The sequence below is a fragment of the Streptomyces sp. NRRL S-1022 genome, from assembly GCF_000720135.1.
Lineage (GTDB): Bacteria > Actinomycetota > Actinomycetes > Streptomycetales > Streptomycetaceae > Streptomyces.
In genome coordinates this window covers 170,558-281,599 of record NZ_JOIU01000011.1, presented here as the reverse complement: position 1 = coordinate 281,599, position 111,042 = coordinate 170,558, and the positions used below count along the sequence as shown (strand labels likewise).

The following is a 111,042-nucleotide window of genomic DNA, read 5'->3' as shown; positions in this document are numbered from 1 at the left end:
CCGGTGGGGAAGGGCACGGCGGCGGCGCGGCTCGTCGAGCAGGGCCGCGGTGAGCGCAGCGACGAGCGTGCGGTTCTCCTTGACGACGGAGACCGGCGCGGCGGTGGGCGTGGTGGCGGGCTGGGGCGCGGGGGCGGCGGTGGACGTGGTGCCGGCGATCGGCTCGGCCGCCCACCCGATGGCCGTGAACCACGACAGCGGACTGGTCTTCGTACTGGCCCGCAGGGCGTGCCGCAGAACCGAGGCCTCCTGCTTGCGTACCCACCGCCCGGTCGCGCCCTCGCCGGCCCTGCTGACCGCCTGCAGCAGGTCGGCACTGGTCAGGGCGATGGCCCGGGTGAAGGCGGGGGAACGGCAGAGGTCGGCGAGTGCGCCGCGTTCGGCGGCCAGGGCGTGCGGGACGGCCGCGCCCAGCTCGTCCAGCAGCCGGGCACGCAGCTCACGCAGGGCGAGCCAGTCGACGAGCCGCGGCACCCGGTCGGGAAGGGTGCCGAGTCGCCCGAGGAGGGCGGGGCGGGGCTCACGGCCGTTGTGCAGGGCACGGCGGAGCGGGAGAACCACCCGGCGGTGGAAATCCTCGTCGTGCGTGCCGCGCGCGGCGAAGAGGTCGTCGCACAGGGCCGCCCGCAGAGCGGTGTCCCGGCCGGCCAGCCCGGTGAGCCGGGCGAGCAGGGCCCGCACCGCGGCGGAAGGGGCGGTCTCGGCGGGGTACGCGAGCACGGTCGTCCGGACGAGGGCGTACGGCGCCATCCAGTCGTACGGGTCTGCCGGATCCCAGCCGTCCACCTGATCGTGCCGGTCCGCCTCGGTGTCTGTCCCAGCCGGTCCTGACGGGGTGGCCCGGTCAGGCGGCGGCACGCGCACCGGGGCTGCCGGCGAGGTGGGGTACGACATGACAGGGGCTCCCGGCATACGGCTCGGAGGGCGGTGGGATCGATGGAGCAGGCGGGAACGCGGGCCGGCCGGGCGGCCTCGGCGGTCCGCGTCGGGACGGCTGGGCGGAAGCGGGCGCGGGCCCGTACGGCCGGCCGGGCGGGCCTGGGCGAGCCGGCCGGCCGCACGATGACCACCCTGATGCGCCGGTCTCGCGGAACGCGGGACCGGCGGCGGATCAGAACGGTGCGTCACGCCCTTCGGGTTCGAAGGGCAGGGTCCCGATCCTGCGTGAGGTCAGAGGACCACGGGGCCGTTGTCCTGCGGCTGCGCACACGACGACGAGCCCTGGCACGAGCAGGAGCCCCACGAGGCTCCGTTCTCGGGCAGCGCGGCGGTGTCGCGCAGCGACGTCACGGTCAGGTCGGTGAGGTCCAGGTCCGTGTCGAGCGCGAGGTCCTGAAGCTCCAGGGCGTCCTGCTTGTTCTGGCCAAGAGACATGACGAACTCCTTCGAGAGAGAAAGACCGGAACACGCCGCTGGAACGGCGGCGTGACCACGCCGAAGAAGGCATGGGGGAACAGCACCCAGCTGGAGAAAGGCCGAACGATCATTCGCCGTACAGCAGTGAGTTTGGATCTCGGGCGAGGGCAGCATCAAGGCCAATCCAGACATTGGCCCGTTGTGATCGTCCCGGTTCGGTGTGTCCTGGCGTGCCGCGGAGGGGTGCCACGAACGCGGTTGGCCTGGTCCTTGGTAAACGAAGTGTGACGTTCCGTGTCCTTTGTGTGATGGATCTTTCTCAGATGTCCATGGAGTATGCGAGGGCTCCGGCAAACGGATGCCGCACCTCCGTTGATGGGGAGTCGCCCCTTCCGGATATCCCGGAGCGAATCGGACCTGTCCGCGTGGCGTACGTCACGCCCTTGAGGGTGCACTACCGGTCACCGTCGACTCGCCCCGCCGGCCGCCCGCCCGGCCGAAAAAGGTCATCGCTCCGGTGCGGGGCGCGAACTGCCGCTCGGCTCTCGGCGCGGACGGCGACGGTCTCGGCGTACCGGGTCTGCTCCCACGACGGCACCCGGAATGCCGGCCACCGGCCATTTCCCCTTGGAGACCCACGCGGACCAGATGGCCGGGCCAATACGGGACTTCCCGGGCCGGCACCTCGCCTCCGTCTGAGGGGGTTGCCGGCGGCAACCCCCTACTACTCGGGCGACGCCTGTTCGTCCCGGACCGGACTCGGGGTCAGGCGGCAGCCCGGGTCGAGGCGTCGATCGGGGTCCGCGGGTGCCCGACCCGCCGGCGTCGCGACGGCATCCCGGCGGTCGGGTGGGTGACGCCCCAGGCCGCGCCCTTGCAGATCAGTTCCTTGTAAAAGGCGGCCCAACGGCCCGTCAGGGCACGCTCCACCGCCCGGTCGTCGGCGGTCACGAATTGGATCAGGCCGTCCTCGCGGCCGAGGGAGACGCACTGCTGGAAGTAGCGGATGGAGACCCGAGGAGTCTCGACGCCGGCGAGGCGGGCGGCGATGGCGTCGGCGGCTTGCCAGGCCATGGGAACGCCCGAGGCGCAGGACATCCGCAGGGGTTTGCCGCCCGGGCCGATCGCCATGGCCGCGTCGCCCACGGCGTACACGTCCTCGTGGGAGGCCGATCGCATCGTGGCGTCGACCACGATCCGGCCGCGGTCGGTGACCTCCAGCGTGGTGGCCCCGGCGATGGGGTGGACGGCGAAGCCGGTGGTCCAGAGCGTGACCTCGGCAGGGATCGTCCGGCCGTCGGCCGTCGTCACGGCGTCCGCCGTCACACGGGTGACCGCCGTGTGTTCGTGGACCGTGATACCGAGTCGGTCCACCACCTTGCGGAGGTGGGCGCGCCCCTTGTGCGAGAGCCAGTCGCCGAGGGTGCCACGGACCGCCAGGGTGACGCTGAGGTCGGGACGGGCTTCGGCGATTTCGGTCGCGGCCTCCAGGCCGGTCAGGCCGCCGCCGACCACGACCACGGGCCGGCCGGCGCCCAGCGCGGCCAGGCGGTCGCGCAGCCGCAGGGCGCCGGGGCGGCTGGAGACGTCGTGGGCGTGTTCGGCAGCGCCGGGTACGCCACCGTCGTCCCAGCCGCTGCCGAGGGCGTAGACCAAGGTGTCGTAGCCCACCACTTCCCGCTCGGGGCCGTCGGTGGCGGTGATCGCCACCGTCTTGCGCTCCACGTCCACGGCGGTGACCCTCGCGAGCTTCAGCTCCACGCCCGTCCCCGCGAACATCTCGCTGAACGGCCGCGGCCTGAGGTCCTGACCGGTCGCGAGCTGATGCAGCCGGACGCGCTCGACGAAGTCGGGCTCGGGGTTGACGAGGGTGATCGTGACGTCGCCACGGTGCAGCCGCTTGGCGAGGCGGCCGGCGGCGACGGCTCCGGTGTAGCCGGCTCCGAGGACGACGATGCGGTGCTGCATGAGGCTGCTCCTGTCTGCGAAGTTCCGCCGCTTGTCTGTGCGGTTTCGCTTCTTGAACCGGACAGCCCGACGATTCCTGACAGGACCCGCATGTGAAGCACGTCACACCGAATCAGAGAATGTACAACGGGTTCCCGTGGGCTGCGGTGGCCCACCGCTCGCTCGCGCGAACCAGCTTGTCGGGGTTGGCCTGGCTGCGCAGCGCGACGATTCCCTGCTCGGTCACCTCAAGGCAGGTGATCCCGATGACCCGGCCGTCCACGACCGCCACGACGGCGGGCTCACCGTTGGCAGTCGCGGCATAGATCTCCGGCGCGCCGCCGACGTACGCCCGCTTGGCATCGCTGGGCTTGAACAGGCCGCGCAGGAACTTGGCGACCGCAAGCGCGCCCTCGAACGCCTTCGCGCGGGCCGCGACCTTCCCGCCGCCGTCGCCCACCGAGACGGCGTCCTGGGTGAGGAGCCGCACCAGGGGTTCGGTCCGGCCGCTCGTCGCCGCGGCCAGGAACTCCTCGACGATCCTGCGGGCGGCAGCCTCGTCGATCTCGGTGCGCGCCTTGCCGCCGGCGACATGCTTCTTGGCCCGGTGGAAGATCTGCTGGCTGGCGGCCTCGGTGATGTCGAGCATGTCGGCGATCTCGCGGTGCGGGTAGTCGAAGGCTTCCCGCAGCACGTACACCGCCCGTTCGCTGGGGGAGAGGCGCTCCAGTAGGACGAGGACGGCGTACGACACCGACTCGCGCTGCTCGATGGTGTCGGCCGGCCCGAGCATCGGATCCCCCGCCAGCAGCGGCTCGGGGAGCCACCTGCCCACGTACGTCTCACGCCGGGCCCGTGCCGAAGTGAGCTGGTTGAGGCAGAGATTGGTGAGGGCCTTGGTCAGCCAGGCCTCGGGCACCTCGATCCGCTCGACGTCGGCCGCCTGCCAGCGCAGGAACGTCTCCTGCACGGCGTCCTCGGCCTCGCTCGCCGAGCCGAGCAACCGGTAGGCGATGGCCTCCAGCCGGGGCCTGGCGGCCTGGAACCGCTCGACGTCACTGGTGATCAGGGCCATGTGGACGATCCTAGGCCACGGTTGTCCCAGAGGCCGGGGCCGGGCGTCGGCGTGACGGCCGGTGCTGTCGGCACGGCGACCGACTGCCGGCCGCGCCTGGCGTCCACCGATGCGAGCCAGTCCACCACGTCACCCGCGCGGCATCCTGCTCACGACTGAGCGCCCACCGCCAAGGCCGGCGGCATCGCCCACCGGACCGATGTGCGGGTTCCGCCGCCACGGCTGTGCGTCGAGTGGCCTCCACCCGCCGCTCGCCCGTCCCTGATCGCCGCCATCCGGGCATCAGGTCGACGATGTCCCGGAACGCCCCAGGCGCTGTCACCGGCGGTCGATAGCGTGACCGTCGTGATGGTGGGCACCGAAGAAACCCGGTTGATCGTGTTGCGCGGCAACAGCGCTTCAGGGAAGTCGTCCGTCGCGGCCGGCCTCCGCGAGCGGTTCGGCCGCGGCCTGGCCCTGGTCGGCCAGGACAACCTGCGCCGCATCGTGCTCCGCGAGCACGACCGGCCCGGAGCGGCGAACATCGGCCTGATCGACCTTACGGCCCGCTACGCCCTGGATGCCGGCTATCACGTCGTGGTCGAAGGCATCCTCTACGCCGACCGCTACGGCGACATGCTCGGCCGGCTGCGCGCCGATCACCGCGGCCCGACGCACGGCTACTACCTGGACGTGCCGTTCGAGGAGACCCTCGCCCGGCACGCCACCAAGCCGATCGCCGACGACGTCGACGAGACCCAACTGCGCGACTGGTACCGGCCGCGGGATCTGCTGCCCGGCGGCCTGGAGACCGTCGTCGGCGTCGACAGCGCCCTGCACGAGACCATCGACCGCATCATGCTCGACACCGGCCTGGCCCACCTGCCCCCACTGGACTGCTGACCGGGACACCGTTGCGACAGCTGCTGCGCGAAGAGGGCCGGGTCGTCGACCGGCGGCCCAGGGCCATCATCCGACCACCGCGGCGGGCACAGGGGTCTGTAGTCAGTGGTCGTAGGCGGTCACTGAGCGCAGGACCGGCCGTCCGGTGTGGTCGTTGTGCCGGATCGTGGCGGTCAGCGCGAGGATGCGCTGCATGACGCGGGGACGGTCTCGCGGGAGCGCCATCGCGAACGCGACCAGCTCGGCATCGGTGAGGCGTGGAGCGATCCCCACGGGGGGACGCGACAGCGCGAGATCCGGGTGCGTCCTTGAGCGGGTCGTCGCTCTCCACGTGCAGTGCGGTGGCGGGGGAGCTCAAGTCTGGCGTCACAACCGCACTTTGAGCCCCCTCGCCCCATGCGCGCAGCCGTTCCCCTGAAACCGCTCACTCAGGTGGCATGGCGGTTATTGCTCCTCGGTGGAGGGCCGTCGCACCTCGAAGTGGAAGCATCCGTATTCCACTGCTCTGACGTGCACGAGCACCACGTCCGGGTCGTTGAACGCATCGTCGAGGGCTGCATCGAAGCCGGCCGTGGCGTCGGCCGGAATCTCCAGAAGGCGGCCACCTGCGATATGGCCCCGGGCGTCATAGCGGCGCAGATTACGCAGGGCGCCCGGCCGATCGAAGGGATAGTTCTCGCGGGGAGCGAACCCGTCGCAGTCATCGGCGTGGATGAAGACGGGACCCTGTTCGTCGTACGCGCCCGGATCTGTACCCCTCGCGGCGGCCCAGCGACGCAACGGGGCGTACGAAACCAGGGCGATCCGCTCGCCGAGCGTGATGGGGCGCAGGCAGCAGCGCAACGGGGAGTTCATGTCGTCGTGGGTCGCGATGTACGGGGCGCAGGGACGGCCCGCGTCGTCGGCCACCCGCAGTTCCTTGAGGACGGCTGTGTCAATGGGGAGCACGGTGTACCTGGTCATGTGCCCACGCTCGCTCAACGCACGTGTGGTTGCTGGCAGAAAACGGACATCACGTTGGTACGAGCCCATGCAGAAGGCCTTCCGCCGCTGTGCCTGTCTCGTTGCTCCGGCACAGTGCGGCACACCGGCTTCTGGATGGCCAATGTGCCCGTGCCGGGAACAGCCGGTCCGGTCGGCACGGTTGCACCCGCTGAGGGACCGGCGCCGCACCAGGGGCCGGGCCCCAGGACTGCGGTACACCCGCCGCGTACTCATACCAAAACGAACTTCTGCAGGAGGATCGCTTCATGACTGACCGGCCCTTGACGCTCATGGCAGTGCACGCTCACCCCGACGACGAGGCCACCGGAACGGGAGGGGTCCTCGCGCGGTACGCGGCGGAAGGCATCCGCACGGTTCTCGTGACGTGTACCGACGGCGGTTGCGGTGACGGACCGGGAGGTGTCAAGCCGGGCGAGCCCGGGCACGATCCGGCGGCGGTCGCCTTGCTGCGCCGTCAGGAACTCGAAGCAAGCTGCGCCGTCCTGAAGGTCAGCGATCTGGAGACGTTGGACTATGCCGACTCCGGGATGATGGGCTGGCCGAGCAACGACGCCCCCGGGTCCTTCTGGCAGACCCCCGTGCAGGAAGGCGCGGCCCGGCTCGCCGAACTCATGCGGCACTACCGACCTGATGTGGTCGTCACCTACGACGAGAACGGCTTCTACGGTCACCCCGACCACATACAGGCCCACCGCATCACGATGGCGGCGTTGGAGATGACCACCCTGACCCCCAAGGTGTACTGGACCACGATGCCCCGGTCGATGATGCGGCGGTTCGGCGAGGTCATGCGCGAGTTCCAAGGGGACATGCCGGAGCCTGATCCTGCCGAGGCCGCCGCGATGGCCGAGATCGGCCTCCCCGACGATGAGATCACCACGTGGGTGGACACGACCGGGTTCAGCGGCCAGAAGTTCGACGCGTTGGCCGCGCACGCCAGTCAGGGAGAGAACATCTTCTTCCTCAAGATGGGCAAGGAACGGTTCGGCGAGTTGATGGGCATGGAGACCTTCCTCCGTGTCCAGGACAGCACCGGCGCGGCCGTCCCCGAGAGCGATCTCTTCGCCGGACTGCGCTGACCCGCCCGTCCGGCTGGGGAAGCGCATCCACTGCACCACGCGCGATCGAGCGGGACGTGGTGCGGTGTCTGCCTGGCCGGGCGTGGGCACGAGGTCCGGCGGCCGGCAGCGGTTGTGCTGAGGCAGACGAGGTGACTCCTGGTGGTCAACCGCCGCTGGGGCGTCCGGGGGGCATGATTGTCCGGCTCGCCGGCCGGAGCCCCTTTCAGGAGGGCCCCGGCCGGCGCGCTGGTGGGCTCGGACGGTCGTGGAATCGACCGCGACGATCCGGTCCAGGTGCCTGCGGTGCCGGCCTGGGCGAGCAGGGCGGTGAAGACCTGCTCCTGCTCTGCTACCAGGTGCCGCCGGCGGGCCACTCCCGCAGGCGATTGTTGGTGCCTCGGTCAGTCAGCCAACGGTACGCACCATCCCGACGATCAGATGATCCGAGGGAAGCGGCCTGGCTAGCCCAGGTTCTGGGACCAGGCGTCCGCGTCCATGGTCACCACGGCGCAGCCCGGCGTGATGACGTGCACGAAGCGCAGCCGTCGCCGGACGGCGGAGTCCAATGCCTCGATGCGCTCCTGGAACGTGTCGATGATGTCCTCGTCGTTGGCGATCGGCTCGCCGTCCTTGAAGAGGCAGGGGTTGTCGACCGCTTCCAGGACGACGCCCACGGACTTGCCCTGGTACGTCCCGACCTTGTCGGTCACGCCGCTGACCAGCCCGGTGACCAGCTCCGGCGCGGTCTTCCAGCTGCCGACCTTCACCGTGTCGGCGACCACCTGGCAGGCGTCGTAGAAGGTCTGGTCGGTGTGCCCGGCCGGGTCGGGGTGGTGGCCGCTGAGCATGAAGTCGGGCTTCAGGGCCGTGCCGTCGAAGGGCCAGGGCAGGAATTCCGTGTGCCCGGTGCCCCACAGGGCCTTGGCGACGACGAGTTCCAGGACGGTGTTGTAGGTGGCGACGTTCAGGAAGCTCGGCGGCCGGTAGCCCGGGTTCTCCATCAGCTTCTGGACGGTGGCGTTCTGCGCGGCGGGGGTGACCAGCTCCAGGTGCAGCCGGACGAGGATGCCCCGGGCCCTGACGGCCCGGACGTCCGGGTCGAGCAGGCTGGTGACCAGTTCCTTCCCCCGCTTGGTGACGGTCTCCCGCTGCTCGGGCGTCAACTTCTTGATCAGGCTGTTCGCGGGGCCGAGGGCGGCGTTGCCCTGCACGATGCCGGTGATCTCGTCGGTCCAGGGTCCGGGCCAGGCCGGCAGCGCCGTCGCCATGGCTCATCAACTCCATTCACTGTCGATGGGCACACGGAGCTCCCTGGCCAGGGGCCAGCATGCCCGCCGACACCCCCCGGGGATGTCGTGCGATGTGGTGCGGGTCACCGACCGTACGGCACACGTATCGGCCAGGAGGAGACATCCTGCCTGAAATGGCCGAAGGCGGTCCTTTGGCGGGAACCGGCCCGGCGTGCACCGTGCGCCGCGCGCCGGGGAAGAAGAGTCGCGTGCCGGAGACGGGGGCGGGAGTGCCGGAGACGGGGGGGGCGTGCCGGTGCCCGGCGGCGCTGGGAGACCCCGGCGCGTTCGATTACAGCGCTCCGCCTCACGGTTCGCGGTACTGACGGTACGGCTCGCCGGCAAGCAGTCCCTCGCTCCCCTCAGCAGGAACCGGGCGACGGCCGCAACCGGCGGGACGGTGTCCCGCCCGCCCGGACGCTCGTGGTGAAAGGGCGGCTGGCAACGCCACGTCACGAGCGGCGCGCCGAAGGGCTTCCGCGGGCTGATCCGGCAGATGTCGCGTCACAGGAAGTGCCGGATCGGAGTGACGGCGGCTTCCTTGGCGCGCTGGAGTATGGTCCGCCGTCTCCATCGCGTGAGGTCGATGTCGACGCTGCGCCGCAGGTCCGCGTCGTAGTCGCGGTCGAGTTCGGCGGTGAACGTCTCGTCCAGGACGGCGAGCATGACCTCCTCGTCGTGGTCCATGGACCGGCGGTTGAAATTGGTGGAGCCGATCAGGGCGGCGACCGAGTCCACGGTGATGATCTTGGCGTGCATCATGGTCGGCTGGTACTGGCGGACCCGCACGCCTGCTTCCAGTAGACGTGTGTAGTAGTGCTGGCCGGCGAGCTGACAGGCGCGCTGGTCGGTGTGCGGGCCGGGAAGCAAGATCTCCACACGCACCCCTCGGCGGGCGGTCTGGCACAGCAGGTCGATGAAGTAGGTGTCGGGGGCGAAGTAGGCGGTGGCGAGGCGGAAGCGCTCCTCGGCGGAGGTGAGCATGACGCGGATGAGCGTCTGCATGTCCTGCCAGCCGATGCTGGCCGAGCCGCGTACGACCTGAACCACCGACGAACCGGCCTGCGTGTGCTCGATGAAGCGGTCGCGATCGTCGTAGAGCTGGTCGTGGCACTCGGCCCAGTTCTGCGCGAACGCGGCCGCGATGCCGTCCACGGCCGGCCCGCGCACCTGAACGTGGGTGTCGCGCCATTCCCCCGGGTTGCGGGCGTCACCACACCATTCCTCCGCGATGCCGACGCCACCGGTGAAGGCGGTCTGCTCATCGACGACGAGAGCCTTGCGGTGGCAACGGTGGTTCTGCTTGAACGGCGACAGCCAGGCGGGCTTGCGGAACCAGGCCACCTGCACACCGGCCGCGTCCATGAGATCCAGCAGCCCCGGCTCGATCTTCTTGGCGCCGAATCCGTCCAGCAGCAGACGGACGCGCACTCCCGCCCGGGCGCGATCGGCGAGAGCGACGGCGAAGTCCCGGGCGATCTGACCACGCCAGTACACGAACGTCATCATGTCGATCGTGTACTGGGCCGACTGGATCGCCCTGAGCATCGCGGGGAAGATCTCGTCACCGTTACGCAGGGGCAAGAGATCGTTGCCTTCCGTGGCGGCCACACCTATCAGCCGCTCCAGACGGCGGCGCAGCCGTTGCTTGCGTGCCGCCGCGTCGGACGTGGTGACAAACTCCGGGGCTGCCGGTTCACTGCCGAGGATCACGTCGTATCTCCCGTTCGACCATGAGGACGGATCGTTGCGGCCCGCTGGTAGAGCCCGAGAACCCACATGCCCGGCAGGTACTGCCCCATGTCGGCGGCGGCTCGATCCTCTCCGCCCGAGACTTCGGCAAGAGCCGTGACGAGTCCGCCGACCGGTCACCCAGGCCGCCGACCGCCTGGCATTGCAGCACGGCTGACTGCTCTGCGGCCCACGGTCGCAGAGCTGCCGGAGGGCGCAAGGAGACGGGTGAGCTGCTTCGCCCGTCGCCACTCTTCTCAGGCCGTAGAAACGCTGGCGCCGTGTGAAGGTGCGGGCGCGGGGGAGTGGTCGCGATAGCATCGGAGCGCCCCCGCTCTTGTGATCAGGAAGGCATTGCTGCGCGATGGCCGATGACGCTTACCTGCTTCTCCTCCCCGACCGCCATCCGCTGCTGGGGGCGGCGATGGCCGCGGTCGGTCCCCTGGACTGCGCGGAGACTCCGGCCGTTCAGGGCTGGCTCTCCGCCCATGGTGTGCAGGCCTCCTCGGAACAGGTCAGAATCCTGCCGGCCGACGCGGAGGTGCTCATCCCGGAGGACGCGGAGCGGCTGCCCGTACCCCTGAGCGAGGAGGAGGCCGTGCGCGTACAGCAGGAGTGTGCGCCTGCGTCCCTCACCGACATGGAACGGCAGCTCCTGGACTTCCGGGACACGACCCAGGGCTGGGAGGCCCTGGTCCACCGTGCGTTGAAAGCCGGGATCCCTGCACCCCGAATCGTCCAGCTCACCGGGCTGGACCCGCAGGAGATCGGTCGGCTGACCCGGAACTGACGACTGCTTCACGTGCCTTGTCCGGCCACGGAGACCTGGTCATCCCGCACATCCGGGCAAGAGCCGTACCCCGACGGGGCAAGAGGCGATGGTAGGTGAACCCCACCCCGCCTGACACGCCGCCTGCAGCACCACCGCGGCGCACGCGGCACAGCCCCGGGGGGTGCCGACGGGCCAGGCAGGCCCCGGGGTGGCTGGGCAGTCGGCGGCAGGGCACTCGGCGCGCAGGGCATGCCCGCCGTCACGAGATGCGCGTACGGCACATGGTGGTGCGCTCAGGACATCGCAGCCCTCATGGCGGCCCTTCGCTTTCCGGCCCGTGAACCGCCGTCAAACCCAAGCGGGGCGCCGCAAGAAGGGGGTCATGCCCTCGGACGAAAGCCCCTCACATCGCTCAGGTGCCGTGCGATTCTGGACGGCGCAAGCGCGTCTTCCCGTACGGCGGTGTCTGCCACGCTCGGGTGGGCGAGCGCGTGCATCGACTCTGTGAGCGTCCCTGGAAGTGAACTCCAGCAGATCCCCCCACCACCGGAGCTCTCCCCATGACCAAAGCGGCGCTGGGATTCCCCGACGAACCCTCCGGCGAAGAGCCGACCGACTCCTCGGCGGGCGTGCCCGCACACCACCCGGCCGGACCCGGGACACCTGTCGGAAGGCTCCCCGCAAGGGTCACCCGGCGGGGCTTCCTGAGCGCGGCGGCGTTGGGCGGTGTGGGTGCCACGCTCGTTTCGTCCACGGCGGCTCCTGCGGCGGCCGCATCACCCCCCGCCTCTTCGCCGGACAGGTTCGGGGCCAGGGGACCGTACGGCCGGACGCTGACGTTCACTACCGGCACCAATGCCTCCGCGACGGTGTCGCCCGACGGCAACCGGCTCGTCATCGAGGTGCAGGGCGCGCTGTGGGCGTTGCCCAGGAGCGGGGGAGAGGCGACCGCGCTGACCGCTCCCGAGCTGGAACCGACCCGTCCCGCCTGGTCGCCGGACGGCTCGGCGATCGCCTTCTGCTCCTACAAGGGCGGCGGCTTCCACGTGTGGACGATGGGCCCGAACGGTTCGCACCCGCGCCGGCTCACCTCCGGCCCCTGGGACGACCGGAGTGTGTCCTGGTCACCGGACGGCACGCGGATCGCCTTCGCCTCCGAGCGCGGCGGGGACCCGGTGCGGGGCAGTTCGTACGACATCTGGACCGTGGACGTGGCGGCCGGTGAACTGACCCGCCTGACCAGCAGGCCGGACGTCGAGGACTACGACCCCGCCTGGCACCCGGACGGCGACCGGATCCTCTTCGTACGCGCGGACGCCGCCGGAGCCCGGACCATCGCCTCCGTACCGGCCGCGGGCGGCGAGGTCACCACGGTACGCACGGTCGACACCGGCACGCTGATGTGCCCCGCCGTCTCCAGGGACGGCCGCGTGGCCTTCGTGTGGACCGCCGGCGGAACCCGATCCGCCGCCGCGACGTCGGCCCTTGTCGTGGACGGCCGGACGGTCTCGGGCACCGAGGACGTCTCGCCGCTCCCACCCTGCTGGACTCCGGACGGGGGCCTGCTCTACTTCGCCGGCGGTCGGCTCAGGACCCTGAGCCCCTCGCTGGAACCGGCTCGGGACATCCCGTTCACCGCCTCGCTCGACGTCCCCCGGCCCGCGTACCGCCGCAAGACACGCGACTTCGACTCCACCGCCCCGAGGCCGGTGCGCGGCGTCCACCTCCCGGCGCTCTCACCCGACGGCGGATCCGTCGTCTTCGCCGCTCTGAACGCCCTGTGGCTGATGCCCGTCGGCGCGCGGCCCCGCAAGCTGTTCCAGGCCGCCCCCTCCCGGTACGTGCAGATGCCGTCCTGGGCCAGGGACGGCAGGAGCGTCGTCTACTCGTACGACGGGGACGCCGGGGGCGACGGTCTGGCCGCCGTCCACCGGTTCACCCTCGATACCGGTGAGGACACGGTCCTGGCCACCGGCGGCCGTCTCAACCCGGCCCTTGCCCCTGACGGGAACCGGCTGGCCTGTCACGACACCACCGGGAACCTCCTCGTCGTAGACGTCGCATCCCGTGCCGAGACCAAGCTCGCCGTACCCCTCGGCGGCAACGGCCTGCCTGGTCGGCCCAGTTGGTCCCCGGACGGCCGGTACATCGCCCTGTGCGACCGCAACCGGCTGAACCAGCGGTTCCGCGAGGGTTACAACGTGATCCGGGTGATCGACACCCGCGACGGCTCCTCCAGGGCCTTTCTGCCGCTGCCCCACACCTCGGTCTCCGACCGCTGCGACAGCGGACCGGTCTGGTCGCCCGACGGAACGGCGCTGGCGCTGGTCGTGGAGTCCGCGTTGTGGGTCCTGCCCGTCGGCCCGGACGGCACACCCGCCGGCGGACCGCGGCGCATCACCGACGAACCCGCCGACCACCCGTCGTGGTCCGGTGACTCCCGCCGCCTGCTCTACCTGTCCGGCGGCCGGCTGCGGATCGTCGACCGGGACGGCACCGGACGCCGCACCCTCCCGGTCCCCCTGGCGGCCACCCGCCGCCTGCCGCCGCGCACCGACGTGACCCGGGTGCACGCCGGACGCCTGTGGGACGGCACGGGGGACACCGTCCGCGAGGACGTCGACATCGTCATCACCGGCAACCGCATCACCGCCGTCGAACGGCACCGCTCCGGCGCCCCGCGAGCGGGGGAACGGCGGATCGACGCCTCCGGATGCACTGTCGTGCCCGGCCTGTGGGATTCCCACACCCACCCGTACCAGAACATCTACGGCGGCCGTCAGACCAGCCTGATGCTCGCCTACGGCATCACCACCAACGTCTCCCTGGGCGGCTTCGCCTATGAGCAGGCACGCCTGCGCGAAGCCGCCGACAGCGGCGCCCTCGCCGGTCCCCGGCTGCTCACCACCGGCGAACTCATCGACGGCAGCCGGGTCGCGTACAGCATGGGGCGTGCCCACAGCACCTCCGACGGCCTGCGGCGCACCCTCCAACGTGCCCTCGCGCTCGACTACGACTTCGTCAAGACCTACGTCCGTGCCCCCGCCCAGGTCATGGCGGAGGCGGCCCGCATCGCCCACGAGAAGCTCGGCGTCCCCGCTGGAAGCCACCTGCTGACGCCCGGCATCCAGGTCGGCCAGGACCTGACGACGCATCTGACGGCGACCCAGCGCCAGGAGTACGGCCGCTCGGCGTCCGCCACCGGGCACACCTACGAGGACGTCCACCAGATCTACCAAAGTGGCCGCTTCGAGATCATCATCACGCCCTTCAACGCCCTCTGCCTGCTCGGCAACGACCCGGCCCTGGCCGACGACCCCCGGGTGACCGCCCTCATGCCCCCCTGGGACACCGTCGCCGTGAAGGCCCAGGCCAAGGCCCCGCCTACCGAGGAGCAACTGCGCCAACTGCAACAGGAAATGGCCACCTACCGGCGGATCGTCACCGACGGCGGCACGCTCGCCATGGGGACCGACTCCCCTCTCACCCCCATCGGTCTCCAAGTCCACCTCGGCCTGCGCGCCCTCCACCGGTACGCCGGTCTGTCCCCCGCCCAGACCCTGCGGACCGCCACCGTCGTGCCCGCCCGGATGTTCGGCGTCGACGACGACCTGGGCACCGCGGAGCCCGGCAAGCTGGCCGACCTCACGGTGATCGACGGCAACCCCTTCCATGACTTCACCGACCTGACGCGCGTCTCCTGGGTGATGCGTGACGGCATCGTGCACCGGCGGGAGGACCTGGTCGGCCCCCACCGGCTCGCCGCCGGGCGGACGGTGGGCGACAGCGAGCACTGGCACACGGTCGGCCAGATCATCCGCCGCGAAAGCTGCTGCGCGACCTGACCGTCCCGACTCCCTCAGGCTCCTCGTCCCTGCCCTCACTGTGCGGACGGCGGCCGGGGTGTGTCCTGGACCGGCCCTCAGCCGTGCCGCCCGACGCGGGCCGGCTCGTGCTGCTGCTCTCAGCGGGGACAGACACGGGGCTGGGCGCTGCCGGAAAGTCGTGGCCGGGGCCGTACCCTGCCGATACGGCAAGGTACGGCGAGCCAGTCGTGGGGGACGGCATGCCGCAGGAAGGCCCTGAGCGGCATCCTGCCGGGCATCGTCTACCGTCTGCTGCCGGTCTGACGGCCCGGCCTCACCTCAGGTGCCGGCCGAAGAACCGGGTCCCGTCGTCCACCTCGAACCACGGGGTGCCGGCGTGTCCGCCCGTATTGGCGTGCAGCGTCTTCTCCTTGCTGCCGAAGGCGTCGAACAGGTCCAGGGCCCGTTGCCGGGGGTTCCCCTCGTCGTCCCACTGCAGCAGGAACAGCAGCGGGACGGCGACCTGCCGGGCCTCCTCGCGCTGGGCGCGGGGCACGTAACCCCCGGCGAAGAAGCAGGCGGCCGCGATGCGCGGCTCGGCCACCGCCAGCCGGATACCGATGGCGGCCATCCCCGAGTATCCGACCGGTCCGCCGATCTCGGGCAGCGAAAGGAGGGCGTCCAGGGTGGTTCGCCATTCCGGGACCGCCTTCTCGACCAGCGGGCCGACGAAGGACTCGAAGATCTCGTCGGCCGGCTCGCCGGCCGCCTTCGCCCGGCGGAGTTCGGCGCGGGCCCGCTCGTCGACGGAGGAACGGGTCCGGTCACCGTGCCCGGGGTGGTCGATTGCGGCGACCGCGTAGCCGTGCGCCGCGGATTGCCGGGCCCGGGCCACCAGGCGGGGTTCCCGCCTGTGCAGACCGCCGTTGTGGCCGATCAGGAGCAGCGGGGCCGGTGCGGTGGAATCAGGCGTCCACAGCGTGCCGGGGACCTCGCCGAGGGTGAATTCGCGTTCCAGGACGCTGTCGTCGAGGCGCTGTTCAGCAGTGAACCGCATGGTCGTGCCTTTCGGGAGTGCTCTCGGACGGCGCTCCCGGACGACCTATCGCCCGACCGTGACCCCGGAGGGGAGCACCCATGTCGATACGTTCACGGGTACCACCTCCTCGTTCTTCGGCCCGGCCTTCCGGAAAGCTAGCAGTGGACACCACGTCCACCAAGCGGTTTTCCCCGGGGTTCGGGCGGCGTGCCGCCTCTGCGGACTCCGCTGGTGGAACGGCCGGCAGCGGCCGACGAGCTGACCGGCCCGGTCTGACCCGCCACCAGGTCTTGGACGTCATCCAAGGCCGATCACACGACGAGTACCGTCGGCCGCCCCTCAGGAGGTTCGTAACCACACGGGCTCAGTGACCTCGTGCCGGCGTCCTCCCCATTCGGTGCAGCAGTCGCATTTGTGGGGAGGAGTTGTTGGCGAGCACGCCGTCGGGAGCGGCAAAGAACCGGTGAGTTGTCTCTACAGCGGTGGGCGTTTCCGGCAACCCAGCGTAGATCTCGTCAAGATGTTCTTCGATCCACGCCACGAGGCTGCCGTCGAGGGTGTCGTCCAGGTTGACAGCCCGTGCGAGATCCCAGGTGTGGACAGCGCTATCCGTGACTCTCAGGGCAAGTGCCTGCTGGCCGGACACCGGGCCCAAGGGATAGTCGAGAACCCGCTGAAGAGCACCGGTCTCCCTGAACGCTTGGGCACACTCTCGTACGGACAGGGCGTACGCGCCGACCGGATCCGTGCCCAGCGCGTCGGCGTCCCGCAGCCGCAGGAAATCGGCGGCGCTGCCGCCATGCAGCAGACTCACGTAGTTGAGGTTTCCGCGAGTCATGTGGTTGACCAACTGCCGCACGTTCCACTCCGTGCAGGGAGTTGGCCAGGACCACTGCTCGGATCTCACTGCTCGCAGCTTCTGTTCGAACTCGGCGCTGGACCCGAGGAACCGATCGATGAGCCCCTCAAACGCGTTGACCATGTGACCCAGCATGCCCGCCGCGGGCAGATGGGTCCGGCGGGTATCGGACGTCAAGGTCGGGCTCTCGGTACACCCGCCACCTCAGCGCCCACCAGGGCATCGCCACCTGGAAACGGGGCCGTAGCGGTGCTTCGCTTGCTCTGACGAGGAAGGCTCGCTGGGTTGCTCGATCACGCAGCGAGAGTGGGTCGGCCTCCCCAGCGGATGCCCCTTTCACCGCGGATGCGGGCGCGTTCCTTGCGCTGGGCGGTTTGCACGTCGGGGTGACGGGCGTTGGTGTTGCGCGGGCGCAGGTAGCTGTGCAGGGCCCAGGTCTGTGCGGGGTGGCTGCGGTGCTGGGAGTTGGCCAGGGTGAACTGCCGCAGTGGGCCTCGATCGGGTTGGCCCAGGAGGCGTAGGTCAGGGTGAAGCACAGCTCGACCTTGTTCTTCTTCGCCCAGCGGCGGATATCCGCGCCGGTGTGAGCGGAGAGGTCGTCCAAAATGATGTAGATCGGGGCGCCGTCGGGTCGAGCGGCGCGGATCGACTTCAGCGCGGCCAGGCTGTTGACCGTGCCTTTGCGGCGGCGGTTGACTCCCCACGGCGTGTCGTCACCGACGGAGTAGCAGCCGTGGAAGTAGGGGACGCCGTGGGTGCGACGGTAGGTCGCCGGAAGCCGGTTGGGCCTGCCTTGTTCGGCCCAGCAGGAGCCGGCGGTGGGCCGGATCCCCAGAGGGCCGGACTCGTCGAAGGCGAAGGCCCGGTCTGGCTGCTACCGGGCGGTCGTGTCTTCGGCGACGAGATGAGCCGTCATCTCTTCGTGGGTCGGGGGTGACGGCAGGTCGCGGGTGTGATCCGGGCGCAGGCCGTCGAGGAACACACAGAGGTGTCGTGTGGCGAGCGTGGCGGCCTGCTCGGGCGGCAGGAGGGGCAGGGGGCGGCAGATCAGTGCGGCGGTGGCGATCAGGTCCACCGCGGTGATGTCTCGCCGGATCACCTTTCGGCTGCGTCCGGCGGCCAGAATCCCTTCCAGCGTGGCGGCGATGTGCTGTTGCAGGTCACGGGCGTGAGGGTCGTTCGTCATGGGCCCGCCGATCAGAGGCAGGGACAGCAGTTCACGGTTGTCGATCATGCCTTGCAGGAAGGATCCCACGGCTGAGAGCGGATCGGTCCGCGCTGTCTCGGCGGCTGTCCGGGCGGTGTCGAGTACGAGGCTGAGGCCGTCCACGACGACCTGGGCGATGAGGGCATCGCGGTCGGGGAAGCGCCGGTAGAGCGTGGCGATGTTCACCCCTGCCCGGCGGGCGATCTCGTCCAAGGGGACAGCGGTCCCCGACTCGCGGAAGGCGGCGCGGGCCGCGGTCAGGATCTGGGCGCGGTTGCGGGCGGCGTCGGCCCGCAGCCGTGGGGCCGGCGGTCCGCTCGGTGTGCTGGCAGTCACCGTGTCTACCTCTGCTGTTCTCATCGTCTGCGCTGTGTCGAGGGTACGTCCCCCACCTAAGTGAAGGATTTCCTTCACTTAGGTGTTAGTGTCGTCGTACGGGCGATGCCGCGCACCAGCCATTCGGTCTGGTGGCGTCATCGGCCGGCCGGACACGTGAAAGGAAGACCCCTCATGACGACAACGGACAACAAGCGTTTCGCCGGCAAGGTCGCGGTGGTGACGGGAGGCAGCCGGGGCATCGGAGCAGCGGTCGCCACTCGCCTGGCGGCCGAAGGAGCAGCTGTGGTCGTGGGCTACCGCGGCAACCAGCAAGCCGCCGATGAACTGGTCCGGTCACTGACGGACCAGGGCCACAAGGCCATGGCGCTGCGGGCGGACGTGGCCAACCCCGACCAGACCGGGACCCTGATCGAGCGGGCGGTCTCCGAGTTCGGACAGCTGGACGTCCTGGCGTCCTGTGCGGGCGTGGAGCACTTCGACGCGCTGGAGAACATCACCCCGGCCGACTTCGACCGCGTCTTCGCCGTCAACACCCGCGGCCAGCTCTTCGCAGCCCAGCACGCCGCCGCCCACATGCGAGCAGGCGGCAAGATCGTGCTCACCTCCTCGGTCAGCGCGTCCAAGGCGTTCTTCGGGCACACCCTCTACGCCGCGTCGAAGGCCGCCGTGGAAGCGATGGTCCTCAACCTCTCGGCCGAACTCGGCCGCCGCGGCATCACCATCAACGCCATCGCCCCCGGCGGCACGGCAACCGACATGGCCGCCGAGCACGGAGCCGGCTACCAGCACCCCGAACTGGTCGGGAAGCAGGCCATGTCCGAGTGGCTCGACGTGCAGGTGGCGCTGCGGCGCCTCGCGGACCCCACCGAGATCGCATCCGCGTACGCCTTTCTCGCCGGCGATGACGCCGCGTACATGACCGGGCGCACCCTTCAGGTCGACGGCGGGATGTTCTAGCCGGCCGGCGGGATTCCTCGACCGGCGGGATCGGCTCTCACGCGTTCCGTTCGGCAGCCGACCACCCCGGCCGCCGTCCCCCCTTCCCGCGCCCTGTCGCCCGAAAGCCGCCTTCCCGGGTCCCTCCTCACTCGCCCTCGTACGAGCCCCCGTACAACCGCGGAAAGTCCTCACCTCATGCACCCCCTCACCTCCCTCCCGCTCGACACCCCGCCCTCGCCCCCTCCGCATGATCCGCATGATCCGGACGAGGGCCCCGCGGCCGGCCGCACCAGGCACGCCCAGCATGCGCTGGTCGACACCGAGCCCGGTCTGCCCGGCGCGGTGCTCGCCGCTGCTGCCGGAGCCCGTAAGGCGATGCTCGTGCCCGTGGTCACCGCGCTGGCGATCGGCACGGTGTTCGTCGCCGTCTACCTCGCCGCCTTCCACGCACCGTCGGCGCGGCACCAGCCCCTCGGTATCGCCGCGCCCGACAGGGTGGCCGCCCGTACGGAACTCGCCCTCAACAGCGCGACACCCAGTGGCTACACGTTCTACCGCTACCCCGACGCGGAGGCCGCCCGGCAAGCCGTGACCCACGACGAGGTCCCGGCTGCCCTGGTGGCCGACAGCCGCGGAACACGCCTTCTGGTGGCGGGTGCCCAGGGGCCGTCGACCGTCTCCAGCATCGCCATGGCGGTGGCGGAGGGCGCGGGGAAGGCGGTGCCCGTGCAGGACGTCCGGCCACTGGTGGCAGGGGACTCCCGGGGCCTGTCGGATTTCTACGCCTCCTTCGGCGTGGTGCTTGCCGGATTCCTCTTCGCCGTGTCCTCCTACCAGATCGCCCCACGCCTGCGCCTGGCCGTTCGCGTCATGTCGATGCTGGTCTTCTCCACCGCCTCGGGAGTGGCGGTGGCGTTGATCGCGCATACCGCCTACGCCGCACTCCCGACGTCGTTCGCCGTCGTCACGCTCCTGGTGGGGCTGCTGGCGTGGGCATCGGCGGCGGTCGCCGGGGTGCTGCTGCGGTTGTTCGGGCCGATCGGCATGCCGGTCGCCTCGGTCGTGCTGCTGATACTCGGCAACGCCACCTCCGGGGGAATCCTCCCGGTCACGTTCCTCCCGGCATGGATGTCCCCACTGGCCGCGGTACTGCCCCCGGCTGCCGCAGTCCGAGGGCTACGCGGCGCCTCGTACTTCCACGACGCGCACCTCACCGGCGCGGTGCTCACCCTGGTGGCGTGGACAGTGGGCTGCCTCACGCTCCAGTACGCAGTGGACCGCGCCGCCACCCGCCGGGCCGGGCGAGCGGGAGCCGGGACCCGCCGGCCAGCCGTCCAGCCCTGAACGGAGCGGAGGCCGAGCGAGGCACAGGCACGGGTGATGCCGCCGGCCCTCACGCGTCACCGAGTGCACCCACCGAGGCGGACATGGATGAGCTGTCGGGGGCGGCGCAGGACCTTGCCGACGGGGCCCGCGTCGTGGTTCCGGGAGTGAAGGGCAAGCTGACGAGCGGGCGGACGGCACGCCCTGCCGGCCCGGGACGCGCCTGGGGGCGGTCCGTCTGCCTGCCCGTCAGGCCTCGGCTGCCACGAGGTCGTGGGGGCTGAAGGTGCGGCGGTAGGCGGCGGGTGAGACACCGAAGGCCGCTCTCATGTGGGCGCGCAGGGAGTTCGCGGAGCCGAAGCCGGAGCGGTGGGCGACCAGGTCGATCGACAGGTCGGTGGTTTCCAGCAACTGTTTGGCCAGTTCGAGGCGTTGCGCGGTGAGCCACTGCACCGGGGTCATGCCGACCTCGTCGCGGAAGCGGCGGGTGAAGGAGCGCAGGCTCATCCGGGCGTGCTCGGCAAGGCGGTTGAGGGAGAGGGGTTCGCCAAGGTGTTCCAAGGCCCAGGCGCGGGTGGCGGTGGTGGTGGCGACGGTGGGTTCGGGGACCGGGCGGTCGATGTACTGGGCCTGCCCGCCGTCCCGCCAGGGCGGTACGACGCACATGCGGGCGGCGCGGTTGGCGGCGGCGGCACCATGGTCCCGTCGGATCATGTGCAGGCACAGGTCGACGCCGGCGGCGACGCCCGCGGAGGTCAGGACGTCGCCGTCATCGACGAAGAGGACCTCCTCGTCGACCTTGACGCGGGGGTAGGCGCGGCGGAACTCGGGGGCGAGGTTCCAGTGGGTGGTGGCGGGCCGGCCGTCCAGGAGTCCGGCCGCGGCCAGCACGTAGGAGCCGGTGCAGATGGACACCAGGCGGGTGCCGGGCCGAATCCGGGCGATGGCCGCGGTCACCCCGGACGGCAGCGGACCGCCGCGGCCCAGCTCGGGCATGGCGTGCGTGGGCGGCACGATCACGGTGTCGGCGGCGGCCAGGGCCTCGGGACCGGCTGCGGGCTGCACGGTGAACCCGGCGTCGCTGAGGACGGGGGCGCCGTCGGCGGTACAGACGGTGACCTCGTACAGCGGGCGTCCGCCCTGGTCCAGGGCGCTGCCGAAGACCCGGGAAGGGATGCCGAGCTCGAAGGGCGGGACGCCGGGCAGGGCCAGGACCGCGATGCGATGCGGTACCGCGATGCGATGCAGTTCCGGTGCATCGTCGATCCGGTGGGGCTGGGTGTCGGTGCCTGGCCACCTCGTACTGCTCATGGCCAGATCCTGTCACATAGTGGCCGGACGGCCAACACAAGGGAGGGTGCCGATACCGGATCGTGGACTGCGTCGCACCGGGAAGAACCCGGGCGGCACATCCGATCAAGACGGAAAGAGTGAGGCGGACAGCATGCGCGCGGTGGTCGTGGAGCAGTGGGGCGGACCCGAGACGCTTGTCGAGCGTGAGGTGGCCCGTCCCGAGCCCGGACTGAACGAGGTCCTGGTCCGGGTCCACGCGGCCGGAGTGAACCCGGTGGACTTCAAGACCCGGGCCAGCGGGGCCCTCATCGAGTGGGGCGACGTGCCGGCGGTCGGCTGGGACGTGTCCGGCACCGTCGAGGCCGTCGGACCGGGCGTGGGGATGTTCCGTCCCGGGGACGAGGTCTACGGCATGCCGCTGTTCCCGCGGCAGGCCGGCGCGTACGCCGAGTACGTCGTCGCCCCGGCCCGCCATCTGGCGCCCAAGCCGGCGAACCTCACGCACGTCCAGTCGGCGGCCCTGCCGCTGGCCGGGCTGACCGCCTGGCAGGCCCTGGTGGACACCGCCGGCGTGCGCGCCGGGGAACGGGTGCTGGTGCACGCGGCGGCCGGCGGGGTGGGCCACCTCGCGGTGCAGATCGCCAAGGCTCGCGGCGCCCACGTCATCGGCACCGCCAGCGCCGGTAAGCACGGCCTGCTGCGGGAACTGGGCGCGGACGAGGTGATCGACTACCGCACGGTCCGCTTCGAGGACGTCGTCGGGGACGTCGATGTGGTGCTGGACGGGCTCGGCGGCCAGACTGCCGAGCGGTCCTTGACGGTGCTGCGGGCAGGCGGCCGGCTGGTCACCCTGCCCGGCCCCGACGACGTCCCGGCTGCCGTCCCCGATCACGTACGGGCGGTGTGGATGCTGGTCGAGCCCGACCACCTGGGTCTGCGCGAGATCGCCGCCCTGGCGGAACGTGGCGCACTGAAGCCGGTGGTCGAGACCGTCCTGCCGCTGGCCGAGGCCGCGAAGGCACACGAGATCGGTGAGCAGGGACGCACCACCGGGAAGATCGTCCTGTCCGTGGCCTGACCTCCGCGGCGGCCGGCACCGGCCGAGCGCGGCGAGCGGGAGCCCTGAGACACCTGCGGTCCCGGGGCTCCGCTGCGGACGCCCAGGCTCCGGAAGCGGACACCGCGCAGCCAGGAGCTCCTTGAGATACGCGCCGACCGATCAGGGCGACATCAGGCCCTGTGAGCACTGCGGCTGCCGGCCCTCTTTGTAGGAAAAGGGAGGGGGACGGGCGGCGCGGCCGGGGACGGGGGAGAGGCCGGGGCGGGCTCGGGGCGGGCCCGGTGCAGGCGTGCGGGGTGGCGCCACCGGCCGGAGACATCGCGGGCGACGTCGAGGCCGACTTCTACCACCACCGCCGGACCGTGCCCGTCGTGGTCACCGCCCTGGAGCAGCTGGAGCGGACACTGACGGCCGCGCTCGACAACCCGACGGCGACGCCCTCTTCCGCAGGCAGGCCGCACGGGCCGAACGGCGGGCCGCACGGGCCGAAGTAGAGGAGAAGCGGCGTCGGGCAGCGCAGCGGGAGGCGCGAGGGGCGTCGCCGGCCGGCTGCCTGTCAGGGGAGGAACGGGGCGGCGGCGCGGGCGTGCTCCCACATTCCGTGCAGTTGCTCCCGTGGCCGTTGCTGTTCGCCGTGCAGGGCGTTGAGGACCACCAGGCATCCGGTCAGGGCCGGCACCGCCCACTGCACGCAGGCGAGCTGGCGCTGGGCCTTGGCGGTGTCGATGGGGTGCTTGGCCGCCTTCTCGGTGTCCTGTGGGTCGGAGGAGTAGGCGAGTTCAATCTTCTTACCCAGGATGCGGGCATAGGCGGTGGCGGCCAGCGCCGCCGCGGTGACGACCGTCTTCGCGGTAGCGGAGCCGGCCACGCCCTTCTGCTTGCAGACCCGGTGGGCGTTGACGGCGAGCAGGCCTCCGCCTCCGTACAGATGCGCAGCGACCGCGGCCGCGCTGACGGGCATCCACTTGGTCCAGCCGGCTGATGCGATGCGCGCCTTGGCGGTCTCTGTGCCGCCCTCCTGTCCGGCGGCCCCGTTGAGGCCGACCGCGCCCATCAGGGAGCCACCGAACCACGCGGCCAGCCCCAGATCGTGCAGGCTGCGGATGACGGTATTACGTCCGGACATGGCTGTGCTCCTTGCCGTGCGGGAAATCGGCGAGCCGATGAAAGGGCAGGTCTTGGTTCACCCTCGCCCGGCCATGGGCTGCCCGCGATCGCTGATCGCCCAGTCGAGGGCCCGCTCACGGCGCAGGAGCGGGAGCCGGGGCAGGAGCCAGGGCAGGAGCCGGGGCCGGGGCGCACTTGAACCGGACGCTGCTGCGGACCTCTGCTGCTTGCGCCTCGTCCCGACGTCGAGCCGTGACCGGGAAGCAGAGCGCCGGGTGTCAAGGACGGCCTGATCGGTCGGAGGACAGCCGCCGCGCTCGCAGCCCGTCTCCGGCCTTTCGAGGCATCTCCCGGGGCGCAGTGCTGTCCACTGCCGCGCCACGGGTCGTAACGGGCGGCGGCGCCGGAAGTGAAGCACTCGACGGCGCCGCACCGGCACACCTCGCCGCGCACGGCCAGTTCCGCTCCGACCTCGCCGCGCGCCTGGAGCACGAGGTGGAAACGATGGCACTGCAGGTCCGGGCCGGGGCCCGGCAGCACGCAGCGGCGACCGGCGGCATCGTCATGGACACCCGCGCCCGGATCGGCTACACGGCGCCGATCGTCTCTACCGACGAGGACCGCCGCCGCCGTCCCACGGTGACGCTGCCGCCCCGCTATGTTGCCCGCCACTTCGAAGCTTCGTGTGACTGAGCACGTACTTGACCACTGGGCGCTTCAGTTGACCCCTCTGAGTACGGCATGCGGCCGGCCGACGCAGCCGGCGTGGTTACCGGGATCCGCGGGCAGTTTCTCAGCAGCCGCCGGCAAGCAGACCGAGGGGGCGTATGCAGGGCAGCTTCAAGATGCATGAGTGGCGGATCGAACCCCGAGAGTACGCGCGGCAGGAGGACAGGCGCGGCAGGAGGCACGCCTACGAAAGTCTCGACCCGGTGCGCACCGCACTGGTCGTGATCGACATGGTGCCGTTCTTCGCCGAGGCGAATCCGTACGTCCGCGGCATCGTGCCGAACATCTGCCGTATCGCCGAGGCGCTGCGCACAGCCGGCGGCCTGGTGGCATGGGTACTGCCGGCCAACGAGGCACCGCTCGGAAGGGTGAGCAGCGAGTTCTACGGTCCCACGGTCAGCGAGGCGTTCGCGTCGGCAGGCGGTGACGGGCCACTGCGCTCGCGCCTGTGGCACGCCCTCGACGTTCGGCCAGATGACTCCGTAATGGAAAAGACCGCGTACAGTGCCTTCTTCCCCGGACACTCGGTGCTGCCGGGACTACTGGCGAAGCGCGGCATCGATACCGTCATCATCACGGGCGCACTCACGAACGTTTGCTGCGAGTCCTCGGCTAGGGACGCGGCCACCACGGGCCTGCGCGTGCTGATGGTGGCCGACGCGAACGCGGCTCGGCGGGACCAGGACCACAACGCCGCGCTGTACACGATCTACCGGTCATTCGGCGACGTCCGGACCACAGACGAGGTCTTGGATTTGATCAGAAAGCGGACGGGGCCGGCCCAGCCAGCCCGGTGACGGCGACGCCGGACGGTGGCCAAATGGCGATGCACGGACGTCAGCCGACCCCGTGGCTGTAGCGGCACGAGTGCGGGGGCGCTGGCCTGTCCGGACGCAGGGAGTCATGCCCGGGTGAGCCTCGCCCAGGAGGCCGAAGGCGCCCGGTACGCCTACGCGGCCATCGGCCTGGCTCTGTGCCTGGCACCATCTCGCACGCGCTCACCACGACACCGGGAACCTCGCCGCAGCCGGGCAAACCTGCGCTCAGGCCGCCGACGTGTACGGCCGTTCCCAAGCCCTCACGGAAGCTGCCGAAGCCAGGGCCCCGAGTGGACGATGCCTGAGCCACCGGGACCCGGCCGGGCGCTGCGCCGGACTCGCAGGCGCCTCGCACGGAATGACCGAGGAGTACGTCAGGGGCGCCAGTCCGCCTCCATGTCGTGGGAGTCGGTCTTGGTGAGCTTGGTCGTTCCGGTGCCGTCCGCGCGGACCAGGTACAGGTGTTCGGGGTCCGCGTCGTCGCTCCCGCCTCGGGTGAAGACCAGACGGCTGCCGTCCGGGGACCACGAGGGGTACTTGTCGTTGAAGCGGGCCGAGGTGATGCGGTGCACTCCGGTGCCGTCGGGACGGACGAGGTAGAGATGCGCGAAGCCCGAGGAGTCGACCCGGCTGAAGACGATGCGGTTGCCGTGCGACCAGTCCGGCGTCCAGTCGTGGGAGCCTGAACCGGTGACCGCCGTCTGGGCCAGTGTGGACAGCCGAATCCGCATCACCCTGCTGTGTCCGCCGGCGTCCGCCCGGTTGAACGCGAGGTACTTGCCGTCCGGGGACCACGTCGGATGGAGGTCGTCCGCCGCGGTGTGGGTGAGCCGGGTGGCCGGAGTGCCGTCGATGTCGGCCACGTAGATCTCGCGCTGGGTGCCGACCGGCTTGGCATAGGCGATCCGCTTGCCGTCCGGGGACCACGCCGGGTCGGATGCGCCCTTGGTGCCGGGGACGGCCTTCAGGTCGCCGCCCGTGGTCTTCATGGTCCAGACGCCGTCGATGGCACCGCCGGATCCATACCGTACGAAGGCCACCCGCTTGCCGTCCGGGGACCAGCTGGGCATCACGTCGCTGACGGTGGAGGTGTGGGTGAGTCCGACCGGCGTGCCGCCGCCGGCCGAGATGGCGTAGAGATCCTCGACAGGAGCTCCCGCGGTGTAGCGGGCGAAGACGATGGGGTGATCCGCCGCCGCTCCGGCGTCTCCTGCCGCGGTGAGCGTCAAGGGCACCGCCATGGCGAGCGCGGTGGCGGTCACCGCCGCCCGGCGGCGCCGCGTCGTGCCGGCTCCCCCCGTACTGACGGTTCCCCGTGCCGCCCCGGTGTTTCGTGCCCCTCCGGTGGTACCGCCGCTGCCGGTTCCGTGGTGCAGGTGCGTCAAGGTGTCCCCCCGATGGCTGATCCGCGGCCCGCTGCGGGCCGCTCCGGCGGGTAAACATCCCACCCGGCGGAGCTCCGGGGAAGCCACGGTGGCCGACGGTACGGACTCTGTGACATGTTCCGTACGCCGCTGTCACACGCGAGGGGTGCGGACCCGCGGTGACCGGATGTCACGGCGCCTCCGCCATGAAGCCGGCGACCAGGTCCGCCGGATTGGCGTTCGACGTCAGCTCGAACATCGCGTCCGGATCGAACATGTCGTAGAGGATCACCGGCACGGGCCGCCCCAGCACCGCCACGATCCGGCCGCTGTCGTGGAGGCGCCCGGCCGCCGCGACGCACACCTCGTAGAACCACTCGACCAGCCGTTCGTCGCGATCGCCCGCCTCCTCGTCGTCCTCGTACCAGAACCCCCGGGACTCGGCCTCCCGCCGGTGCGACCGCGCGCCGTCAGGGTCACGTCCGACGGACCTCACCCCTTCGAGTCCCGTCTCCGGGAAGAACGCATAACTCCAGCGTGCCTCCCAGGCATCCGGCGTCCGCTGCGCCGCCGCCGTGGCGTCGGCCTCGGTCGTGTAGCCGATCGCCACGTACGGAAGCCGCGGATCCTGGTCGACGCTGTCGATGCGGAACGTCACCGCGTAGATCCCGCTGTCCGCCGGGAACTCTCCGACGACCTCGTCGGCGACCCGTGCCACATGTTCTCCGAACGTCATACGAGCCCCTCCTCGATGAGGTCGAAGATCATAGAGAACGCGAGGAGCAGAGCAGCGTCGCCCCCCGACGCCCGCGACTCGCCCGGGGCGAGACCAGGACCGGACCGAACGGCCCGGTCCGCCCGCCTCGGCGGGGTGGGGGATCCAGGGCCCGATGGGCCGAAGGACGAACAGGCCGTTTCACCTGAAAAACTGTGTGCCACATACTTTTGCGGGTGGGGTTCGGCGTTCGAGCAGGACCACGTCGGACAGGATGGGGACGTCTTCAATGGATACCGGTACCCGGATCCCCGGCGGCTTCGGCGCGCGTCTGCTCGCGCTGCGGACGGGCGCCGGGCTGAGCCAGGAAGAGCTGGCGCAGACGGCGGGCATCAGTGTGCGGGCCCTGTCGGACATGGAGCGCGGACGCTCGCGGGGGCCGCAGCGCCGGACCGTGCATGCCCTGGTCACGGCTCTGCGCCTGAGCCCGCAGGATGCGAGGGAACTGGAGCGCCTGGCGAGCCTGGGACGACCCCGCAGGGCCCCCACGACGGAGGTGCTGCCGCCTGTCGCCGTACCGGATACCGTGGCGCCCACGGGTGCGCCCGACCTGCTGCCGCGCGCGCCGCGCGGCTTCCATGGGCGAGCGGCGGAACTCGCCGCCGTGTCCCGGGCCGCCGCGGGCGAGGCACCCGTCTGCCTGGTCGTCGGGCCCGCCGGGGTGGGCAAGACGGCCCTCGTGCTGCACTGGGCCCACCAGAACCGTGCCGGCTTCCCCGACGGGCGGCTCTACGCCGACCTGCGCGGCTTCGGCGACACCGGTGAGCCCCCTCTCATGGAGGTGCTGCGCGAATTCCTGCCGGCGCTCGGTGTGGCGGACGGCCGGATACCGGAGTCGGTGAACGGCGCGGCCGCGCTGTTCCGGTCGCTGGCCGCCGACCGCCAGCTCCTCGTCGTGCTCGACAACGCGCGGGACTCCGAGCAGGTCAGACCGCTTCTGCCGGGCGGGCGCCGCTGCGTCACCGTCGTCACCAGCAGACACCGGCTGCCGGGGCTGATCGTCACCGACACCGCCCGGCCCGTCGCCGTGGACGTGCTCGGGCCAAGTGACGGCACGATGCTCCTCGCCGGGGTACTCGGCGCCGAACGGGTACGGGCAGAGCCGGCGGCCGCGCGACGGCTGGCCGAGCTGTGCGGCGGGCTGCCCTTGGCGCTGCGGGTGGCGGCCGCCCGGCTGGCGCAACGGCCCGACTGGTCGCTGGGCGCGATGGCCGCCGAGCTGTCCGACGAGACGCGTCGGCTGAGCCTGCTGGATGTCGAGGACACCGGCGTGCGCGCGGCGCTGCGTGTGACGCTGCAACAGCTCCCGGAACACGTCTCCCGCCTGTTCGCTCACCTCGGCTGCCACCCCGGCACGCACGTCGACCGGTATGCCGCGGCGGCCCTGGCGGACACGGACCCGGCAGCCGCCGAGACCTGTGTGGAGCGGCTGGCCGTCGCTCACCTCGTCACGGAGACGGCGCCCGGCCGATGGGCGATGCACGATCTTGTGCGGCTCTACGCACGGAGCCTGGACGCCGGGCCCGATGCACTCAAGCGCCTGCTCGACCACTACATCGCCACGGGCCTCGCGGCGGTGGCCGCGGCCGAGCCCGGCAACGAGGAGTGCTTCCCGCTGCCGGCGGACTACCTGCCGCCCGCCGCCGTGCGGGAGTTCGGTGACCGGTCCGCCGCCGTGGCCTGGTACGCGGCCGAGAGGGACGACCTCACACTGGCGGTGACCGCGGCGCACACCGCCGCACTGCACGGCAGGGCCTGGCGGATCGTCCTGACGCTGTGGCCGCTGATCGTGTGGCGCGTGCGGGACGGCTGGGTCCCGCTCCTGCAGACCGCGCTCGAAGCGGCACGGGCCGACGCCGACCAGCACGGTGAGTCACGGGTGCTCAACGTGCTCGGCTGGGTCCTGATCGAGGAAGGGCGCATCCCGGAGGCGCTCACACACTTGGAGGCCGCCTCCGCACTCGCCTCCCGAGCAGATGACGCGGTGGCCCAATCGAACGCCCTGATCGTTCTGGCCATGGCACAGGCGGCGCTCGGCAGCCTGGACGAGGCCGCGCTGGGATGCGAGCGGGCGGTGGAGCTGGCGCGCCAGGCCGGCGACCGGACCATCGAGAGACTGGCCATGCAGCACCTCGCCCGCCACTGGGCCGACGCTGGGAAATGGAGCCAGGCCCTCGACACCGCGACCCGCGCCTTGGCCTTCCACGACGACCGACCGGGCACGACCGACATCCCTCGGACACTGCTGCTCATGGTGAGAGGAGAGGCGCTGCTGGGACTCGGGGACGAGGCCGAGGGCATCAGGCAACTCGACCTGGCGGCCCGGGAAGCGGAGTCCTCCGGTTACGACGACGGCGCGGTACGGGCGCTCGGCGCTCTGCTGCGCGTATCAGCCGACGCGGGACTCCAGGCGCGGTACGACGCGGCAGTCGCGCGACTCACCACCCGGACGTGAACCGGAACGGCTTCTACCAGTCGCTGACCAACGCGACCGAGTCCAACGCCGCCGCCACCACCATCGGCGCGCTCCACCGTCCCGCCACGTACGACTTCGTCGGCCTCGGCGGTGCTCGTGCTGTGGCGCGCGGCGCGCATATGCCCCGTACTTTGTAAAAGTAACTCGCATTTCATATGAGTGTCAGTGCGATGCAAGGGCACCTGGTGGCCAGGAGGTTGATAACAATGGTTCCCCTGCTTCTGGTTCTTCTGCTGGCCCTGATCCTCTTCGGTGCGGGATTCGCGCTGAAGGCACTGTGGTGGATCGCGGTGATCGTGCTCGTAGTGTGGCTGCTGGGCTTCGTCGTCCGTACGGCGGACAGCGGCGGCCGCAAGGGCCGCTGGTACCGCTGGTAGACGACGAATACGCCTGGCGCGGAGAACGCGTCTCGCGCGAGAGGTGAGTGGGGCTCGGCCGGATGCGGCCGGGCCCCACTCGTGTAAGAAGACGCGCCGCCCATGCGGTTGGGAAGGATCGGGCGTATCGGGCGCATCGCCGGGTATGTGAGTCATGCACCGGCCTCGCGGACCCGGCAGTGGAACCCTGCTCCTCCTGTCCGCGGGGCCGTTGCGCACGGTTCTTGCACGACGGGCCGACCGCGTCTCCCTTCCGCCACCAGCACACCGGGCCTCCCACACGCTCTCCAGCGCCGCCCCGGGCGCTCCCGGCCCGTCAGCGGGTCGTACCGGTCAGCGGGTCGTACCGGCCGAGCAGTGGGTGCCAGGGGTGGTGATCGCCTTGGTGTCAGAACCGCCGGAACGGCGGACCGGCTTCCGCTCCTCCGCGCGAGGCATCGCACGCCCTGCCTGGCCTGCCCGCCGCATACAGCCTGCAGCTCCCGGGACCCGGGCGGGGCAGCGCCGACCGAACCCGCGACGCTGCACGCGGGTAGGAATGTCGGGTTCGGCTCTTCCCGTGCTCCGTCACCCGCGCAGAGCCTGACCGTAGCTGACGAGGTCGGGATGATGGTCGCAAACAGCTAGTGGGCCCCCTCCCTGAAGGACATGACCGACAGTTCCAAGTAGATCTGGCGCGTCACAGCCCTCCATGGGGGAGGGCATCGTGAATGCGGCATGGGGCCGCGTGCAGCCGAGCGGGACAACCCCGAACCGCGCCCTGGTCCTTCGGGAATGACCTTCTGGGCGGCGCGGGGCCTCTCACCAGACCAGGCTGGTTCCCGCGAGCTCCCACACGCGCGCCCGACGTCCACCAGTCCGCTTCCGTGAGCGGAGAACGGCCGGGTGGCCGGCCGGGAGATGCCGTCGGCCGTGGCCGGCCACGGCCGACGGCTTGCGATCAGTGGCCGCCGCTCGGGGGCTCGCATCCGGTGCCGTCGGGATAACCGCCGAAGGCGTCCGCCTTCGTGAAGTTCCTGCCCATCGTGCCCTCCACACACCACGGAGAGGCGCCGATGTCGATGAGGAAACCCACTCCGGCGGAACCGTCCTGATACGCCCGCACCTTGTCAGTCGAGTAGCCGAGGCCGGTGAGTGCGCCCCGGACCCTGTCCGGGGCGAAGTCGCCGCGCCGGCGCAGTGGTTCGAGCGCGGTCTTGATGCGCCCGACGGCTGCGAGTCCCTCGCATCGGCTCTTGCCGTGGAGCGGCAGGGGGTTTCTGAAACCGTGGTTCTCGGCGTAGTGGTCGGTCGGCGGCACGGTCGAGCCGGACGTGGTGGCGGCCGTGGGAGGCGTCGACCGGGGGCTTTCTCCGGGGCAGCGGTAGTCCTTCGGAGTACTCGGTGTCGATATGCCGGTCGGTGTCGGATGCGTACGCCGGTACGCCTCGGCAGGGTTCTCCGCCCGCTGCGTCCCGCATCCCGCGGCCAGCAACGCCACCGCCGCCCACGACAGCAACCCGAGCCCGGCTTTCGTCTTCCTTGATGTCGTCATGCCTCGATCTTTCACCACGGCCACCAGCGCGTGATGAGTGCCCGTACTTATCAATTCGGGCCGGCCCGGGCCGAACCGAGGTGGCCGGTGTCATGGCGAGCAGCGTCCTGCGCGCCTCTTCGGCGTGGTCCGAGCCCAATGCCGCCCGAAAGTGCAGCGCCAGGCGCAGGTGACCGATGGCCGGCGAGGGTTCTGCTCCTCGTGACTCCGACTCGCTGCCCGCCCCTGCCCCCGAGACTGCCTGTCCCATCGAGCAGTCACACCGAAGTCGCAGCACGCAGATGCGGAAGGATGTCGGCCTGCGGCCCCGACCGGATGGCCGACCCCGTACAGCGCCATCGCGCCCCCTCCCAGCACCACCCCTTTCACGAGCAAGACGCCGGGCAGCGCCGGGCGGAGCTTCGCCCGGGGTGCGGCGTACAGCCACCACAGCGCTCCGGCGACAACCGGCAGCTCGTTGCACAGCCAGGCGAGCCACACGGGTGGGGGTACGGCCGCTGTGAGGCCGGCCGCGAGCGCCTCGGTCTCCTTCACCTCCCGTGGATACTCGGCGCTCACCACCGCCCAAACACAGCCCAACCTGCTGGGGAGAGTCATGGCACAGAAGTCCGCTGGCAGCGAGGTAACCGGTTCTGCAAGGCGTGCGGCACGCCGGCCGAGGACGTGAATTGCGCGAGATGAGCGGTACGGCAGGAGTAGAGCACCCGGGCCGGTGAACAGCGTGCCCTGGGGTATACGGCTGCGCATGGCACCGAAGACCGAACGCATCATGTTCCTACGGGCCGTGCGGCAGCTGCACAGGGTCCGCTCTTTCTACGCCGGGGGCGTCCTGCTTTGGGCGGCGTGCGCCACCTGGACCAGCTGGCAGGCGCCGGGGAGTCGGCAGATGTGGGTGTCCGTCCTCCTCCTGGCCGTCTTCACCGGGCTCCTCGCCACCGCCGCCTTGTCCCTGCGGCGTCTGGAAGTCGCCGAGACGGATCGGCCCGCACATCACGCAGCCTCGAACAAGACAGCAAGTCCTCGCCACGCTCACGCCTGAGGCTCCGCGCCCCGGGTGAGCCGACCAGCTCGCGCCGAGCGGCACCGGCATCGGACCGTTCCTACGTCTACGGTGGCGGTGGCCGGGCATACGGGCTTCACCCCCTTTGAGAGGAGCTCGTCATGCTCGGCATAGTCGCAGCGGTGCTGTTCTTCGTGTCCTTTTTGATCAACGCAGCAGACCTCAGCACCAACGATGTGTTCTCTTCGACGAACGTGATGCTGCTGGGGCTGACTGCCCTGGCGCTGCACGTGGCAGGGATCGGCTCCGGCTGGGCCCGCAGACGCTGACCTCATGAGGCAGGCCTGGTGAGGCAGGCCTGGTGACAGCCCGCCACCAGGCCTGCCCGAGCCCCAATACTTTCGTCGCCGGCCTGGCCCGCGTCAGCGAGCCCAACGGTAGAGGAGGCGCCACCGGGAGGGCCGTCAGGCGGAGGAGCGCAGCGGACCGGACCCGCCTGCCTCCGGCCGGAGTGAAGCGGGCGCGCGGCCTGGAGACGCACGGGCGTTGAATCCCGTGGAAGCGAACGTCGGCCTCGTTGGCGGGCCGGGACCCGATGAAGCTGCTCATCGCGTCCGGGAGCGAGAGTGGATCCCTCCCGGAGGCGGCTACAAAGTCGGCGAAGCTATTCGGGGCGGACCTGAGAGGCCTGCATGCCCTTCTCTCCTGGCGCCGCGACGAAGGAGACCGCCTGCCCCTCCTTGAGTGTCTTGAAGCCATCCGACTCGATGGCTTTGAAATGGACATACAGGTCATCCCCGCCGCCGGCGGGGGTGATAAAGCCATACCCCAACTCGTCGTTGAACCACTTCACCGTGCCGTCCTGTCGATTGCTCACGCTTCCACCGATCCTTGCAGAATGACGAACCGTACCAATCACATCACTCTCCGCTCCCTAGTGTGCGCAATGACTAGGCCCCCTGGGGCGCGTCAACGCAGCCGTCCAGGCGCCTGCGAGCCGGGTAAGGGCTGTCGGCGCATGCCGAGGTCGCAGCGCAGCCGGACCCCGGGCTGAGCGGGAGCCCGGCTCATGCACTCCACCGCGGGGGTCACCCACATGGAGGCCGGCACCGGGGCAAAGGCGAAAGCGGTGTCGTCGTCGACCGCCGCGATGTCCACGACGACCACTGGCAGCCGCAGGTCCGGGCCGAGGAAAAGAGGAAGGCGGCCTCCACCGAGGGCATGGTCGTCTCCATCCGCCCGATTCGGCACTCGATCTCCCGCACCGCTTCGCCCACCGCCGACCCAGGTCCTGGATACCGGGCACGGGTGGCGACGGATGCGCGCGGGATCGTCAGAAGTGCAGGACTCCGATGTCGCGGACGGTCTGGGCGAGGGCCCGGATGAGGTCGTTCTCGGCGTCCCTGCGCCACACCAGGGCGTAGGGAATCGTCCCCATCTCGGGAATGGGGATGAAGCGGACGGAGGACATGGACCAGTAGCGGGTGACGTGGGACGGGAAGGGGTGGACTATCTCGCCGGTGCCGACCAGGTGGATCAGCTCGTCGGCGTTGGTCACCTGCTCGATGCGTTCGATCGGCTTCCCCCGCGCCGTGTGGAACGGCAGGTAGCCGTCCTCCCAGTAGTCGGGCATGTCGGGCGCCATGGCATGGGCGAAGTCTGCCAGCGCCTCGAACGGGACGACGAGTCGTTCGGCGAGTTCGTGGTCGGCGGCGACGGCCAGGACGCGGGGGTCGCGGAAGAGGACCGGGCCGACGGTGAGATCGGGTTCGTCCACCGGCAGCCAGGTGAGGAAGACGTCCATGTCGCCCTCGCGCAGTCTGGCGAACGGGTCGACGTAGGGCGCCCGGCGCAGCTGCAGTTCCCACTGGGGATGACGGGAGCGGAAGGTCTCCCAGTAGCGGTAGAGGTCGGGCACGTTGAACGGCATCATGCCGACGCGCAGACGTGCGGTCTTGCCGCGGGTGGCCATCCGCGCACGTTCGAGGCTCTCGCGCAGGCTCGTGTAGACCGGCCGCAGGTCGGCACACAGCTGCCGGCCGAGCGGGGTCAGGCGGATCTGGCGGCGGTTCGAGCGGTCGAATAACAGGCCACCGACTTGTCGTTCCTGACGTCCGATCACCTGGCTGACGCGCGCCTGCGTGAGGTGCAGCCGGGCGGCGGCCCTGCCGAAGTGCAGTTCCTCGGCCAGCGTCAGAAAGATTTCGATCTCGCGTACTTCCACGTGCTGCCGACCCCCGTCATAAGCCTGAGTTATCGGATCCTACTGATCTTCGATGTTGATGGGCGCGGCGGGACGCTGAAAGATCGACAGCAGGCCGGAACCGCTGCTCGACGATCTGTGAGCGGTGCGGCGCCCGTACCGGTGACACCGCACCGCCCAGCGGACCACCTGCGGCCGCCGGAACGTGCCGGACGGGAGACAAGCCGTTGCCCAGGGCATCAGCACGCCCACGCACCCAGGAAGGAGACCTCTCATGATGCGGCTCGTCGCCGGCGTCACCGTTCCGCAGGAGGACGCGGGCGCCGTTGTCGGGCTCGTCCCCCAGCTCGAGCACGCTCAGCAGCACGGACTACATGCCCAGCAGCACGGACTACACGCCCAGCAGAATGGACTACACGGGGGCGCTCGCCGCGGGCCTCGCCGTACGACTGGTGCCGGAACGATTCTCCGGGCCGTTCCGGTCGTCTTCGGCGGCGCGACGGCCGCCAACGCCTGCGGCGTACCCGCCGGGACGCTGATCGGCGGGCTCGCGGACTGGCGTATCGCGTTCCCGGCCGCAGGTGGGTTGGGCCTCCTCATGCCGGCGGCCCTGCTCTTCCTGCTGCCGCCCGTGCCCGCCCAGCAGGTGGCCCGACTGCGAACGCCGCCGCAGCAGTTCCGCCTTCACGTGGTACGCGCCGGCGTCCTCACCACGCTCCTCCTCGTCGGCGGCCGCTTCGCCGCCTTCACCTTCGTCGGCCCGATCCTCCAGTCCACATCCGGGATCGACGAAGGCGCGATCGGCCCCCTCGTGCTCGGCTTCGGTGTCGCCGGCATCCTCGGCAACTTCCTCGCCAGGGTGGCCCCGGCGCGGAACGTCCGCGCCACCAGCCTCACCGTCGGCGCCCTGCTGACCGCGATTCTCGCGGTCTACCCCCTCGCCGGCCGCACTCCGGTCAGCGGGTCCCTGCTGCTGACGGGCTGGGTGCCGGCCTTCGGTGGCGTGCCGGTCGCCGTCCGCTCCATGGCCGTCCGGAGCGCGCGCCGGAGCTGACCGGCGACCCGGGCACGCCCACGCACGCACCCATCGCAACATCCGGACCCATCACCCCGGCGGATCGAGCCCGGGCACTCATTTCACGGACAGGAGTACCGCACATGCACACCTCAGCCGATACCACCGGCCGCGTCTGGTTCATCACCGGCGCCAGCCGGGGCCTCGGCCGCGCCTTCGCCGAGGCCGCGCTGGGCGCCGGCGACCGGGTCGCCTGCGCCGCCCGCACCGTGGCCCCGCTGGAGGAGTTGGCGGCCGCCCACCCCGGGCGGGTGCTGCCCCTCGGGGTGGACGTGACCGACCGCGAAGCGGTGTTCGCCGCCGTCGCCGAGGCGGTCGGCCGCTTCGGCCGGCTCGACGTCGTCGTCAACAATGCGGGCATGCTGTCGATGGGCATGGTCGAGGAGTTCACCGAGGCCGAGGCCCGCGCCCAACTGGACGTCAACTTCTATGGCGCCCTGTGGGTCTGCCAGGCCGTCATGCCCGTCCTGCGCTCACAGGGCTCCGGCCACCTCGTGCAGGTGTCCAGCATCGCCGCCCTGGGCGGCTTCCCCAGCACCGGCCTCTACAGCGCCAGCAAGTTCGCCTTGGAAGGCCTCAGCGAGGCCCTCGCCGCGGAAGCCGCCGCATTCGGAACCAAGGTGAGCATCCTCCAGCCCGGCGGCTACTGGACGGACCTTTACACCGCCATGCACAGCACCAGCCCCCTGGAGGCGTACGCGCCGCTGCGGGAGAAGCTGGCCGAGCAGTTCGCCGAAGGCTCGGTCGACAGCGACCCGAAACTCGCCGCGGCCGCGCTGCTCACCCTGGTCGACAGCGACGAGCCGCCACTGCGCCTCCTCCTCGGCAGCATGGTCTACGACCTCGCGTTCGACATCGCCCGCACCCGCATGGCCACCTGGGAGGCGTGGGAGCAGGTCAGCCGCGCCGCCGAACACGCGATCCCCGGTCCCGCCACCGCGGTCGAAGACGCCGCGGCCGAGCTTCGCCGGGGGAACCAGTGACCGACCTGTCGGGGTGCTTCTGGGAGGGTGCGACATGTCGTTCCGTACCACGTCCGAGGTCGTCCACCGCTTCAACCGGGCCTTCCTCGAACGTGACACGTCATCGCTCGCCGAGCTGATCGCCGAGGACTGCGTGATGGAGTCGAGGGGCCCGGCGCCCGACGGGGCCCGCTACGAAGGGCTCGCCGAATGCCTGGAGTTCTGCCGGTCCCTCGTCGAGGACCGCGCGGGCCGGTTCGAACCCGAGGCCGTCGTCGTCACCGGTGAACGGGCCACGGTCCGCTGGCGGTACCGCTTCGGTGACGGACCGGCCGACTCCGTCCGCGGCGTGAACCTCGTGCTGGTGCGGGACGGCCGCATCGTCGAGTCCCTCGGCTACGGCAAGACCACCGGCGACGCCACGTCGCCCGCATTCCGTGCACGCCCGTGAGGCGGGCACAACCCGCCCCAACTCGCCAACCAACGAAATGAGATCGGGTATGAAGACACTCGTACTGGGTTCGACCGGCTACATCGGATCGGCCGTGGTGCGCCGGATCGAGGCGGAGGGCCACCAGGTGGTCCATCTCGTGAAGGACGCAAGCCGGCTGCCCGACGGGGCGACGGCACTCAAGGGCGACCTGGCCGACCCGGCCGCGTTGCGGGCGGCCGTCACCGACGACATCGACGCCGTGCTCAACCTCGCCACGCCGACCGGCGAAGAGGCGGTGGACGCGGCGGCCGTCGACGCGCTGACCGAGCCGCTGCGCGGCACCGGACGGGCCTTCGTGTACACCAGCGGTGTCTGGGTGCTCGGCGCCACTGGAGACGCGGCCCTCGACGAGGACGCACCGACCGACGCCATCGCCATCGTCGGCTACCGCCCGCGGATCGAGCAGCGCGTGCTGGACGCCGGCCGGGACGACGTGCGCGCCGTCGTCGTACGGCCCGGCATCGTGTACGGACACGGCGGCGGTATTCCCGGCCTGATGACCGACTGGGCGCGTGAGCACGGCACCGGCCGGTACGTCGGCTCGGCGGCGACCCGCTGGCCGATGGTGCACGTGGACGACCTCGCCGAACTCTTCGTGCTGGCGGTGACCCAGGCTGACGCGGGCAGCGTGCTGCACGGCGTGGCGCACGAAGCGGTGCCGGTCGCGGCGCTCGCCGCGGCCGCCGACCTCGCTGCGGGCGGCACCGGCCGCGCCGAGCCCTGGCCGCTGGAGCAGGCCGCCCAGGCCCTGGGTGGCCCGTTCGCCGAGGCCCTGGGTCTGAACCAGGTGGTGTCCGGGCAGCGCGCCGTCGCCGAACTCGGCTGGCGGCCCAGCCGCCCGTACGTACTCACCGAGCTCGCCGGAGGCGACCGTGGCTGAACCCACCGGCACGACGCTGCCCGTCTGCCGCACCTGCGGCACCCAGTACGCCGTACCGCGGGCCGACTGCCCGGTCTGCCTGGACGAGCGCCAGTACGTCGGACGCGGCGGCCAGCAGTGGACCAGCCTGGCCGAGCTGCGCGCCGACGGCCACCGGGGCCGCTTCGAGGAACAGGGCCCGGACGTCATCGGCGTCGGGAGCGTTCCCGAGTTCGCCATCGGCCAGCGCGCGCTGCTGCTGCGCACGGCCGCCGGCAACGTGCTGTGGGACTGCGTGCCCTACCTCGACGACGCCGTGATCCGCGAAGTGGCGCAACTCGGCGGCATCACCGCGATCGCCGTCAGCCACCCGCACTTCTACTCCGCCATGGTCGACTGGGCGCACGCCTTCGACGCGCCCGTGTACCTGCACGAGGCCGACCGGCAGTGGGTCGGCCGCCCCGACCCCGCCCTGCACTTCTGGAGCGGGCGGACTCACCGGCTGACCGACGAACTGACGCTGATCAACCCGGGCGTCCACTTCCCGGGCAGCGCGGTCATGCACTGGAACGCCGGCCGGGGCGCGCTCTTCACCGGCGACATCGTCAACGTCGGCCCCGACCCCCGGTGGGTCAGCATCATGTACAGCTACGCCAACCACGTCCCCGAGCGCCCCGACGCCGTCCGAGCCGCCGGCGAACTGCTCGCCGGCTACCGCTTCGACCGCATCTACGGCGCCTGGTGGGACCGCGTGGTCACCGCCGACGGCAACGAGGTGCTGACCCGCTCGGTGGAGCGCTACCTGCGCCATGAGCAGGCCCCGCCGATGAAGGCCGGCTCCTGACCGGGTGGTGCCGCACGAGGGGATGAGCCGGCGTCGGTGACACGGCGTCGGTGACGGACCGTGCGCGGGCCGATGACCTCCGCGCCCAGGGCGGTGACCTGGGCGTGGAGGGCGCGGTCGGCGGTGACGACCAGGCTGGTCCGGCCCGGGGCGGCGGCCACGGCCTCGGTGACCGGCTCGACGATGCGGTAGGAAGCACTTCTCGGGCGTCCCCCAGGTACGACAAGACCGCCACCTCCTACGAAGCGAGAGGCCAGCCTTGCGTGGTTCCTGCCCTGGGCGAGACCCGCGCCGTCGGTCAGACGGGACGCGCCAGGCGGCGCGGCGGCATCCCCAAGGCCAGACGTAGCTGGCGTTCAAACAGGCGGTTCACTTCCTCGCGGCTCATCGAACCCACGGGCTCCAGCCGCAACAGGCAGCGGGTGCCGATCAGACCCACGAGCACGCTGGAGAAGGCCGCTGCCCGCCTGCGCGCATACCGTCCACCGGCGAGCCGCTTCACTATCTCCCCCTCCCACGCCTCCTTGACCAGGGCCGCGACGGCATCGTCCGGTACGGCGTCCTGGAACATGCTCATGAGGGCAGCACCGGACTGCGGGGCTTCATCGAATGCATGCACATCGCCCTCCTGGGCGCGGCTGCGACAGCAGCCCTGGCCGCCGTAGTCGTCGCCGTGCTCATGGCGCGTCCCGGTCGGCACGACGATTCCAGCGTCCGTCCCGCCCCCGACAGCGAGATCCTCACCCGCATCCGTGTCTGACCCGCCACCCTCACCCGGAGCCGATGCCACAAGTCAGCGGCTCCCTGCGGATGGTGACCGGCCGGTTCCGTCTCTCTGTCGTCAGTCAGGCCCGCGGATGCCCCAGGTACGCAAGCTCGCCGCCGTGGAACTGACCAGCCCATGAGTGCCCGATTCCGCAACTAGCCGTCGGACACCCGATGGCGAGCACGGGACCGGTGTCCTGGCGAAAGACTCCCGTGACATCACCACACGCACGTTCGGCCCTTTCAAAGGCTGCAGTGCACCTGGTCGTGCCGACGCCCAACAGACGCCAACCGCCCTCCAGTGACGGCCTTGTGGGAACCCTCCCTCCCGGCCGTGTCGGTACGGGCAGCCTGCGGGCAGATCGATCGACGCCTCCGCCACCTTCCTGCGGTTCTGCACGGTCCTCAGCATGATCTCCGCGGAGGCGTCCCTCACACGTTCAGCCTGCCGGCGGCCCTGGGCCAGCGACTGTGCAGCTTCCGCACGATCCTGCTCGGTTCCATCACGATCTCCGCGCAGACAGCTGCGATCCGCTCGGCCTGCTTCCGCGCCTCGGCGAGGATCGCATCGGCCTCACGCCGGGCCTGCGCGGTGATCCTATGGGCCTGCTCCGTCAAGCCGCGCGCGAGTGGAATGGGCGCCGCGCGGAGCTGGAGGCGCGCGCATCTCATACGAATGTGCGAGGACTGCCGGAGCCGGGCCGTGGTGGCACACGCGCAGGGCGAAGCCGGCGAACGTGGACCGCTGCGGCCCCGGACGAGCCGGCGTACCGGGTGCTCGCCCGCATCCCGGGAGCACCTCGTGGAGCAGGCGGCCCGACAAAGCCGTGGGGTCCGGCAGAGTCCTTCTGCCATGCTGCTTGCCATGTCCGCACGACATCGAAGACTGCCCCGGCACCGTGCCTGGCCACTGACCTCCACCGACATCAACGAGTGTCTTGGCTCTTACATGAGCCGGGTCACGGACCTGCGGTTCCTCACTGGACATGACAGCGGGACCATCGTCCTGGCAGCGGAATGGATCGCTCCGAACTCCCGCAACTACGGCCGCGGCATCCACCCGGACACGGTCGGCTTCCGCATGGACGTCCACCCGGTCGACGCCACTGAGCGTGCCGCCACCCGAGCTGTTCTGCGAACGAATGCCCTCCCACAACTCCACGAATGGATCACGCAGGCGCTCGCTGCCGACAAGACCTGGCAACTGACTCCGCACCAGCAGTACTGGCGGCTCACCGACGGCCGCCTCACCCACCGCGACGAAGCGTGAACCGAGTCCGGACGACCCCACGCCCCTACAGGCAGCGAGGTGAAGCGTGCGGGTTCGCCACGAACGGAAATCCCGGTGAGATTGATCTGCACACGGCGCTCCGCGATGGTGAGCCGCAGGCGTCGGTCTGGCCGCCTCCACGGCCGGCACCCGCACGGACCAGCCCCTCCTGACGTCCAAGCACATCGCCGCTGTGGTCGCGTGGACCTCGGGGCGTATGGGTGAAGCGGCCGGACGGCGCCGACTACGACGCTGCTCACATGGCCAGCGCGCTTCGCGCCAGCCCGCGCAGCCAGGCGTGGGCGGGGTCGGTGTCGTAGCGCTGATGCCACGACAGGTATATGGGTGCCGACGGCAGGTCGAGCGGGAGGGGTAGCACGACCAGGCCGAGGTCGGCGACCGCTGACCGTGTGGTGGCTTCGGGGACGCTGATCAGAATGTCGGAGCCGCGCGCGAACTCCAGCGCGGCCGCTTCCGTGGGCGCGGTCGCCACTACGCGGCGGGTGAGGCCGAGCCGCGCGAGGGCGTCGTCGATGGCATTGCCGAGGTTTCCACGTCGCGAGACGGTGACGTGCTCAGCGGCGGCGTACCGCTTTGCTGTGACCATCTTGACGCGCGTGAGGGGGTGCCCCTGCCGCACGACGATGACGAGGCGGGTCTCGCCCACGTTCTCGGAACGGATGTCCGGTGCGCTCGGGCGGTTCGCGTTCGCCTCCAGGTCGACCTCGCCGCGCCGCAACTCGGGGGTGTCGATGCTCGATTCCGCAACGAAGCGCAATCGCACGCCCGGCGCCTGTCCGCGCACGGCCGCGAGCAGCGCGGGGCCGCTCAAGGCGACCAGGGAATCGTGCCAGCGGAGTGTGAAAGTGCGCTCCAACGTTGCCAGATCGAGTTCACGGCTCGGTGCCAGCACACCCTGGACCTGGTGCAGCAGTTCATGCACCTGTTCCCGGACGGCGATCGCATACGGCGTCGGGGTCATCGTGCGGCCGGTGCGCACCAGGATCTGATCCCCGGTCGTGCGCCGGAGCCGGCCCAGACTCCGGCTCATCGCGGGGGCGGTGACATGCAGGCGCGCCGCCGCCCCGGCCACACTGCCCTCCTCCAGCAGCGCGTCGAGCGCGGCGAGCAGGTTCAAATCCAATTGCATGTGAGTAATCCTAGCCGTGCCTTACATGCATTTGAAGTTAATTGCAGGGCTGCATACCGTTGAGGCGAAAGCGCAAGAAGCAACGCGCAGTTCGGCCCCCGACCGGCCTCGTCACCCCTCCTCAGACGGGAATACACCATGTCCGAAACGCTTGAGACCACTGACGTCGCCGCCTCCGACGCCGACCTGCTCGCCCAGACCGCGATCGCCGTGCGTGAGGCGGGTTCGGCGCTGCGCGAGCGCTTTGGCGAGGTGGCCCGCTACGAGACCCGCGAAGAGCTGATGCGCGCGCTCGCCGCCAACGACGACACGGCCCTCGCCATCCTGCGCCCCCGCCTCACACGCCTGCGCCCGAACGCCGGCTGGGTGGAGGACGAACTGGACGGCGGGGCGCTGCCGTCCGGTGAATGGTGGGTCGTGGATCCGGCCGAAGGCAACGTCAACCACCTGCACGCCCTGCCGGAGTGGGCGGTGACCGCCACCCTCGTACGGGAGAACCAGCCGGTGCTCACCGCGGTCCACCTGCCGTTGACCGGCGAGACCTACACCGCGCTCGACGGCGCGGGCGCCCAGCTCGACGGCCGGCCGTTGCACGTCTCCCAGACCGCGGGCCTCGGCCTGAGCATCGTGGCCACCAGCCAGGCCCGGCCGGACGAGGACGCAGAGGTCGTGCGGCGCGTCGGCTCCTCGATCACCGCGATGCTCTTCGACGCGCTCGTCGTCCGCGTCGCCGTGCCCGCGACCCTGCACCTGCTGAACGTGGCCGCCGGCCGGATCGACGCCTTCTGGCAGTTCGCCGGCGCCCGTGCGGACCTGCTTCCCGGAGCGCTGCTCGTCACCGAGGCCGGCGGACGGATCTCCGACGCCGAGGGCCGCCCCTGGACCCCACAGAGCCAGAGCTTCCTGGCTGCCGCGCCCGGCGTCCACGCCGAGGCCGTATCCACGCTCTCGCGCTGAGCGCGCACCGCAACCCGCACGCACGGAAGGACCAGATCATCATGACCACGATCGCAGTTCTCGGAAACGGCCGCGTCGGCGGCAACCTGGCGGAAGCCCTCACCAGGGCAGGACACGAAGTGACCGTGGCGGACCGTACGCCGGGCGCCGCCGCCGACGGTGCCCGGACTGCCCGGATCGTCATCAACGCCACCCCGGGTGCCGGCTCGTTGGACCGGCTGGCCGCTCTGCGCGAAGAACTCCGGGGCAAAATCCTCGTCGACGTCTCCAACGCCACCACCGACGGACCGGACGGACTGCCCGCCGATCTGATCTACCCCGGTTCGAGCCTTGCCGAACAACTCCAGGAAGCGCTCCCGGAAACGCGCGTCGTCAAGACACTCAACACCATGCTTTTCCCGGTGATGACCTCGCCGGCCACGCTCCGCAAGACGCCGACCGCGTTCCTCTCGGGCGAGGACCCGCAGGCCAAGCAGACCGTCCGCGAACTGCTCACCGACCTCGGCTGGCAAAAGGAATGGATCACCGACCTGGGCGGCATCCAGACCGCCCGCGCCACCGAGGCCGCGATCCTGTTCGTACCGCACGTCATCCGGTCCTCCGGGTTCACACCCTTCGCGATCTCCATCGCCCGCTGACTGTCGCCCTGCGCCGGGCTTCGGTGTTCCTCGCGGGCTATGGCCCCGCCGAGTCGCCGCGGCCAGAACCTAGGGTTCGGGAGGCCGGCCCCGGTACGTACGCGCGCGGCCACTCAACGGCCCTCAGCGTCCCGACCCGGTACCCGCGACGCGCAATCGAGCGTCACCAGCCTGCGAGGGCGAGCAGCTGGTGCATCCACAGGGATGTCTCCGCTGGAACGACCGGGCGGCGGACCCGGGAGCCATCCGGCCCCGAAGTGACAGTGGCCGTTTGAGTCGACTGGGGGATGTATGGACCGCGCGGGCGGAGTCGCTCTCGTCAACACGGCCGGCGGTAAGGCAGTTTGCCGAGGTACTGCCGCCACTGGTCGTGAGTGAGGGACTGACCGGCGTACGCGCATGCGTTGGTGACCAGTCGGTCGAAATCGGTCGGCAGCGTGTGGGCGGACCCGTCGAACACGCCGGTGACCATATGCCTTCCGTCCGGAGTGAACCTGAGCCCCAGCACCGCGGTCGTGAAGCCCGCGAGCACGGTCTCCTTCCGCGGCCGCCGCGGTGAGGAGACCCGCCAGATGCGGGCCGTGCGGTCGTCGCTGCCTGCTGCCAGCATGCGGCCGTCGGGGCTGAACTCGACATCGCCGACCACGTCGGTGGGTCCGTCCAGCGCGGCGAGCATCACCGGACGGCGGGTTCCTGTGACCTGCCACAGTTTCACGGGACGGTCTCCGCCGCCCGCCGTGGCGAGGACGGAGGTGCGCGGGTTGAAGGCGACGGAGAGGGCGGTCGTGGTGTGCGCTTGCCAGTCGGCGCGCTCCACAGGGTGCTTCGGGGACGTCGTGTCCCAGAGGATGACGCGTTCGTCACCGCCTCCGGCGGTCGCCAGCAGCCGTCCGTCCGGGCTGAAGGCCACCGACCTGACCTCGTCCCGATGGCCCCGCAAGCTGACGCCGCGGACAGGTTTCCTGACGGAGCGGGTGTTCCACAGCACCACGTCCCCGTCGCTGCCGGCGCTCACGAGGGTCTGTCCGTCCGGGCTGAAGGCCAGGGCGCGTACCGTCTTCGTAGGCGTCCGCAGCGTGGAAAGCCGGCGCGGCCGGCGCGGGTCGGCGATGTCCCACAGAGCGAGCGTTCCGTCGGCGCCGGCGCTGGCCAGTACGGAGCGGCCGGGGTGCATGGCAAGCGCGTAGACGGCGTCCTTGTGAGCGGTCAGCACAGCGGTCTCGCGGGGTGCACGGGGAGCGCGCATGTCCCACAGGCGGACGGTGCGGTCTCGGCCTCCCGTCGCCAGGACGGTGCCGTCGTGGCTGACGTCGACGGCGTACATCTCCGCCCGGTGCGCGGTCCAAGTGGACATCAGAGTGCTGAGGAGCGCGTCGCGGCTGTGCCGGCCGGGCCTCAGCCGGTAGGCGGCCAGAGCGATCTGTGCGGCAAGGTCCGGTGACCGGCGCGACAGCCCGATCGCTGTCGTGCTCGCGTTGTAGGCGACGGCTTCGTCACGCTGGGCCGTGACCTCCCGGTCGGCGTGCACCGCGAGGAGGGAGGTCGTTGTCGACACCACGAGAAGCACCGCCGAGGCGGCGATCATCAGACGCCGTCGGCGCCTGCGCCGGGCGGCTGCCGCCAGTTCCGAGCCCTCGGCCGCCAGACTCGCGTCGAGGAACGCCCTCTCGTCCGCGGTGAGCCCGACGTCCTTCGACCCGGCCAGGGGGCGAGCCGCTTCCAGTCGTGCGCCTCGCAGCAGGGCGCCCGGGTCCTGCTCCAGGTGCGCCCAGGTCGTGGCCGCTTCCGTCAGCTGCCGACGGGCGCGCAGAACCTCGCGGTCCTCCGCGAGCCATCCGCCGAGCCGTGGCCACCAGCGGATGAGTGCTTCGTGCGTCAGTTCCACGTGCTGACCATCGATGGTGATCAGTCGCTCGGCGGCGGCGCGATCGACGATCGTCGTGGTGTCGGAGTCGGGGGACAGTTCGCAGCGGTCGATACGGCGCTTGGTGTCCTCGACTCCCTCCCCGACGGCGACGAGCCGCAGGAAGAGGTGCCGGGCCGCTTCCTTCTGCCGGGCGCTGAACGCCTCGTAGAACCGTTCGGCGGTGTGGGCCAGGGCGTGCTCGATGGAGCCTGCGGTCCGGCAGGCCTCCATGGTCAACAAGGTGCCCCGGCGATGCCTCCAGGTCTCCAGGAGCGCGTGGGAGAGCAGCGGAAGCATCCCTGCGTTGCCCTGGGCCTGGGCGATCAGGTAGGCCAGCAGCCGCCCCTCGACTCGGCAGCCGACCGCCTCCGCAGGGCGGCAGATGGCCCGGTGGAGCTCCTCGCTGTCCATCGGGCCGAGCGTCACCATCGCGGCGTCGAGGGCGCTGGCGAGGCCGGCGTGCCCGATGCAGTGCGCGTAGAAGTCCGCCCGGACTCCCACGACGACGCGACACGCACTGTTCTCGGCCCGGGCCGCCAGGAGGAGAGCGTCGAGGAAGCGGTCACGCTCCTCGTCACGGGAGCAGAGGGTGAAGAGTTCCTCGAACTGGTCGATGACCAGAACCACCTCGCCCCGCTCCGGCCCCCCGGTGACGATCTGACGCAGGATGAGGTGCAGATTTGCGGGGTCTGCCCACACCTCCCGGAGCAGGCAGCCGGGCGTGGTGGCCACATGAGCCGCCAGACGTACCGCCAGTTCCTCCAGTGGCCGGGCGCCCGGTGTGAGGGTGACGACCGCCTGACCCCCGGATCGCAGGGACGGTAACAGCCCCGCGTGCAGCACCGAGGACTTCCCGGCTCCCGAAGCGCCGAAGAGGGCGACGAAGCGCTGCTCCGCGATCCGTCCGCGCAACTGCTCGACCACGCGTTCGCGCCCGAAGAAGAACCGACTGTGCCGTGAGCCGAAGGAGGCGAGCCCCGGGTAGGGCGAGTCGTCCCGCATCGGTCGGGGAGCGGTGGCATCAGCCGCGCTGCTCTCGGAAGCGATGCCGGCGGCCGTTTCGTGCCAGAGGGCCTCCCACCGCTCCGGGTCGCCGCCACAGGCACTGACATAGCCACGGGTCACTTCGAGGGACGGCAGCTTCCGGCCCGAGGCAGCGCTTGACAGAGTCGCCACCGAATAGTGCGCGCGGACCGCGAGATCGCGGTAGGAGGGACTACCCGCGGCCCGGCGAAGTTCCCTCAGTTCCGCGGCGAACCGCACCACCGGGCCGTCGCCCTCAGGAAGCGGTGACTCTCTACGCGCCATGTTTCCCCCGATCCGAGCTGGTCTGCGACAAGTGTCGTCGCCCGTCGAGGTCACCGGTGGAGGGGCGCTGATTTTCGGCTCCATTGTCACCGTCGGGTGTGGCGGGGTTCGGCCCCCCGTTCGGCTGCGACGCCTCAACGCGTCCACCCGCGAGCCGTCTTTGGCCGGACGGGCTCGGAGGGCAGAACGGCCACGTGATGTTCGGCGGTTGATTGTTCACCGCCGCCGTCCGGACACCGAACAGAGAATTCCGGCTATCCCTGTGCCGAGGCACGGGGACGGCCCCGGGCCCACTACCCCTCACAGTGGAGGTTCGATGCGTTCGGTACTTGTCGCAGCAGCAGCGGTGTTCGGCCTGGTTGCAGGAAGCGGCGCGGCCGCCGGGGCCACGGAGACGGCTCGTGTGGCCGAGGCGAACTGGGCATGCGCGAAGGACGTGTGTCTGCGCGTGGGCAGCGAGGCCCAGATGAGGGATGCGCGCGGATGCAACCACAAGGTGTGCATCAGCGTGACCGGCAACGCCTCCGGCTACACGACCCGCGGCAGTTACAGCGGCACCAACCGGTTCTACGGCCACATCAACGTGTGGGGCCCCAACATGAGGGTCAACGGCCAGGACAGCGCCTATCCCGGCGTCGTGGGGTCCGGCAGGGGAACCGGTCAGACCTGCGCCGAGGGGTGGGAGCTCTCCGGTGGCACGTACACCTCCGTCGGACTGCCCTGCAAGGACGTCAGCTGACGCAGCTGACGCGGTGGACGGGACCCTGACGACCAGGTGAGCTGCGGCCGGTCCCGACCGGAGATCGGCCACAGCTCACCTGGGCACGCAGCCTCGGCAAGGCGTGGCCGGGCTTGTCACGTCCCCGACGGCGGCAGCCCATCAATGCCGGCCCAGGCCTCAGGGTCCGGGTTCTTGTGGAACTGACCGCTGGAACACGGTTCGTGGCCGTTGCCGCCCTGGCCGCGGCCAGGGCCGGGGACGCCGTCGCCGACGGCTACGCGACCGTGCTGTGCCGCCTCGTTCGAAGCCGGCCCTGAGCTGCTGGTGCGCTGGTCCTGAGCCGCTGGTCCGCCGGTCATGAGCCGCTGGTCCGCCGGCTCAGGGGCGCCCGCCGGTCGTCCGTCCGCGTTCCAGGGCCGCCCCGGGACGGGTACCGCCGTTCCGGGTCTGATCGGGACGGGTACCGCCGTCCCGCCGCGGCGCGCACCGACTCGGGCTCCACTTGTCACCCTCCCGGATGTTGCTGTCCGGATGGTCGCGTCCCGGTCGGGCTCTGGCCGCGCCCACGCCGCCCGCTGCCGGGCCTTGGCCACGCCGCCGGTCGGCCGCCGCTGCTCACCCCGGTCCGCCGGTTCGCTGCCGGGCGCCGGCCCTTGGCCGCTCCCGCGCTCCGGACCACCGCGTCCGGCGCCGCCGCCGTCCTGCCCCGCTGGCCCGGCCGCCTTCGCCGCCCGGCCCCTGGCCCCGCGCCCCTTGGCCGCGCCGATCAGCCGTTCGCGCAGACGTTCAGCCATCACTGCCTCCATCGATCAGAGCGCTGTTTCGTTCCGGATGGCCAGCCGGCACCGCCGCTGACCGCTGGACTCAGCCCGCCCGTGAGGATGATCCAGAAGCCCGCCGGAATCCGGTCGGCCCGTTACGCCGTCCGGGTGCCTGGTGTGGGGATGACGGCGGCTCGTTGACACCGGCCACCCCCTGCTCGGGGGCGACTCCATACCTGCTCAGTCGATCTCCCCGTCCAGAGGGCACCTGCCCTGCGCACGGACGCCACGGTCGCTGTCCGGCTGGCCGGTGGCCGGAGAGGCTGCCTCGCATGCCATGCCCGGCGGGCACGTGGCGCCTCTGACTGCTTCGATGGTAGAAGCGGGAAGGGAGACGCTGGTGTCTGTGGTCCGGTCGTTGTCGCCTGAGAGCGTGACCGAGCTGACCCGGGCGCTGGACCTGAGCGGGGTGTTCGCCAACGGCACGCTCGGCGGGGTGCTGGCCCGGGCCCGTCGTCTGGACCTGTTCGGCTTCCTGGTCATCGGCATCGTCTCCGGCCTGGGCGGCGGGATCCTCCGCGACACCCTGCTGCAGCACGGCACACCTGTGGCCCTGACCGACTACACCTATCTCGCGGTCGCCACCGCCGGCACCCTGCTGGCCTTCCTAGCCGATCTGAGCCGCCCCACCTCCGGTTGGGTCTTCAACCTCCTGGATGCCTCGGCGCTCAGCGTCTGGGCGGTCGCCGGCGCCCAGAAGACGCTCGCGGTCGGCCTGGGCTGGTTGCCGGCCGTGTTGCTGGGCACCATCACAGCGGTCGGCGGCGGGGCGATCCGGGACCTGCTGCTCGCGCGGACGCCTTCCATCCTCGGCGGCACCCCGTTGTACGCGACCGTCGCGATGGTGGTGAGCGCGGTGATGGTGGTCTGCAGCCGACTCGGTGCATCCACCGTAGGTGTCTTGGCCGGAGTCACGGTAGGTATCTCGCTGCGGCTGGCCGCGTCCCACTGGGGCTGGAAGCTGCCGAACAGCCGCGACTGGCGGCCGGGGTCAGCCAAGGACCGGGACCCCTGACGGGAACGGCCGCTGCGCTCACCCACCGAGATGCAGGAGTACACAGCCATGACACCCAAAGGCTCCGCAGATGCTGTTCTGGCCGGGCTCGATGACATCCGGTCCGACCTCGAAGAGGTGTACAAGGATGTGCACGCCCATCCCGAGCTGGGGCACCAGGAGCACCGCACCGCGACCGGTGTGGCGGAGCGCCTGAGGAACTGCGGCTACCGGGTGCAGGAGGGGATCGGCGGCACCGGTGTGGTCGGTGTGCTGGCCAACGGGGAGGGTGCGACCGTTTTGCTGCGGGCCGACATGGATGCCTTGCCGGTTCTTGAGGAGACCGGTCTGACCTACGCCAGCACGGCCGAAGCCACGGACGCTTCGGGCCGGCGGGTGCCTGTGGGGCATGCCTGCGGACACGACATGCACGTGACTTGCCTGCTGGGAGCGGCGCGGCTCATGTCCGCCGTGCCGTGGGCGTGGCAGGGCACGCTGGTGGCCTTGTTCCAACCTGCCGAAGAGCCGGGGGACGGTGCTGACCGGATGCTCGCCGATGGGCTGACCGACCGGGTTCCCCGCCCAGACGTCGCGTTTGCCCAGCATGTGCTTCCCTATCCGGCCGGGCAGGTCGGCACGCGCGCCGGGTCCTTCCTCTCCGCGGCGGACAATGTGAAGATCATTGTTCATGGCCGGGGCGCTCACGGCTCGGCACCGCAGGCCGCCATCGACCCCGTGGTGATCGCCTCGATGATCGTCGTCCGTCTCCAGACGATCGTCTCGCGCGAGTTGGCCGCCACCCAGCCGGCCGTGGTCACGGTGGGCTCCGTCCAGGCGGGCACGAGCGGCAACGTGATTCCGGAGACGGCCGATCTGCTGGTGAACGTGCGCACCTACGACGACGAGACCCGGCGCGCTGTCCTGTCCGCCGTGCGGCGCATCGCCCATGCCGAGTGCGACGCCTCCGGGGCGACTCGCGCGCCGCAGATCGAGGAGGGCACCCGTTTCCCGCCGACCGTCAACGACGACGCGGTCACCCGCGAGGTCTCCGCCGCTTTCGCCGCGATGTTCGCAGAGCGCGCGGTCACTGCCGAGCTCCAGAGCGCCAGTGAGGACTTCAGCCGGATCCCGGACGCCTTCGGTACCCCGTACACCTACTGGGCCCTGGGCTGTGTCGATCCGGATACCTACCAGGCCGCACGGCAAGGCGGCACCCTGGCCCGGGACATCCCGGCCAACCACAGCCCCCGCTTCGCCCCCGTGCTGCAGCCCACACTGGACAGCGGCGTCCAGGCACTGGTCACAGCGGCGCTCACCCACCTCGCCAAACCGGGCCGCACAAGCCGATGAGCCTTCCGACCGTTTCGCCTGTGTTGCCTTGAAGTGCCGACACGGTGGGCCGCGAGGCGGTCGATTGCTGCTGTGCGGGCCCTCCGTCGAGGAGTGCGGGCAGGCCGTGGTGGATGCACTCGGTCGCCTGGAGGGCTCTGCCAGCACGCGCTCCGCTCCCGGCCGTGGTTTCATTCCTTGCGGAACTCCCGGTCCGCCCGAGGCCATCCGATTTGGAATTCTTTGAGATTCCGATCAAGGATCTACCCCTCTGCAGTTACGACTACGACAGCGACTACCCTGCCGAGGGCAAGGCGCTCAAGGATGCCATCGCCTCCGCCGACGCCGTCCTATTCGTGACCCCGGAGTGCAACCGGTCCATTCCCGGCGCTCTCAAAAACGCCATCGACTGGGCCAGTCGTCCATGGGGTAGCAACTCATTCGCACGCAAACCCTCCGCTGTGATCGGAGCGTCCCCCGGCGCCCTCGGCACTGCCCTCGCCCAGCAGAGCCTGCGCGGCGTGCTCAGCTTCTGCGATTCGCCGCAAATGAACGCACCGGAGGCGTACGTCAGGTTCAATAGCGATGCTTTCACCAGCGATGGAGAAGTCGTCGACAGTCGAACGGAGCATTTTCTCCGGGACTTCATGAAAGAATTCCGGGATCACGTTGTCCGGGTTCTCACCGTACTTCCGCGAGAAGCCTGAGCGCGCCATCAGCGTTCGTTACGCTAGACGAGAGGCGACATGAAGGGGTTCATGTGGGTCAGCCACGAATGAACCCCTGAGCCAGGACAAATGGCTGATCTTCGTTCCGGTCCGAGGCAAGGACGAGGCCAGACGGACGGTCGACATCCTCCGATCGCACGGAGGTAGCGAGATTTTCCACTTCCGCCGATGGGCAGTGCAGTTCTTTCCCCCGAATTATCGATTGAAGCCGTAAGGGACTGCGCTGCCTGTCGGGCCGTGAGCCCTGCGGTTCCCGGCGCCGGCAGAGTAGGCGGGAGCATGCGGCCGCCAGTCTGGACGATCTGACCGCCTTCCTGGCCCGCCTGACCCCCTTGATGCTGCGTTCTTCCGGCGAGGGCGCCTACTCCATGGAGCGGGCTGTTTGAGGGCTGGGGGCGTCGGGGCGAGCTGGGCCGCCAGCAGAAGAGGGGGATGCGAGACGGGAATCTGCTGCCGTGGTGCAGAGGGCGACACCGGCGACTACGTCCGGACATCGGCCGGCGTCCCGCCCCGGGGAGACGGCGTCCACTGATCCGTGCCGCGTTCGCCCTGCTTGTCGCCTCGGCCCCCGGCGCGGAGGTCGTCGGTGAGACCGGCGCGGGCCTTGAGGCCGTGGAACTGGTGCGCGCCCGCCGGGCCAACGTCGTCGTCATGAAGGTCCGCATGCCCGACCTGGACGGCATCGAGGCGACCGGGCTGGTCGCCGCCGACGAGGACCTGGCGGACGTGAAGGTGCTGGTCCTCACCGCGTACGGCACAGGCGAGAGCATCGTGGAGACCCTGCGAGGGGGCGCCTCCGGTTCCTGGTGATGGACATCCGGCCCGGCGGAGTCCTCGATGTGATCCGCACCGTGGCGGCCGGGGAGGCCCTGCTCCTGCCCGGCCTGACGGCCCGCTTGATCGAGCGGTTCCTGCGCAGCCCCGCGCTCGCGGCGGTGGGCGGCGGCGGTCCCGGCTGCCTGTCCGGGCGGGAGCGGCAGGTCCTCGCCCTGGTCACCCGCTGCCTCACCAACACGGAGATCGCCGACTCCCTCGGGCTGAGTCCGCTGACCGCGAAGACCCACGTGGGCCGCGCCATGGGCAAGCTGAGCGCGCGGGACCGAGTGCACCTGGTCGATCGTGGCCTACGGGGCTGGTGGCGCCGGGCGACCGTCAGGCGCAGTAGATGTCCGTGGCCGGCCGCTGCCCGGTCGCCAGGAAGCGGGAGACCACACGGTCGCCGCAAGCGTTGCCGTTGGCGAGGAAGGCGTCGTGCCCGACGGAGTTCACCGTCACCATGACCGCGCGTCGGCCGAACGCCTCCCGGAGCTTTTGGGCGCCGCTGAGCGGGGTCGCGACGTCCCGCTCGTTCTGGACGAGCAGGATGTCGGACGGCCCCCGGCCGGTGATCCGCACCGGCGCCTCACGCGGCGGATACGGCCAGGCGGCGCACGTCATCGCGTTGCGGGGCATGCCGGCGGTGAGCGGATACTTGGCGCGGCTCTCGGCGACGTCCTTCTCGTACACGGCCTTCGACGTGGGCCACGCGACGTCGTTGCACAGCGTGCCGGCGCCGACGGCGGCGACGTTCTGCAGGACGGCCTCGGGCGGCGCCGCGGGCGCGGGTGGCACGGTGCCCTGCTGGGCGGCCCGCATCAGCTTGGCGAGCGTGGGATAGCGGCTGGGGGAGTAGAGGCTGTCCAGCATGGTCTGGCGCAGGACGTTGCCGTTCAGCTCCTCCGGGTTGGCGCCGGGCCAGGGGAGGGGTTCCCGGTCGAGGCGGGCCGCCAGCCGCAGGAACAGCGGCCGGACGTCGGCGGCCCTGCTCGCGACGCGGTCCGGGTTGTCCGGCTTCGACGCCCACGCGGCGAAGTCGGGGAAGGTGTCCTCCACGCCCTGCTCGTGCCCGGCCAGCCAGGCGCGGGCGACGCGGGTGGGATCAGGGTTGTCGTTGCTGTCCAACACGATGCGGTCGGTGCGGTGCGGGAACAACTGCGCGTACACGGCTCCGACGTACGTCCCGTACGACACGCCCCACGCGGAGAGTTTGCGCTCGCCGAGCGCGGCGCGGAGGCGGTCGATGTCGCGGGCCTCGTTGGCGGTGCTGAGGTGCCGGATCAGTTCGCCGCCGTTCGCGGCACAGGCGTCGGCCATGCGGCGGGCGGCGGCCATGTTCTCGTCCACCGAGCCGTCGGCGGCGGGCCAGGGGCGGAGCTTGGAGGTGGCGAGGTCGCCGTGGTCGAGCCCGCAGTCGACGGGCGTGGACGGGGCGAGCCCGCGTGGGGCGAAGCCGACCAGGTCGTAGGCGTCCAGGACGTCCTGGGGGAGTCTTTGCCCTCTCCCCGAGGGGTCGTTCAGGCTGGAGCCGCCCGGCCCGCCGGGGATCAGAAGCAGGGTGCCGCGCCGGGCCTCGGGATTCTTGCTCGGGATGCGCGAGACGGCGATGTCGATGCGGGGACTGTCGGGGTCGGCGTAGTCCATGGGGACCCGGAGGGTGGCACACTGCTGGCGGGGGTCGATGCCGGAGCCCTCGCAGGCGGTCCAGGCGAGGCCCTCGGAGTGGCTCGCGGCCACGGAGGCGGTCACGGGCGCGGTGACGGCCAGAAGGGCGGTGGAGACGCCGACGATGGCGACGTTGCGGATGGTGCGCTTGGGCTGCGTCATACGACGAGCTTCGCGGATCTCACGGGGCCGCCCCATCCGGGCAACAACCTGAAACGCCTTGGGGTTTACCCCACCATCCCCCTGACGGACTCCACCCGGACTGCGGCCCCGGCGAGGACCACGGGACCCGTCGGCCACCTTGCCGTCCCGGACGGGTACGACACCGGGGACCCCGTCGGCGACCTCGACGCAGTTGCCGCCGTCACCGTTGCTGTAGGTGCTCCTGCGCCGGCGGGCGCCGCTCAGGTCGTACTCACGCATCGTCTGAAGTCCTCAGCCGCCGAGTGGCGGCGGAACCCGCGGGCGGCATGTCACCGGCGTTGCTGTGGTGTTCGGGGACTCGTGCGCCGGCTCGCGCTCGGGCGGCCGTTCCGGGTGGTGGACGTGCCGGGCACGGTGCGGGGAGGGTCGTGCGAAGATCCGCGCCCGGCACTCCGGGCACGCCGGCCGCTGCCCCTTGACCCGGTGGACGTTCGCCCGGGCAATCACTCCGACCCTGCGCTTCGCCGGCGGCACGCTGGGGAGAAGACCCGGCGCCTGCCCGAATCCTCCGCCCACGAAAAGGACCTGCGCACGGTCGTCGACCGGTTGACGGACGTTGATGGCCTGTGACGCGTCTGACTGACCGGGACCGGCGCTGAGGGCGAGGACGCGTTGCTGCCGGATAGGTCGCCAGATGGTGTCCTTGACAATGAGGCTGGTGACCTTGTCGATGCCGGGGCCTCCGGCGGGTCCCGTGCCGGCGAGGATGAGTTTGCGTACAAGATCGGGTTCTTCTGCCGCGATGACCTGGGCGATGAAGCCGCCCATCGACAGGCCGAGCAGGTCGACCCTGTCGTACCCGAGCGCCCGGATGAACAGCACGGTGTCGCGGGCCATCGCCTCGGTCATGTCGGGGGTGGTGCCGCCGGCCGCGCCGACACCGCGGTTGTCGAAGGTGACCACCGGGCGCCGGGCAGCGAGTCCGCCGGCGACGCGGGGATCCCAGTCGTCCAGGACTGCGGACAGGTGGTCGAGGAGGATCAGTGGTACGCCGTCGTCCGGGCCGAGCCGGCGGTAGACGAAGATCACGCCACGCACGGAAACGGAGCGGTTCGGGGTGTTCTTGTACGACGTCGGGGCGGGGGAGCTGGGCGGCGTGCTCATGGCCGGATACTCAGGTGGTGTGGCGGGGAGCGGGGTGTTCAGGGACTTGTCGGCGGAGGTGACGGACGCCCGCGACTCGTCACCTCCCTTACGTCATTGCGACGACGACTTTGCCGGCCTTCGCCCGTCCCTTCTCCACGTACTCCATGGCCTGGAGGGTTTCCTCGAACGGGAAGACGCGATCGATGACGGGACGGACCTTCCCGGTGTCGATGAGTGGGGTGAGTTCGCGCAGTTGGGTGCCGCTGGCCTTCATGAACAGGAACGAGTACGTCACACCGTGGCGCTTGGCGTTGCGCCGGGCTGTGAAGCTGAGGGCTGTCATGGCCAGGCGGAGGATCGGGTTCGCGCCCAGTTCGCGGGCGAAGGCCGGGTCGGGCGGGCCCGCGACGCTGATGGCTGTGCCGCCGGGCTTGAGAACGCGCAGGGACTTGGCGAGGTTCTTGCCGCCAAGGCTGTCGAGGACGACGTCGTAGCCGTCGAGGACCTCTTCGAAGTCCTGGGTGCGGTAGTCGACGACGACGTCCGCGCCGAGGCCCTTGGCCACGTCGACCTTGGCGGTGCTCACGGTGGTGGCCACGTGCGCGCCCAGCGCCTTGGCCAGCTGGACGGCGATGGAGCCGAGGCCGCCGACGCCCGCGTGGATGAGGACCTTCTGGCCCGGCTGCACGCGTGCCCGCTCGACCAGTGCTTGCCATGCGGTCAGGGCGACCAGGGGGAGGGATGCGGCTTCGGCCATGGTGAGGGTGGCCGGTTTGGGTGCCAGGTCGTCCTGGTGGACGGCGATGAGTTCGGCGAAGGTGCCGATGCGGTCCTTGTCGGGCCGGGCGTAGACCTCGTCGCCCACCGCGAAGCGGGTGACGGACGGGCCGACCCGGACGACGGTCCCTGCCAGGTCGTTGCCCAGCACGAGCGGGAGACGGTAGGGCATGAACGCCTTGAAGTCTCCGTTGCGGATTCTGAGGTCCAACGGGTTGATGCCCGCCGCGTGGATCTTCACCAGGACGTCGTCGGCACCTACTTGCGGGTCGGGTATTTCGGCGGCGCGCATCCCGGCTTGGTCGCCGTAGTTCTCGACCATGAAAGCCTTCATCGTCGTCTCCGTTCCGTTTCCCGTCCGTGAGAGGCCGGGGTCTCCGTCTGTCCTCGGTTCTTCCTGGTGCGAGGCACTATGTGTCGTTGTTCTGGCCGCCCGCGGGCGCGCGGCGTCCTCGGTCGCGTTCACCGATCAGGCCACCGGCACGACCGGGGCGGTGACGCGATCGGCGGCGCCTCCCTGGAGGCGGTCGAGGGAGGCGGCGATCACCTCGTGGGGCGTACCGAGCGGCACCGCGCTGACCTCCGTCAGGCGGGTGTACTGATCATCGGTCAGGTGGACGTCGAGGGCGCCGAGGTAGCTGTCGAGCTGGGACAGGTTGCGCGGGCCGATGATCGGGACGAGCGTGGCCACGGAACGGGCGGCGCGCTCGCGCACCCAGGCCACCGCCACCTGGGCGGGCGCCATGCCGGTCTCCTCGGCGATCGCCAGAACGGTGTCGACGACGGCGGTCTTCTGGCCCGTGCTCTCGGTGTGGATGACCATGCCCAGCTCGCTCAGGCGCCCCTCGGAGGAGCTGCGGTATTTGCCGGTGAGCAGTCCGCCGCCGAGCGGAGACCACAGGGCGGCGCCGAGTCCGAGGCTCTCGGCCATGGGTAGGAGCTCACGGTCGGCGGTGCGCTCGACGAGGCTGTACTCGTGTTGGATGCCCACGATCGGGGCCCAGTTCTTCAGGTCCGCGAGAGTTGCCGCGCGCGAGACGCGCCAGGCCGGGAAGTTGGACAGCGCGGCGTGGTGGATCTTGCCGGCGCTCACCAGGTCGTCGAGTCCGCGCAGGAGTTCTTCCATCGGAGTGAGCTGGTCGGGGAAGTGCACCCACAGCAGGTCGATGTAGTCGGTGCTCAGGCGTTTCAGGCTGGCCTCGACCGAGGCGACCATGTTCTTGCGGCTGTTGCCGGTTCTGGAGATGTCCGGTTGCGGGGCGGCGCCGAGGGCGAACTTCGTGGCCAGGACGAAGTGGTCACGGTCGGCGGAGATCAGCTTTCCGGTCAGCACCTCCGCCTCGCCGAACTGGTAGCCGTCAGCGCTGTCGAGAAAGGTGCCGCCGGCCTCGGCGAACCGGTCGAAGATCCGGCGTGCCTCGTCCGGCTCGGCGCCCGCGCCCCAGCCGGTGCCGAAGTTCGCGGTGCCGAGCGCGTACTCGGAGACGCGTAGTCCGGTCCGGTGGCCGAAGGTCGTGTAGCGCATGAGATGTCCTCGCATGAAGGGGTGTGAAGGTGGTCGCGCCGGGGTGGAGGGGTGAGTGTCAGTCCGCGTTCGGCTGAGGTGCCGCGGACAGGCTCTGCTTGACGTACCGGCTGGTCTCGTCGGCGAGGATCTCGGGCAGGCCGGTCTCGATGCCGTGCAGGGCCTGGGCCGCGACGTCGGCGGCGGCGACCTTCTGATCGGCGGGCACACCGGCGGCCATGTCGGTGTCCATGTAGCCGACGTGCAGCGCCGAGACGGCGATGCCGCGGGGCGCCAGCTCGTCGCGGGTGGCACCGGTCAGCGCCCAGGCGGCGGCCTTGGACGCGGCGTAGGAGCCGAGTCCTGCCGGGTGGAACCAGGACAGGACGGACAGGACGTTGAGTACGGCGCCGCCGCCGTTGCCCTCGATGACCGGGGCGAAGGACCGGGTCGCGGCGAGCGGGCCGAAGAAGTTGGTCTCCATCTCCCGGCGCACCTCGGCCACCTCGCCCTCGATCAGCGACGCGCCGGTGGAGATGCCCGCGTTGTTGATCAGCAGTGTCGCGTCGGACGCCACGCGCGCGGCCTCCCGTATCGACGCCTCGTCCGTGACGTCCAGCCGCAGCGGGATGACACCCGGTACGTCCACCGTCTCGGGGCGTCGGGCCGCGCCGTACACCTTCGCGCCGCGCTCGACGAGCTGGGCGGCCAGGTGTCGCCCCAAGCCCCGGTTGGCGCCGGTGACGACCGCGACCGCGTTCTTCAGTTCCATGCTCGCTCCTTGCTGCGGCGGGCGCCTTCGGCCACCCGCCGGAGATTAGATTACGGCTGTAATCTAAGCAGGAGTCTATGATAGATGCCAGTCGACATCCAAACGGGAGGTGGTCATGGGCCGCGTATCGCAGGCGCAGGCGGAGGAAAATCGCAGGCGGGTGGTGGACACCGCGTCCCGGCTGTTCCGAGAGCAGGGCATGCAGGTCAGCGTCGCCGACCTGATGAAGGCGGCCGGTCTGACTCACGGAGCCTTCTACAAGCAGTTCGCCTCCAAGGAGGCGCTCGTCGACGAGGCCACCGCCCACGCCTTCGCCGAGCTCGCCCGACGCCACAGCACCGGGCTCGAGCGGCACGACGGGCAGCGCGCCGCCGCCCAGCAGGCGCTGATCGACAGCTACCTCTCCGTCGAGCACCGCGACGACCCGGCGGACGGCTGCCCGGTCGCCGCGCTCGCCACCGACATCGCGCGCGAGGGCGGGGGGCGCGAGGCCCGTCGCGTCTACGCCGAGGGGGTGGCCGACTTCGCCGATTTCCTTTCCGGTGACGACCAGGACGGCCTTGTCCGGCTCTGCACCCTGTTCGGTGCGCTGGTCCTGTCCCGGGCCACCAAGGGCTCCCCGCTCTCCGGGGAGATCCTCGCCGCCGCGCACGGAGCCTTGACCGAAACAAGCTGATCAAGGGCTCGGTGCGGGGGCACATCGACCGGGCGCGAGGCCATCCAGGCGGCTGGACTGGTGCCATGGCGCGTCGCTGCGCTGCCGTGGAGATCCCTCCGAGCTGCGTGTGTGCATCTCCTGCACCGATGCAATCGACGACACCCCGCAGGCCGACACCTTGGAACGGTGGGACGTGGCGACCCCCACTACGAGGTGGTCCAATTCGGGACGATGACGGTCCACAGAGGGCACTCGACGGGGAGTGGACGCGGATCCAGGCTATGAAAGAGGAGCCGACCTGGCAGGTCGGTCACGACGCGGGGCGTGGCCGCGGCCGACAGGGCCCAGGCGAGCGGTGACGACGCGTGCGGCTTCCGGCCGGCGGCCCAGGAGGAGGCCAGACGCAGCGGTCCGGGTGGCGACGGGCGTAGCGGCCCGCCCTCGGGAGACATGCCCGTCGCGCATGGACAGTCCACGGACCAGCTCGACCAGGGGGCCTCGGTGGCGCTCAGCCGTCGACCTTTTCAGCGTGGATGCCCGCGACCACGCGAGGCAGACCCGATGACGCGGACGCGGACGCGATACGGGATCCGGCCACGGCGATGGTCGTTCAGGTGTCTTCCCGTCAACGAGCGCCGAGCAAGGTGGCGGGGTCACGCGCCCTGCGTTCGGCCGGAGTGAGTCAGGGTTTCTCGTGGCGCGGCCGATGAGGCGAGCAGGCGCAGGCCCTGTTCCGAAGACGAGCCGGGTTCGGCGGTGTAGACGGTGAGGGTGACGGTGATCAGGTTGACGACGGCCCAGTCCGCCAGGCGAGGCAGGACCAGGGACACCAGGCGGCGCGGCGTCTCGTCGACGTAGAGAGTGGAGGTCGGCCGGTGGTGGTCTCGGCGAGCAGCTCTGCTCCCGCCATGCCCAAGGACTTCGAGGTGAAGCGGATGCTCCAGCTGACGGGAACGGGCTTGGTGCTGGTGGCAGCGCACGGAGATCTGGTGATCGTGGCCGGCGCAGCGGGTAGGACACGGACGGCGCAGATCTGAGCGGCCCGCAGCCGGGATGAGCGACGTTGGCGGCTCGTCCACATGCCGTTTGTCCGGGTCATGGTCTCAGGCGTGGTCGAGTGAGTCCGCGGTATCGGCACAGGCGCCTGTGACGCGCCCGTCGAGCGCAGCGTGCACTGTGGGGACGACGGGGAGAAGTGTGTCGAGACCGAGGAGACGCCACACCTGCTGGTAGTGGTCGCTGAGGGCGGCGAGGCGCAGGGTGCCGGCATGGTGGTCGAGCGCGCGGGACAGCGTGATGATCATGCTGACGCCCGAGGAGTCGAGGTACTGCACTTCGGAGGCGTCGAGTACGAGGGTGCCGCAGCCCTCCTTGATCAGGTCTTCGCACCGGGCGCCGATGTCGGGAGCATTGCCGTAGTCCACCTCGGTCGGCAGCCGGACAACCGCCGTGTCCGCGTGCCGTACATGCGCCCTCAGCATCGAGAACTGACTCCCATCCCCATCGTTCGTGCCCGTGCTACCGGCGCTTTTGCCGCCGTCCGGCGACACCAGCGCGCGTACCCTGAAGCGACGTCGGTCACGCGTGCCTTCCAGCGCCGGGCCGGAGAGCGAACTGTCGACGCTAGCGGGCTTACCCGGGCAGTTCGGTGTGCAGGCGGATCGTGGTCCCTTCCACCGGTGTGGACCGGATCTCGACGAGATCGCAAAGCTGGTGGACGAGCCACAGCCCGCGTCCACCCACCTGCCTCGCGGTCGGCATCGTGCGTCCGGCCAGTGGGTCTTCGAGGTAGCCGGCGTCGCGGAACTCGCAGACAAGGCGTCGTTCCTCGCTCCAGGTGCGCAGCACGCCCTGTCCGCCACCGTGGCGGATGCTGTTGGTGGCCACCTCTGTCGCGGCCAGGTGCAGTTCGCGCAGGCGTCGACCGGTCAGGCCGTGCTGTTCGGCGCAGGCAGCGATCTTCTCTCGGAGGGCGGGCAGGTCGCCGCTGGTGTAGCGGAACTCGTCGTACGGGTCGCAGGGGTCGGTGAGGGCAACGAACGCATACGGTGCCCGCGCGTCGTAGTCCTCGCTCAGCACCGTTCGGCCGTCTCTGCGGATCTGGGGGTGGCAGCGTGCCATCTGGCTCAGGGCGGCCTGGTCGCGTGTGACGTCGTAGGGGCACAGCAGCCACCAGGCCGGGCCGTGGGCGAACGCCCTGTTGAGCAGCCACTCGTGGTAGCGCAGTTCCTCGGCCTCAGCAGCACTGCGGACCTGGTCCCAGGGGGATTCGCCGATCCCGCGGACGGGCCGTCCCTCCGCGGCGTGTTCCTTGATCCATTCTTGCCAGGCAGCGATGAGCCGCCCCGGATGACGCGCCACCCGGCTGGTGTCGACATAGCGCACGGTGTCGTTCTCACGGATCTCCGCACGCAGCAATGACGCCTTTTCCTGCGGCACGGCCACGACGACGGCTTCGTCGCCGTCGAGCGCCTCCTGGATGAAACCCAATGCGCCCGCGACGAACTCATCGCTGCCCGAGTACGGATACAACTCGTGCCGGTATCCAGTGCCTTCGAGGAGTGTGGACGAAGAGGAGGTCACGGCGTGATCACCACCGGAACGTCGGGAATCGCGAAGCCGGACAGCTTCCAGGCGAGCCGCACGGTCTCGTTGGTGTCTTCCAGGATGACCTTGCGATCCGGAAGGTGCCTGGCGGCATCGGCCAGTGCGCTCATCCCGGCGGCATCGAAGAACTCCAGGGTCTGGCAGAGCAGACGCACGGTCGGCGTGTGAGCGAGGAGGGTGCACAGGATGGTGCCGAAGGCCGCCGCGCCGTCGCTGTCGACGGTCCCGGTCACCGTCCAGCCTTCCTGCTCGGTTCGGTACACCCGGAAGGCGGGGGAGACCGGGCGGCTGCCCAGATGATGAGGATGCACACAACTGATCTGCTGCAGAGCCGGCAGGTCCCAGTCAGCACCGCTGTAGGCGCAGACCACCATGGCTCCGGTGTCGGCGGCGAACTTATCGAGATCGAGCTCGCTGCGCAGCCACTCCCCGTTCCGGTCCGCGCGAGGTCCGGGCACGACATGGTGCAGCACGCGAAGGGAGCGGAATCCCTCCCGGTCGGCAGCGGCCGCCTCCCGCCGTACCGCGGAGAGAAGAGAACCCTGCAACCGGGCAGGATCCAGTACAAGCGGTGCGAACTCGCTTTCCGCCCGCGGAGCAGGGCCGACGATCACGACCTTGTCGCCGTGCAACGCACCGTCCGCAACGAAAGCCCGGCTGCGGTCGATGACGTCATCGGCACGGTCCAACAGGTGGCAGACATGATCGCCCAGGTCCACCTCGTCCAGGGTTGGCAGTACGCGCGGCGCTCTCACTACTCCTCCCTCGCTTCTCCCTCACTCTACTGCTCTCGTGATTTCCTCCCGCATACTCCCCAAGGCGTGGAGCGGTGCTCGCCACCCCGTCCGGCTGCCACCGACCTGGCGACCAGGCGCCGGCCTCGGAAGGTCTCCCGCAGCGCCTTGAGGACTGCGTACCCCTCCGTGTGGATCCGCTGTGCGGCCCTCTGGGATCAGACCTCCACAAGAGGTTCCTTGCAGAGGAGACGGCTACTTGGCCACGGTGATCACGACGTCGGCGTTCGACGGTTCACCGCTCATCCGGCCAGACAGCTCGCCGGAGGTCTCGGACCCGTCGGCTCGGGCGGGGCGGAGACCTGCTGCGGACGGCCTGCAGCACAAGCAGCGGTGCCCGAGGCTGACGCAGCCGCCCGGCACCTTCGCTCCTGGATCTGCGGCGTTCCGGCAGCACAGCGAGGCCCGTCATCCTTGTTCTTCGAACAGGATTTCGTTGATCACTCTGCGATGGTCGCCCCGGCCTCGGCCCGTGAGCGCCCCGGTGGGCGACGCGGACGTGTCGACGGTGGCGCTGACCCACCTCGCGGCGCCCCGGACATCCGTGAACGCAGGTCCCTCCACCGGTGATCGTCCCGCCTTTCCAGGCGATCTGTCGGCCTCCGCGGTGCAGCTGCGCCGCTGCGCCGCTGCGCCGCATGCATGGTGAGTCGGACGGGTGATTCGCCGGTACGCCGCCCGTCAAAACCTGCAGACCACGGACGTGCAGCCGTTCGCCGCCATCCTGGATGTCCAGAGCCGATGACTCCTACCAGGATGCATGCACTTCTCGACCTCACCTCGGGCGCGGTCACCGCCTGCGGCGACCGGCTGGAGCGGGCTGGGCACTGCTCTGCGTACGCGAGGACGCCCCGGTCACCCGACGCTGCGCCATGGCCAGTGCCGGCCACCCGCCGCCCGTGCTCGTACGGCCCGACGGGACAGCTGAAGCCGTCGGCCTTCTCCCGGGACCGCCCTCGCCGTCTGCGGCCTGCCGCACGAGACGACCACGATCGGCCGGGAGCCGGGCAGCGTCCTCGCGCTCTACACCGACGGCCTGATCCACCTGGGCACGCACGACATCGGCGACGGGCTTCGGCGGCTGACCGATGCGCTCGCCATCTTCTGCCGCCCGGACCGCGCCCTGGACGACACCGGCAGGGCTCTCCTCGACGACCTGGGGGACCCTTACTGTCTTTCCTACTTGTCGACCAGGGACATGTGGTGCTCGTTGTAGCGGTCGCCCTGTACGCCGATGCGGCCGGCGAGCTCGTTCAGGTCGGCCAGTTCGTCGGCGGAGAGCGGCCGTTGAGTGGCGCCGGTGTTCTCTTCGACGCGGGACAGGCGTCGTGTTCCGGGGATCGGGACGATCGACGGGTGCTGGGCGAGAAGCCAGGCGAGCGCTACCTGGCCGGGTGTGGCGCCCTTGGCCTGGGCCAGCGTCGCGACATGGTCCACGAGGGCCTGGTTCGCCGCGCGGTTCTCCGCCGTGAACCGGGGAATGGTCGTGCGGACGTCGCCGTCCGTGAACGGTGTGGACGCGTCGACCGTCCCGGTCAGGAATCCCTTGCCGAGCGGGCTGAACGGCACGAAGCCGATGCCGAGGGCCGCGCAGGTGGGCAGGACCTCCGGCTCGGGGTCCCGGGTCCACAGCGAGTACTCGCTCTGCACCGCCGTCACCGGATGCACCGCGTGGGCGCGGCGGATGGTCTGCGCACTGGCCTCCGAGAGCCCGAAGCAGCGCACCTTGCCCTCCTGGACCAGTTCGCCCACCGCGTCGGCAACGTCCTCGATCGGCACGTCCGGGTCGACGCGGTGCTGGTAGAACAGGTCGATCGTGTCCATGCCGAGGCGCCTGAGGGAGGCGTCGGCCACGGCGCGGATCTGTTCGGGTCGGCTGTTGAGTCCGGCGGGTGCGCCGTTCTCGATGCGGAAGCCGAACTTGGTGGCGATGACCACTTGGTCGCGCAGCGGTGCGAGGGCCTCTCCGACGAGTTCCTCGTTGACGTACGGGCCGTACACCTCCGCGGTGTCGAAGAACGTGACGCCGCGTTCGACGGCGCCGCGGAGTACGGCGATCATGTCCTTGCGGTCACCGGGATTGGGGCCGTAGCTCTGGGACATGCCCATGGCACCGAGCCCGATCGCGGAGACGCGCAGGTCCCGTCCCAGCGTTCGTGTGTGCATCGTTCTCCTCCTTGAGGTCCATCGAGATGGGACCGAACACCGTGAGCAGCATCAGCAGCGTGGACAGTGCCGGCCCGACGCGTCGCGTGGGGCTTGCGGCCGAACGGTGACCGATGGGAAGTGTCGCCTGGTCGTTCACGCGAGGGCCTCCACGGTGGCGTCGCGTCCTTCGAGCCGGTCGATGTCCAGCCGGTTAAGTTCATCGAGCGAGGCGTCGACGCTCCCGGGTGCGAGGGCGTCCTCGGTGTGCTGGTGCATCGTGTCCTCCTTTGTGGCGGCCGTTGCGGTGGCGGGGCGCAGCAGGGCGGACGCGGAGCGACGGGCGTCGTTCTCGGCGATGCGGTACCCGGCCGGTACCCGTACTGTCGCCGCGCTCGCGAGGGAGAGGCCCCTTCCTGCCGGTGGCAGAAAGGGGCCGCACCCGAGAATCAAAGACGGTCGCACTTATACGGGGCCGCTGTCGCTGTCAGCTTTCCGGCGCGTTCCACAGCTTCCGTAGCTCCTCCCATTGGGGCCCAGGGCCGTGCAGGTCCGTGGGCCGACCGGGGTACGGGGTGCGCAGCCCGGCGAGGACCAGGTCGAGGTAGCGCAGGTGCAGCGCCGCGGCACGCTCGCCGGGGACGGGGATCCGAGGGGTGAGGTGTTCGAGCAGCAACGGGATGTCGGCGGACGTGAAGTCGGCGCGCAGCACGCCCGCCCGGTAGGCGCCTTCCACGAGGTCGTCGAGGGCGGCGCGCAGCCGCTCGGCGGCGGTCAGCACCTCCTCGGTGGCCGGCAGCCGACCGCCGACCAGGGGCAGGAGCGGACCGCCCGTCCCCTGGTCGGTCAACGCGTCACGGAAGAATCGGACGAGGGCGGCCCATGGATCGCGCTCCTCGGCGAGCGCCGTGCGCGCCTGGGTGACGAGTTGTTCCATCCCCGCGATCCGCATGCGCTGGGCCAGCAGTTCCTTGCTGGGGTAGCGGCGGTACAGACTGCCCATGCCGATGCCGGCGCGGCGTGCGATCTCGGAGACGGGGGCGTCCCAGCCGCGCTCGGCGAAGACCTCGCGCGCAGCCTGGAAGAGGCGGGCGTCGTTGCGGTCCGCCTCCCGCTGTCGGCCCCGGGGTCTGCCTGCGTACGTGTCATCCATGGCGCGGCATTCTCCCTCAGCGGCGTCCCACGCCGTGACCGCCGTCGACGGTGACGACAGACCCGGTGACGAACCCGGCGTCCTCTCCGGCGAGCATGGCGATCGCCCGGGCCACGTCCTCCGGTTCGGCGACGCGTCCGAGCGGGGTGTGCTCGGCCAGACGCTGCTGGAACTCCGCCGGCTGCCCGGCGCTGGCCTCGGTACGCACGAAGCCGGGCGCGACGACGTTCACGTTGACGCCGAGCGGACCGGCCTCGAAGGCGACGAAGCGGGCGAAGGTGTTGAGCGCGGCCTTGGCGGTGCCGTGCGCGGCCATGCCCACGACGGGCGGGCCGTCGGCAACGGCGCTGGAGACGTACACGATGTGGCCCCCGCCCTGGGCGCCCATGACGGCCAGCGCCTGCTGGGTGAGGGTGTAGACGGACGCGAGTTCGTTCGTGACCTTCGCGTGGAAGTCCTCCCAGGAGAGGCTGGGGAGCGGGGTCGGGACGAAGCGGGCGCCGGCGTTGCAGACCAGGACGTCCAGGCGCCCGTCGACCACGGAGCGCTCCAGCAGTTCCGCAGCCTGGCGGGGGTCGTACACGTCGGCCTGTACGGCGAAGGCTTCGCCGCCGCCAGCCTCGATCTGCTTGACCACCTGGTCGGCAGCCTCGCGATTAGAGAAGTAGTTGACAGCCACGCGGTAGCCGCGGGCTGCCAGCTCACGCGAGGTGGCCGCGCCGATACCCCGGCTGCCGCCGGTGACCAGGGCGGTTGGCTTGCTCGTCGTCTTCATGGGTCCTCCGCGTCGGCAGATCGGTGTGCTCCACCCGAACCTATCGGAGCGGAGCGCTCCGCTCAAACAAAATCGTTGCGCTGTGGCAGATGTCGCGCGGGTTTTCGGCCATGACTCCGATGAGCGGCATACGGCCGCCGACCGCCTGCGGCACGGCCGTCGGTCAAGTCCGCAGCCGGTGGGAGACGGTCCGGCTCAGTGACGTGTGCAGGAGTTATGCAGCACCCCGCTCGTGTCCGACCCGGCGGTCGGACATGTGAGGGGGACGGTGCCGGTGCGCGGGATGCCGGAGCGGGAGGCCGGGGCGTGACTGTGATCTCGCCCGGATCGACGATGCCGGGCGGGTCGGGGCCGGCGTGGGTGAGGCAGCCGGCGTGAGGGCCGAAGGTGACCCGGTGCCGGCTGGGCCCTGGCCCAGCCGGTCGGCTGGGTCGTGACATCGCCGACGCGGTCACCAACTCCCACGATCGGGATCTCCCAGGTGTCGATGCAGAGCCCGTTGCCGGGAGGAATCGGGCGCTGAGACAGGTCGAGTGGGCCGTCCAGGCCCGCAAGGGGCAGTGTCTCCCGGCGCGGGGCATGGTTCGCGTCCCCGGTGGCTCGCCTGGAGGGGCGGGGGCGACTGGAACGTGGAATGCCGGCCGCACCCGCGCCACCGCTGAGTGCACCAACTCCCGGGCCGCTCGACTGAAGGCGCTGTCGAGCGAGGCCGACGATGCAACCGGGAGGCGCAACCGGTCGCACCCCTGCGCCTCTCCCGCGCGCGTGTGCTGCCGTCGACGGCCACCGGGCTGCCTGCCCTGTGGCGGTGCCTGCCCAAGGAGTGCAAAAGCGGGTGGCTGTCCGGAAGGGTCAGGACGGCGGTGCCGACCCTGAGCGGGGTGGTGTGTCCGGCCAGGCAGTCATCGCCGCGTCGGCCACGCGCTCCAATGTCTCCCGCGTCGCCCCGTCGCACGCTTGCTGGTTCATCCCCTGGATGACCGCCGCGTAGAAGGCTGCGAGCCCGTCGGGGTCCACGTCCGCGGGGACCAGCCCCGCATCGATGTCGGCGCGGATGCGGGCGGCGATCGAAGCCTTGGCCTCCTCGCGCATCATGCGCAGCTTGTCCTTCACCTCCTGCGAGCCGGGGGCGCAGTTGGTCGCTCCGGTGATGATGATGCAGCCGGGCGGATGGCTCGGGTCCGTGTAGTCGGCGGCAAGGTGTCGCAGCAGCGCGGTGATGGCCGAGCGGGCGTCCGGTCCCTGTGGCAGGCGAGCTCCGTAGGTGCGCGTGTACAGCTGGACGGCCTCGTCGAACAGCTGCCGCTTGTCGCCGAACGCGGCGTACAGGCTCGGTGGGTTGATCCCCATCGCCTCGGTGAGCGAGGCGACCGACGTCGTCTCGTAACCGTGCGTCCAGAACTCGCGCAGGGCGGCGGCCAGGGCCTGGTCGCGGTCGAAGGCGCGTCGGCTTCGCCTGGGTGCGGCCTTGGCCGTCGTGCGTCCGCTGCTCATGAACGCAGCCTACCGCGATTTGTAGCGAACGCTAAAGACTCTCTGCTACCGTCCTGAACGGCACAGCTTTAGCGTTCGCTAAAGCTGGACTGTCGGCCGAGCCGAGCCGGCCGCCGTCGTCACGAAAGGGACCCGATGACCATGCCGACACCCGCCGCCTTCGCCCGTACGGTTCGCGGCACCGGCCCCGGCCTCCTTCTCGCCCACGGTGCGGGCGGCGGCATCGAGGCCAACTACGGGCCGATCATGGAGGGGCTCGCCGCACGGCACACCGTCGTCGGAGTCGACTACCCCGGCACGGGCGCCACCCCGAAGGCCCAGAGCCCCCTGGAGGTCGACGAGCTGGCGGATCAACTCGTCGCGGCAGCCGACGCCGAGGATCTCAGGACCTTCGCGGTCAGCGGGTACTCACTCGGTGGGCCCGTCGCTGTCCGGGTGGCCGCGCGTCACCCTGAACGGGTCAGCTCGCTCGTCCTCAGCGCGACCTTCGCGCACACCGACACCCGCACGGGCCTCGCCGCTTCCGTCTGGCACCAGCTGTTCGCATCCGGTCGGCACTCCGTCCTCGCCGAGTATCTGACCCTGATGACGCTCAGCGACGCGACCTTGAACGCCCTTGCCCCGGCTCAGGCCCAGGCCGCCGCCGAGCAGCTCGCCCCCGCCATTCCCGCCGGCACGGGCGACCAGGTGGACCTGGTCCGAAGGGTCGATGTCCGCGGCGACCTCGCCGGCATCTCGGTCCCGGCACTCGTCATCGTCACCACCGCCGACCCACTCGTTTCCCCGGCGCTGCAAAGGGAACTCGCCGCTGCCATCCCCGGCGCCGAGGCCGCGGAACTCCCGACCGGCCACCTGCCGTTCGTCGAGCGCCCCCAGGAGTGGCTGACGCTGATCAGCGATTTCCTCGCGCGCCACTGAGGGCTCCACCTTCCGCAAGTCCCGCCGAGACCAGGATCACGCCGGAGCAGGCGGGGCTTCCGGTGTACGGGCCCCGTCGGGTGCCGGGGCTGCGCCGGGGTGGGGTCGCGATGCTCGCCGGGGTGAGTGCGGAGTACTGCACGCGCCTGGAGCGCGGCGATCTGAGCGGGGTCTCCGACAGCGTCCTGCACGACCAGCCGGCCTACGTGCGTAACAACCGCATGAACATCCGGGCGGCCGATCCGCCGGCCCGCGCCCTGCCCTGCGAGGTGTTCGAGCAGACGCCGGCCAAGACCTGCCGGTTCGTCTTCCTCGACCCCCGCGCCACCCGGCTCTACCCCGACTGGGCAGGGGTGGCCCGCAACGGAGTCGGGGCACTGCGGGTTGAGGTCGCCAAGAATCCCTTCGGTGAGCTGTCGAACATGATCGGTGAGCTGTCCACCCGCAGCGACGCCTTCCGCACTCAGTGGGGTGCGCACGACGTGCACGTCTTCGCCGAGGGCACCCAGCGGCTCCACCATCCGGCCGTGGGCGAGATGGCGTTGGTGCACGAAAATCTGGGCGTGCCCGGCGATCCGGGGCTCTCCGCCACCGTCTACAGCGCCGACTCCGGCACCCCGGCCGCGGACGCACTGAAACTCCTCGCCGGCTGGGCTGCCGGCCAGGAGCGGGACGCGGCCGCCTCGCAGGCCGACACCGAGCGCTGACGCCGGCCGGCCCCTCCCTTCGCTCGGCCGCCCGGCGCCTTCATGCCGGTCGGCACGCTGTACCTCACGCCCGTCACACGCAGCGTCCCGTCAGCTCCGGCCATCGGCGCCGCCCCATCCGGTGCCGCGGCCGCTCACCCCGATCCGCCGTGCACATCCACGCTTAGGAATCAGGGGGTCCCTGCTATCACCCCTCACCAGCACACCCAGATCGTCGATGCCCTGTCGCAGCGCGGTCATAATCGGTGTGTTCGGCAGGGCCCCGCCCGTACGGGCAGTAGATGCTGCGCAGGCCGATACGCGTCATCGACCGCTTCAGTCGGCGGTGCCGTGCATCGCGCTTGGCGTACGCGGGGGTCGGCGGCGCGGTCGTCGGCGAAGTGGCTGAAGTGCCGGGCGGAGTCCGGGGGGTCGCGCAGAACGGCGGCGATGACAGATGCGGCCTCACTCGTCAGAGCGCCCAGTCAGGGAGTGATCTTGTCCAAGGCGTAGGTGTCCCGCAACCCGAGCGAGAAGAAGGCCCGTTCAGGGTCTCGAAGTCCTCCGGCAGCGGCGTCCTGGCTGGATGCGCGGCGGAGGGACGTGGACCGTGGGGGATCTTCCAGTATTCCGGGGTGATCACCCTGTCGGGTGGGTGCCAGGATGTCAGCCGGTTGACGTGCGGCGGACTTACGGGGTGGCAGTGGCGGGGACTTCGGTCGGGGCGGTGGACGCGGTGGACTGGAGCCGGTTGCGGACGGGCATGCCCGAGCACTATCCGGTCGAGGAGGTCCCGCGGGTGCTGCGCCGTCTGGTCGGGCGAGGCCCGGCGGCGACGGAGGAGGACTGCCACCCGCTGTACTCCTGCCTGTTGGCCCCGGGAGGCGGGCTGCCGTCGGCCGCGGCCGCGGCCCTGCCGTTCCTCACGGCGCTCGCCTGTGACCCCGCCAACGGCGCACGGGTCACTCTCGTCGAACTGCTCGGCGCCCTCAACGGTGCGGCGCGCGAGTCCGGTGAACAGGGCACGCACGAAGCGTGGCGGGAGGAGTGGCGGCGTCAGGGCGACAAGATCACGGCGCTTCTCGCGGACCCCGCGCCGAGCGTCCGGCGGGCCGCTCTCCTCCTGGCGGACGACGACGCGCTGCTGCAACGGTGGCACTCCGAGACGGACCCGGCCGTACGCCTGCCCCTCCTGCTGGCGCTGGGCACCTGCGCCGCGACGGCCGCCGGCGCGCCACAGACCGGGTTTTCCGGCGGCCGGCGCCGGTTCGCCGGCGCGGTGGAGGCGGTGCTGAGCCGGGTGCTGCGCGACGACGAGCCGGTGATGAAGGTGGCGGCCGTGATCGCCCGGGCGTCCATCGACCGCGACGCCCCCCTCCGGCATGCCGACCTGCTGCTGGACGCCCTCGCGGATCCGGCCGTACGGCCCCGGTTCGAGCGGATCTGGTGGCTGCCGGACGTCGAGAGGCCTTTCACCCGTGACGACGTTGCCGCATGGGTGTCCGGTCTCCTCGACCACGACCCCCCGGCCGCTCTGTCGTTCGTGACCCGGCTGGCCGAGGCGGCGGAACGCACCGGGGACGACGGGCTGCGCCGGGTCGTCCTGGACGAGGCGTGGCGGCACCTGGTGCTGCGGCGTTCCGCGGCGCCTACGGTGCTGCCCCTGGCGGCACGGCTGCTGGACTGTGCCGACGACTGCGTGCGGCTCAAGGCCGTGCACCTCCTCGCCATGCTCGCCCCTGACTCCGGCCCGTACGCCGACCGCCTGGCGGCACTGCTCGACGATCCCGGGACCGACGAAATCTCCTGGATCGAGGGGACCGTCGGCGACTTCGCACGCTGGGCCCTGGTCCGGCTGGGCGACCCCCGCGGCCTCCCCGGCCTGGTCGAGTCGCTCTGGGCGCCCTACCGGGAGCAGTACGGGCGCAGCTGGGTGGCGGGCGATCCGCGCCGGCCGGAGATGCACGAAGTCCTCGCGCCGCTGCGCGAGCACGCGGACGTCCTGCTGCCCGCGCTGCTGGAGGAGGTGCACCAGGACCACGAGCGGCACGGCGACCACGGCGAGATCATGGGCACCTTGCTGCACGTCGCCGAGGAGTGGGGGCCGGACGCGCTGCCCGTGCTCCCGGTCGTCCTGCCGCTCCTGAGGGACACGCGGTACTCGTTGCGCGTGGTCGACGTGCTGCTGGCGATGGGTCCCGGTGCCGCCTCGACGGCGTCCGCCGTGCGCGACGCGGTCGTCCTCGACCACCCGGGCAACCACGACAAGATCGCCTGGGCCGCGTGGCGCATCGCGGGGGGTGACGACGGTACCGCGCTGCGGCGCCTGGGCGAGGCGGTGCACGACGAGCAGGCGTCGCCGTACGGACCGGTCCTCCTCCTGTCCGACTTCGGCCCGGCCGCCGCGGCGCACGCCGGACGAGTGCGTGAGGTCATGGAGAACGCCGAGTACGGGAGGGCGACGGCAGCGGTCGCCCTGTGGGCGATCACCGGCGACCCGCGGGCCACCTTGTCGGTGCTTGAGCAGGTCGTCGTGCGCTTCACCAGGGACGACGACCGCTACGGCGAACTGGCCGAGGCACTCCGCGCCTTCCTGCGCATCGGCACGGTCACACCGGCCGCCCGGCGGGCACTGCGCCTCGTCGGGGCCCGCGACCTGAGGCTCTCCAATCACCGGGACTACCGGGCCGTCCTCGACGACCAGGAACTCCGCTCCACCATCGCCGCGGTGCTCGCGCTCCCCTGACGTGCGGAGGCGCCAATCCCGGCCAGCGGGCGGGTGTCTGTACGCACTTGTCTTGGCTCCAGTGCACGGAGTTGTTTCGGCTCCACCGACCGGGAAGGGGCGTGCGTCGGAATCGGATCACGTCGTGGTGGCGAGTTCGACGAGGTGCCGGGCTGTGCCGACAGGATCAATGATCTGGTGGAGGTGCGCGCCGGGCAGGTGTGCCACACGCCAGCCGCGTTCGCGTGCCTCGGCGGCAAGGTCGTCATACGGAGGGCCGAACAGCAAGTAGGAGCAGGGATGGTCGTCCCAGCCGTCGGGGACCGGGATGTGCTGCTCGTAGTAGGACAGCGGCAGGGTGGGCTGTTCCTCGATGACGGTGTGTCGCATCGTCGGATCGGTGAACATGGGGGCGACGTCTGCCTCGTCCCACCAGTCGGTCCAACGTGGAAGCCTGCCCATTGCGCCCATCGGACTGAGGAACTCCAGCATCTCGGGTGAGGCGACTGGGGTCGGTCCGGTCAGGGCCGGCAGCGCGGCATCGACGAAGATCGAGCTGGTCACCGGATGGTCGAGGCCCGAACGGATCACCGGGAGAAACAAGCCTGCATTGCTGTGTGCCACCAATGTGACGGGGCTGCCAGCCGGCACGTGCCGGAGGTCGTCGCGGACGGCACTGACGATGCGGGGCCAGAACGGCGGAGCACCGGCGCCGATGTGCAGCAGGGACGGCACCTTTACCTGGTATCCCGCCGCCGTCAGGTGTTCGGCCACGGGGCGCCAGGTCGAGGGGCCTACGGACGGACTGTGCACGAGGACGAAGATCGGCTGCATGCGACGATCCTGTCGCCCACGCCATCGGAGCCGCGACAGTGTTGGCCGACAGCAGAACGCTCGGTTCACGACTCCCTGAACTCCGAGCGGGGCCAGATCGACTTCTTACTGCATGGAGCCACCGCTGATCCGTGCGGTGGAGCCCAAGAGGGAACTGCTGGCCTCGGCCGAGGGATCGCACCAGCGCCTCGTCAGGGGGATCGCACCAGCGCCTCGTCAGGGGGACGGGCGAAGACCTCGCAGCAGGACGCAGAGGTAGGCGTCGACGAGTTCCGGGGAGGAGGGCTGGGCACGGGCGACCGCGAGGGCGGTTCGGCCGATCAGGCTGGTCGTGACAGCGGGATCGATGTCGGTGCGCACGGTGCCGTCGCGCTGAGCTGCCTCGACCGGGACGACGCCCGGCCGGTCCCTGCACGCCTTCCTTCCAGAGGTGATCGCCTTTCAGGCGGCACACCACTCGGCCAGCGACCAGTTGGAGGCACTGAACATGCCCGCCACCACTGCCCTGCGCGGCGACCTCGCCCGCGTCATGGAGGAGATGACCTCGGCTGGGTGTCGCAGCCGTCATGGTCGGCATCGATCCGGCCGCTGATCCACTCGACGGGAGACTTGCGAGCGCCGTGAGCACGGCAGGCGCTTGAGCGAGGCCTGCGCCTGCGCACGGCTGACCGGCGTCGGTCGGCAGCGGGAGACGCCTTCGAGGTCAGGCGTCGGGTGTGGTGGCGGTGAGCAGCCAGCCGGTGCTGCGCAGTTGCAGGCCGGCGTCGCCTTCGTAGGGGCGAAGAGCGTCGGTCAGTCGGTCCAGGGCACGGGCGGCGGTGCTGGGCGCGGTGTGCCTGAGGAGGTGGCGGCCGGGCCCGGTGTTCAGGAGGAAATCGGCGGCCTCTGCCGCGTCGTGCCCCCAGGTGCCGAGGGCCGTGACGTGTTCGGCCCGCACGTTTCGCCATCCCGCCTCCTCCAGCAGTGCTTCCGCCGCGCCGGGCGCGGCCAGTGAGAACATGCCGGGGCCGGGCTTGCCGAAGTCGCCCAGTGGCAGCAGGTCGGCGAGGGCGGCCAGGGTGGTCAGCCACTGGTTGCCGTCGGGTTCGGCGGCGCACAGCAGTGCGGCGCGGCCGCCTGGGCGCAGGGCGGCTGCGATGTTGGCGAAGGCGGCGGCGGGGTCGGTGAAGAACATGATGCCGAAGCGGCTGATGGCGAGGTCGAAGCTGCCGCGGGGGAGTGGGTGGACCTGGGCGTCGCCCTGTTCGAAGCGGATGTTGTCGAGGCCTGCACTGTCGGCGCTGGCCCGGGCGCGCTGGAGCATGGGGCCGGAGAGGTCCAGGCCCAGGGCGCTGCCGTGCGGGGCGGCGGCGCGAGCGGCGAGCCGGGTCGTGGCTCCGGCACCGCAGCCGATGTCGAGGACGCGGTCACCGGGCGCGATGGCTGAGGCGTGGAACAGGGGCTGGTCGAAGCCTGCGTTCACGGCGTTCCAGCGGTCGTGGTGGACTGCCCAGTGGGTGCCCTCGTAGCCGTTCCAGGCCTGCGCCTGGGCGGTACTGGCGATGGGGTGCATGAAGGAAACCTCCCGTGGACGGGCGTTGCCAAGCGATGAACCGCTCCTAAAATGGGCGCGTGCCCAAACAGTATGGGCACTTGCCCATACCTGCAATGCCCTTGTCCCTGGGAGGACTTGTTGTCACCACGCGGAGTGGCCATCCCCGATCTACGGGAGCGCCTTTTCGAGGCGGCCGAACGGGTCGTGGCCCGGGACGGGGCCGCTGCTCTGACCAGTCGGGCAGTCACGGCCGAAGCCGGGTGCGCCAAGGGGGTGCTGCACACGCACTTCGAGGGACTGGACGAGTTCGTTGCCGAGCTGGTGTTGGACCGCTTCACCCGTACCGCCGCGCTGGCCACCGCCCTTCCCGAAAAGGCGGGCAGCGGCTCCGTCACCGGCAACCTGGTGGACCTGGCCACGGCGATGCTGAGCCTGGATCCCGGAGTCGTCGGACTGGCAGTGACCCGGCCGGCGGCGGCCCTGCGCGTACGGGAGGCATGGGCCGCGGGCGCGCCCGGCTTCGACGCGATTCAGGCTTCCATCGAGACCTACCTGGGTGCCGAACAGCGGCTGAAGCGTGTCGCTGACGGGTTGGATGTCGGATCGGTCGCGCTCGCGCTGGTGGGCACACTGCATCATCTGCTGATGACAGGGCGCCCGGGTGCGCCGCGCCCGCAGGATCGGGTGGAGCGGCTGGTCCACGCCCTGACGGACCTCTCCTGACCCAGGCCCTGTGCCACCGGTACGGCGCAGCCGCACCCAGGGCGGGTCGTTCCGCAGCAGGGCCCCGCGCCACCCGCCGCGGCGGTGCCCGGTAGCGTCACCGCAGTCGCATCGAGGAGGGGGACCAGTGGTGGACCTGGGAATCATCGGGCAGGCCGCCGGGCTGTTCGCCGTCACCAACATCGACGACATCGTGGTCCTGGCGCTGTTCTTCGCCCAGGGTGCCGGTTACCGAGCCTCCACCCGCCGCATCGTGCTCGGGCAGTATCTGGGCTTCGCCGCGATCCTCGCCGTGGCGGTGGCCGCCGCCTTCGGAGCGACCTTCCTGCCTGAGTCGGTCATCCCCTACCTCGGCCTGCTGCCTCTCGCCCTTGGTCTGAAGGCCGCTTGGCAGGCGTGGAGCCACCGCCGTGACGGAGGCACGGACGACGGTGGCACGGACGAAGAGGGGGAGCAGGCCAAGGACGGCGGCCCCAGCCCGCTGGAGGTCGCCGCGGTCACGTTCGCCAACGGCGGCGACAACATCGGCGTCTACGTGCCGGTGTTCGCCACCGCCGGCATCGGCGGGATGAGCGCGTACGCCGTGGTGTTCCTCGCGCTGGTGGCGGTGTGGTGCTTCGCCGGCCGGTTCTTCGCCACCCGCTCCGTCATCGCCGAAGCCCTCGCTCGATGGGGCCACATTCTGCTGCCCCTCGTCCTGATCGCCATCGGCCTGGTCATCCTCGTCGAGGGCGGCGCCTTCGGTCTGTGAGGCACCCGGCGCGGCGGTCCCCATCGACTTCCCCGTGCCGGGCGGGCGTTGCCGGAACCGGCGCACACGTGCTGCCGGCAACCGGCCGTAGGCTCGCTGGCACAACGGCACCTGGGGGAAGAGCCCGGGCCACACCTACAGGCCGTGGGCTCTCGCCGATGTCGCTCGCGTCGGCCTCGCCTACGGAAACGAGCACCGCGAAGACGATCCCGTCCGGGCAGGCGTGCGGTCCCGCCGTCGACGACGTTCCCTCTCCCCAGGCCGGGGGGGGCACTCCCCGCGCGCGGGGGATCTTTCCGCGCCGTGCGGCGGCTGTACTGGAGTGGCTGGAACGCCACGGTCACGGCGAGGGCACACGACGCACCCGCCCGCGGCGGCCCGCATCGGGCTCGCGGGGAAACCTCTCCCTCCCGGCGCACCGCGCACCGTCCCCGTGCGTAAGGGGTCTGGTCTGTCGGGCGACTGCATGCCAGCCGGCGGCATGTCAGCCGGCGGCATCCACCAGGAACTCCTGGTCCCGGGCTCCCGTGCAGCGCTGCTGAGCGATCTCGGCGCCCACCGCCCGGTCGTCGGCGCCGTTGATGCCGAGGCACATTCCGTTCTGCACGACGTGGATCCGGAAGGCGTTGTCGCCGGAGCTGTCGACGGGGTCGAAGAAGAAGTGTTGGCTGGTGCGGTCCGCCGAACAGCTCTCCCAAGGCCAGGGTTCGAGCAGTCCCTCGACGACATGACCGCTGCCCAGGGCCGTGAGGCACCCGTCGCCGTACACCGGATGGCGCCACTGGATGTAGTACGAGCCTGTCTTGCCGACAGGGACAAGGGAGACGTCAGGTGGTGTGGCGTCGGCACACGGGTGCTGGACGGCGACCTGGCTGCGGTAACGCCCCTTGCGGTCGTGGCCCTCGGTGATGCACAGCCCGGCGGCCAGAGCCGGCCGGATCCGGGTGGGCCCCGCTGCCGGGCCGTCGGAGCCGGTGGTCGAGACGGGGGCCGAGGAGGAGGCGAGGCCTGGTGTCGCACCGGCCTCGTGCGCCGCCGGGTCCCGGTCGCCCGTTCCTCCCGGCAGCAGCGCCCAGGCTCCCGCAGCGGCGAGCAGGAGCACGGTGCCGACGCAGAACGCGAGGACGGGCCGGCTTCTGATGCGTGTCAACGCCTTCTGCGTCGTGGACTGTTCGCGCGTCGCGTCGAACGGCGGATCGTCGTCCGAGTGGGCCGGCCCTCCCTCTGCGAGCTTCGACCGGTCGTGCCCGAGCGTCGGCCCTTCTCCTCCGGGCGGCAATCCGCTGTCCTGGGGCGGCACCCCGTCGTCCGCGTACGAGGGCTCGTCGGTGGCCAGCCGGTCTCTGGCCTCCAGCCAGGCGGTGGGGTCCTCGTCTCTCCCGCAGGCTCGGACGAACGCGGCGACGACCTCCGCACGCGGCAGCGAGTCCCGGCGCAGCGCGTCGGCGACCGTGCTCCGAGCGAGCACGTCCCCGCGCCGCTGCGCGTTGGCCTCCAACTGGCGGTAGGTCAGCCCGGACCGTTCCTTGAGCTGCCGCATGCAGGCCACGAACTCCGCGACGTTGCGCGCCTCCTGCGGTAGCGGACGCTGTCTCCCCATGTCCGGACATCTTCGTCCGGTCCCTCGCGGTGGACAATCCGGGATTCTGCCAATCGCCGTCCCACCACTCGACCGTCCCGGACACGACCCGGACAGATCCGTGACCAGCCCGGACAGCCCCGCCGTGTCCGGGACAGCCGAAGCCCCTCCTCCGGGGGGAGTTGGTCCGCACAGACTGGATGCCCGGCCGGTCGAGCACGGTCCGAGGCCTGACGGCCGCTCCCCCCGCGAGCCACCGGGGGATCACCCGACGAAAGGACATAGCCGATGAAGACGATCCGCACCCTCGCCGACCGGATGCTGGACCACCTGGTGCCCCGGGAGACGGCCGGGGCATGCGAGTGGTGGTACCGCTGCATCCGCAACCAGCCCTGTTCCTCCTACAACCAGTACACGCAGCGCGTCTGGTCGTGCGACCTGAACAGGCGCGAGTTCGTACGGTGCGGCTGCACGTCGTAAGGCCGGTAGCAGCCCACCGCGGCCGGGCCTCAAGGAGACGGGGCCCGGCCGTCGGACGCACGGGAGGTGCACGACGCGCCGGCCGGACCACCGGCCGCGTACCCCCTCCCGCGAAACCTTCCGTGGACCGCCGTGAGGAGTGCTCGTGGACTTCCTTTCCTCGACATGCCAAGGACTGCTGGCGCTCGTCTTCACCGGCGCCTGTGTGAGCAAGGTGCGCACCGCTGCCTCGTTCGCGGCTTTCTCGGACACCGTCGTGACACTCGGGAGGGTGCCGCGGCGCCTGGCGGGCGGCTTGGCGGCGGGGATCGTCTCCCTGGAAGCCCTGACCGCACTGTGCCTCGCCGTTCCGGCGCTGCACGGAGTGGGGCTCGCGGCGGCAGCCGTGCTGCTGACCGGTTTCACCTACGCCATCGCCCGTGCGCTACGGGACGGCAACAGGGTCACGTGCCACTGCTTCGGGACGTCCGGCGACCGCCCGGCGGGATGGCCCCAGATCGTCCGCAACAGCCTGCTGCTCACCGCCGTCGCGGCGGCCGTGCCGGGAACGCAGGGCGGCCACTCCCTGTCCTGGCAAGGCGTGTTCTCGGCCTGGCTCATCGGTGCGGTGTGCGCCGTTGTGGTGGCGACGGGAGAGGAGATCGTCTCGCTCGTGCGTCATGGCCGTCCGCCCCTTCCCTACGGCGCCTTCCGAACGACGCCTCCGAACTGACGAACGACACTCCCGAACTTCTGAACTACCAACCGGAGAGGCCCGCCATGGTCTACCTGGCTGCTGCCCTCGTGGCCGTCGCCGCCCTGTGCACCTGGGATCTGATGCTGACCCTCGCCGTACTCCGCCGGCTCCGCGACCGCCCGGACGGCACCTTGGCGGACGACACGGGTGGTCTGCCCGTCGGGGCGACCGTGGGCACCTTCGCCACGCACTGTGTGGCAGGGCCCCCGATCACCGAGCGGGACCTCACGGACGGGGCCTTGGTGGCGTTCTTCACCACCGGCTGCCTGCCGTGCCGCAGCAAACTACCCCGCTTCGTCGAGGAGGCGAAGGCGATGAGCGGCCACCGCCAGGTCGTCGCCGTCGTCGTGTCGCCGAACGCCACGCCGGACGACAAGGCGGAGGCCGAGTTCATGGTGAGCCAACTCAAGCCTGTCGCCACGGTGTTGTCCGAAGATCCGGAAGGTCCCTGCACCTCGGCCTTCGGTGTCACCGCCTACCCCTGCCAGTTCGCCGTCTCGGCGAGGAGCGGAACGGCACCCACCGTCCTGGCCGTGGGGAACGCCGCGCTCACCACCTCCCCGGCCGGGTCGACATGAGCCGCACACTCGGCGAGGACGCCGGCAAGCCCGTCCCCGCGCCATCCGTTCCCGGCCCCCAGGACCTGGTCCGTGCCCTGCGCCTGGCCCTGGGGCTCGCCTTCCGCTCGTCCCCCTGGGTGCTGGCGTGCCACCTCGCCGTGACCCTGCTGTCGGCCACCGCTCCGGTCGTGGTCACCTGGCTGGTCAAGGACATCCTCGACACGCTCACCTCGGGAGCGTCCGCGGCCGATATCGCCGCACCCGCGAGCACGCTGGCCGCCGTCAGTACGATCGCAGCCGTCGCCCCGCAGTTCACCGGCTATCTGCGCGCCAGGATGATGCGCGTGACCAGCCTGCGCGCCCATGAGCGCCTGCACGCCCGGGTCGACACCTTCACCGGGCTGCGCCGGTTCGAACACCCGGAGTTTCTGGACCAGCTGCGACTGGCCCAACAGGCCGGCGGGCTCGCACCGTCCCAAGTGGTCGAAGGCGCGGCGGGTCTGATCCGCAGCACGGTCCTGCTGACCGGGTTCGTCGGTTCCCTCGCGATCCTCGACCCGTTCCTGGCGGTGGCGGTGTCGCTGTCCGGCATTCCGGTGCTGTGGGCGGAGATCACCCTCAGCCGCAGGCGGGCGCGGACCTTCTGGGACATCAGCCCCTCCGAGCGCCGGGAGATCTTCTACGCGACCCTCCTCACCAGTGTGGAGGCCGCCAAGGAGATCCGCCTCTATGGTGCCGGGGGATTCCTGCGCGGCCGCATGCTCAGCGAGCGCCGTGCCGCCGACGCCCTGAGAGAGCGACAGGACCGCAGCGAACTGCGGATCCAGTCGGCGCTCCAGACGGCCGCCGCGGTCCTCGCCGGGGCAAGTCTGCTGTGGGCGGTCGGGGCCGCCTCGCGCGGGGCGATGACCGTCGGCGATGTCTCCATGCTGCTGGCCGCGATCCCCGCCGTGCAGAGCGGTATCGGCGGACTGGCCGGTGAACTGGGCCAGACGCACCACTCGCTGGTGATGTTCGACCACTACGTCACCGTCCTCCGGCTCGGCCCCGACCTGCCCGCTCCGCACCGCCCTCGCCCGGCGGGCCCGCTGCGTGAGGGGATCGAGATCCAGGACCTGTGGTTCCGCTACGAGGAGGAACTGCCCTGGGTGCTACGGGGGGTGAACCTGCGGATCGAGCGTGGCACGGCGCTGGCGCTGGCGGGCGTCAACGGATCCGGCAAGTCGACCCTGGTCAAGCTCTTGTGCCGGTTCTACGACCCCACGCGCGGGCGCATCCTGTGGGACGGCACCGACCTGCGAGACATCGCTCCGGCCGAGTTGCGGGCGCGCATCGCCGCCACCTTCCAGGACCCCATGCGCTACGACCTCACCGCCCAGGAGAACGTGTGCATCGGCGAGTTGAGCGCGCTGTCGGATCTCCGGCGCTGCGAGGAGGCGGCGCGGCTCGCCGGCATGCACGAGGAAATCGCCCGGCTTCCGCGTGGTTACGCCACCCTGCTGAGCCGGACCTTCCGCTCAAGTGAGGGGGACGGGACCGAGATGGGGGTCCAGTTGTCAGGCGGGCAGTGGCAACGGATGGGGCTCGCCCGGTCGTTCCTGCGTACGGGCGCGGATCTGCTGATCCTGGACGAGCCCAGTTCGGGACTCGACCCTGCGGCCGAGTACGAGATCCACGCGCGGCTGCGGGAACGTCGCGCCGGACGCACCAGTGTGCTGATCTCCCACCGGCTCGGCGCGGTCAAGGACGCCGACGTCATCGCGGTCCTGGAGGACGGGCGCGTCCGTGAACTCGGCGACCACCGACGACTCATCGCCCAAGGAGGCACGTACCAACGGCTGTTCACGCTCCAGTCCAGCGGCTACCGGGACGAGCCGGCCGAGCCGGAGGGGGCTCGTCCGTGACACCGATGACATGGGCGGCCCCGGCCGCCGTGGTCGCGGCGGCCGGGGCGCTCACCCTCGTCCTGCGCAAGGCCTGCTTACTGCTCGAGGTCAGCGGTGGCAGCATGCGGCCGGCCTACCAGGACGGGGACCGGCTGCTGGCCGCCAGACTGCCCGGGCACCTGAGGTGCCCGGCACGACTCGTGCGCCGCGGTACGGTGGTCGCGATCCGGCTCCGGCCCGCGCACGGCCCGCGCCCCGCCGAGTCCGCCACACCCACCTGCATGATCAAGCGGGTCGTGGGTCTCCCGGGCGACGCGTTACCGGACTCGGGTGACGGAAGGGACGCCGTACCACCCGGTCACGTCTACGTCCTCGGCGACCACCGCGAGACCAGCTACGACTCGCGGCACACCGGTCCCGTCCCCTTCGAGCGGCTCACGGCGGTGGTCATGTGCCGCGTACGCCGGTGCCGAGACGGTCACTGATGAGGAACAGCCGCGGCCCGCCTCGACGGTACCGGGCAAGCCACGCCGGCCCATCGGGGCGGGGCCGGATGCCCTTGGCAGGTGGCGGCGCGCGAGACCGCGGCCCCTCGTTTGCGCGCTTGGTGGGACGGCCGCGGGAAAGCGACTCGGGAAATCTGTGATCGAGCCGCCTCGTGAGGTGAAATGAAGCACGTGACAACGGCCTACAAGATGGCCGTCCGAAACGCCGATCTCGGTTCTGGTGGCCGCCGTTGCAAGATCGAGGAAGCCCGGACACGATCGACTTGGTGTTCGTGGAACCTCAGCCGAGGAGGGTTTCACCGATGCGGGAGCCGGCGGCGACGCCGTATTCCCTCGGCCCGAAGGTGCTGACTCCGCTGGTGCTCAAGCCACCGCGGCTACCGCGTAGTTGCCAGAGGGCGCCGTTGCCGCGGTCCTCCCGAGGTGCGGTGACGGCGAGGTCCGCCTTGCCGTCGCGGTTGAAGCCGGCGAGGCGGAGCCGGGAGCCGAAGGATTCGTTGGCCTCGGCGTTGTCGGGGATGCCAGGGGTGTTCTGTGAATAGCGCGCGGCGCCGTTGCTGGTGAGCCCGCCGGCGCTTCCGCGCAGCAAGAGGGGGGGGGGGGGGTTGGGGGGGGGGGGGGGGGGGGGGGGGGGGGGGGGGGGGGGGCGAGACCGCCGATGATGTCGGGGTCGCCGTAGCGGACGGCGAGGTAGCCGGCGCCGTGGCTGGGGTCGGCCAGTCCGTTGGGGTTGAGGCGGGGGTTGGACAGGGCGATGACGAGGTCGTCGCGGCCGTCGCCGTTGAGGTCTCCGGCCGCCACGCGGTCTCCGCCGGCCAGACGGGCCTGGGCGGTGCCTGCCTGTTGGCCTGCCTGCAGCGTGGGCCTTCTGAAGACGGACCCTAGTTGGCCGGTTGAGGAAAGGAGCCGAGCGTGACTGGGCCGAGGCCGGACGGCAGCTCCCGCACGGCCACTGCCACGGCGTCATGCAGGCTGTCGAACAGACCGAGGTCGGGGGTGATGAAGCCTCTGCCCACCCCGTACGTGCCGTCATCGTTCGCGGTCAGGCATGGTCCGACGATGGTCACGGCCGGGCGGGTGGTAGTCGAGAAGCGCAGTCCCCAGTGGCTCCTGAACGGGAAGAGGGCGCGCAACAACGGCTCGGCGTACGCCGCCTCGATCAGCGCCTGGTACGCCTCCTGCCAGTCGACCTCCAGTTCGGCCGCCTCCTGGCGCATGCACTGCCATTCGGATTCAGCCAGGCGCGCGGGGTCATGATCTGGCACCTCGAACCTGCCGGTCAGGTGCACGAACGGTGCCGTCTGGCGGATGCCACGCAGGGGCTCCCCGTCGTGCCACGCCCAGGCGGCTTTCGCGACCTCCGCCAAGTCGTCCGTCGTACCGTCGATGAGGGGCGCACCCACGGACGGCTCGGTGCCGCTGATGGACCACCGCCGCTCGTACTGCCATGCGCTGATCCGCAGTGGCTCGCGGTACGGCAGGACGCTGGCGACGGTCGCGTGGAGCAGCGGGGCGGAGTCCGAAGACTCGACAGCGGCGACGCCGAGGTGGCCTTCCACCTCGGCCCGGAGCGCTGCGGCGAGGCCGCCGAAGGCTGCGACGCCGGGGTACACGACAGCAGGATCGGGAGGAGTGGACATGTCTGCTGATTGTGCCCGAGCCGCAGTCTCCCAGAGCGGGCGGGCCCGCGCGTGCGGCGTCGTTCGGCTCCAGCAGCCGGCGATGCCCGAGCGTCTGCTGCGCCTGAGGCAGCCGCCCCCGGGCGCGACGACCAGGAGCAGGGCCCGGCCGACAGGAGGCGGCGCGCTGCGGGCACTGCGGGAGTCCCGCACCGGCGGCGTGATGCGATCACCCTGCGCGGCACCGGACCGCCCCCGCCCGGACCCCCGGGTGCCCCCGGTGCACCGGGCCGTACGACGGTCTCAGTAGGCGTGGTCGGCGGTGATGTCCTGGTGATCTGGGCGCAGGCCCACTGCAACGTCGCCACCGTCGCCGCGCCGCGCGAGACCGGCATCCTCGTCGCCGCGGTCATCGCCACGGTGTTCTTCCGCGAACCCTTCGGACGTCCGCGGCTGGTGGCCGGGGCGGTGACGCTGGCCGGGATCGTCCTCATGCACTGAAGGGGGGATGCGGAGGGCTTGGTGGCGGGCATGTCCGGGTGATGGCCGGCCTGCTGTTTCACCCCACCATGGCGAGGTTGCGCATGGTGGCTACGGCCTGGACGGCGTGGAGGAGGCCGTCGCCCCTTTGGCGGCAGTCGAGAAGGATCGTCCAGTTTCTCCATCCGGGCGCAAGTGTGCTCGACGCGGGCCGGCACGCGCCGGTGTTCGGCTTTGTCTTCCCTCCGGCCTCGCAGGAGGGGACGTCCGGCTCCTCTGCGGCGCGGGACGCCGTGAGGTTCGTTCGCTGGTGGACGGCCACCAGCAGCACCCGCTCGGCCGGCGGAAGACACCACGGCCGGAAATGCCCGCCACCGAGCCGTCCGCAACGCCCTCCGGCCCTCCGGGGCGCCTCAGCGCCAGAAGATCGCCGTGGCCACGGGCACGGCCAGCAGCAGGCTGAGTCCGATCAGGGGAAGCCGGTCCAGCCACAGGACGGCGGCGAACTCGCGCAGGGTCGCGGCAAGCCAGTAGGCCGGGGAGGTCGGCGCGCCCACCACGCGCACGGGGACGCCAAGACGTGAGGCGAGCAGGGTCGTGCGGTAGACGTGGAAGTTGCTGGTGACCACCGTGGCACGGTGGCCGGGATCGCTGTGGTCCATCAGGGCCACGCTGAAGCGGAGGTTCTGCCCGGTGTTGACGGAGCGGTTCTCGCGCACGATCCGGTCGGCGGCCACGCCGCGTGCGCGCAGGTAGTCGGCCATGGCGTCCGCTTCGGAGCGGACCTCGTCCTCGCCCTGGCCGCCCGAGACGACGAACACCACCCCTTGGGTGCCCGGTGCGCCCGGGGCGTCGACTGTCAGGGCACTCTCCAGCCTGCGGGCCAACAGCGGGCCGGGCCGGTCCCTGTCGAGCCCGGCTCCCAGGACGACGACATGGGTGGTCCCCGGTAGCGGGGCTCTGCGGCCCCGGACGATCACGTAGCCCGTGAAGACGAGGAAGAGCAGGGTCAGGTATCCCGCGGTCGCGTTCACCGCCACCACGAGGGCACGCAGCACCTCACCACCGACCGCGTGGAAGACCGCGTCGAGGCCGAGCACCGCCAGCACCGCGCAGCCGGCGGTCCCACTGGCCAGCGGGACCGGCTGCGGCCCGTACCGCCGGACCAGGAGGACGCCGTCGGCCACCAGCAGCAGGCCCAGCACCAGCGCCACGAGCAGGGCGGCGACGGCGAGCACCACGTCGAGGATGCCGTGGCCTTCCGTACCCCGGGCGGCCACGCCGAGCCCGGTGGAGGTCACCGCGAGGCAGAACAGCACGGCAGTGGAGAACCTGTGCGGTGCCGGCAGAGCGCTGATGATCCCGCCCACGGCGAACACTGCCGCGGCCACGTACTCCGGGTACTCCGGCACGAATCGCACTCCGCTCCTGTCTTCCGCGTCTCACCTCTCGCCGCCCGCGGATTCCCGGACCCGCGCGATGCGGCGGACCCCGGTACGGATGGCCGCCGGACATCCTCCCAAACCCACTGCCGTGGCCCGTACGCGGGCAGGCAGTGGTGAGCTCGGCGGGACGGGCGTTCACCGCCCGCGCTGGACCGAGCCACCAGGGGCGGCGGGCTGGAGCGGAAGCAGAAGCGAAGCACTTTCGGTGCCGCGGCGCCATCAGCGGCCGGGGGAGGGGGGACCGCCGAGCTGGTCGTACGGCACGGGCGTGGGGCACGGACGTGATCGACACCGTACGAGGCGGCGGAGGGTGAGGCGTGCGCACGGGGCGTGAAGGGCTGCCGTGAGCACCGAACCATCCAGGCGGAGGGTCGTCCTGCTGCCGCGGGCGTATACATGCACTTCGAGGTGCGGCGGAGGGCGACGGGGCCCAGCCGGACGCGCCACGCCCACCGGTGCCGCCGCTGGTCGACGGTGTCCACGGTGAACGCGGCGCGGATGCCGGCGACCGACCCGACCGACCCGGTCAGTCCGCGGGCAACGCCTACCACGTCACCGAACCGCCGACGGCCTCACCGACCCGGTCGCGGACATCACCGCGGCCGCCGACTACGCCGCGCATCGCTACGGCTCCGTCGACGAGAAGACCAGCCGCACCATCGGTCCGCCGTGAGCGGTGCGCCAGCCGGTCATGGCCACCCTTCGGTCGACCCACTCGATCGTTCCTCCCACCGCCGTCCGAGCCGCGGCCTCGGCGGGCGAGCACGGCGGCCGCTCCCTGACGCGAAACGCCGTACGATCGCGCCCACGGCCAGGAGCTGACGATGCGTCACCCAGACCCCCGACGAGTCGAGTGGGCAGGCTCTGGGCCTGCACGGCTCAGGGATGCTCGTCAGGCAAGGGGTTGGAGCGGTGGTCTCCGGTTCGTTGGCCGAGCTGACGTCGCCAGCCGCCGGGGGCTGACTTCGAGTGATGACTCGTCTCCGCTTTACCGTCCAGCCACGACACGAGGACGGACCTGTACCAGCCCCGGCGGGCGTACGTGTGGGACGACCGCTCCGGCACCGCGACCCTGCGCAACGACCGGCGCCGGTGTGGGAGCGAGAAGGGAGGAGATGACCACTGCGCCCATCACGCAGACCGCTCAGCTCTCCAAGAAGGTGAGGATGTCGGCGTTGAGCACCTCGGGGTGCGTCGACAGCATCCCGTGGGGGTAGCCCTCGTAGCTCTTGAGCGTGCCGTTCTTGAGCAGCTCGGCGGACTTCGGGCCGGAGTCTGCGTAGGGTACGATTTGGTCGTCCGTGCCGTGCAGCACGAGGACCGCGACCTCGATCTTCTTGAGATCCTCGGTGAAGTCGGTTTCCGAGAATGCCTTGATGCACTCGTAGTGGGCGTTCGCCGCGCCCATCATGCCCTGCAGCCACCACCGGTCGATCAGCCCCTGGGACACCTGGGCCCCGGGCCGGTTGAAGCCGTAGAAGGGCCCGGTGGCAACGTCGATGTAGTACTGGGCCCGGTTGGCGGCGAGGGCAGCACGGAACTGGTCGAAGACCTCGATCGGGGTGCCCTCGGGGTTGCTGTCCTTCTTCACCATGACCGGCGGGACGGCCGCGACGAGTACCGCCTTGGAGACGCGGCCGGGCTTGGCCTGTGCCACGTAGCGCGTGGCCTCGCCGCCGCCGGTGGAGTGCCCGACGTGCACTGCTCCCTGGAGGTCCAGGGCGTCGGTCAGCGCGTTGACGTCGGCGACGTAGGTGTCCATGTCGTGGCCGGTCGCGGGCTGGCTGGAACGTCCGTGCCCGCGGCGGTCGTGGGCGATGACGCGGTACCCCTTGGAGAGGAAGAACAGCAACTGGGCGTCCCAGTCGTCCGAGCTGAGCGGCCAGCCGTGGTGGAAGACGATCGGCTGGGCGTCCCGCGGGCCCCAGTCCTTGTAGAAGATGACGGTGCCGTCCGGCGTGGTGACTGTACTCATCACTGACTCCCTGCTGTGTCGGATGTCCTGCTGTGCGTTCTGCGAGTCGAGCCGTACCCCCCGGTGAACCGGGGGGTACGGCGGTACGCCGAACGACTGCTGCCCTCGTACGAGAACCTTGTCGCGGTCAGAGAGCTCCCGGCCGTCATGCCGCCCGAGTCGCGCTCGGTTTCACTTGGATGCTCCGACCGCTTGGAGGATGACGGTCACGACCTCGCCGGCTGGGTGAGCACGACCATGCGCGAGGAGTCGATCTCGATTCGCCCGCTTCCGCCCCCGCTCCCGCTCGGCCGGCGGGTGCCGTCCGGGGTCGTACTGCGGCCGCACCACCTTGCAGTACGCCATCACCCGCCTCGCTGTCAACGGCCCCGGCCAGTGCACGGTCACCGGTCCCGCCGCCTCCGTGGCGCGCTTCGCGCAGGAGCTGACCGACCGCGGGCTGGAGGCACGGGTCCTGCGCATCGCCACCGCCGGCCACTCACCCCTGGTCGACCCGATCACCCAGCGCTTCGCCGAGGCGATCGAAGCACTGCCGCGCGAGCGGCCGGCGCTGCCGGTGCTGTCGGACACCACCGGAGCGTGGGCCGACGCGGAGGCGGTGCGCACGTCGCGGTACCGGGTGCGGCACATGCGCGAACCCGTCCGCTTCGGAGAGGCGCTGGACACCCTGTTCGGCACCCCGGACAGCGTCCTCGTGGACATGGGTCCGGGCCGCACCCTGGCCACGCTGACCCGCCAGCACGCCGCCTACGACGACAAGCAGGCCGTCGTGCGCCTCGCCCCGCACCCGGCGGAGGAGGCGTCCGAGAAGGCGGTCCTGCTCGCCGGCGTCGGCGAGATGTGGGCCCGGGGGGCGCACCCCGACTTCGCCGCCCTGCGGGGCGACGGGCCCGGGCGCCGGATCGCCCTGCCGACGTACCCGTTCGAACGCCGCCACCACCTCGTGCCGCCGCCGGTCGCGCTCACGCCGGCCGTTCCGACGCCACGCACGCCCGCACCCATGGCCTCATCGACCTCCGTGATCGCACCGATGGCCGCCGGGCTTCCGGCCGCGCCGGCGGGGGCAGCCACCGCTCCGCGGGAGGCTGTCGCCGACGTGTCGCCCGGCGTCCGCGCGCCGGAGCACCCCCCGTCCTCCAGGCCGTGCTCACGGCCTTCGGACAGGCTCTCGGCTACCCGGACATCGACCCGCAGCACGGCCTGTTCGACCTCGGGGGAGACTCGCTGACCGCCACGAAGCTCGCCGCCTGGGCCGGATCCACCTTCCACGTCAGCGTGAAGGCCTCGGACGTCCTGCGCTTCCAGACCCCGTCGTCGTTCGCCGCGCTCATCGAGGAGCGTGGGGCCGGCGATCCCGCCGAGGCCAAGGAGAACGCCGCCTCATGACCACGTCCCCTCCTGCCCCGCTGCGCGGCGGCACCCCCGCCCGGCGCAATCCCTGGCTGAACGGCCGCCCTCCCACGGCGACCCCCGAGCGCCATCTGTACTGCTTCCCGCACTCAGGCGGGCTCCAGGGCGAGTACGTCCGCTGGGGCCGGCACCTGAATGGCACCCAGGTCTACGGCGTCTGCATGCCGGGACGCGGCGGCCGCGCCGCCGAACCGGCTCTGACCGAGCTCGACGACGTGGTACACGCCCTGCTGGCGGAAACGGAACTGGTCGCCCCCTACGACCTGTTCGGACACAGCCTCGGCGCACTGGTCGCCTACGAGGTGACGCGCGAACTGGCCGCCCGGGGACTGCCGTTGCCCGAACGGCTCGTCGTCTCGGCCTTCCCGGCCCCCCACCTGCCGCGCCACGGGGCCCGGCTGTCCGGCCTGCCGGACGAGGAGCTGATCGCGATCCTGGACGAGCGCTACGGCGGCATCCCGCCCCAGATCGCCGCCGATCCCGATCCGCTGGCGCTGCTGCTGCCGGCGTTCCGCGCCGACTTCGCTCTGCTGGAGAATTGCCGGCACCGGGACTCCGGGCCCCTTCGGGTTCCGCTCGTCGTCCTCGGCGGCGAGGCCGACAGCGGAACCCCGGACCAACTCGACGCGTGGGGCCGGCACAGCACCGAGCCCCTGCGCCGGCACACCTTCCCCGGTGGTCACTTCTATTTCCGTGACGACGTGGCATCGGTCGCCGCGGTACTGGCTCACTGAGTCCCGGCCCCCGGCGCCGCGAGGAAAGGGCTCGATGCCCCGGCCTCGCGGCGCTCGGGCCCACCAGGTGACCGGTCCGACGGCTGATGGGGCTGAACCGCCCCGCCAAGCGCAACGCCTTCACGCGCAATCCTGCGCGGCGAGCCGCTTGCACGCCGGTCAGGGACTCCTCGACGACCAGCGCGCTGCACGGGTCGACACCACAGAGCCGGGCCGCCAAGGCGTAGACGTCCGGGTGCGGTTCGGGGCGGACGTGGTCCCCGCGGTCCGGGACGACGATGTGCTGGAAGTAGCGGCGCAGTCCCGCCCGTTCCAGACTGCCTCCCGCTCGCGCGGCCAGAACCCTGGTGTGCGCCTTCTACGGCCTCTGCTCCCTCACCGAGGCACTCGACGGCACCGCCACGGTCATCGACCGCCTGTCCGACTGATGGCAACTGACCCTGCCCTCCCTGCGGCCGCTCGGGCAGCAGGACGCGCCCGCGAGCCGGTGACACCGCGCGGCGCCCAGCGCACTCCTTCTTGCTGCCGCGGCGACCGGACCATGGCTGCTGCCCGACGCCATCCCCGAATCGGCGACCGGGCATGACTGGCTGTGCCCTCACTTCACCGGCCACCGGTGAGAGGCGACGGCGGCGTATCGGTGGCCGGAGCCGCGGTGCCACCCGACGCTGCGCGGCGACTGCGAGGACAAGGCTGTCGAGACCGCGCGCGGGGGCGAGCAGGAGCGGCTGAAGCAGCACCGCGTCGTGCCCGGTGCAGGGCCGGCAGCTGGTCCCCGCCCGTCCGGCCGAGGCGACGGGACCCCGGCGTCAGAGGCGGCAGTTGCGTCGCCCGCCGCCACCCCGTCTTCGGGCCGAGCTGCGCTGCTAATTCCCACCACCGGTCGACTTTGACATTGCGCCGTCAAACCGTTCCTGCGAACCTCGCCGGTGCTGCGGCGGTTGGGAGAGGCATTCAAGGGCAGGCGGTTGTCAAAGGTGCGACCCGCGCGCCGTGGAGAAGGGCGGGAGGTTGTCGAAATGACCAGCGTTCCGTCGGTCACGAAGGCCCACGTGAACCGTTGCCTGGTCGGCTCCTTCAGCGGTGAGATGGATTACCTGACCGCGCCCATGTTTCGTACCGAGTTCCTGAGGTGCATCGATTCAGGCGAGCAATGGATCGTGCTGGACCTGGCCGGGGTTCCGTTTTGCGATTCGGCAGGACTCAACGCACTTCTGGTGGCCCGCCGGCGTGCGCTGGAGACCGGTGTGACGCTGGCCCTGGTCAGCGTACAGCCGCAACTGCGACAGCTGCTGAAGCTCACTGGCGTCGACAGGATTCTCGACGTCTACGACACCGCGGAAAACGCCGCCGACATCCTTGCCGACACCATCGACGGCAGCCCGAGTGACAAGGGATAGGCCGGCCTCGGAGTGACGGCTAAGCAACCCGCACGGCCGATCAGTCCCCGCATGATATTCATCTCTCGTTCCAGCTCACGGTCTTCTCGAACAGAGAAGCTCACGGCTCGTCGGGCGGGTGAACGCGTGTCAACGACCACACCGGACGAGCCGATCCGACACCGGGCAGCCGATGGGCCGTCGAGGAAAGCCTCCAGACCGCGAAGTCGGCCGGTTCCACACCCTCGGGCACGGTGCCGAGCCAGTCGGGGCTGACCGCCACCCGCTCCGCCCGGCACAGGGGGCCATTCCCAGTGCGAGGCGCGTGCCTTCGGACGGCCCCGAGCCGTCGGATGCGGCGCGCACCACCACGCCGGCGGCGTCGTGGCCGTGCACAGCGCCTGCGTGCCGGTGCGTCCCGCCTCCAACCGCGCCACCGGCCGCGCGCGGACCTTGCTGACCCCGGCCCTGGCCGCCCGCGGCGATTCCACGGGGCTGGTCGAGGTGCATGAGCTGCCGCAGCCGGAAGAAGACCGCGGCGAAGAAGCCGGCTGCAGGGGTGGAGGCTGTGGCGACCAGGCCGATCTGCTCGGTTGCGCGCGTGATGGAGGTCATGACCAGCACGGGTCGATGGGGTGGAACCAGACTCGGCGCGGGCAGGCGGCGCAGCACGGTCTCCCACTCGAAGCATCGGCAGCATCGTGACCGGCACCGACTCCAACCGGTTCCCCTCCATCCGGGCCTGGGCCGAGGAACCAGCCAAAGCGGCCTGAAGATCCATCCTCGAACCGCTCCGCCGTCCACATGCGCCACGGCCGCGCGGTCAGCGAGGCTGCTTCCTGACGCGCCTTGGAAAAAGCTGCGGGCAGCTGTCGATCTGGCCGCGTCCCGTTCGACGTCCTGATGTGCGGCGCCTCGCCACACGGTGACGGAACAGGACCTGACGAGGGAACACATGGATCAACTGCTGAGGGTCATGAACTTCAACGTCTCGAATGACGGAATCGGTGCCGGCGAGCACCAGAGCCTTGAGAGACCGTTCGGCCTCGACTATCCCGAGAGGCTGTTCGCCTGGGCCGGAGCCACGGCGAGCTGGCCCATGCGCACGGATCCTGGCGGGAGCCAGGGCCTCGACGACTACTTCACGCGAGACTTCGCACGCAACATCGGTGCCGAGATCATGGGCCGCAACAAGTTCGGGCCCGAACGCGGGCCCTGGAAGGACCATGAGTGGCACGGCTGGTGGGGGGAGGAGCCTCCTTTCCGCACCCCGGTGTTCGTCATGACCCACCACGCGCGTCCGTCGTTCACGCTCTCCGACACCACGTTCCACTTCGTCGACGGCGACCCGGCCACGGTCCTCGAACAGGCGTGGGAAGCGGCACAGGGCAAGGACGTCCGACTCGGCGGCGGAGTCACCACCATCCGGCAGTTCCTTGACGCCGGCCTCGTCGACACCATGCACGTGGCTGTCTCGCCGGTGAAGCTCGGGTCGGGACTACGGCTCTGGGAGTCCCCCGATGAGTTGCTCGACCGGTTCCACCTGGAGGTCGTGCCCAGCCCGAGCGGTGTGACGCACCACCTGTTCTGGCGCAGGTGATGCACGAGCCCCCTCGGCCGGCTGAAGGGCTGGCCAGGTCAGGCACTCGACGCAAAGCCGGGCTCCGGCTCCTTGCAGGCCGCGCCTCGACGGACCGCCGCCCTCACGCTGGCGGGCCGTCTCACGAAGTGACGTCCGCGCCGGGGGGCAGCGACGCGGCCGGGGAGTGCCGACTCTGTCCGTCGGGGGGCATTGGGCGGTGGAACTGCACACCGGTGGTGAGATCACCGTATTGGACGAAGTCGCCCTCGAATACCAGGCGGCGGTTTCGTCGTGGTCGTAGCCACGGTCCGCCATCGACAAGCAGGGGCCCGCCGGGCTGGTCCTGCCGGGGGTGCTCGCCTCGACCATCGGCATCCTCGTCGTCGCCCCCACGGACCTCCCCGTCGTGATCGCCGGGCGCGTGGCGCCGTTCGGGATCGACTTCCCATGACCCGGAACGCGACTGCCACGCTGATGTACCTCCCGGTTCCTGGCCGCCCGGCGCGGGATCGTGGGTACGTTGTGGCATGCCGCTTGCGGCGCGGGTTTGGCTCGGTCGGCTTCGGCTGCCCCGCAGCGGTCGTTCCGACCGGCAGGAGAGAAGAAGGGGAGAACTGAGTGAACTCCTTGCTCGGACTGCGTCAAGCGCGTGTCTCCGATCATCGTGTGATCGTCGAGTGCGTGCAGCGGTGGTGGAGTGACTCTCGCACACCTGATCAAGCTCGCGAACTTTCTCTGCTGCTTCCTAAGCTCTTTCTGCAGTTCTTTTCCAGTACCAGTCTGGTACTGGAGGACAATGAGGGGATCAAAGCTTTCCTCATCGGCTTCCACGCTGCGGACAATGACGATGAAGCCTATATCCACTTCGTCGGGGTCGATCCCGCGCTGCGAGGGCAAGGCCTGGCCCGCCGGCTCTACACGGTATTTATCCGGCGCGCTGCAGAGGCGGGCCGCCGCCAGGTGCGTGCGATCACCTCCCCAGGAAATATCGGTTCCATTGCCTTTCATCAAGCCATGGGTTTCACTGTAGAGCCGGGTGACCGCGAGGTCGCCGGATGGCCCGTGCGTATCGACTACGACGGCCCCGGACAGGATCGAGTCTGCTTTTGCAAAAATATTGTGCCTGGAGACGAAACGCCGTTCACCTCATGAACTCTTCGATCACCGGTTACTCGTAGGGCGGAGGTCACGGCTTCAGTGAGCTTCTTCAGCGTTGCCGCTCCAGGGTGAGGATGGCCTTGGCGATTGACGACATGCGGTTGGGGCTGCAGCGGGATCTACGGGTTCACCGGGTTCGCTGGCCGCTGCGACCGCTGGACTGGTTGGATTACGGCTGACCATGAGGTGTTCGGTCCGGGGCGTGCAAGGTTCCCCCGCGATCCTGCGTCGGGAGGGCACATGGAGCGCGGCGAGGTCTGGTTGGCGGACTTTGACGAGCGGCGGCCGGTAGTACTGCTGTCAGGAGGTGAAGCGTCCGGGTTCCGAGCGATGCAGGTCGTCGCTCCTGCGGGGACCGAGATCAGCGGTGTGGCCGTCGAGGTGGCAGTGGGGGCGCCCGAGGGGCTGCCTCTCGAGGGCGTCCTTCGAGTGGCGCTGCCACGTCCCGGTCTTGTCCCGTGCACTTGGCTGGTCACGCTGGCCAAGGAAGATCTGACCGAGCAGGTGGGAATCTTGTCGTCAGCGAAGCTCGGCGAGATCGAGGATGCCCTTCGTGCCGGTGGACTCGAGCAGGCCGCGCACTAGGCCCTGCTTGATCAGGCAACGAGCGGGGGTCGGCCTTTCCAGCGTTGGCCCTTCTCGCTGCGGATGCGTCGGGCGTAGCCACCCGCTGGACCGCTCTGCGGTACAGCGGGTCGGCGGTACCTGACGTCACGCGCTCAGCCTGCCAGAGGCGCGGAAGCATCCGGCATCCGGGAGTTGCCTCGGGTGGGAAATCGGCCCACGTGTGGTGCCATGCGGTCATCTGGCTCCGCAGCCTCGCCCCGCACGTGATCATGACTCACGACAGGCCCTGGTCGACGTATCCGCACACCTGGCCCCGTTGCTGTAACTGTTACTGTTGCAGCAAGGGGGTGTGAAGGACGTGAGCGCGAACAGCAGGATGACGGTCGCCGTCCATGTGCTGACCTGGATGGCCCTGGTGCACGGGCGCGGGCGTGACGTCGTCACCTCGGACCAGATCGCCACAAGCGTGGCCACCAACCCGGTAGTGATCCGGCGCAGCCTCGCCGATCTACGGAAGGCGGGCCTGGTGACGGTCCGGCACGGCGCTGGGGCCGGCTGGACGCTGGCACGCGAGCCTGAGTCCCTCGCCCTGCTCGACGTCTACCGGGCGGTGCACGACGAACCCCTGTTTGCCCTGCATCGCGGTGAACCGAACCAGACGTGCCCCGTCGGCCGCGGCATCCAGCCCGCGCTGCGCCGCGTCTACCTCGACACGGAGGAGGCCGTGCGGCGGGAACTCGCGGGGGTCTCGATCGCGGACGTCCTGCAAGACACCCTGACCTCACGCTCCGACTGAAGCGCCGAGGGGGCCGGGCGGCTCACTCTTGCCCTCAGTTGTAACAGAATCTGTTTCATTGGCTTGGATCACCAAGGGGCTACTGAAGAACCCGTGATCCGACTGACGGAGGTGGAACGCCATGCGAGCGATTGAGTACCGGCGCCACGGCGGCTACGAGGAACTGCGGCTCGTGGACCGTCCCCCCGAACCGGCCACCGGCGGCCGGGCGTCGATCCAGCTCTCCTACGCCGAAGTGAGCCCGGCCGACAACACCATCAGGGCAGGACGGATGGACTCCTCCCTGCACCAGACCCCGCCCCACATACCCGGCGGCGGCGCGGTGGGACGGATCACCGACCCCGGGGCGACCGGCTTGGCGGAAGGGGCGCGCGTCGTAGTCGCCGGCGGCGGGCTCGGCTGGCGCACCGACGGCACCTGGCGCGAGCAATTGACCGCGGACGCACGCCAACTGATACCGATCCCTGACGGGGTGAGCGACGAGGCCGCCTGTGCGCTGTTCGCCGGCGCCGGATACAGCACCGCCTACCTCGTCCTGACCCGACTCGCCCGGCTGAAGACCAGCGGCACCGTCCTGGCGCCAGCCATCGGTGGCTCCGTCGGCATGGGGACGGTGGACGTGGCCCGCCAACTCGGCGCATCCCTGACCGTCTCCACCGCAAGCCGCACCGACAAAGCCGAAGCCGCCCGTGCCGCCGGCCACGAGCACGTCATCGACCTGTCCCGCGAGTCCCTGACCGACGGCGTCGCGCGCATCACCGACGGCCGGGGCGTGGACGTCGTGGTCGACGGCGTCGCCGGTCCGCTGCTCGGTCCCTGCATCGCCTCTCTCGCACACGGCGGCGTCTACGTCGGCGTCGGATACTCAGGCGGCACTGAAGGCACGGTGAACATCACCGACCTGATATGGAAGAACGCCACCGCCTACGGCTACACGTTCTCGATGACCCCTCCGGACATCGCCCGCTCCGCTCGCGTGACCCTGCTGGAATGGCTGCGCGCGGGCCGCATCACCTCCACCATCGCCCGCGTGTTCCCGCTGGAACAGGCTGCCGAAGCGCAGCGTCATCTGATCGAGGACCGGCCCTTTGGTCGCGTCCTGCTCACCATGGCCCGTTGAAGCGGGCTAAAACAGAAAGGGGAGCCATGACATGCAGCCACGCAAGGCATCCACAGCCGACATTGCAGAGCTGATCCGGTTACGCGCCGTCGCGCTGGAGACTCTGGGCACCGACCCTGGACCGACTGACGCTCCATGGCGGCGTATCGCCCACAACTGGTTCGACGAGCGCATCAACCGCCGCGACGACTACGTCTGCCTCGTCGTCGGCGGCGATCCCGGCGGGCCCCTCCATGCCTGCGGTATGGCCTGGGTCACCTACCATCTGCCCGGTCCGCGCTGGCCCGACGGGCGCCGCGGCTACCTCGACGGCATCGTCACCGACGCCCCGGCCCGCGGCCGCGGCCACGCACGCCGCATCGTGGACGAACTGGTCGGCTGGCTCCACGGAGCAGGCATTCACTACGTCCAACTGCACGCCAGCGAGGCCGGAAAGCCGGTGTACGAAGCTGCGGGCTTCGTCACCGGCCGCTACCCGGGCATGGACTTGATCACAGCCCCGCCCACCAGGTAATCCCTCATGGCGTCTGCAAGGCGCCCACGGAAGCCAGTCAGTGAGGTCTTTCAGCGTGGCCACTGATCGGGTGACGGGATCGGTGCCCGCAACGCACGAGGCTCCCGTGCCGCTGGGGGAGGTGTTAGAAGTCTCAACCCACAGGCACAGGAGCCGCGTTGGTTCCGTATTCTGCCGCACTCGATCTGCCTCACGGCCTGGTCGAGTGGGTAACCATGCTCATCGTCACCCGCGAGGGTGACCGCCGCTGCAAGCTCCCACCGCACCAGCGTGCCGTGGTCGGCCTGGTGTACCTGCGCCGGCACGACACCCTCGCCCAGCTCGCGGCCGGGTTCGGCATCTCCGTCGGCACCGCTCACGCCTACACGACAGCCGTGGTCGACCTGCTCGCCGACCGCGCACCCGGCCTGCTGCGCGCCTTGCGCGAGGCGGAACCGGACTACGTCCTGCTCGACGGCACCCTGGCGGAGTGCGACCGGGTCGGCGACAGCCGGGCCGACTTCTCCCACAAGCACCGCAGGCACGGGGTGAACGTGCAGGTGGTGACCGACCCGGTCGGGCAGCTGCTGTGGATCTCGCCTGCTCTGCCCGGCCGCGCCCATGATCTGACCGCGGCCCGCGCCCACCGGATCATCCGAATCTGCGAGTGCCAGGGCGTTCCCATCCTCGCCGACCGCGCCTACATGGGAGCTGGCCCGTGGGTGACGACACCCCTCAGGCGCCCGCCGGGCCGTGACCTCACGCCGACCCAGCAAACGGTCAATCGCGCTCTGTCCGCGGCACGGGCACCGGTCGAGCGCGGCGTCGCACGCTTGAAGTCCTCGCGCATCTTCCGCCGATCCCGGTGCAGCCCGAATCGAATGTCGTCAATCTCCGCGGCCGTCCTCACTCTGGAGCGGCAGCGCTGAAAGACCTCAGTGACTTTCCGTGATCTCCAGCGGGTTCTCGTACTGTGGAGCCCCGGGGTTTCCCTCGGTCCGGTCGGCGGCGATGATGGGGGGATGATCGTCGCAGCCACCCAGTTCGCCCCGGTCGCCGGGGACATCGACGCCAACGTTCGTACCATCGCCGCGTTGATCCGGGCCGCCGGGGCCGACGACGCGCGCATGGTCGTCTTCGCCGAGCTCGCCGTGACCGGCTACGAGCCGACGCTAATCCGGGACACCCCCGGCCTCGTCCTCACCGAGGACGACGCCCGCCTCGAACCCGTACGGGAGGCTTGCCGCGCCGTCTCGGCGGCGGCGGTCGTCAACGGTCCCGTGTACACGGCGGAGGGTCGGCCCATGGTCACCTCGCTCGTCATCGGTCCGGACGGCGGACTCCTCGCCCGGTACGACAAGCAGCACCTGTACGGCATCGAGCAGGAGGTCTTCGCAGCGGGCGGCCGGGACGGCCGCTTCGTGCTGGATGGCACCCGGTTCGCGCTGGCCACCTGCTACGACAACCGCTTCCCAGAGCTCGCCGAGCGGGCCGCCGCCGACGGCTGCACGGTCTATCTGGCGAGCTCGGTGCTTTCCGCCGACAACGACTCGTTCGAGAAGGTCTATCCGGTGCGGGCCCGGGAGTTCGGTCTCCACGTGGTGCTCGGCAACGTCCTCGGCAGCAACGAGGACGGCGTGGGCTGCGGCGGCGCCGGCGCCTGGGGCCCGGACGGCGAACGGACCGCCGACGCGGGCACCGAGGCACCGGGCCACGTGCTCGCCGAGGTCGGCTGAACCGGCGGTTTACTGGTGGGCGGCCCATCGTCGGCATCCACGACACCCGTACGGCTCCCGAGCCGTACGCGCAGGTCGTGGAACGGGAGCGCCAGCAGCAGATGCGAGCCGCGGTCGAGCGGGTGCACGCGCGGTTCCTGGACTCCCCCCGGCGTCGGACGCTCCCGCGCTGCGCGGGACACCGGCGGCGCAGATCAAGGAGTTCGTGGCCGCCCATACCGAGTACGGCCTGCACACCAGGACGGAGAGGCTCAATGATCCTCCCGGCCGTCCAACCGGGACCGCTTCAACTGGGACCTGGGCAAGGCCACGCCGATCGGACCGACCACCGTCACCTCGACCCGGCGCTGACGGTGATCTACGGGGCCTCGGACACTGGCAAGTCGTTCATCGTCGAGTCCATCGACTACATGCTGGGCGGCACCCGAACGCCCGAGGTCCCGGAGGCCGAGGGCTACAGCCAGATCCTGCTGGGGCTGCGGCTGCCGGGCGGACCTGCGGTTGTGCGGGTGGACGGGCCGGTTGGCCGCCCACCCACACCCTGCGGCCCCATCCCCCGCAGGGTGACGCGGCTCTAGCGAGGTGGCCGCCGTCGAGGCAGCGTCCGGATCTTGGCGGCGTCGGCGTCCCGTCCAGTGGCTGCCTCGAGCTCCAGGGCGAGCTGGTTCAGCGCCGTTGCGTAGATCTCCAGACGGCTCTCCAGGTGACGGCAGTGCTTGCTGAGCTCGGCGTACTTCTTCTTCAGCTCGTCGTGGGCATCGACATTCCTGGCGGCTGTCATTCGCTTGGCCTCGGCGAGGGCGGCCTCGGCCTGGAACCGGTCCTTGAGGTCGGTGTGCTGATGGGTGAGGTGCCAGCGTTTGACGTCGGCCTCGATCGCCAGATGGGTGACGTTCAAGCGTCCGTTGGATCGGTGTGGGGTGCCAGCGAGGAGACGGTTGATGGCGGCAACGATCTCGCGTCAGGCGGGATCGTGTTCGTCGTCGAGCGGGAGAACGGTCATTGCTGGGCTCCGCGTTGGTGTTCGTTGATGATCGCGCGGAGCCGTTCGAGTTCGCGCTGCTCGCGTGAGTGGCGGATGGGCGGAGCCAGGGAATCCTCGACAATCTCTGCGAGTTCATACAGACGGTCTCGGACGACCGTGATGTCGCGGTCCGTGCGGACCAGGCACTTGCAGCGAGGTCTGCAGTCGTCGACGTCGGGGTGACCATGGGGTCATCCGCCGACCCTCGAAGTTGGCAGGCCGCCTTGGCGGGATCGAGGACACAGGTCATGCCCCCGCCGTGGTGGATCTGCAGGAGCGGTTGCCGAGCAGGTCGCGGGCCTGCCGTTCGCTGGTCAGGACACGGCCGGCGAACTCGCGGCTGGCCGCCTGGACGCGATAACGGTAGGAGTCCGCCGCCGGCCCGCTGACGTGTTCTCCCGCGAGGAGCCGTCGTTCGTCGTCGGCGATGCCCTCCATGCGGAAGAGCCAGTCCTCGAAGGCGCGTGCCGCGCCGCGTCCCCCGTCCATGCCCGTGTATCCCAGCCAGGTCGGCGCGCCGCAGCGGCCTGGCCGCGACGGCGATGATCAGCCTTCAAGGCTAGGGGGAGCGCGGCAGCGGCTGGAGATATCTGCCGATTCTGACCTGGTCACACTCCAGCGGGCCGACGAACGTATACCTGTCCCCCACGGCCCAGCCACCAGTCCCGCCCGGGCCAGATCCGACACCGCGGCGGGGTGTCTGCAGATCCACGGGGCGAACACGGCTCCGTCTCATAGCGCCTCCACTCACTCGACGGGCTCACACGTGAGGTCCGCAACCGCCTCGCCCGCGGGCGCCAGCACATGGCGGCCGGCCGCGTCCTGCGGGGGTTCGGGGACAGTGGCGGCGCAAGGGATCGCGGCGGCGCACGCGGCGCAGGCATCCGCAAGGTGCCAGGTGAGGCCGCGGTCCGCCCGGATCAGCAGGAGCCGCAGTGGACCGGAACAGGGCCCCTGGCGCCCGTGCCACACACAGCCCCTTTCCCGACACTGACAGGTACGCAGGTACGCAGGCAGCCGGGAGTCGACGAAGTGGCCCGCAAGATGTCGGCGGACCTGCACGACCCCATCAGCGCCCACGCCCACGAATGACTGGGGCAGGCACTGCACGTCAGCACGGGCCGCCCCGCCGGACTGCTGATCGTGACGGTCCAGGCGCGTGCGGACATCGGTCTCTCCAAGCCATGAGCAGTCAGCCGCCCACCCTGCGTCCGGGCGGCTCCGGGCGCGGAACACCGTAGTGCAGACCCCTGCCCTATCGGAGCCAGTCCTTACCGAGACAAGATAGGGCAGAGGTCTGCACTGCCAGGGCAGGGGTCTGCACCGTCGGATGGATGCGTGACGACCATCCCGCCGCCGGAGCCCGACCCGACGGCACTCAGGCTCTCCCTCGCTCGCCTGCGTGCGCAGCTCGGATGGAGCTATGACGAACTCGCCGCGCACAGCGGTTTGTTCCGCCGGACTCTGATCGAGATCGAACAGGGCCGCACGATCGGCACGCTGGCCACTTGGCACGCTCTCGCCCACGCCTTCTCCATCCCGCTGGGCGAGCTCCTGGATCCACTATGCGCGGGGCACGAACCTCCGAAGTCCGACGCCTGAGCACAGCCGCCCGTCGGCCACCCGAACGTGGTGGCACTCTCGCACGTGCGTCTTGAATTCGGATTCTTGTCGCCTTCTTGTCACCGCATCGGGCGGACCGGGCGGCGCGTACGTAAGACACGGGCGGATGCGTTGGCACTTTTTGACTCCGGCACGTGCCCAGGGTGCGGCCCTCTTCCCCGGCGCCCACGTGTCTGTGGCGCGGGCTTCGAGCTTCCGGAGAGATCTGTTCCATGCCCTTTTCCCCGACCGACGAACAGGCCGCCGCCCTGGAGGCGTTCCGCAGCGGTGGCCATCTCGCCATCCAGGCAGGCGCGGGCACAGGCGAGACGTCCACGCTCGTCTTCCTCACGGAACAGATGCCGCTGCGGCGTGGACGATACCTCGCCTTCAACCGGGCTATCGCCCTGGACGCCGCCGCTCGCTTTCCTTCAGCGGTCCAGTGCAAGACGGCCCACTCGCTGGCCTACGCCGCGCTCGGCCACCGCTTCCGCGGCCGCCTGAATGCTCCTAGGCGGCCTGGCTGGCAGATCGGGCAGGACCTCGGCCTTAACGCCCCGGCCGGCATCGGCCGGGCGGGGCTGATGCCGGCCACGCTGTCCAACGCCACGCTGCGGACGGTGACTCGCTTTTGCCAGTCAGCCGACATGCAACTGGCCCACCATCACGTTCCGCACCTGCGGGGCTTGGACGACGAGGAGCATGCGGAACTGGCCGACCTGATCTTGCCGTACGCGGCGAAGGCGTGGGCCGATCTGCAGGACCCCTACGGCGGCGCGGTCCGTTTCGAGCACGACCATTACCTGAAGATGTGGGCCTTGACCGAGCCGGTCCTGCACGGCGACTTCCTCCTGCTGGACGAGGCCCAGGACACCAACCCAATTCTCGAGCAGATCGTCTTGGCCCAGGAGGACCGTACTCAGATCGTCATGGTCGGTGACTCGGCACAGGCCATCTACGGCTGGCGCGGCGCCCGCGACGTGATGGCGCGGTTCACCGGCCATCACCTCACGCTCACCCGCTCCTTCCGCTTCGGCCCCGCGCTCGCCACGGAGGCCAACCGCTGGCTCACACTCAGCAACGCTTCCATCCGGCTGACCGGGACACCCGACATTCGCACCACGATCGGATCCCGCGCCGGGCACTCGGATGCGGTCCTGTGCCGTACCAACATCGGCGCGATGACCGAGGTCCTCGCGCTCATCGCCGCCGGCATCGCAACGGCGCTGGTAGGCGGCGGTGACTCGCTGCGCGCCCTGGCATGGGCCGCCCGCGACCTCATCCAGGGACGCCGCGCCCAACACCCCGAACTCGTGCTGTTCACCACCTGGACGGCTCTGCGCGACTATGCCGAGCACGACCCCGCCGGCAGCGAGCTGCAACCCTTTGCCAACCTCGTCGACGAGCACGGACCCGAGGCCATCCTGCAGGCTGTCGACCGACTTGCTCCCGAAGACGCGGCCGAGGTCACCGTCTCCACCGCCCACAAGGCCAAGGGTCGGGAATGGGCCCGGGTGCGCCTCGCACCCGACTTCATTCCGCCCGCCGACACCGATGAGGTCGATGCCCAGGGCCACCCCGTTCCACGGCCCGTCGATGAGGCAGAAGCCCGCCTGGCGTACGTCGCCGTTACCCGGGCCCGTCACCACTTGGACCCCATCGGCTTGGCTTGGATCAACCACCATCCTGACAACCCGACCTGAAGCCGAACGCCCCAGTACTCGCCGCAGTGAGGTTCTTCAGCGGTGCCGCTCCAGGGTGAGTACGGCCTTGGCAATTGACGTCATGCGGTCCGGGCTGCAGCGGGCGTGACGGAAGATCCGCCAGGATTTGAGGCGGGCAACGCCGCGCTCGACCGGGGCGCGAGCCCGGGCCAACGCCCGGTTCGCGGTCTGCTGGGTGGGGGTGAGGTCGCAGTGCGGTCGTCGCTTGACGCCGGTGGTGACCCAGGGACCTCCTCCCTGGTAAGCGAGGTCGGCCAGGATGGGGATGCCCTGACGTTCGCAGATACGGATGATCTGGTGGGTGCGGGCGGCGGTCAGGTCATGGGCGCGGCCCGGCAGCGCGGGGGAAATCCACAACAGCCGGCCGCCAGGATCGGTGACTACCCGCACGTTCACGCCGTGGCGGCGGTGCTTGGCCGAGTAGTCTGCCCGCCCGTCACCGACGCGGTCGCACTCGGCGAGAGTGCCGTCCAGCAGGACGAAGTCCGGGTCGGCTTCACGCAGTGCCTTGAGCAGGCCCGGAGCGCGCTCGGCGAGCAGGTCGGTGACCGCGGTGGTGTAAGCGTGGGCGGTGGACTCGCTGATCCCGAAACCTGCGGCCATCTGCGCCAACGTGATGTGCTCACGTAAGTACACGAGCGCCACTATCGCGCGTTGAGACGGGCGCAGCTTGCAGCGCCGGTCCCCCTCGCGGGTGACGATGAGCGTGGTGACCCACTCCACGAGCGCATGCGGCACGTCGAGTGCGGCAGGATAGATGACCAACGAGGCCTCCAGGGCTGCTTGGTTGAGACGTCAGACATCTCCATCAACAACCCGGGGGCTTCGCCTGTTACGCGCCCTCAGCCGTCACCCGATCGGTGTCCAGACTGAAGAAGCGCAGTGACGAGGACGAGGAACGGATTGGCGTCATCCATCGGTCAGCTGCTGGATGGCCTTGAGCGCCTGACCCGCTCCGTTCTCGGTCACGAGATGTTGCGCCGCTTTTGCGGCGGCTCGCTTGTGTGCCTGCTGCTTCACTACTTGGTGAAGTGAGTCGGCAAGCCGTTCGGCGGTGAGGGATCGGAAGGGGATTGGGTCGGTGGCGGCGCCGATGGCGGCAAGTCGCCCCGCCCAGAACGGCTGGTCCGCGGTCACCGGTACGGTGACCGCGGGCACTCCAGCGCGCAACGCGGCGGCCGAGGTGCCGGCCCCACCATGGTGGACCACGGCAGCCAGCCGTGGAAACAGCAAGGCATGCGGTACGTCCCCGATGGTGAGCACGTCGTCCCCGTCGGCGGCGAGCCCGGCACTGCCGGCTTGGAGGATGCCGCGCAGCCCGGCGCGGCGCAGGGCTCGCACAGCGATCTCGCTCAGCCGTTCAGCGTCGCCGGACGCCATGCTCCCGAAGCCGATGAGGACGGGCCGGGGTCCGGCACGCAGGAAGTCCTCCAGATCAGCAGGCAGCCGTTCGGCCGCATCATGATGGGGCCACCAGTTGCCCACGACCTCCAGTCCAGAGCGCCAGTCGGAGGGACGAGGCACCAGGGCCGTGCTGAAGCCGTGCAAGATGGGCCAATTCGCCTGTTCCTGTCGTCGACGCATCTCGGAAGGTGAGACCGGGGGCAACTGGAGGCGGTGGCGCAGCTTTGCGACCGCCTGTTCGTAGACGCGGTCGGCCATCCGCAGTGCGAAGCGTCCGGTTGCTCGGTTGGCGAGACGGCCCAGTGAGCGGGAGCCTGTGACGACGGGCGGGAAGTCGCCGGTCGGTGCGGTGGGTTGGAGGTACACGCCGACACTCGGTGTGCCCGTGGCCTCGGCGAGGTGCCAGCCGAGCGGAGCTGTGGTGGTCGACAGCAGGAGCAGGTCCGTGCCATCGTCCATCACGTCGGCGAAGCCCTGACCCAGTTCGGTGATGAACGCGGCAGCGGCGCGCATAAGTTCACGTTTGCCTGTGACGCCGCCACGCACCCGTGTGTCGGCGGGGAGGCTGCGAAATTCCAGCCTGGCGTCGCGTACGAGGGGTGCGAAAGTGTCTGTGGTGGCGAGGGCAACGTCGTATCCGGCCCGGCACAGTTCGGCGCCCAGCCCCGTGTAGGGCGCGACGTCGCCGCGCGATCCGGCCGCGGCGATCAGGATCCTCATTGGTTCTCCTCGGAATCGGTACGGCCACCTACGTGGCGGGCCGCATTGGCGTAAACCGCCTTGCGCGTATAGGCGGCCAGGCCCGGGCGTTGCTGCGACGGCGGTATGACCAGAGCGAATGCGCGCGGGTCGGCGACGAAGTCGTCCGCGATGCGCCTGTGCATGTCGGGCGGGCAGGAGGTGAACCATCGTGAGATGTGCAGGCGGTGCTCCTCGGCGAGGTCCATGGCCCGCTCGCCGTTGCTCAGCTCCCCCTCGTCGAAGGCCGCGAGCAGCTCCGCGCGCCAGGTGGCGGCCTCGCCCATGAGCTGACGCCAATCCTCTTTGGTGTGGGCAGCCGCGCGCGCCATCGCCTCGCGCTGTCTCTCCGAGTGCGCCCACTTCAGTTCTGCCTCCGTGGCATAGCTCAGGTCGAAGGTGATCTCACCGAAAACCTCGAAGCGTTCCTGAGGAGTCAGGGACACCCCGGTCTTCTGGACCTCTATCGCCCGCTCCGCCACCTCGGCCAGCCGCTGTAGCCTGGCGATCTCCTCACTCAGCTGCCGCTGCCGGGCCCGGAGCCGCTCCAAGGGGTTCACCTGCGGATCCTTGAAGATCGCGGCGATCTCGTCGAGAGGGAAGCCGAGCTCACGGTAGAAGAGAATCTGCTGGAGACGGACCAGGTCAGCCTCACTGTAGAGCCGGTATCCGGCGTGGCTGCGGTCACTGGGCGAGAGCAGCCCCGCCTTGTCGTAGTGATGCAGTGTCCGCACCGTCACCCCGGCGAAGGCCGAGACCTGCCCCACGGAGTAGCTCATCCACCTGCCCTTTCGTCGGTACACAGCCTCAAGCCTGACGTAAGGGGAGGGTCAACTCGCGCTCGCTGCGCCTCGGAGGTGAAGACCGGGAATGCTCACCGGCCCGCGAGCTACGGCCCATTGAGCTTTTAGGGTGGCCACCGCACTGCGGCCTCACCCCCACCCAGCAGGCCGTGAACTCGGCGTTGGCCCGGGCCTGCGCCCCGGTCGAGCGCGGTGTTCCCCGCCTCAAGTCCTGGCGGATCTTCCGTCACGCCCGCTGCAGCCCGAACCGCATGACGTCAATTGCCAAAGTCGTACTCACCCTGGAGCGGCACCGCTGAAGAACCTCAGTGACCGCCGGGTCACGGACACGCTGGACCCACGTTTCAGATCGCGCTGGCGGTGATCGAACTCGATTTTCTGTCCGTCCGAGTTGGGGTTGGGGTCTGCCGCAAGGACTCGCGGCGGGACCCACGGCCTTCTACAACACCCTTTAGGCGGTTGCCGCCTGGCGCGTATCCAGCCCCAGGAACCGGCACTCCCGAGGAACCATGCGCCGACGGCGTCGTCTACGGATGGACCGAGCCGCCGCTCAGCAAGACATACCACCCCGGCGACTGAACCACGGCATACCACGCGGCTTCTGCATGGAGTGCGCCGGCCGCGGAGACTGCGAGCAGTGCCGCTGCCCCAGCGCCCTTCCTGTGATCGAGCGGCACGGCTGTCTGCGGTGGCGCGGACGGTCCGTCATCCGTCGGGCGAGCAGGTCAGCGGAGAGCCTGTCAGCTGCCTGTACGGCGCTGTCAGCCCGCATGTGCGGCCACTGCACCGGGTCGAACAGCAGACCAGGAGGGGCTGCATGCGACGCGACCGCGACCATGCCCGGCTGGTATGCGCCTCCCTCGTGATCAGTCTGTGAGCGGATCGATCCATCCAACCTGATCCACGAAGGCTCCACGCCTAGGGCACCCGACGACGGACCACACCCTCGATGCCCGAACGGCCCGTCCCGCTGCCCAGAACCGGCGATCACACTGGGCGCCCGCAGCCATTCGCTCTGACTGCGGGCATCTGCCGACGCGGGTAGGCCCTCGCACGGCACGGCACGCCCAGAACCAGCCCGGCCCGATGAGCGTCCATCCCGGCGCACCGGAAACCCACCGAGGGAGCCGCCTCACCATGAGCACGCCCTTACCGCCTTCCTGGCCGCACTGCGGGCACGGCGCGGACCCGGTCACCGACCCGGTCGGCTGCCGTGGCATTCACGTCCCCGGCCACGTCGCATGCCTGGCCCACCTCGCCGACACCGACCGCTTTGCCTACCTGACCGGCCTGGCCGCCGGCGCCGCCATCGATCACCGCGGCACCCCCTTCACTCAAGAGCTGCTGGCAGCCCTTCTCCACGCCCTCAAAGACCCCACCACGGGCAAACCCCACCTCGGCCCCGCCGAGTTCGGAGGGGCGCAGTTCTCCGGCCGCGCCGAGTTCGGAGGGGCGTTGTTTTCCGGTCCCGCTCACTTCGGAGAGGCCCTGTTCTCCGGCTCCGCCTACTTCGCAGGGGCACAGTTCGCCGGCGTCGCCCACTTCGGAGCGGCGCAGTTCGCCGGCCGCACGTGGTTCCGCGACGCGCACTTCTCCGACCTCGCATACTTCCGCCAGGCGCAGTTCTCCGGTCCCGTTCACTTCGAAGGGGCGCAGTTCTCCGACCTCGCCCGCTTCAGCGAGGCGCAGTTCTCCGGGCCCGCTCACTTCGGAGAGGCCCTGTTCTCCGGCGCCGCCCACTTCCGCGAGGTGCAGTTTGACGGTGTGTCGACGTTGGGGCCGTTGGTGTGTGCGGACACGGTGGTCTTGTCGGGGGCGGTGTTCGTGCTGCCGGTGACGTTGGAGATAGCCGCGGCGCAGGTGGTGTGTGTGCGGACGCGGTGGGAGTCGACGGCGACTGTGCGGGTGCGGTACGCAGCTGTGGACCTCAGTCACGCGGTCCTGACCGCCCCCGCCGCAGTCATCGCTCACCCCACTTCCTTCGCCCACGCAGACAGCGCCATGAGTGAGGATCTGCTGGCAGGTTCCGGTCTGCAGCCGCGCGTCCCGGGTCGGGCACGGGTGGTCTCGGTTCAGGGCGTGGATGCCGCGCACCTGGTGGTGACCGACGTCGACCTGACCGACTGTCTGTTCTCCGGGGCTTTCCACCTCGACCAGATCCGCCTGGAAGGCCGCACCACCTTCGCCGCCGCCCCCACCGGCTGGCACCGCCGCGGCATCCGACCGATCCGTTTCACCCGCCGACGTGTCGTTGCCGAGGAACACCACTGGCGCGCTCACACCGCCGACCAGCCCGTTCCTCCCGCGGGCGCGGCACCGGATCCCCGTCTGTGGCGTTCCGGGCCGCACCACCCCGACCCCGCCCGCACTCCCGGACCGGAGGACGTCGCCGCGCTGTACCGGCAGCTACGCAAAGCGTTCGAGGACGGCAAGAACGAACCCGGCGCCGCCGACTTCTACTACGGCGAGTGCGAGATGCGCCGCCACGACACGACCGGCACCACGGCGGGGGAGCGCCGGCTGCTGTGGGGGTACTGGCTGCTGTCCGGCTACGGCCTGCGCGCCTGGCGCGCCTTCACCTGGCTCCTCGCTGCCATGACAGTGACCGTGCTGCTCCTCATGGGCGCCGGCCTGCCGACCCGTGATCCCGATCCCGCTACGACCGGGACCCTGACGGCCAGCAGGATCAGCCTCCACACCAGCACCCCCGCCCCCGCTCTGCACGGCGGCTGGAGACAGCGCATGACCTGGGCCCGCGCCGAGAAGGCCACCCGTGTCGCCGTCAACTCGGTCGTCTTCCGCTCCAACGGCCAGAACCTCACCACCGCCGGCACCTACATCGAGATGGCCTCCCGCATCCTCGAACCCACCCTCCTCGCCCTCGCGGTCCTCGCCATCCGCGGACGCATCAAACGTTGATCACCCGTGCCTAGAGTCCGGCTCGGTTGCTGCTCCCGCGTGGCGAGGGTGTGGCTGCTCGGGCTTTTATGCAGGTCATGGCCGTGTGGCGTGACTTCCATGATGGATATCGCGCTGATCACCGCTGGGCAGATGTACCGCTACTACCTGCGCCAGGTCGTCGTCGGTGACGGCTGCCACTGGCCCGCACGCCCTTGGTCCAAGCGCAGGTGGCTCGCCGGAGTGGGAGCGCATGGGCTTGGGCCTGTCGCACAGCGTGCAGGGAAAGACCTGCCAGCGGTCGAAGTGCTGGCCGGCGCGCCAGACGGGAAGCTCGCCGGGAGCCGGGAGCCGGGAGCCGGGAGCCGGGAGCCGGGAGCCGGGAGCCGGGAGCCGGGAGCCGGGCTCAGGAATCAGGGCCGGCTCGAACGGCGGCTTCTCCTTCGTGCGTTCCCTTCGGGTCCCGGCCGGAAGGCGGACAGCTGCTGGAACACGCGACCCAGCAGGTCCTCGGTCGGCTTCCACGGCCTGAGCTGCTCGGCGGCGGGGACCGGCAGAGGCAGCTCCTGGACATCTTGGAGGACCAGGTGCCAGGCGCCGGCCGGCGTTCGGAACCGTTAGTGCACCAGTGCACAGGCTGGTCATAGAAGGGAACCGACCGGCGCCTTGCCCTCTCGTTTTCTGGCGCTCTGGGCGAAGCGGGTGGCGCTTCCCGCTAAGGCGGACCACCGGTGCGTCCGGCAACGATGGTTCACGGCAACAGCACTACGGAACCGACTTGGGGGAAACTGTGCGCACACCGCACACGCTGTCCGTGGCGGCGGCCTTCCTGACCGCCACGCTGGCACTGACGTCGGCGGCTCCGGCCGAGGCCGCGAGCACACTACGGCACAAGAACGCCCGCTCCGGCTACTGCCTGGGCATGCACTCCAGCCGCAGCACCGTCAACCTGATCAACTGCAGCAGCAGGCGCAGCCTCTGGAGGCCGTACGCGACGACCAGGGTCGGCGGCGTGAAGTACGTGAAGCTCAGGAACCCCTACAACGGCAAGTGCCTGGGCGTCAGCCACGCTTCCGCCGCCAGCGGTGCGGCGCTGGCATGGGGCAACTGCACCAGCACGCGTGACCACTCGCAGCTGTGGCGGTCGAAGTACGTCAGCTCGAGCCGCTATCTGCTCGTCAACGCCCACTCGGGGAAGTGCGCCGGCACCGTGCGCAGTTCGACGGCATACATGACCCAGGTCATCCAGGGACGCTGCGCCTCCGGGACGGGAAGCACCCAGCTGTGGAAGGAGCTGAGCGGCTGAGCCGGCCTGTTCAGCTGCGGTGGTCCGGTGCCTGGGGCGTCCTCGCCCTAGGCACCAGCCGCCCGTTGCCCGGCCCTGCCCCTGTCCTGTGACCGTATGCGCGGTCCCGGAACTCGCTGGGCGTGATGCCGTAACGGGTGCGGAAGGCGCGGGTGAAGTCCGCAGGACGGGGGAATCCCCAGCGGGCCGCGATGGCGGCGATGGGCTGGTGACGCCTTGTCGGGTCGGCCAAGTCCCGACAGCAGCGCTCCATGCGCTGGGCGCGGATCCACGCACGGACGCTCACCCCGTGCTGTTGGAACAGGCGGTGCAGCGAACGGACCGAGATGTGGTGCGTGGCCGCGATCGCGTCGACGGTGAGGGCAGGATCGCCCAGGTGGCCCTGGATGTAGGCGAGGACGCGCAGGTACAGGGAGCGCTGCCGGGAATCGGCCGGGACCTCGCTCTCACACTCCAGGTGGTGGGCTACCACGACGGTGACCAGGTCGAGACTTG

109 protein-coding genes and 11 pseudogenes (2 of these 120 only partly in view) are annotated in these 111,042 nt (G+C 70.5%); 63 read left to right on the top strand and 57 right to left on the bottom strand.

Translation table 11 applies throughout. The features are described from left to right. The 4 genes from IG05_RS0117220 to IG05_RS0117200 all read right to left on the bottom strand — a co-directional run. Positions 1–894: the start of a lantibiotic dehydratase gene (locus tag IG05_RS0117220; RefSeq protein ID WP_158838937.1), read on the bottom strand. It extends 2,016 nt beyond the left edge of the window; 894 of the gene's 2,910 nt are visible here — the first part of the coding sequence; its start codon is at positions 892–894; its stop codon lies off the left edge, out of view. A 276-nt stretch (positions 895–1,170) separates the two neighbouring features. Beyond that, entirely contained in the window at positions 1,171–1,374 is a 204-nt protein-coding gene (locus tag IG05_RS0117215) for a thiazolylpeptide-type bacteriocin (protein ID WP_030343471.1), read from the bottom strand. Positions 1,375–2,121: 747 nt separating this feature from the next. After that, positions 2,122–3,324, bottom strand: a complete 1,203-nt coding sequence (locus tag IG05_RS0117205) for an NAD(P)/FAD-dependent oxidoreductase (protein WP_037813932.1) — start codon at positions 3,322–3,324, stop codon at positions 2,122–2,124. A 112-nt stretch (positions 3,325–3,436) separates the two neighbouring features. Further along, positions 3,437–4,378 carry an RNA polymerase sigma-70 factor gene (locus IG05_RS0117200; protein ID WP_030343468.1) on the bottom strand — a complete coding sequence of 314 codons (942 nt, stop codon included), beginning with the start codon at positions 4,376–4,378 and terminating at the stop codon, positions 3,437–3,439. 348 nt (positions 4,379–4,726) lie between these two features. Between IG05_RS0117200 and IG05_RS0117195 the strand changes: the two genes are divergently transcribed. Then, positions 4,727–5,260 carry an AAA family ATPase gene (locus tag IG05_RS0117195; RefSeq protein ID WP_030343466.1) on the top strand — a complete coding sequence of 178 codons (534 nt, stop codon included), beginning with the start codon at positions 4,727–4,729 and terminating at the stop codon, positions 5,258–5,260. 102 nt (positions 5,261–5,362) lie between these two features. Here IG05_RS0117195 and IG05_RS46960 read toward each other — a convergent pair. Both IG05_RS46960 and IG05_RS0117185 read right to left on the bottom strand, forming a co-directional pair. After that, a pseudogene (locus IG05_RS46960) lies at positions 5,363–5,461 on the bottom strand (IS982 family transposase); the annotation flags it as partial. 243 nt (positions 5,462–5,704) lie between these two features. Next, complete coding sequence (locus tag IG05_RS0117185) at positions 5,705–6,223, bottom strand: DUF1203 domain-containing protein (protein ID WP_030343465.1); 519 nt, start codon at positions 6,221–6,223, stop codon at positions 5,705–5,707. Positions 6,224–6,510: 287 nt separating this feature from the next. On the opposite strand from IG05_RS0117185, the gene IG05_RS0117180 reads away from it, so the two are divergent. After that, positions 6,511–7,344, top strand: coding sequence for a PIG-L family deacetylase (locus IG05_RS0117180; protein ID WP_030343464.1), 834 nt, complete (start codon positions 6,511–6,513; stop codon positions 7,342–7,344). Between the two features lie 443 nt (positions 7,345–7,787). Here IG05_RS0117180 and IG05_RS0117175 read toward each other — a convergent pair whose 3' ends face one another. Next, positions 7,788–8,594 carry a hypothetical protein gene (locus IG05_RS0117175; protein WP_030343463.1) on the bottom strand — a complete coding sequence of 269 codons (807 nt, stop codon included), beginning with the start codon at positions 8,592–8,594 and terminating at the stop codon, positions 7,788–7,790. Between the two features lie 525 nt (positions 8,595–9,119). After that, a complete protein-coding gene (locus IG05_RS0117170; protein ID WP_030343462.1) occupies positions 9,120–10,328 on the bottom strand; it encodes a phospholipase D-like domain-containing protein in 1,209 nt (402 codons plus the stop codon). A gap of 382 nt (positions 10,329–10,710) precedes the next feature. Here IG05_RS0117170 and IG05_RS0117165 point away from each other — a divergent pair, with 382 nt between their 5' ends. Continuing rightward, positions 10,711–11,136, top strand: a complete 426-nt coding sequence (locus tag IG05_RS0117165) for a DUF6003 family protein (protein WP_030343461.1) — start codon at positions 10,711–10,713, stop codon at positions 11,134–11,136. Between the two features lie 542 nt (positions 11,137–11,678). Continuing rightward, entirely contained in the window at positions 11,679–14,963 is a 3,285-nt protein-coding gene (locus tag IG05_RS0117160) for an amidohydrolase family protein (protein ID WP_078894271.1), read from the top strand. A gap of 295 nt (positions 14,964–15,258) precedes the next feature. Here IG05_RS0117160 and IG05_RS0117155 read toward each other — a convergent pair whose 3' ends face one another. The 4 genes and pseudogenes from IG05_RS0117155 to IG05_RS42325 form a co-directional block, all read right to left on the bottom strand. Further along, complete coding sequence (locus tag IG05_RS0117155; RefSeq protein WP_030343457.1) at positions 15,259–15,981, bottom strand: dienelactone hydrolase family protein; 723 nt, start codon at positions 15,979–15,981, stop codon at positions 15,259–15,261. A 346-nt stretch (positions 15,982–16,327) separates the two neighbouring features. Then, positions 16,328–16,945 (bottom strand): TIGR03086 family metal-binding protein, encoded by a 618-nt coding sequence (locus IG05_RS0117150; RefSeq protein WP_030343455.1) that lies wholly within the window; start codon positions 16,943–16,945, stop codon positions 16,328–16,330. A 170-nt stretch (positions 16,946–17,115) separates the two neighbouring features. Then, positions 17,116–17,693: pseudogene (locus tag IG05_RS45355) on the bottom strand (transposase); the annotation flags it as partial. Between the two features lie 3 nt (positions 17,694–17,696). Further along, positions 17,697–18,242, bottom strand: a complete 546-nt coding sequence (locus tag IG05_RS42325; protein WP_234335886.1) for a TetR/AcrR family transcriptional regulator — start codon at positions 18,240–18,242, stop codon at positions 17,697–17,699. A gap of 297 nt (positions 18,243–18,539) precedes the next feature. On the opposite strand from IG05_RS42325, the gene IG05_RS0117140 reads away from it, so the two are divergent. Then, positions 18,540–19,325, top strand: a complete 786-nt coding sequence (locus tag IG05_RS0117140) for an SDR family NAD(P)-dependent oxidoreductase (RefSeq protein WP_030343451.1) — start codon at positions 18,540–18,542, stop codon at positions 19,323–19,325. Positions 19,326–19,502: 177 nt separating this feature from the next. Then, a complete protein-coding gene (locus IG05_RS0117135) occupies positions 19,503–20,651 on the top strand; it encodes a hypothetical protein (protein WP_051789969.1) in 1,149 nt (382 codons plus the stop codon). Positions 20,652–20,879: 228 nt separating this feature from the next. Here the strand turns inward: IG05_RS0117135 and IG05_RS0117130 are convergent, their stop codons facing one another. Continuing rightward, a complete protein-coding gene (locus IG05_RS0117130; RefSeq protein WP_030343448.1) occupies positions 20,880–21,941 on the bottom strand; it encodes a GlxA family transcriptional regulator in 1,062 nt (353 codons plus the stop codon). A gap of 133 nt (positions 21,942–22,074) precedes the next feature. Between IG05_RS0117130 and IG05_RS0117125 the strand changes: the two genes are divergently transcribed. Continuing rightward, positions 22,075–23,001, top strand: a complete 927-nt coding sequence (locus tag IG05_RS0117125; protein ID WP_030343445.1) for an NADP-dependent oxidoreductase — start codon at positions 22,075–22,077, stop codon at positions 22,999–23,001. A 278-nt stretch (positions 23,002–23,279) separates the two neighbouring features. Beyond that, on the top strand, positions 23,280–23,477 hold the full coding sequence (locus IG05_RS48425; RefSeq protein WP_199808328.1) for a hypothetical protein: 198 nt from the start codon (positions 23,280–23,282) through the stop codon (positions 23,475–23,477). Between the two features lie 62 nt (positions 23,478–23,539). Here IG05_RS48425 and IG05_RS0117115 read toward each other — a convergent pair whose 3' ends face one another. Beyond that, positions 23,540–24,109 (bottom strand): hypothetical protein, encoded by a 570-nt coding sequence (locus IG05_RS0117115; protein ID WP_030343442.1) that lies wholly within the window; start codon positions 24,107–24,109, stop codon positions 23,540–23,542. 443 nt (positions 24,110–24,552) lie between these two features. On the opposite strand from IG05_RS0117115, the pseudogene IG05_RS0117110 reads away from it, so the two are divergent. Further along, positions 24,553–24,771 (top strand): annotated as a pseudogene (locus IG05_RS0117110) (XRE family transcriptional regulator); the annotation flags it as partial. Between the two features lie 146 nt (positions 24,772–24,917). Further along, a complete protein-coding gene (locus IG05_RS0117105) occupies positions 24,918–25,616 on the top strand; it encodes an isochorismatase family cysteine hydrolase (protein ID WP_030343438.1) in 699 nt (232 codons plus the stop codon). Between the two features lie 395 nt (positions 25,617–26,011). Here the strand turns inward: IG05_RS0117105 and IG05_RS0117100 are convergent, their stop codons facing one another. Continuing rightward, on the bottom strand, positions 26,012–26,878 hold the full coding sequence (locus IG05_RS0117100) for a PD40 domain-containing protein (RefSeq protein ID WP_158838935.1): 867 nt from the start codon (positions 26,876–26,878) through the stop codon (positions 26,012–26,014). 313 nt (positions 26,879–27,191) lie between these two features. Next, positions 27,192–27,737, bottom strand: coding sequence for a hypothetical protein (locus IG05_RS0117095; protein ID WP_030343435.1), 546 nt, complete (start codon positions 27,735–27,737; stop codon positions 27,192–27,194). A 268-nt stretch (positions 27,738–28,005) separates the two neighbouring features. Here IG05_RS0117095 and IG05_RS0117090 point away from each other — a divergent pair, with 268 nt between their 5' ends. From IG05_RS0117090 to IG05_RS0117080, 3 genes are all read left to right on the top strand, one after another. Continuing rightward, complete coding sequence (locus IG05_RS0117090) at positions 28,006–30,231, top strand: helix-turn-helix domain-containing protein (RefSeq protein WP_051789966.1); 2,226 nt, start codon at positions 28,006–28,008, stop codon at positions 30,229–30,231. Further along, positions 30,228–30,389, top strand: coding sequence for a hypothetical protein (locus IG05_RS47850; protein WP_158838933.1), 162 nt, complete (start codon positions 30,228–30,230; stop codon positions 30,387–30,389). Before IG05_RS0117090 ends, IG05_RS47850 begins: the two co-directional genes overlap by 4 nt. 69 nt (positions 30,390–30,458) lie before the next feature. Beyond that, complete coding sequence (locus IG05_RS0117080; RefSeq protein ID WP_011113206.1) at positions 30,459–30,629, top strand: DUF5670 family protein; 171 nt, start codon at positions 30,459–30,461, stop codon at positions 30,627–30,629. Between the two features lie 940 nt (positions 30,630–31,569). Here IG05_RS0117080 and IG05_RS48420 read toward each other — a convergent pair. Both IG05_RS48420 and IG05_RS45340 read right to left on the bottom strand, forming a co-directional pair. Beyond that, positions 31,570–32,163, bottom strand: coding sequence for a hypothetical protein (locus IG05_RS48420; RefSeq protein ID WP_037813925.1), 594 nt, complete (start codon positions 32,161–32,163; stop codon positions 31,570–31,572). A gap of 90 nt (positions 32,164–32,253) precedes the next feature. Continuing rightward, positions 32,254–32,760, bottom strand: a complete 507-nt coding sequence (locus tag IG05_RS45340) for a YrdB family protein (protein ID WP_078894261.1) — start codon at positions 32,758–32,760, stop codon at positions 32,254–32,256. 148 nt (positions 32,761–32,908) lie between these two features. Here IG05_RS45340 and IG05_RS49340 point away from each other — a divergent pair, with 148 nt between their 5' ends. After that, on the top strand, positions 32,909–33,202 hold the full coding sequence (locus IG05_RS49340; protein WP_030343429.1) for a hypothetical protein: 294 nt from the start codon (positions 32,909–32,911) through the stop codon (positions 33,200–33,202). Between the two features lie 122 nt (positions 33,203–33,324). Continuing rightward, positions 33,325–33,492 carry a hypothetical protein gene (locus IG05_RS48415; protein ID WP_199808327.1) on the top strand — a complete coding sequence of 56 codons (168 nt, stop codon included), beginning with the start codon at positions 33,325–33,327 and terminating at the stop codon, positions 33,490–33,492. A 335-nt stretch (positions 33,493–33,827) separates the two neighbouring features. Here the strand turns inward: IG05_RS48415 and IG05_RS0117060 are convergent, their stop codons facing one another. The 3 genes from IG05_RS0117060 to IG05_RS0117050 form a co-directional block, all read right to left on the bottom strand. Continuing rightward, positions 33,828–34,040: a cold-shock protein gene (locus tag IG05_RS0117060; RefSeq protein WP_030343427.1), complete on the bottom strand. Its 213-nt coding sequence runs from the start codon at positions 34,038–34,040 to the stop codon at positions 33,828–33,830. A 92-nt stretch (positions 34,041–34,132) separates the two neighbouring features. Next, complete coding sequence (locus IG05_RS49335; RefSeq protein ID WP_267883316.1) at positions 34,133–34,414, bottom strand: DUF6207 family protein; 282 nt, start codon at positions 34,412–34,414, stop codon at positions 34,133–34,135. 82 nt (positions 34,415–34,496) lie between these two features. Beyond that, positions 34,497–35,387 (bottom strand): LysR family transcriptional regulator, encoded by an 891-nt coding sequence (locus IG05_RS0117050; RefSeq protein ID WP_030343424.1) that lies wholly within the window; start codon positions 35,385–35,387, stop codon positions 34,497–34,499. A gap of 253 nt (positions 35,388–35,640) precedes the next feature. Here IG05_RS0117050 and IG05_RS46955 point away from each other — a divergent pair, with 253 nt between their 5' ends. The 5 genes from IG05_RS46955 (at position 35,641) to IG05_RS0117025 (ending at position 39,599) form a co-directional block, all read left to right on the top strand. Continuing rightward, on the top strand, positions 35,641–36,420 hold the full coding sequence (locus IG05_RS46955; RefSeq protein ID WP_107051368.1) for an MFS transporter: 780 nt from the start codon (positions 35,641–35,643) through the stop codon (positions 36,418–36,420). A gap of 104 nt (positions 36,421–36,524) precedes the next feature. Further along, positions 36,525–37,424, top strand: coding sequence for an SDR family NAD(P)-dependent oxidoreductase (locus IG05_RS0117040; protein ID WP_051789962.1), 900 nt, complete (start codon positions 36,525–36,527; stop codon positions 37,422–37,424). 34 nt (positions 37,425–37,458) lie between these two features. After that, the gene (locus IG05_RS0117035; RefSeq protein WP_030343420.1) at positions 37,459–37,854 is read left to right on the top strand and encodes a nuclear transport factor 2 family protein; all 396 of its coding nucleotides are present in this window, start codon (positions 37,459–37,461) and stop codon (positions 37,852–37,854) included. A 49-nt stretch (positions 37,855–37,903) separates the two neighbouring features. Beyond that, complete coding sequence (locus tag IG05_RS0117030; RefSeq protein WP_030343419.1) at positions 37,904–38,776, top strand: NAD-dependent epimerase/dehydratase family protein; 873 nt, start codon at positions 37,904–37,906, stop codon at positions 38,774–38,776. Further along, on the top strand, positions 38,769–39,599 hold the full coding sequence (locus IG05_RS0117025; protein ID WP_030343417.1) for an MBL fold metallo-hydrolase: 831 nt from the start codon (positions 38,769–38,771) through the stop codon (positions 39,597–39,599). Before IG05_RS0117030 ends, IG05_RS0117025 begins: the two co-directional genes overlap by 8 nt. 298 nt (positions 39,600–39,897) lie before the next feature. Here IG05_RS0117025 and IG05_RS0117015 read toward each other — a convergent pair whose 3' ends face one another. Next, positions 39,898–40,218, bottom strand: a complete 321-nt coding sequence (locus IG05_RS0117015; protein WP_051789960.1) for a hypothetical protein — start codon at positions 40,216–40,218, stop codon at positions 39,898–39,900. Here IG05_RS0117015 and IG05_RS47845 point away from each other — a divergent pair. Continuing rightward, positions 40,213–40,359 carry a hypothetical protein gene (locus tag IG05_RS47845; RefSeq protein ID WP_158838930.1) on the top strand — a complete coding sequence of 49 codons (147 nt, stop codon included), beginning with the start codon at positions 40,213–40,215 and terminating at the stop codon, positions 40,357–40,359. The genes IG05_RS0117015 and IG05_RS47845 overlap by 6 nt on opposite strands. A gap of 437 nt (positions 40,360–40,796) precedes the next feature. Here the strand turns inward: IG05_RS47845 and IG05_RS0117005 are convergent, their stop codons facing one another. After that, the gene (locus IG05_RS0117005; RefSeq protein ID WP_158838928.1) at positions 40,797–40,982 is read right to left on the bottom strand and encodes a hypothetical protein; all 186 of its coding nucleotides are present in this window, start codon (positions 40,980–40,982) and stop codon (positions 40,797–40,799) included. A 235-nt stretch (positions 40,983–41,217) separates the two neighbouring features. Here IG05_RS0117005 and IG05_RS0117000 point away from each other — a divergent pair, with 235 nt between their 5' ends. Further along, positions 41,218–41,634 (top strand): hypothetical protein, encoded by a 417-nt coding sequence (locus IG05_RS0117000; RefSeq protein ID WP_234335885.1) that lies wholly within the window; start codon positions 41,218–41,220, stop codon positions 41,632–41,634. A gap of 256 nt (positions 41,635–41,890) precedes the next feature. Here IG05_RS0117000 and IG05_RS0116995 read toward each other — a convergent pair whose 3' ends face one another. Next, positions 41,891–42,784: a LysR family transcriptional regulator gene (locus IG05_RS0116995; protein ID WP_030343411.1), complete on the bottom strand. Its 894-nt coding sequence runs from the start codon at positions 42,782–42,784 to the stop codon at positions 41,891–41,893. Between the two features lie 138 nt (positions 42,785–42,922). On the opposite strand from IG05_RS0116995, the gene IG05_RS0116990 reads away from it, so the two are divergent. After that, positions 42,923–43,741, top strand: a complete 819-nt coding sequence (locus IG05_RS0116990) for a 3'(2'),5'-bisphosphate nucleotidase CysQ (protein WP_030343410.1) — start codon at positions 42,923–42,925, stop codon at positions 43,739–43,741. Positions 43,742–43,782: 41 nt separating this feature from the next. Continuing rightward, entirely contained in the window at positions 43,783–44,379 is a 597-nt protein-coding gene (locus IG05_RS0116985) for an NADPH-dependent F420 reductase (RefSeq protein ID WP_030343408.1), read from the top strand. A 319-nt stretch (positions 44,380–44,698) separates the two neighbouring features. On the opposite strand, the gene IG05_RS0116980 is transcribed toward IG05_RS0116985, so the two are convergent. After that, positions 44,699–47,287 (bottom strand): hypothetical protein, encoded by a 2,589-nt coding sequence (locus tag IG05_RS0116980; RefSeq protein WP_051789957.1) that lies wholly within the window; start codon positions 47,285–47,287, stop codon positions 44,699–44,701. Positions 47,288–47,909: 622 nt separating this feature from the next. On the opposite strand from IG05_RS0116980, the gene IG05_RS0116975 reads away from it, so the two are divergent. From IG05_RS0116975 to IG05_RS42305, 5 genes and pseudogenes are all read left to right on the top strand, one after another. Then, positions 47,910–48,332, top strand: a complete 423-nt coding sequence (locus IG05_RS0116975) for a hypothetical protein (protein ID WP_158838926.1) — start codon at positions 47,910–47,912, stop codon at positions 48,330–48,332. A gap of 1,176 nt (positions 48,333–49,508) precedes the next feature. Further along, positions 49,509–50,150, top strand: coding sequence for a trimeric intracellular cation channel family protein (locus tag IG05_RS0116970; RefSeq protein ID WP_234335884.1), 642 nt, complete (start codon positions 49,509–49,511; stop codon positions 50,148–50,150). Between the two features lie 48 nt (positions 50,151–50,198). After that, positions 50,199–51,479: an amidohydrolase gene (locus IG05_RS0116965; protein WP_030343402.1), complete on the top strand. Its 1,281-nt coding sequence runs from the start codon at positions 50,199–50,201 to the stop codon at positions 51,477–51,479. A gap of 164 nt (positions 51,480–51,643) precedes the next feature. Next, positions 51,644–52,165 (top strand): NADPH-dependent FMN reductase, encoded by a 522-nt coding sequence (locus IG05_RS0116960; RefSeq protein WP_234335883.1) that lies wholly within the window; start codon positions 51,644–51,646, stop codon positions 52,163–52,165. 513 nt (positions 52,166–52,678) lie between these two features. Further along, a pseudogene (locus tag IG05_RS42305) lies at positions 52,679–53,323 on the top strand (LuxR C-terminal-related transcriptional regulator); the annotation flags it as partial. A gap of 15 nt (positions 53,324–53,338) precedes the next feature. Here the strand turns inward: IG05_RS42305 and IG05_RS0116950 are convergent. The 6 genes and pseudogenes from IG05_RS0116950 to IG05_RS0116930 all read right to left on the bottom strand — a co-directional run bounded on the left by IG05_RS0116950 (position 53,339) and on the right by IG05_RS0116930 (position 59,010). Next, positions 53,339–54,829, bottom strand: coding sequence for an alpha/beta hydrolase (locus IG05_RS0116950; protein WP_030343399.1), 1,491 nt, complete (start codon positions 54,827–54,829; stop codon positions 53,339–53,341). 138 nt (positions 54,830–54,967) lie between these two features. Beyond that, positions 54,968–55,090, bottom strand: a pseudogene (locus IG05_RS50615) (DUF397 domain-containing protein); the annotation flags it as partial. A gap of 12 nt (positions 55,091–55,102) precedes the next feature. Then, positions 55,103–55,975: an alpha/beta fold hydrolase gene (locus IG05_RS49325; protein WP_051789950.1), complete on the bottom strand. Its 873-nt coding sequence runs from the start codon at positions 55,973–55,975 to the stop codon at positions 55,103–55,105. An 88-nt stretch (positions 55,976–56,063) separates the two neighbouring features. Continuing rightward, entirely contained in the window at positions 56,064–57,068 is a 1,005-nt protein-coding gene (locus IG05_RS0116940; RefSeq protein WP_030343395.1) for an NADP-dependent oxidoreductase, read from the bottom strand. Positions 57,069–57,203: 135 nt separating this feature from the next. After that, complete coding sequence (locus IG05_RS0116935) at positions 57,204–58,259, bottom strand: aldo/keto reductase (RefSeq protein ID WP_030343394.1); 1,056 nt, start codon at positions 58,257–58,259, stop codon at positions 57,204–57,206. A 58-nt stretch (positions 58,260–58,317) separates the two neighbouring features. Then, complete coding sequence (locus IG05_RS0116930) at positions 58,318–59,010, bottom strand: SDR family oxidoreductase (protein WP_030343392.1); 693 nt, start codon at positions 59,008–59,010, stop codon at positions 58,318–58,320. Positions 59,011–59,125: 115 nt separating this feature from the next. Here IG05_RS0116930 and IG05_RS0116925 point away from each other — a divergent pair, with 115 nt between their 5' ends. After that, positions 59,126–59,686 carry a TetR/AcrR family transcriptional regulator gene (locus IG05_RS0116925; RefSeq protein ID WP_030343391.1) on the top strand — a complete coding sequence of 187 codons (561 nt, stop codon included), beginning with the start codon at positions 59,126–59,128 and terminating at the stop codon, positions 59,684–59,686. Between the two features lie 635 nt (positions 59,687–60,321). Here the strand turns inward: IG05_RS0116925 and IG05_RS46945 are convergent. Next, positions 60,322–60,498, bottom strand: a complete 177-nt coding sequence (locus tag IG05_RS46945; RefSeq protein ID WP_234335913.1) for a hypothetical protein — start codon at positions 60,496–60,498, stop codon at positions 60,322–60,324. A gap of 78 nt (positions 60,499–60,576) precedes the next feature. Between IG05_RS46945 and IG05_RS49980 the strand changes: the two genes are divergently transcribed. Then, a complete protein-coding gene (locus IG05_RS49980) occupies positions 60,577–60,705 on the top strand; it encodes a hypothetical protein (protein ID WP_267883315.1) in 129 nt (42 codons plus the stop codon). Positions 60,706–60,771: 66 nt separating this feature from the next. On the opposite strand, the gene IG05_RS0116910 is transcribed toward IG05_RS49980, so the two are convergent. From IG05_RS0116910 to IG05_RS0116900, 3 genes are all read right to left on the bottom strand, one after another. Further along, positions 60,772–61,149, bottom strand: a complete 378-nt coding sequence (locus IG05_RS0116910) for an STAS domain-containing protein (protein ID WP_030343389.1) — start codon at positions 61,147–61,149, stop codon at positions 60,772–60,774. 151 nt (positions 61,150–61,300) lie between these two features. After that, the gene (locus IG05_RS0116905; RefSeq protein WP_030343388.1) at positions 61,301–62,251 is read right to left on the bottom strand and encodes a sensor histidine kinase; all 951 of its coding nucleotides are present in this window, start codon (positions 62,249–62,251) and stop codon (positions 61,301–61,303) included. Next, on the bottom strand, positions 62,248–62,994 hold the full coding sequence (locus tag IG05_RS0116900) for an MEDS domain-containing protein (protein WP_324605014.1): 747 nt from the start codon (positions 62,992–62,994) through the stop codon (positions 62,248–62,250). Before IG05_RS0116900 ends, IG05_RS0116905 begins: the two co-directional genes overlap by 4 nt. Positions 62,995–63,797: 803 nt before the next feature. Here IG05_RS0116900 and IG05_RS45335 point away from each other — a divergent pair. Further along, positions 63,798–64,285 (top strand): annotated as a pseudogene (locus IG05_RS45335) (PP2C family protein-serine/threonine phosphatase). Here the strand turns inward: IG05_RS45335 and IG05_RS0116895 are convergent. The 5 genes from IG05_RS0116895 to IG05_RS0116875 form a co-directional block, all read right to left on the bottom strand. Then, a complete protein-coding gene (locus IG05_RS0116895; RefSeq protein ID WP_030343385.1) occupies positions 64,249–65,235 on the bottom strand; it encodes an aldo/keto reductase in 987 nt (328 codons plus the stop codon). The pseudogene IG05_RS45335 and the gene IG05_RS0116895 sit on opposite strands and share 37 nt — an antisense overlap. A 135-nt stretch (positions 65,236–65,370) precedes the next feature. Continuing rightward, positions 65,371–65,493, bottom strand: a complete 123-nt coding sequence (locus IG05_RS49975) for a hypothetical protein (protein ID WP_267883314.1) — start codon at positions 65,491–65,493, stop codon at positions 65,371–65,373. Positions 65,494–65,701: 208 nt separating this feature from the next. Continuing rightward, positions 65,702–66,367, bottom strand: coding sequence for a TetR/AcrR family transcriptional regulator (locus IG05_RS0116885; protein WP_030343384.1), 666 nt, complete (start codon positions 66,365–66,367; stop codon positions 65,702–65,704). A gap of 16 nt (positions 66,368–66,383) precedes the next feature. Further along, positions 66,384–67,142 (bottom strand): SDR family NAD(P)-dependent oxidoreductase, encoded by a 759-nt coding sequence (locus IG05_RS0116880; protein WP_030343382.1) that lies wholly within the window; start codon positions 67,140–67,142, stop codon positions 66,384–66,386. A gap of 852 nt (positions 67,143–67,994) precedes the next feature. Further along, the gene (locus IG05_RS0116875; RefSeq protein WP_030343380.1) at positions 67,995–68,636 is read right to left on the bottom strand and encodes a TetR/AcrR family transcriptional regulator; all 642 of its coding nucleotides are present in this window, start codon (positions 68,634–68,636) and stop codon (positions 67,995–67,997) included. Positions 68,637–68,777: 141 nt separating this feature from the next. Here IG05_RS0116875 and IG05_RS0116870 point away from each other — a divergent pair, with 141 nt between their 5' ends. The 3 genes from IG05_RS0116870 to IG05_RS0116860 all read left to right on the top strand — a co-directional run bounded on the left by IG05_RS0116870 (position 68,778) and on the right by IG05_RS0116860 (position 72,986). Continuing rightward, positions 68,778–69,554, top strand: coding sequence for an alpha/beta fold hydrolase (locus IG05_RS0116870; protein WP_107051374.1), 777 nt, complete (start codon positions 68,778–68,780; stop codon positions 69,552–69,554). 122 nt (positions 69,555–69,676) lie between these two features. Further along, complete coding sequence (locus tag IG05_RS47840; RefSeq protein WP_234335882.1) at positions 69,677–70,261, top strand: transcriptional regulator; 585 nt, start codon at positions 69,677–69,679, stop codon at positions 70,259–70,261. Between the two features lie 682 nt (positions 70,262–70,943). After that, positions 70,944–72,986, top strand: a complete 2,043-nt coding sequence (locus IG05_RS0116860; RefSeq protein ID WP_158838924.1) for a hypothetical protein — start codon at positions 70,944–70,946, stop codon at positions 72,984–72,986. Between the two features lie 117 nt (positions 72,987–73,103). On the opposite strand, the gene IG05_RS0116855 is transcribed toward IG05_RS0116860, so the two are convergent. From IG05_RS0116855 to IG05_RS0116850, 3 genes are all read right to left on the bottom strand, one after another. Further along, positions 73,104–73,799, bottom strand: a complete 696-nt coding sequence (locus IG05_RS0116855) for a hypothetical protein (protein WP_030343374.1) — start codon at positions 73,797–73,799, stop codon at positions 73,104–73,106. Positions 73,800–74,015: 216 nt separating this feature from the next. Continuing rightward, complete coding sequence (locus tag IG05_RS47835; protein ID WP_324605015.1) at positions 74,016–74,234, bottom strand: hypothetical protein; 219 nt, start codon at positions 74,232–74,234, stop codon at positions 74,016–74,018. Positions 74,235–74,502: 268 nt separating this feature from the next. Beyond that, positions 74,503–75,351 (bottom strand): class I SAM-dependent methyltransferase, encoded by an 849-nt coding sequence (locus IG05_RS0116850; RefSeq protein ID WP_030343373.1) that lies wholly within the window; start codon positions 75,349–75,351, stop codon positions 74,503–74,505. 120 nt (positions 75,352–75,471) lie between these two features. On the opposite strand from IG05_RS0116850, the gene IG05_RS0116845 reads away from it, so the two are divergent. Beyond that, on the top strand, positions 75,472–76,056 hold the full coding sequence (locus tag IG05_RS0116845; protein ID WP_030343370.1) for a TetR/AcrR family transcriptional regulator: 585 nt from the start codon (positions 75,472–75,474) through the stop codon (positions 76,054–76,056). A gap of 130 nt (positions 76,057–76,186) precedes the next feature. Continuing rightward, entirely contained in the window at positions 76,187–76,807 is a 621-nt protein-coding gene (locus IG05_RS0116840; protein ID WP_030343368.1) for a cadmium resistance transporter, read from the top strand. A 484-nt stretch (positions 76,808–77,291) separates the two neighbouring features. Here IG05_RS0116840 and IG05_RS0116835 read toward each other — a convergent pair whose 3' ends face one another. Further along, positions 77,292–78,407, bottom strand: a complete 1,116-nt coding sequence (locus IG05_RS0116835) for an XRE family transcriptional regulator (protein ID WP_030343366.1) — start codon at positions 78,405–78,407, stop codon at positions 77,292–77,294. A 267-nt stretch (positions 78,408–78,674) separates the two neighbouring features. Here IG05_RS0116835 and IG05_RS0116830 point away from each other — a divergent pair, with 267 nt between their 5' ends. From IG05_RS0116830 to IG05_RS0116810, 5 genes are all read left to right on the top strand, one after another. Next, the gene (locus IG05_RS0116830) at positions 78,675–78,866 is read left to right on the top strand and encodes a hypothetical protein (protein WP_030343364.1); all 192 of its coding nucleotides are present in this window, start codon (positions 78,675–78,677) and stop codon (positions 78,864–78,866) included. A 139-nt stretch (positions 78,867–79,005) separates the two neighbouring features. Continuing rightward, complete coding sequence (locus tag IG05_RS43720) at positions 79,006–79,578, top strand: MauE/DoxX family redox-associated membrane protein (RefSeq protein ID WP_078894255.1); 573 nt, start codon at positions 79,006–79,008, stop codon at positions 79,576–79,578. A gap of 47 nt (positions 79,579–79,625) precedes the next feature. After that, complete coding sequence (locus tag IG05_RS0116820; RefSeq protein WP_030343361.1) at positions 79,626–80,180, top strand: redoxin domain-containing protein; 555 nt, start codon at positions 79,626–79,628, stop codon at positions 80,178–80,180. Continuing rightward, a complete protein-coding gene (locus IG05_RS0116815) occupies positions 80,177–82,066 on the top strand; it encodes an ABC transporter ATP-binding protein (protein WP_078894253.1) in 1,890 nt (629 codons plus the stop codon). Before IG05_RS0116820 ends, IG05_RS0116815 begins: the two co-directional genes overlap by 4 nt. A 5-nt stretch (positions 82,067–82,071) precedes the next feature. Beyond that, a complete protein-coding gene (locus IG05_RS0116810) occupies positions 82,072–82,533 on the top strand; it encodes a S26 family signal peptidase (protein WP_030343357.1) in 462 nt (153 codons plus the stop codon). Between the two features lie 301 nt (positions 82,534–82,834). Here the strand turns inward: IG05_RS0116810 and IG05_RS49315 are convergent, their stop codons facing one another. The 3 genes and pseudogenes from IG05_RS49315 to IG05_RS0116800 form a co-directional block, all read right to left on the bottom strand. Continuing rightward, positions 82,835–83,143 (bottom strand): FG-GAP repeat protein, encoded by a 309-nt coding sequence (locus tag IG05_RS49315; RefSeq protein ID WP_051789944.1) that lies wholly within the window; start codon positions 83,141–83,143, stop codon positions 82,835–82,837. A 164-nt stretch (positions 83,144–83,307) separates the two neighbouring features. Next, positions 83,308–83,373, bottom strand: a pseudogene (locus tag IG05_RS50610) (hypothetical protein); the annotation flags it as partial. A 62-nt stretch (positions 83,374–83,435) separates the two neighbouring features. Further along, positions 83,436–84,167, bottom strand: a complete 732-nt coding sequence (locus IG05_RS0116800) for a DUF6193 family natural product biosynthesis protein (RefSeq protein WP_234335881.1) — start codon at positions 84,165–84,167, stop codon at positions 83,436–83,438. Positions 84,168–84,485: 318 nt separating this feature from the next. Between IG05_RS0116800 and IG05_RS0116795 the strand changes: the two genes are divergently transcribed. After that, a complete protein-coding gene (locus IG05_RS0116795; protein WP_051789939.1) occupies positions 84,486–84,674 on the top strand; it encodes a hypothetical protein in 189 nt (62 codons plus the stop codon). Positions 84,675–84,732: 58 nt separating this feature from the next. On the opposite strand, the pseudogene IG05_RS50605 reads toward IG05_RS0116795, so the two are convergent. From IG05_RS50605 to IG05_RS0116780, 3 genes and pseudogenes are all read right to left on the bottom strand, one after another. After that, positions 84,733–84,943: pseudogene (locus tag IG05_RS50605) on the bottom strand (IS5/IS1182 family transposase); the annotation flags it as partial. A 123-nt stretch (positions 84,944–85,066) separates the two neighbouring features. Continuing rightward, positions 85,067–86,074 (bottom strand): YdcF family protein, encoded by a 1,008-nt coding sequence (locus IG05_RS0116785; RefSeq protein ID WP_051789937.1) that lies wholly within the window; start codon positions 86,072–86,074, stop codon positions 85,067–85,069. Positions 86,075–87,242: 1,168 nt separating this feature from the next. Then, entirely contained in the window at positions 87,243–88,073 is an 831-nt protein-coding gene (locus IG05_RS0116780; RefSeq protein WP_030343348.1) for an alpha/beta fold hydrolase, read from the bottom strand. 331 nt (positions 88,074–88,404) lie between these two features. On the opposite strand from IG05_RS0116780, the gene IG05_RS0116775 reads away from it, so the two are divergent. The 3 genes from IG05_RS0116775 to IG05_RS0116765 are packed head-to-tail and all read left to right on the top strand — an operon-like array spanning position 88,405 to position 90,217. Next, entirely contained in the window at positions 88,405–89,301 is an 897-nt protein-coding gene (locus IG05_RS0116775; protein WP_030343347.1) for an acyltransferase domain-containing protein, read from the top strand. Continuing rightward, complete coding sequence (locus tag IG05_RS50275; RefSeq protein ID WP_030343345.1) at positions 89,217–89,459, top strand: acyl carrier protein; 243 nt, start codon at positions 89,217–89,219, stop codon at positions 89,457–89,459. Before IG05_RS0116775 ends, IG05_RS50275 begins: the two co-directional genes overlap by 85 nt. Beyond that, positions 89,456–90,217 (top strand): thioesterase II family protein, encoded by a 762-nt coding sequence (locus tag IG05_RS0116765; RefSeq protein WP_051789935.1) that lies wholly within the window; start codon positions 89,456–89,458, stop codon positions 90,215–90,217. The genes IG05_RS50275 and IG05_RS0116765 overlap by 4 nt, the downstream gene beginning before the upstream one ends. A gap of 121 nt (positions 90,218–90,338) precedes the next feature. Here IG05_RS0116765 and IG05_RS45320 read toward each other — a convergent pair. Continuing rightward, positions 90,339–90,539: pseudogene (locus IG05_RS45320) on the bottom strand (HAD-IA family hydrolase); the annotation flags it as partial. Between the two features lies 1 nt (position 90,540). On the opposite strand from IG05_RS45320, the pseudogene IG05_RS50600 reads away from it, so the two are divergent. The 12 genes and pseudogenes from IG05_RS50600 to IG05_RS46930 all read left to right on the top strand — a co-directional run. After that, a pseudogene (locus tag IG05_RS50600) lies at positions 90,541–90,645 on the top strand (TetR/AcrR family transcriptional regulator); the annotation flags it as partial. A gap of 591 nt (positions 90,646–91,236) precedes the next feature. Then, positions 91,237–91,617 carry an STAS domain-containing protein gene (locus tag IG05_RS0116755; protein WP_051789932.1) on the top strand — a complete coding sequence of 127 codons (381 nt, stop codon included), beginning with the start codon at positions 91,237–91,239 and terminating at the stop codon, positions 91,615–91,617. Positions 91,618–91,980: 363 nt separating this feature from the next. Further along, the gene (locus IG05_RS48400) at positions 91,981–92,301 is read left to right on the top strand and encodes a hypothetical protein (protein ID WP_199808326.1); all 321 of its coding nucleotides are present in this window, start codon (positions 91,981–91,983) and stop codon (positions 92,299–92,301) included. 250 nt (positions 92,302–92,551) lie between these two features. Continuing rightward, positions 92,552–93,196, top strand: a complete 645-nt coding sequence (locus IG05_RS0116750) for a dihydrofolate reductase family protein (RefSeq protein WP_030343340.1) — start codon at positions 92,552–92,554, stop codon at positions 93,194–93,196. Positions 93,197–93,796: 600 nt separating this feature from the next. Beyond that, a complete protein-coding gene (locus IG05_RS45305) occupies positions 93,797–94,330 on the top strand; it encodes a GNAT family N-acetyltransferase (protein ID WP_234335880.1) in 534 nt (177 codons plus the stop codon). 246 nt (positions 94,331–94,576) lie between these two features. Beyond that, the gene (locus IG05_RS0116740) at positions 94,577–94,921 is read left to right on the top strand and encodes a type II toxin-antitoxin system PemK/MazF family toxin (protein WP_030343338.1); all 345 of its coding nucleotides are present in this window, start codon (positions 94,577–94,579) and stop codon (positions 94,919–94,921) included. A gap of 340 nt (positions 94,922–95,261) precedes the next feature. Beyond that, a complete protein-coding gene (locus IG05_RS0116735; RefSeq protein WP_030343336.1) occupies positions 95,262–95,699 on the top strand; it encodes an Rrf2 family transcriptional regulator in 438 nt (145 codons plus the stop codon). A 121-nt stretch (positions 95,700–95,820) separates the two neighbouring features. Continuing rightward, positions 95,821–96,819, top strand: coding sequence for a quinone oxidoreductase family protein (locus IG05_RS0116730; RefSeq protein ID WP_030343334.1), 999 nt, complete (start codon positions 95,821–95,823; stop codon positions 96,817–96,819). Between the two features lie 31 nt (positions 96,820–96,850). Further along, entirely contained in the window at positions 96,851–97,333 is a 483-nt protein-coding gene (locus IG05_RS0116725) for a GNAT family N-acetyltransferase (protein ID WP_051789927.1), read from the top strand. Positions 97,334–97,491: 158 nt separating this feature from the next. Then, positions 97,492–98,241, top strand: coding sequence for an IS5/IS1182 family transposase (locus tag IG05_RS0116720; protein ID WP_030343331.1), 750 nt, complete (start codon positions 97,492–97,494; stop codon positions 98,239–98,241). 93 nt (positions 98,242–98,334) lie between these two features. After that, entirely contained in the window at positions 98,335–99,048 is a 714-nt protein-coding gene (locus tag IG05_RS0116715; protein WP_030343328.1) for a carbon-nitrogen hydrolase family protein, read from the top strand. A 254-nt stretch (positions 99,049–99,302) separates the two neighbouring features. Further along, on the top strand, positions 99,303–99,626 hold the full coding sequence (locus IG05_RS46930; protein ID WP_030343326.1) for a hypothetical protein: 324 nt from the start codon (positions 99,303–99,305) through the stop codon (positions 99,624–99,626). Here IG05_RS46930 and IG05_RS42290 read toward each other — a convergent pair. Both IG05_RS42290 and IG05_RS43705 read right to left on the bottom strand, forming a co-directional pair. Continuing rightward, positions 99,623–99,946, bottom strand: coding sequence for a hypothetical protein (locus IG05_RS42290; protein ID WP_078894251.1), 324 nt, complete (start codon positions 99,944–99,946; stop codon positions 99,623–99,625). The genes IG05_RS46930 and IG05_RS42290 overlap by 4 nt on opposite strands. Before the next feature lie 372 nt (positions 99,947–100,318). Then, complete coding sequence (locus IG05_RS43705) at positions 100,319–100,561, bottom strand: hypothetical protein (RefSeq protein ID WP_030343322.1); 243 nt, start codon at positions 100,559–100,561, stop codon at positions 100,319–100,321. A gap of 849 nt (positions 100,562–101,410) precedes the next feature. Here IG05_RS43705 and IG05_RS0116690 point away from each other — a divergent pair. Both IG05_RS0116690 and IG05_RS0116685 read left to right on the top strand, forming a co-directional pair. Further along, positions 101,411–101,674: a helix-turn-helix transcriptional regulator gene (locus IG05_RS0116690; RefSeq protein WP_030343319.1), complete on the top strand. Its 264-nt coding sequence runs from the start codon at positions 101,411–101,413 to the stop codon at positions 101,672–101,674. 233 nt (positions 101,675–101,907) lie between these two features. After that, on the top strand, positions 101,908–103,377 hold the full coding sequence (locus IG05_RS0116685) for a UvrD-helicase domain-containing protein (protein WP_030343315.1): 1,470 nt from the start codon (positions 101,908–101,910) through the stop codon (positions 103,375–103,377). A gap of 36 nt (positions 103,378–103,413) precedes the next feature. On the opposite strand, the gene IG05_RS0116680 is transcribed toward IG05_RS0116685, so the two are convergent. From IG05_RS0116680 to IG05_RS0116670, 3 genes are all read right to left on the bottom strand, one after another. Continuing rightward, positions 103,414–104,163: an IS5/IS1182 family transposase gene (locus IG05_RS0116680; protein WP_030343313.1), complete on the bottom strand. Its 750-nt coding sequence runs from the start codon at positions 104,161–104,163 to the stop codon at positions 103,414–103,416. A gap of 144 nt (positions 104,164–104,307) precedes the next feature. After that, the gene (locus tag IG05_RS0116675) at positions 104,308–105,522 is read right to left on the bottom strand and encodes a glycosyltransferase (RefSeq protein ID WP_030343312.1); all 1,215 of its coding nucleotides are present in this window, start codon (positions 105,520–105,522) and stop codon (positions 104,308–104,310) included. Further along, entirely contained in the window at positions 105,519–106,319 is an 801-nt protein-coding gene (locus IG05_RS0116670) for a MerR family transcriptional regulator (protein ID WP_030343310.1), read from the bottom strand. Before IG05_RS0116670 ends, IG05_RS0116675 begins: the two co-directional genes overlap by 4 nt. A 152-nt stretch (positions 106,320–106,471) precedes the next feature. Here IG05_RS0116670 and IG05_RS45295 point away from each other — a divergent pair. The 3 genes and pseudogenes from IG05_RS45295 to IG05_RS0116660 all read left to right on the top strand — a co-directional run. Then, positions 106,472–106,642, top strand: a pseudogene (locus tag IG05_RS45295) (transposase family protein); the annotation flags it as partial. Between the two features lie 838 nt (positions 106,643–107,480). Next, positions 107,481–109,262, top strand: a complete 1,782-nt coding sequence (locus IG05_RS0116665) for a pentapeptide repeat-containing protein (protein ID WP_030343309.1) — start codon at positions 107,481–107,483, stop codon at positions 109,260–109,262. A gap of 757 nt (positions 109,263–110,019) precedes the next feature. Further along, on the top strand, positions 110,020–110,547 hold the full coding sequence (locus IG05_RS0116660; RefSeq protein ID WP_158838916.1) for an RICIN domain-containing protein: 528 nt from the start codon (positions 110,020–110,022) through the stop codon (positions 110,545–110,547). 10 nt (positions 110,548–110,557) lie between these two features. On the opposite strand, the gene IG05_RS0116655 is transcribed toward IG05_RS0116660, so the two are convergent. Then, on the bottom strand, positions 110,558–111,042 hold the 3' portion of the coding sequence (locus tag IG05_RS0116655; protein ID WP_158838914.1) for a helix-turn-helix domain-containing protein. It continues 544 nt past the right edge of the window; only the last 485 of its 1,029 coding nucleotides appear in the window; its start codon lies off the right edge, out of view — the gene reads right to left on this strand; it ends in the stop codon at positions 110,558–110,560.

What these genes read in the sequence shown, in the direction of transcription:
- IG05_RS46930 (WP_030343326.1), top strand. Translation starts at nt 99,303, where the DNA reads ATGATCCTCCCGGCCGTCCAACCGGGACCGCTTCAACTGGGACCTGGG.
- IG05_RS0117150 (WP_030343455.1), bottom strand. Translation starts at nt 16,945, where the DNA reads ATGGTCAACGCGTTTGAGGGGCTCATCGATCGGTTCCTCGGGTCCAGC.
- IG05_RS0116895 (WP_030343385.1), bottom strand. Translation starts at nt 65,235, where the DNA reads ATGCACACACGAACGCTGGGACGGGACCTGCGCGTCTCCGCGATCGGG.
- IG05_RS0117030 (WP_030343419.1), top strand. Translation starts at nt 37,904, where the DNA reads ATGAAGACACTCGTACTGGGTTCGACCGGCTACATCGGATCGGCCGTG.
- IG05_RS0116870 (WP_107051374.1), top strand. Translation starts at nt 68,778, where the DNA reads ATGCCGACACCCGCCGCCTTCGCCCGTACGGTTCGCGGCACCGGCCCC.
- IG05_RS0116910 (WP_030343389.1), bottom strand. Translation starts at nt 61,149, where the DNA reads ATGCTGAGGGCGCATGTACGGCACGCGGACACGGCGGTTGTCCGGCTG.
- IG05_RS0116985 (WP_030343408.1), top strand. Translation starts at nt 43,783, where the DNA reads ATGACCACGATCGCAGTTCTCGGAAACGGCCGCGTCGGCGGCAACCTG.
- IG05_RS0117130 (WP_030343448.1), bottom strand. Translation starts at nt 21,941, where the DNA reads ATGAGCAGTACGAGGTGGCCAGGCACCGACACCCAGCCCCACCGGATC.
- IG05_RS48420 (WP_037813925.1), bottom strand. Translation starts at nt 32,163, where the DNA reads ATGACGACATCAAGGAAGACGAAAGCCGGGCTCGGGTTGCTGTCGTGG.
- IG05_RS0116725 (WP_051789927.1), top strand. Translation starts at nt 96,851, where the DNA reads ATGCAGCCACGCAAGGCATCCACAGCCGACATTGCAGAGCTGATCCGG.
- IG05_RS0116995 (WP_030343411.1), bottom strand. Translation starts at nt 42,784, where the DNA reads ATGCAATTGGATTTGAACCTGCTCGCCGCGCTCGACGCGCTGCTGGAG.
- IG05_RS0116835 (WP_030343366.1), bottom strand. Translation starts at nt 78,407, where the DNA reads ATGGGGAGACAGCGTCCGCTACCGCAGGAGGCGCGCAACGTCGCGGAG.
- IG05_RS0116780 (WP_030343348.1), bottom strand. Translation starts at nt 88,073, where the DNA reads ATGAGTACAGTCACCACGCCGGACGGCACCGTCATCTTCTACAAGGAC.
- IG05_RS0117155 (WP_030343457.1), bottom strand. Translation starts at nt 15,981, where the DNA reads ATGCGGTTCACTGCTGAACAGCGCCTCGACGACAGCGTCCTGGAACGC.
- IG05_RS0116830 (WP_030343364.1), top strand. Translation starts at nt 78,675, where the DNA reads ATGAAGACGATCCGCACCCTCGCCGACCGGATGCTGGACCACCTGGTG.
- IG05_RS0116820 (WP_030343361.1), top strand. Translation starts at nt 79,626, where the DNA reads ATGGTCTACCTGGCTGCTGCCCTCGTGGCCGTCGCCGCCCTGTGCACC.
- IG05_RS0117160 (WP_078894271.1), top strand. Translation starts at nt 11,679, where the DNA reads ATGACCAAAGCGGCGCTGGGATTCCCCGACGAACCCTCCGGCGAAGAG.
- IG05_RS0117100 (WP_158838935.1), bottom strand. Translation starts at nt 26,878, where the DNA reads ATGGCGGTGCCCTTGACGCTCACCGCGGCAGGAGACGCCGGAGCGGCG.
- IG05_RS0117140 (WP_030343451.1), top strand. Translation starts at nt 18,540, where the DNA reads ATGACGACAACGGACAACAAGCGTTTCGCCGGCAAGGTCGCGGTGGTG.
- IG05_RS0116665 (WP_030343309.1), top strand. Translation starts at nt 107,481, where the DNA reads ATGAGCACGCCCTTACCGCCTTCCTGGCCGCACTGCGGGCACGGCGCG.
- IG05_RS45340 (WP_078894261.1), bottom strand. Translation starts at nt 32,760, where the DNA reads ATGACTCTCCCCAGCAGGTTGGGCTGTGTTTGGGCGGTGGTGAGCGCC.
- IG05_RS0116935 (WP_030343394.1), bottom strand. Translation starts at nt 58,259, where the DNA reads ATGCGCTACACGACCTTCGGCCACCGGACCGGACTACGCGTCTCCGAG.
- IG05_RS48415 (WP_199808327.1), top strand. Translation starts at nt 33,325, where the DNA reads ATGCTCGGCATAGTCGCAGCGGTGCTGTTCTTCGTGTCCTTTTTGATC.
- IG05_RS0116975 (WP_158838926.1), top strand. Translation starts at nt 47,910, where the DNA reads ATGCGTTCGGTACTTGTCGCAGCAGCAGCGGTGTTCGGCCTGGTTGCA.
- IG05_RS0117090 (WP_051789966.1), top strand. Translation starts at nt 28,006, where the DNA reads ATGGATACCGGTACCCGGATCCCCGGCGGCTTCGGCGCGCGTCTGCTC.
- IG05_RS0117215 (WP_030343471.1), bottom strand. Translation starts at nt 1,374, where the DNA reads ATGTCTCTTGGCCAGAACAAGCAGGACGCCCTGGAGCTTCAGGACCTC.
- IG05_RS0116850 (WP_030343373.1), bottom strand. Translation starts at nt 75,351, where the DNA reads ATGCACCCCATCGCCAGTACCGCCCAGGCGCAGGCCTGGAACGGCTAC.
- IG05_RS0116980 (WP_051789957.1), bottom strand. Translation starts at nt 47,287, where the DNA reads ATGCGGGACGACTCGCCCTACCCGGGGCTCGCCTCCTTCGGCTCACGG.
- IG05_RS0116750 (WP_030343340.1), top strand. Translation starts at nt 92,552, where the DNA reads ATGGATCAACTGCTGAGGGTCATGAACTTCAACGTCTCGAATGACGGA.
- IG05_RS49980 (WP_267883315.1), top strand. Translation starts at nt 60,577, where the DNA reads ATGCCCAAGGACTTCGAGGTGAAGCGGATGCTCCAGCTGACGGGAACG.
- IG05_RS49325 (WP_051789950.1), bottom strand. Translation starts at nt 55,975, where the DNA reads ATGAGCACGCCGCCCAGCTCCCCCGCCCCGACGTCGTACAAGAACACC.
- IG05_RS0116855 (WP_030343374.1), bottom strand. Translation starts at nt 73,799, where the DNA reads ATGCAGCCGATCTTCGTCCTCGTGCACAGTCCGTCCGTAGGCCCCTCG.
- IG05_RS0116880 (WP_030343382.1), bottom strand. Translation starts at nt 67,142, where the DNA reads ATGAAGACGACGAGCAAGCCAACCGCCCTGGTCACCGGCGGCAGCCGG.
- IG05_RS0116730 (WP_030343334.1), top strand. Translation starts at nt 95,821, where the DNA reads ATGCGAGCGATTGAGTACCGGCGCCACGGCGGCTACGAGGAACTGCGG.
- IG05_RS0117185 (WP_030343465.1), bottom strand. Translation starts at nt 6,223, where the DNA reads ATGACCAGGTACACCGTGCTCCCCATTGACACAGCCGTCCTCAAGGAA.
- IG05_RS0117200 (WP_030343468.1), bottom strand. Translation starts at nt 4,378, where the DNA reads ATGGCCCTGATCACCAGTGACGTCGAGCGGTTCCAGGCCGCCAGGCCC.
- IG05_RS0117175 (WP_030343463.1), bottom strand. Translation starts at nt 8,594, where the DNA reads ATGGCGACGGCGCTGCCGGCCTGGCCCGGACCCTGGACCGACGAGATC.
- IG05_RS0116950 (WP_030343399.1), bottom strand. Translation starts at nt 54,829, where the DNA reads ATGACGCAGCCCAAGCGCACCATCCGCAACGTCGCCATCGTCGGCGTC.
- IG05_RS43705 (WP_030343322.1), bottom strand. Translation starts at nt 100,561, where the DNA reads ATGGACGGGGGACGCGGCGCGGCACGCGCCTTCGAGGACTGGCTCTTC.
- IG05_RS0116765 (WP_051789935.1), top strand. Translation starts at nt 89,456, where the DNA reads ATGACCACGTCCCCTCCTGCCCCGCTGCGCGGCGGCACCCCCGCCCGG.
- IG05_RS0116885 (WP_030343384.1), bottom strand. Translation starts at nt 66,367, where the DNA reads ATGGATGACACGTACGCAGGCAGACCCCGGGGCCGACAGCGGGAGGCG.
- IG05_RS0116670 (WP_030343310.1), bottom strand. Translation starts at nt 106,319, where the DNA reads ATGAGCTACTCCGTGGGGCAGGTCTCGGCCTTCGCCGGGGTGACGGTG.
- IG05_RS0116940 (WP_030343395.1), bottom strand. Translation starts at nt 57,068, where the DNA reads ATGAAGGCTTTCATGGTCGAGAACTACGGCGACCAAGCCGGGATGCGC.
- IG05_RS0117165 (WP_030343461.1), top strand. Translation starts at nt 10,711, where the DNA reads ATGGCCGATGACGCTTACCTGCTTCTCCTCCCCGACCGCCATCCGCTG.
- IG05_RS0117080 (WP_011113206.1), top strand. Translation starts at nt 30,459, where the DNA reads ATGGTTCCCCTGCTTCTGGTTCTTCTGCTGGCCCTGATCCTCTTCGGT.
- IG05_RS0116675 (WP_030343312.1), bottom strand. Translation starts at nt 105,522, where the DNA reads ATGAGGATCCTGATCGCCGCGGCCGGATCGCGCGGCGACGTCGCGCCC.
- IG05_RS0116810 (WP_030343357.1), top strand. Translation starts at nt 82,072, where the DNA reads ATGACATGGGCGGCCCCGGCCGCCGTGGTCGCGGCGGCCGGGGCGCTC.
- IG05_RS0116755 (WP_051789932.1), top strand. Translation starts at nt 91,237, where the DNA reads ATGACCAGCGTTCCGTCGGTCACGAAGGCCCACGTGAACCGTTGCCTG.
- IG05_RS0116930 (WP_030343392.1), bottom strand. Translation starts at nt 59,010, where the DNA reads ATGGAACTGAAGAACGCGGTCGCGGTCGTCACCGGCGCCAACCGGGGC.
- IG05_RS0116875 (WP_030343380.1), bottom strand. Translation starts at nt 68,636, where the DNA reads ATGAGCAGCGGACGCACGACGGCCAAGGCCGCACCCAGGCGAAGCCGA.
- IG05_RS0117105 (WP_030343438.1), top strand. Translation starts at nt 24,918, where the DNA reads ATGCAGGGCAGCTTCAAGATGCATGAGTGGCGGATCGAACCCCGAGAG.
- IG05_RS0116925 (WP_030343391.1), top strand. Translation starts at nt 59,126, where the DNA reads ATGGGCCGCGTATCGCAGGCGCAGGCGGAGGAAAATCGCAGGCGGGTG.
- IG05_RS0117095 (WP_030343435.1), bottom strand. Translation starts at nt 27,737, where the DNA reads ATGACGTTCGGAGAACATGTGGCACGGGTCGCCGACGAGGTCGTCGGA.
- IG05_RS0117000 (WP_234335885.1), top strand. Translation starts at nt 41,218, where the DNA reads ATGCTGCTTGCCATGTCCGCACGACATCGAAGACTGCCCCGGCACCGT.
- IG05_RS0117135 (WP_051789969.1), top strand. Translation starts at nt 19,503, where the DNA reads ATGCACCCCCTCACCTCCCTCCCGCTCGACACCCCGCCCTCGCCCCCT.
- IG05_RS0116965 (WP_030343402.1), top strand. Translation starts at nt 50,199, where the DNA reads ATGACACCCAAAGGCTCCGCAGATGCTGTTCTGGCCGGGCTCGATGAC.
- IG05_RS0116715 (WP_030343328.1), top strand. Translation starts at nt 98,335, where the DNA reads ATGATCGTCGCAGCCACCCAGTTCGCCCCGGTCGCCGGGGACATCGAC.
- IG05_RS0117125 (WP_030343445.1), top strand. Translation starts at nt 22,075, where the DNA reads ATGCGCGCGGTGGTCGTGGAGCAGTGGGGCGGACCCGAGACGCTTGTC.
- IG05_RS0116815 (WP_078894253.1), top strand. Translation starts at nt 80,177, where the DNA reads ATGAGCCGCACACTCGGCGAGGACGCCGGCAAGCCCGTCCCCGCGCCA.
- IG05_RS0117205 (WP_037813932.1), bottom strand. Translation starts at nt 3,324, where the DNA reads ATGCAGCACCGCATCGTCGTCCTCGGAGCCGGCTACACCGGAGCCGTC.
- IG05_RS46955 (WP_107051368.1), top strand. Translation starts at nt 35,641, where the DNA reads ATGATGCGGCTCGTCGCCGGCGTCACCGTTCCGCAGGAGGACGCGGGC.
- IG05_RS0117035 (WP_030343420.1), top strand. Translation starts at nt 37,459, where the DNA reads ATGTCGTTCCGTACCACGTCCGAGGTCGTCCACCGCTTCAACCGGGCC.
- IG05_RS0117040 (WP_051789962.1), top strand. Translation starts at nt 36,525, where the DNA reads ATGCACACCTCAGCCGATACCACCGGCCGCGTCTGGTTCATCACCGGC.
- IG05_RS49975 (WP_267883314.1), bottom strand. Translation starts at nt 65,493, where the DNA reads ATGCACCAGCACACCGAGGACGCCCTCGCACCCGGGAGCGTCGACGCC.
- IG05_RS49340 (WP_030343429.1), top strand. Translation starts at nt 32,909, where the DNA reads ATGGCACCGAAGACCGAACGCATCATGTTCCTACGGGCCGTGCGGCAG.
- IG05_RS0117195 (WP_030343466.1), top strand. Translation starts at nt 4,727, where the DNA reads ATGGTGGGCACCGAAGAAACCCGGTTGATCGTGTTGCGCGGCAACAGC.
- IG05_RS0117180 (WP_030343464.1), top strand. Translation starts at nt 6,511, where the DNA reads ATGACTGACCGGCCCTTGACGCTCATGGCAGTGCACGCTCACCCCGAC.
- IG05_RS0116740 (WP_030343338.1), top strand. Translation starts at nt 94,577, where the DNA reads ATGGAGCGCGGCGAGGTCTGGTTGGCGGACTTTGACGAGCGGCGGCCG.
- IG05_RS0116685 (WP_030343315.1), top strand. Translation starts at nt 101,908, where the DNA reads ATGCCCTTTTCCCCGACCGACGAACAGGCCGCCGCCCTGGAGGCGTTC.
- IG05_RS0116990 (WP_030343410.1), top strand. Translation starts at nt 42,923, where the DNA reads ATGTCCGAAACGCTTGAGACCACTGACGTCGCCGCCTCCGACGCCGAC.
- IG05_RS0117115 (WP_030343442.1), bottom strand. Translation starts at nt 24,109, where the DNA reads ATGTCCGGACGTAATACCGTCATCCGCAGCCTGCACGATCTGGGGCTG.
- IG05_RS47845 (WP_158838930.1), top strand. Translation starts at nt 40,213, where the DNA reads ATGCACATCGCCCTCCTGGGCGCGGCTGCGACAGCAGCCCTGGCCGCC.